Below are 93,460 nucleotides of genomic sequence, written 5' to 3'. Positions count from 1 at the left end.
GGTGACCGACATTACTTACATCAGAACCCATGAAGGCTGGTCGTATCTCGCAGTGGTCATCGATCTATTCTCACGGCGTGTCGTTGGCTGGTCCCCTCTCGGCAGATTGCTTTGCAATCGCCTGCCGAGCAATGGATGCAGTCCCGTATGACAACTGATCTGGCCTTGCAGGCCTTGCTGAGTGCCGTTTGGCGGCGCAAACCAAAGCAAAGGGTCACGATCCATTCCGACCAGGGGGCGCAGTTCACTGGCAAAGAGTGGCAATCGTTTCTCAGCAAACACAATCTGGATGCCAGCATGAGCAGGCGCGGGAATTGTCATGATAACGCAGTCGCCGAGAGCTTCTTTCACTTGCTGAAACGGGAACGCATCAGGCGGCGGACGTACACCACGCGCGACGCAGCAAGGCAGGACGTGTTCGACTACATCGAGATGTTTTACAACCCGACCCGCAAACACACGAACAACGGCATGCTGTCACCGGTTGACTATGAAATGAAACAACAGAAAATGAACGAGGCAGGCGTCTAGGAAACTAGGGGCACCTCACTGTGTTGCAGTTACTGTGGTCAAACACTGTGTTGCAAACAGTGTGTTCAACACATTGATTCCAAACACTGTGTTCAACACAGTTTTTCATCCCACAAATCCACCCTGTAACACAAGAAAAACTGTGCGATGACTGTGCAACGCAGGAAGTAAAAACAGTGCGCTGCCAAAGTGCCTTATTTTTATGGCTTAAGTGGTGCCGGGGGCGGAATCGAATTACCCATTTAGTCACTTGTTTTAAAAAATTTTAAACTCATGCGTTTCAAGATAGTACCCCATATAACACCCTCAATCCTATCTACATTTTCTTTCATGACATTGAGAGGAGAATGCGGTTCCTTGCTGTATGAAATCAAATTGAGCCATGTAAAGCAGAAATCAATTTAGGCCTAAATATCACTAATACCTTTCGTAAAAGCCGGCGGAGGCGGACGTTCGCTGCGGATGCATGATCACTCTGTCCTTGGTTCGGAAACGGACATGCAAAAGGCGCCTTGGCAATGTACTTTCATGGTGATGTATGCACGGACTGCAACAATCCAAAAAAACCAGATCGATGGCGTCACGTCACATTCGCAATTTCTATTGAACAGGCTAAGGTAGGCCTCAACAGGGAGACGAGATTGGTGGCAACCGCAAAGCAACTCATTGGACTCTTGAAGAGTCACGTCGAGGGGAACGAAGAACGCTTCTTCGATCTCGCGCTTCAGCTTGCGTCGGCGGAGGAGCAAAAGGGCCATACTCGTCTAGCCGAACAGCTTCGTCAGTGGGTTGAAGCAGGGCAGGCGCCAAAATCGCAAACTCCATCCCCAACATTGATCGCCAAGCCACGGGGCGAGTTGGCTTCGATCATTGGGACTGCGTATCCAGAGACTAGGCTGAATGATCTCATCCTTCCAGAATCGGTGTCGTCTGAGCTTGAACAACTCGTTGTCGAGTTCCGCAAACGCGACATCCTAGAAAAACATGGGCTGACACCAAGGCAACGTATCCTTCTGGCAGGTCCCCCAGGCACCGGAAAGACGATGAGCGCATCCGCATTGGCTGGTGAGCTAAAGCTTCCTCTTTATTCTGTGCTGTTGCACGGGTTGATATCGAAGTTCATGGGGGAGACGGCCTCAAAACTGAATGCGATATTCGAGGCAGTAAGGACCCAACGCGGGGTCTACCTGTTCGATGAGATCGATGCCCTTGCCGCCACCAGAGACGGTGACAATGACGTTGGCGAAGCGCGGCGAACCCTGAACTCGTTTCTCCAATTCATGGAGGAAGACACGGGGCCTTCGTTGATCATCGCAACAACCAATCTGCCACGGATTTTGGATAAGGCGATCCTTCGCCGCTTCGACCTTGTATTGATGTATACTCTACCCACCGCCGAAGCGATGCAGAAAGCCATGTCTCGTCGTCTAATAGGATTTGATTTGTCTGAGGTAATCTGGGACGATGTGGTTGAGCATGCCCATGGCCTTTCATCCTCTGATGTAATTCAGGCTGCGATGGATGCCGCACGTCGGGCTATATTGGATTCGAAAAAGACAATAACTTCGGCTGATTTGTTGCATTCAATTGGTCGCCGACGAGACTTGCAGGCGTTGGGTATATGGAGTGGCTGAACGGAATCTCCCTCACATAGTTCTTAACGGGGTTTCGAAGTCTGAAGACTTCAAGGGAAGGCGGATCGTTACTGATACGCCGACAGACGTACCAAATAGGCAAGCACATGCTGCCCGTTTGATCGCAGCATTGGACACCATAGAGGTGCTGCCTGAAGCAAGCGCCACCTATATCGAAGTTGTAGGCCGCCCTGGCGAAGCGTTTCTTCCAAGCAAATTCGATGTGAGCGGCTTGGCTCTCCTTAATGTGCGGGACGCTGAGCCCGATAGTGAGGTTCCAGGTCGCGCTATTGTAAAAGCGAGTAAGTCGGCAGGTGGCTTGACCAAGCTACGCGAGAAGCTTGATCAATTCGCAACAGAAGACGGCAAGCCTAACAACCAAGGGCAAACACGCCCAAAGAATGCTGATCTTGCTAACAGTATCGACACAATAGCCCAAGCAGGGCTTAGGGACCTATGGCGACATCCAAACAAACCATTCCCGTTGTCGGCGGGCCCGATCCCCTGGGAGGTTTGGTTGGAACCAAGAGAAGTGGACCAATTCGTTGCCAGAGCCGTGCAGGAAGGGCTAACGGTCTACCCTGATCGCTTGGAGTTCCCTGAGGATACCGTCGTTCTCGTTGAAGGTGACATCGGCCAGATGGCTAGGACTGCGGTTGGAACAGGTTCGGTCCGCTCGGTTTCTCCTCCTGGTATCCCTATCGACTTCGTGGATGGCCTCGAAGCGGAGGAACAGGCCGATTGGTTGCAAGATGCGCTTGGCCGAACTCAGTATGGCCCTCAAGCTCAGCAGGCGACGTCCTATGTCACGCTCTTGGATACGGGCATCACGTTGGCGCACCCGCTAATCCAGCCTGCGTTTGATGCAGCGGATCGCCATGCGGCTGTGCCTGGATGGGACCTCGCAGACCTGCATGGTCATGGATCGAGGATGGCAGGGGCGACGCTCTTTGGCGATCTGCGAACTCACTTGAACAGTATCGCGGCAATCTATGTCCCTCTTAGGCTGGAGTCGGCAAAGGTGATCCCAGATGCAGGCCATAACCCACATCATCTGTTGGGGGACAGGACGCAGAAAGCCATCAACGCGGTAGAAGTTGAGCCTGATAGGTTACGGACCTTCGCTTTGGCCACGACCACAGACCTTGATACTCCTCACAGCGGTGCACCAACGTCCTGGTCCACTGAACTCGACCAGCTTGCCGCTGGTCGGTCCGGCGAAGTGAAGCAGCGGCGACTTATCGTGACTTCGATTGGTAATATTGATGCCCAACATGATGGAAATACAGACTACCTAAGCAAATGCGATGACCTTGACGAGGGAGAGGTTCAGTCTCCTTCCCAAGCATGGAACTCAATCGCAGTGGGTGCGATGACCGAAATGGACGGTGTTGGTGGGCCAACACATGGTGCGACGTTGGCTGAAGTTGGGGACCTCGCTCCGATGTCTCGCACGGCGAGTTGGACCAAGACTTGGCCAATAAAACCTGATGTCGTACTCGAAGGCGGCAATTGGTATGACGACGGGTTGTCAACAACGCCCAATCAACATTCTGATCTGATGTTGGTTACAACGAGCAGGAACTACCCTGCCCGGTCTTTCACTCACATCTCGGATACCAGTGCCGCGACCGCATTAGCATCACGTGAAATTGCATTACTTCGCGCCTCTTACCCCGACCTCTGGCCAGAGACGATCCGCGCCCTCTATGTCGCCTCGGCACAGTGGACCGACCGGATGTGGTCGCATATTGCGCCAGCGGATCGAAATCGGAAGGGCGCCTACGATGTCATGTTCACCCGATACGGTTATGGCCAGCCCAACCTTGAACGTGCCCTTAACAGTGCTAGCAGCGCAATCACGCTGATCATAGAGGATTCCATTCGTCCCTATGAGAAGAAGGGATCAGGTCGGAAATTGAACGAAATGCAGTTGTTTGAACTGCCATGGCCGACGAACGCTCTCCGAAGCTTGGTCGGACAGGACGTTTCCCTGCGTGTTGCCCTGAGCACCTTCATCGAACCGAACCCATCAGAGGTCGCTCGTGGCCGAAAGAGCAGGTACGCATCTCATGGCCTTCGTTTTGCGCTGAAGGGCGCGGATGAAGAGATTGGTGCATTCACGAAACGTGTTGGCCGCACTGCTGTTAAAGACCAACCAGACGATAACGGCCCTGACAGTGGCGAATGGGATTTCGGCTACAATCGCCGGAGTGTCGGGTCCCTGCACATCGATACACTCACTGTCGCTGCCAGCGATCTTGCCCGTCGCGGGGTCCTCGCGGTCTATCCGGTTGGTGGCTGGTGGAAAGAAAACCGCACTGTGGACCCTGAGCGGTGCGTGGCGCGTTTCTCATTGGTCGTCGAAATCGATGCGACTGAGGTAGAAGTGGATCTTTATGCGGAAGTCCAACAGAAAGTGGCGCCTCAAGCGGAAATTCAGGCCTGAACAAATTCCTTGGTCTTTACAACTTCGTCTACCATCGCGGCTGTCCTCCGGCTTTCCGTTTTGACGCACAGTGCAGCGAATGACCGCAAATTGGGCTGCTACCGCAGCATCTTGTGGGTAAGCCGAAGGTCCTGAATGGGCCGTTAACGCCGAGCCTTAGTTGGTTGCGCGTGGAAAGACCAAGCGAGGCAATCAGTATGAGGTTGCCTCGCATCAATTTTCGTCAACCCTGATGCTTTGGGTGACAAATCCGTCGCTGCCGTACACTTGGCTTTCGTTTGAACAATTATTCTATGATAGCCATCTGGGTAGGGCTTGTCAGACCAACGCCAAGTCGCGAACTTACAGTTTCGGCAACTTTGCTTAGGGTACTTGGACAATTTTTATTACTCATCTAAAGGTTCCTAGAAACTGACGCACGCAATGGTTCAGGCATGCTCAATTTCTACTCTATTGTCGCTGACGCGCAGTTTTACTCTACTTACAACATCGGTTTGCGGCCGGTCATGCATTTTGTTGAACCCATCCGAGGACCGCGAATGCAGTTTCAAGACTTCGAATTCGAATTTTCACCTCTTGCTGGTTCGTTAGCTCCGAATTGAGGAAAACTTGTGTCAGCTCTTCGGGGTCCTTACCTAACCCGGTCAGAGCGGGTCTCCTGAAGTACCAAAGCACCCATGGTTTGTGAAGAACCGCAGAGAAATACCAATGTTTGTCAAATTCGAAACGCAACTCTTTCTCAATAAATCCATACCCCGCAGGTCGTATCAGAAAGCTGTTAGATAGTTTGGCCTGAGCCAGTAACAAGTGCACGTGTTGGACGTCAGCATTGACGGAGTCTGCGAGCTGTTCATGTAGCTTCTGTTTTTCTATCAACATCCCCGATCTCCAATCCACCCGCCTAGCATGAAACATCAAAATGCGGATTCATGCAAACTATCTGGCCAACGAAAGATAACCCGCTTTGGCAAAGCCTAAACTTAAAGCTTGTTGATTATGCTTGCGGAACTTAGTGACATTACGTCCAACTTGGTATTGCTTACACCTGAAGAATGTAGTGCAGTGAATTTTGCAATAATCCCGCGAGATCGAATTGACAGATATTTCAGAATTCAACTCCCAACTCTTGGAAGACGTTCGCCAGGAAGCCACACAGAGCGGAATCTCCGAGACTGATGCTTTCTTCGAAAGACTGGCAAGTCGCCTCGAGACCGAGGGCGAGATTCTTGCTACAGATAGAGCTTCATATGTAGGATCAAGCTCAGGAAAAACGGTCCGCATTGACGGCATCGGGGGTCACCCCAAAGAGGCTGAAGGCGTCCTAAGTGTTTTGGCATGTATTTTCAGGCCCGACGACGAACCGGTCAAAATGAATGCACAAGAGGCCAAGAAATACTTCGGCCATTTGATAAATTTCGTTGCTGCCTCGCGCCGCGAGGCATTCCGAGCCGAATTGATGCCCGAAAGCGCAGAATTCGGGGTGGCGGAATTGATCGCGTCATCATGGAAATCAATTACAAAGGTCAAGTTGATCCTCATTACGAATTCGATCTTCAGCGCCAGAACTGATGCGGTTTTAGCGGGAAGGATCGCCGACATTCCCGTCACGTACAACATCTGGGATCTCACGCGCTTTCATAGATATGAAACATCCGGCCAGGCCAGAGAAAAAATTGTCGTTAATTTTCGGGAGGACTTCGGATCGGCGATTCCAGCTCTAGCTGCGTCGGCTAAAGGTGAGGTTCTTGAGAGCTATCTGGCTGTAATCAGCGGTGATCAACTTGCCGAGATTTATGAAAAGTGGGGAGCGCGTCTTCTGGAATCCAATGTCAGGAGCTTTCTCCAGGCACGGGGCGCAGTAAATCGGGGCATCCGGGACACCATCAAGGATGAGCCGGATATGTTTTTCAGCTATAATAATGGTCTTTCGGCAACCGCCGACGAGGTTGATGTTGAAAGAACATCAGATGGATTGAAGATCATTTCTGCCAGCAATCTGCAGGTCGTAAATGGAGGACAAACCACTGCATCATTGCATGCAGCACGTCGCTTGTCACCGGAGGCGCTCCAGCAAGTTCATGTCCAGATGAAGTTGACGGTTGTACCACCGGATACTCCCGAAGACGTCGTGCCCAACATTTCCAAATACGCTAATAGCCAGAACAGGGTAAACGCCGCTGACTTCTTCTCGAACCACCCATTTCATATGCGGATCGAAGGATATTCGCGCCGGATCTTGTCTCCGGCAGCGGAGGGTACGAACCGGGAAACCAAGTGGTTTTATGAGCGTGCTCGTGGACAATACATGGTTGAACGTTCCAAGAAGACTCAAGCGGAGCGTCGTCGCTTTGACTTGGAATATCCAAAAACGCAGTTTTTTGTGAAGACTGATCTTGCGAAGATCGAAATGAGTTTTCGGCAATATCCTGATACCGTAAGCAAGGGAGCCCAGAAGAACTTCAGTGTTTTTGCCCAAGCCGTCGGTAAGGAGTGGGAGCGCAACAGCAAACGTTTCGACGAGACCTGGTATCGCCGACTTATCGCAAAAATCATCATTTTCAGGCATCTCGAAAAGATAGTTCCCAAGCAATCCTGGTATCCGGGAGGCTATCGAGCCAACGTCATAACCTATGCAATCTCCAAACTCGCAGTCGATGTTGACGACATGGACAAAGTCATCGACCTCGACACCGTCTGGCGTCACCAGTTCCTGACACGTGATCTGAGCGACGCGTTGTTGCTGGCTGCCGAGACGGCGTCTGATGTTATTACTCATCCCGAGGCCGGTGTTAACAACATCACGGAATGGGCCAAGAAGCAGGCCTGTTGGGCAGTATTGCAACGGGCTGAAATCGACTATGGACCGGAACTGATGAATTGTCTCGTCGAACCCGCAGATGCGCAATCGGTGCAGAAGGAGGCACGTCGTAATGAAGCTATGGTCTCCGGTATCGAGGCTCAGGCTAGAGTCGTGGAAGCGGGTGGAGAATTCTGGAGCAGGTTGCGATCGTGGGGTTCAGAAAAACGTATGTTTAGCCCAAGGGAAGACGGCGTTTTGAGGACATGCGGACTACTTCCCGCAAAGCTGCCATCGGAAAAGCAAGCCATTATTGCCCTAGAACTTCTGGAGAAGGCTCGCGAAGAAGGCTACGTCGACGAAGATGCGCCAAGGATCAAAATTTCAACTCTATCCCGTCCACACTGAACGATCTCAGCACCAGATCAGTGAACTCTTCGCCATTTGGTCAAACGAATCCGTACAACTTCTTCGTCGGTGTCAGTTACATCACTGGCTTTCGGTTGAATACGGATAGAGTATCGGGCCTCTGACTCGTCCTTGGATATTTCAAATTCGTCACCTTCCCGGGCGCCGACATCCCGAAACCAGCTCGTCATATGGGTAACCCTGTACTCGTTGCGCGTGCCGCCATCGTCGTGAAACTTGTTGTTGTAGTAGACAAAGCGAAACCTGAATTCGTGCCCCTCGTCGTCGATGCAGTCGAGCCACGCATCCGGGTTCTTCGTTCCCGGATCCAAATTGGGTAGGATCCCGAGGAGTTCCTTCTCACCTTTTGGTATGAGAATGCCTGCCTGGTGCCCGCCAGTGCTCCCGACATCATTCGCGCTCAGGGTTTTTCGGAATGTCTGCCTGCTCATTGCTTCCTCGGCATTATCTCAAGCGCTCGTTTAAGATCATTGGCATCCCGGGTCGAGACGGGGACAGTTTCGTTCGCCAGGTTGTTTTTCCAAGCTGACCGGTCGATCATGATTTCCTCTACAGTATCTTTGTAGAACAGACGATAGACCGTCACTGTTGCGGTCTGTCCACGCCGGTGCGCCCGGGCGCTGGCCTGCGCCTCAAGTGCAGGATTCCAGACAGGGGTAAAGTGGATTACGACCGTTGCTGCCGTTATATTGAGGCCAGCACCCGCTGCTTTCGGGTTTAGAACCAAACAGGCAGGCCCTTCATGTTCAGAAAACACGTCAATGATACTTTGTCGATCTTCCTGCGGGGTTGATCCATTTATGGCCCCCCAATGGGTCTCGGGAAAATGAATACAGGCCTCTTTCAAAAGGTCGCCGATCCGGTTGAAAAGTGCAAAAATGATAACTTTGCGGCGGTTCGTGAAAGCCTCGCGCAAAAGGTCGATCGTCCGTTCCATCTTGGGGGTGAGCAGTGGAATGCTCGCGGCTGGAACGAGTTCGGCATCCTCTTCTTCAGCGCTGTCCTTTTGTCGCAGCCATGGATGGGCACAGAGAAGTTGCAACTGGAGTGTTGCCACCAAAGCGCCGGCCACAGGGTATTTCTGCATGGTCGCTTCCCGAACGTCTTTGTAGTGATCGACCAATTGATCATCCAGTTCGAGAGGTACATCGATATCGATACGTTGAGGTAGATCACCAGCAACGTCAGCTACACGCCGTCGCAAGATGATGGGATCAGTCAGGCGACCGAGGTTTTGACCGGCCTCAAGGTTGTCTGGAAACTCAAACTCGAATTCCTCGCGTGTTCCCAGCAATCCGGGTATGGCGAAATCTGCGAGAGACCAGAGATCAATCAGCGAATTTTCTACGGGTGTGCCAGTCATCGGGATGGATTTTCTGCGTGGAACCGTGGCTATTGCCCGACGACGGTTTGAATCCGGGTTCTTGATCGCCTGAGCTTCGTCGCAGATGACCCATGACCATTCCAGAGAAGAAAAGAGTGAGATGTCATTTACCAACGTATCATAAGTCGTGATGATCACCTGTACCCTCTGAAGGCCGCTCACTACACCTGCTCGATGTGAACCGCGGTGAACCAATAGGCTCAGATCGGGCGCGAATCTTTCTATTTCCCTCACCCAATTGGCGATAAGACTCGTCGGGCAGATGATCAGGGCCGGCGAAATGATTAACGGTTTTTCGATCATCAGTAGTGCAATAATCTGGAGCGTTTTTCCTAGCCCCATTTCGTCGGCGAGGATGAGACCTCCGGTGCGGGAAACGGTTTCCCACATCCACTGCACACCACAAGCTTGGTAAGGATAAAGATCTGCATTAAGGCCGTGAATACTGATTTCTTTGGTATTGCGCTCAGCTGCATCCTTCCCGGCCTCCATGATGGCTTCGGTTGGAGCTGCCGCCAGACTGATTTCCGATGCCCGGATCATGCGAAGTGCAGAGCTGAAAGGAATATCTTCGGGATCATCGCCGCCGATAACTTCATCAAAAACGGTAGCGGCATCGCGTGGAAGCGGGCGGATGACCTTTGCGTCTACAACCCACGTATGACGGTTGCTGGGAGCAAACAACTCATGCCTTTCGCCTCGCACTGTCCGGGTGCCACCAAGGCGGGCAACTATTTTGTTATTATCACGGTCCAGAATGACAATAGGTTCCAGCAGGCGTTCGGAAACCGTAAATCCCTCGGGTAGCGAGGACCGAATTTCCTCGAATGTTTCTGGAAGCATCGCTAGGTTAACAACCACTTGCTTCATCCATTATTTGCTTCAGTTCTTCTATGGACCACGGCACGGGTCTTCGAGTGTGAACGGCTCGGTGACAGTTCGGGCAAAGCGGTACAAGCTCGGTAGCAGGGTCATAGGGCTTGGACGATGACAGAGAAGCGAGGGGCTCCAAGTGGTGGACCTCAATAATGCCGCCCGCTGCGTGGTATCGGCCCTGAGGCTCGAGTCCGCAGGCAGTGCACCTCTCACCATGAAGCCTGATACACAGCAACCGGTTACGCGGATTTCGCTCCCGGCGGTTGACGACGGCAGGCTTCAGTCCGCCTTCGAATGCCGGTTCATCCAGCGGAACCTCATCTTGGACAACATCGTAGCCAATCAATTCCGCCATGGCTGCCATCAGCGGAACGATTACCTCCCTGCAGGAGCGCGAAACCGAGTCGTCTTCATCAGCGCTGATTTCATGTCGGATCGTAGCATCAATCAGGAAATTTCCGTCCAATACAAGCCAGTCTTCCAATGAACGAGCACCAAATACCAAGCTGACTGATGGGTCAATTGAAGCCACCAAGGCTCTTGCGAGCTGCACGTCTTCTTCCGAGGCTTGCTGAATTTGGCGAATGGTGTCTCCTGAATAGTTGCCAAAAGACAATTGTACACGATGTCCTTTCAGGCCGTGGGGGCGGATACTAGCCACTGGCCCGTGGCGCTCTTCCAGATCAGCGAACCAAATACGCATTGCCGAGCGAAGACCGTCGTTGTCCAGGGCCACTGCTATCGAGGCCCCGGTACCTTCTTCAAGTTCGGTGACAATGAGTTTCTGTTTTGCGGCAATCATCAGCTGCCTGCGTCATCGGCGAATTCTTCTGGCTCCGGATCCGGCAGGTTTCGTAGTAACTTCCGGAGGTTGTTGGAAATCTCGGTTCGAATGTCTTCAAAAATAGGTGCCAGTTCTTCGTTGGTATTGTTCTGTTCGGCTGCAGAAAAAGCCCAGAGCAGCAAATCCATGCCTTCTACAGCAAATCCGTTTGCCGCTGCCCTACGATAGATTTTCTGATAGAAATCGTGATGCTTGTTTAGGTGTACAGCGGGAACGTGGCCATCGGTCGACGAGCTGTGGAATGCCGGTTGCCAGAGTTCCCCACTGGTTACCGTTTCGACGGCGTGCACGTGAAGTTGATCTGGCCCAACGTTGTTTTCTATCGGGGATTTGATCCGGATTTTTGGCCCCATGTTGTTGGAGATCTGCGCGGACTGCTGTTCCGGATCCACCGATGTGACAACGGCTTTCGCTGCATTGGACGTGCTGGCAATGTTCTTGTTTGCACTCGCGTGATCGACAGAATCGTTGGCATTTGCCTGAGCGCGGCTTTGCCTGCGATACCTGTTTCCAGCCTCGCGATATATTGGTTGAAGGAGGGTTCTCAATCCATCCTCCAGGTCGGGATGGAACAGGATGCGCGACTTCTTCACATCGATCCGGAACGCATCATCGAGTTCATGCCCGAAATCAAACTCGAGCCGCAATAGTGACGTGTGAGGTTCTGGCGCGCCAAAAACTTCCATCCAGCCACCGTCTTGAATCAGCCGCCCTTCACGGTAGACATAAAAACCCTGTGCGCGATTCGAGATCCGCGCATATTCGCGCTCTTCGTCTTTTGTCATGTCCCTGCGATGTGGCAGGATCCATGCTCGGATGGCGGCTTTTTCTTCAGATCCATCAGGCATCTCGACGACCAGCGTTTGCTTCTTTTCCTGAAGAACCTGCTCAGATCGCTTGGGATAAAACGGATTCCAGGGAACAACTGGACTTTGGTTTATGAATATGTCGATGTTGCGTTCGCGCTCATCGAGTTTTTCCGTGAACCGATGGTAGACCAGAGAAAGGTGTTTGCTCAGTGTATCTGCGAGACGCTTGATTGCGGCCTGTTCTTTTGTGCCCCCTGCCTCGTACTCCTTCGAAAGGATGCGGTCACACTTTTCCCAGACAACAAGAGTCCCGGTTTCGCCACAGAGTTCATCAAACATCTCCTCTTCACCTGATGTGACCGGCTCACGCAACATTTCCCAACATCGTTTAGCCGCGACATGGTCGAGATCCCACGCGAGTTTGGCCAGCGACTGATCAGGAGCAGCCTTTGTGACAATTGTGAACTTTTTGCAGACAGAACTGGATGCCGTCTTCAACCCCAGGCCAAACTTTCCGAGGCTTTCCGGGTTCTCCCGGACCGGAGCACCGTAGCGCATGGCTTCGTGCAGGGTAACTGCATCCATACCGTCACCATTGTCACCGAAATAAACGAGTTTACGGCCATCCGCGTGAAGCACGATTTCCACATTTATTTGGTCGGCATGGGCCGCGATCGAATTGTCAATGATGTCAGCTGCAGCAGTTTTGACATTGTAACCCGTATCACGGAGACCGAATATGAGCCGTTCGGCATCTGGTTCGTTTATTAGATCGTTCATCCGTCATTCCTAGAGATAAGGTTTCGTGGGAGTGTGAGTGCTAATTAATCAACTTTGTGTTCGTCATCTGGTATCTGGCCTGAATTGCTATCGCTCCGCAACCAATCGGCGGTCATTTCCGCAAGAGTTTCTGCGGTTAAACTGCGTGTCATACACTCCCATATCGTCAATACGCGCCACCCAGAGTTCAGCAGTTCGGCAATCACTTTCTCGTCACGTTCGATATTTCCCGCCAGTTTTTCTTCCCAGAATTCAGCATTCGTCTTTGGGAGCTGGAAATAACGACACCCTTGATGTGCATGCCAGAAACATCCGTGGACGAAAACAACCGCCCCGAATTTCGGAAAAACAAGATCCGGTTTACCTTTCATCTTCCTGTTGTGAAGGCGGTAACGGTATCCAAGCTTGTGAAGCCCCCGGCGTACCATCATCTCGGGTTTTGTATTGTGCGGACCAATATTCCCCATCATCTCTGAGCGGGTCATCGGGCGACGCTTCTCAGGCACTCAGAATTACCCTGGGCCCCAATGCTACAGTGTTGGTGATCCAAGGTGCCATCGCTTTGGCGATCGAAATCGCAACGGGGGCGGCGACCGCATTACCGAACTGTCGGTATGCCTGAGCGTCTGAGACCGGTATGATCCAGGGTTTATTCGATCCGGGGCGGTCAAAACCCATCAGACGTGCGCACTCTCGAGGTGTGAGGCGTCTGGGGTTACGGCCACGCTGCGCGATCAGGATCTCGGAGCCATCCTTGTAATAGCGTGCGCTCAGCGTTCTGGCGACGCTGTCTTTGGTGCACAGGCCGAAACCAAAACCATTTCCAGCTGCCTTGTGTTTGGCCGCGTAGTTCTGCAGGTAGGTCCAGAGTTTGTCAGAGAGTGTATACTTGCGATTTACACGCGCTCTTGAACCCACAGTGTAGGGGGTTTCGGCAATCTCTGATCCATCTTCCGGATGCAGGATCGCCTCAAGGCGTGGGTTCGGAGCGTCGGGAATAATCACGTCATCCAGAGTGAAACGCATCGGAACATCTCGGCGGAAGCCCGATATGAAAATGCGCTCGCGGTGTTGGGGAAGCCAGCTTCTTGCGTCGATGACCTTATGGTCAACATCGTAACCCAGTTCATCGAGAGCATGCAGGATCACCCGCATCGTATTGCCTTTATCGTGCGAAAGCAGGTTTTTCACATTTTCGAGCAGGAATGCCCGGGGCCTGTGGTGTTTTAGGATCCGGACGACATCGAAGAACAGTGTTCCTTGCGTCTCATCAAGAAAACCATGCGCGCGCCCGAGTGAATTTTTCTTGCTGACACCGGCAATCGAGAATGGCTGGCATGGAAATCCGGCCAGAAGCACATCGTGCGACGGGATGTTCGTTTCGTGTAATTCGGTGATGTCGCCCTCGATGGGATGCGCCTCTCCGAAGTTTTCGCGGTAGGTTTCCTGCGAAAACCGGTTCCATTCACTGGTGAATACACAGGTTCCACCTGCGGCCTCGAAGCCGATACGAAGCCCTCCGATACCGGCAAAGAGGTCAATGAAGTGAAAGCCGTGATTCTGTTGCTGCATGTTCAATCCTATACCAGCTTGAATACACCATATCTAGGGATGGCGATGATGCAATTATCAATATGTTCTTAACGTTCACACAATCTCACTCTCCATGGGCTAAGAGTGACAACAAGAAAAACTGCCTCGAACTGCGGGAAACGGATGGATCCTGTAGACTGCTGTATTCCGGTGCGAGGTGGAGTTTAGGAGATTGTCAGTGCGTGTTATTGATGATCGCCGTTACGACTGTGGCAAGGTAGGTCATGAAGTAACAGACCGCTCGGGTCCTTCCCGTTTGGGCTAATCGTTCGGGGGGTGCGCCGAGCCCCGGTATTCCAGAGTTGTTGGGGTGTCACGAAACCACATACCTAAATCCGATGCTGCAGGGAGGGGCACATGATATAGCGGGAGTGATGCTCTCAAGTTTCCGCCCCCAGCAAAACATAAAAACCTCATGGGGGTTCCCTATCGGCCCGGGACTCCTTGGGACTCCCGCGCCTCAAAGAGTCCCTTGACTAACAAATTGAAAAGAAACTCACTTTATGCCCGGGACTCTCGGGACTCCCAAAATCATTGGATTCAGGAAGTAGTAATAAGTCATGGAAATGGGGTATAAAATCAACGATACGCACAATCTGGTCATGACCTTGCACCCTTTTTTGAACTTCGCACATTAGAGCGGGCGGGGTCCCGAGAGTCCCAAGAGTCCCAAGAGTCCCGAGCATAACGAAAAGAGACTCCTAAAAAGAGGCCTTTTCCCAGACGTTGAGAATATTACGCTGGTGGGGATTTTCTGGTTCTTCTTTTCAGAGATCTTGGATGACCTGAAACTACGGGCAGTTCCCAAAATATGTAGGGTGGGTTAGATCAGGTCGTCGCAGGATTCCGCCGGGACCAGGCCCGTATTCCCGATCAGTCGAAAACCCCTGTCAAGGTCGGCATCTGTGGCCCCAACGTAATGTATCCACTTTTCGCGCTTTCCGCCGACCCTATGGTTCGAAAGCTTACCTGTAGTCGAAACCCGAGGCTGCTCGAAGCGCAGCTCTTCGAGGTATGACCGGACGTTCTGCCACGCCGTCGTCTGGAGCGTGCCGGGGAGCTTGCTTCCGGTCTTCTCAAGTACTTGGATTGCCAGCACCTGGTTTATGGCCACAGGCAGCACCCTGTCTTCGTAGTCGACGCCATCAGGAAGCTGGATGCCCATGTCGTCGCAGAGGATGCCAGCCAGCCGTGGATGTTCGAACCAGTCGATGATGTTGTTCGCCCATTCTTCCCACGTATCGACCATCCGGGAAGCTTCTTGCAGTTGCACAGCCCGGTCCAGCGCCGCGCCTTTGAGCGTTAGTGGCAGGTTACCGGTTGGGATGCGTTTGCGCATCTGGTCCTGATCGTAGACGGCCTGACGCCACAAGTTCTCTCGCTCGGCGTAGACAGCCCTCAGGTCGATAGGCTCGTTGCCGCACTCGACGATCCAATATGACCGGTTGCCGGTCTCGTCCTTCAGAAAGAGGTCTTTGTTGGTGGTACCCCAGACGACGAACTGTCGCGGCAGATCGACAGGATCTTCGCCATAGGCGCGGCGCACCTCGTCGTTCTGCCGTCTCATGAAACTCTTGGCGTGTTCCGACTCTGACTTCCGCATAGATGACAATTCGGACATCTCCATGGCCCATTTGCGGCGGATCGCCTCTTCAACCTTCTGACGGTTGCCGAGATCGACATCGAGCTCCCCGAAATACTCGTCGCCGTAGATGATACGAACGAGGGTCGACTTGCCGATGCCGGTCCGGCCTTTGAAGATTATCGCATAGTCGAATTTCAGCCCGGGAGTCTCGATCCGGTAGACGGAGGCGATCATCTTCATCCGCATGATGTCGGTGGTGTATTGGCTGTCCTCGCATCCGACGTGCCGGTGAAGGAACCCCGGAATTGGGTCGGTTTCGGGCGGACCCATGTCTCGCCATTTTTGGATCAGGTCCTTGACCGGGTGGAACGCATTCAGCTGGCCGGCATTGCGGATTGCGATCTTCACCCTTTCGGTTGAGACGTTCGGCAACCCGTAGCCCCAGCCCGCTTTCATATGCTCGCCTTGGATGACGTTCGTGGGCCCTTCGAGGATCGATTTGACCACATCGCGGTGGAGGACGTCTATCGGTGTGCCCGTGTGCCTGTTGAGGCACTTTAGGTCGGTTATAGCGGGATTTGGTATCTTGATGTCGGCCAAGAGCACATCGGCTTGGTTTAGGCCGTTGAAGGCGATCTTACGATGGAGCCGAGGATCGTTCGCGACGATCATGCTGATGTTCGGCGTGTTGGTCCTGATCGTGCCGTCTTGGTTCAGGTCCAGTCGGGCGATCCAGTTCTCGGGCGGCTTTTCGGCCCGCATACGTTTATAGGTTGTCGTTTGGCTCTCATGGAGGCTGGTTCTGATCGACTCCGGATCGGCCCAATCCATCGGCACGTCGCGGATCAGGTCTTCTCCGTCATTTGCGCCTGGCACTTCCCCGATCAGGTCCTCTTCGTCGCTCTCCCGCTCGACCCAGCTCAGATCGTCGTCGTCGAGGTCGAAAGCCGTCAGCCGCTGCGACATGTTGTACCGGCTTTCCGATCTCTGGTCCCGATAGGCCGGGAAGTCCGCGACAAACTTCATCATCTTTTTCCAGCTCTCACGCTGGCCCATCGGGAGCGCTTCGTCATCTTCGGCCGCATCGAAGAGGTGGTATCGGCAGAGGTCCCACGAATTGAGGGTCATATCCGTTGCCGGATCAGAGCCATGGTGCGAATAGACGAGGTCGCCGTCTCGGTAGATCACGACGCCATTGGTGCTGTGGCCCGGGATGTAGCTGAAACGGCTGGGCAGCCCGTCTTGACCCCAATCACTAACTTCGTAGGCATGTGCCAGCATCGGATCTGTGCCATTCTTGCCGAGCACGAGGTCGACGCAGTTGAAAGCCCGGCACCAGTCACCCACGGGACCCTGTTTCAGAAGCGGGTCTTCGACATTCTCTGCTGATTCCCGAAGTTCTTTCTCACCTTTGAATCGCGGAAGGTTTTTGATGTCGTTGCTGTCGAGATCAGTCGTTTTCTCCCATTGGCGGACAGCTTTCTGCCAGTCCCATTCGTCGCCCGGCTGTTCGTGGTGGATGTATTGTTGCCGCATATTCTTGGAAACCGACGGCCTGTACATTAGCTGTGCGACCCGAGCCGATACCTTGTCGGTCATGCTCAGGTCTTCGTCGTACTGCTGCGCGGTGATCCGACAAACCCGTTGGTAGTGGTCAGCGTCGATCTCCGAGTTACCCAGGATGAAAAGACGGAAGCGCGGATTCTCAGGAGTATGCCCCCGCGTTGTGTGAGCGAACAAAGCAACGCCCGGAAGAACGTTCCCGGCGAGAAGCTGTTCGGAGAATGCCGGGGTGGCGTCGTCGATGTCGATCGTAATGAGTCGACCGGGCTGGACGCTGTCGCGGGTGCGCTTCCCCTTTTCGACAGGGCATCGGATTACCCAGCCCGGCATCCTTTTCAAGCGCCCCTTCTCCACATCGCTCATCGCATTGTATTCGGCGAATTTCTCGTGGGTTGTGAGTGGCTCTTCGAACTGTTTTGACAATGCCCTGAAACTGACTGTCATGTTTTTTGCATTGCCCAGATGAAAGCCGTTTCCTTCGGCGTATCTTACTTTCGTTGAAGGGAGTCTTTTTTCTTTACCGGGCATCAGTCGAATCACTTTGCGCTTGCTGGGATTTGGGGACATGAGACCAATCCGGCCGCAGCAGAAAATTTGCACCGGCTGGAAAAAATCACGAGATCTAATTTTTCGGAGTTTTAGACAATCAGGCGGTCCTAAACAGGGTGGCCCAATGCAATCAAAGCATGATGTTTAACGAAGCAATCAAGCCACGCCTCTGGCATGGCCGCCGCACGCGTTGAGACCTTCAGGAATGGCGGAAAATCTCCTTCAGCGATCATCGCGTAGACTTGTGATCTACTCAATCCGGTCCGATCAAAGACTTCCCGCGGCCGCAAGAGCCGACCGGTCGGCGGGCAATCTACCCAGGGTTTTTCATTGTATTGTGCAGTGTTCATCTGTCGCCTCCAAACCAGAAAAAGCCGTGTTGGTTGGAAGACATCCTGCATCGTCCAACAGGAATTGTTCTAGGCAGATGGCCGACAAAACATGCGCACAATCTACTTACTGTAAATGTCGCCATTGAAGTGCAAAACCAATCAGTCGAAACGCACGGAAGAACGCTGTCCGATCGCTCTCCCCTTCCTCCTGCTCTCCGATCCTCGTAGCGGGGTCATCGGCAGGAAAGCGGGGTAGAAATGTCTCGATCGCACTCCGCAAGGCATCGCCCTCCGGCAGCGACTTAAGGACCGTTCCTTCTTCACCGTTCCCAAATCGGGAAGCGGCCCTAAATCCTGATGGAAGGACAAGCTCTGTATATGCTTTGTCAATTTCCATCGCGGCTTGTCGAATGAACGCGAGTGTTGGCCCGTCCTGTTCTTCTCTTAGGTAATAATAGGCCGTTGGCTTTTTCCCGAACGTCAATTGAAAAAGCGCGAGAAGATACGGGTAAAGAATGGTTCTTAGCTGTACAGTCTCGCTCTGCGGTTTAGGTAGGGTGAGCCACGTGTCGAACTCATCAAGCGCAGATTTTTTCCAATCCGTTGGATCAACCGGCATGGGGAAGCCGAACGACAGCAATTCTTTCTCCTTTGCAGAGTACCTTGCGAGCGCGTTGCGGGCAGTTTCGATAGATCTCCTGACTTGCCGGTTCGTTTGCAGATCAATCGTTGCCGCCACCGATTTTACGATGAAGCACAGCGCATCCCGAACGAGTTCCGGGGAAACGCCGGGAGCAATGGGCAACCCTGACACACCAATCAACCTTTCACCGGCTTCACGGGACATGGTCGCTTCATAGATTGAACCAAATCGAGTTGGTATTGTCTCAGACATCGTCCCGGGCCAGCTCCCTGTAGCTGTCCAGCTCATCGGCCCACCACTGGGATAGTTCAACACGTTCTTCCCAGTGTTCGCCACGCGCATACGCTCTGCGAACATCATTTCCCTCGACGTGTCCGAGTGCCCTTTCAATGGCATCCGATTGCCATTGGCCAGCTTCATTTGCGAGGGTTGAAAACGATGCCCTGAACCCGTGTGCTGTCATTTCGTCGCGATTGTATCCCATGCGCCTGAGAGCCTGGTTTAGCGTGTTTTCTGAAATGGCCTTCCTCCAATTGCGGCCGGACGGAAACAGGAGGTTGCTTTTTCCCCGGTAGAGATCCAGTTCTTTCAGGCAGGCCAACGCCTGACGTGAGAGAGGCGCACGGTGCGGGCGGCGCATCTTGGTGCGCTCTTCTGGCACTCGCCAAACCCTGTCCTCAAGTTCGAACTCCTCCCACTTGGCCAGCCGCAGTTCGCCCGGGCGGGGAGCAAGCAACGCAAGGAGCTGCAGGGCAATGCCTGTTTTCGGCTCACCCGAATAGGTATCTATCGAATTCAGCAACCCGCCCAAACCACGCTTGTTCAGAATAGCAGATCGATGCTGCTTGCGCGGGCGAACTATCGCGCCTTTAAGCGCGAGGGTCGGGTCCTGGGTCGCTCGCCCGGTGGCGATTGCATAACGGATGATTGCACCGATAGTCGACCTCAGCCGCGTTGCCGTTTCAAACTTGCTCTCAGCTTCGACGGAGCGGAGGACCACGAGCACATCTTGCGCCTCAATTTCTTTCACATCAAATGTGCCCAGGTGTGGTTCGGCCAATGTGATAAGCCAATCGAGTTTTCGGAGGGTCTGGGCTGCTCGGCCCTCGCGTCGGAGCTTCTCAACGTATTCCCGCGCAATCTCGGAAAACGAGATGCCTTGCTCGAGGAACTCTTGTCTTCGGCGTTTCTGTTTTTCGGCAGAAGGGTCATATCCGTCGGTCAGAAGAAGGCGGGCTTCGTCACGCTTTTCGCGGGCATGTTTCAGGCCTACTAGCGGGTAGCTTCCGAGGGAGAGAAGTTTCTCGCGGCCGTTGTAACGGTACTTGAAGCGCCAAAGCCGCGATCCTCTCGGATTCACGAGAAGGTAGAGCCCGTGTGAGTCGCTGATTTTAAAGGGTTTTACGCGAGGCTGGGTGTTACGGATTGCCGTGTCTGTCAGGGCCATGGGAGAATCGGAATCGAACTTTTCATACCCCGTATTATACCCCACTTTACTTCGGCTGCCACTGGTTTTCGCTGGACTCCACCGGACTCAGAATACAGTCATTACAATGACTTGGACGCTTCTGGACGGTACTGGATTTTGAAGTGGTGCCCGGGGGCGGAATCGAACCACCGACACGAGGATTTTCAATCCACTGCTCTACCCCTGAGCTACCCGGGCACGGGTGACCACCAAAGGTCGGGTGAGCGGGTTCTAGGGCGAAGACGCTGGGGTGTCCAGCGGTTTTTGGCGTGCTGGAGTGTCACGAATAAACACGGATAGCTAATGCGGCTTTTCTGGCGCGGGGGTCGCTTTTTCAGCGGCCTCAATGGCTGCTTCAATGTCGTCGGGGTCGCGCGATGGTGTGGCGTAGGTGCCGTTCATCCATTTGGCCAGATCCACGTCCGCGCAGCGGCGCGAGCAGAAGGGGCGGTACTTCTGCACCGTTTCGGTGTTGCAGATCGGACAGGTCATTTCAGCACCTCCGACAGCGCCGCGCGGGTTCGTTTACGTTGCAATTCATAGTGGCCCAGGGGCGTCCAGCCGACCAGGGTGGTCTCAACCTCGTCACTGCGCAGCGCCCCACGCAAAGCGCTTTCGAAGGCGCGCCGGTCTTTCTTGGGCATGGGCGCCAGATCAAGAGTGATCTGCCCGCCAAGGCCGCGCACCCTCAGGGCGCGGGGCAGCGCGCGTGCGCAGGCCATGTTCGCCTTGATCCCCGCAGCCAAAGAGGCGTCGCTACCGGTGTTCACATCCACAGCCACCAAGGCGCGGGTGGGCTCGACAAACATTGATGCGCCACTGCCCAGCGGCACGTGGATGCCTTGTGCCTCTTGCAGCGCGTCCAGCACGCCGTGGTTTTCGAAACTGCCCGCCTGGGTGACCACCTCGGCCGGGTCGGTCCAATCGCGCCATGCCAGCACGTGTGGGCCATCGCCTTTGGCAAGTATAGCCATCTGCGTGCCCTCGTCTGTCATCACCGCAGTTGCGAGGTCGCGCATTGCGACGATGTCTTCGGAGATGTCCTCCTCCGCTGAACCCGCGCAGGAAGACCTCAGGATCAGGCCATGAGGCTCCCCCGCCATTTCTTCATGGGCGATTTCGAGCAGGCGATCGCGTGTCTCTTCGTTCTTGATCCGGCGTGAAATGTTGAGACCGGGGGCATCCGGGGTCAAGATGGCATACCGGCTTTTGAACAACAGCTTGGCGGTGACAGGGATCGCCTTGCCCGGTTCAGCATGGCCCGTGACCTGAACGAGGATCGCCTGCCCGGGGGCCAGCCCTTTGATCTGACGCAGAAAAGCACTGCCGTCCGGGGTTTTGAGGAACATGCCGCCCTGCCCTTTCACGGGTCTGTCCGCGATGGCGCGATAAATCGTGCCCGGGCGCGGGGCGTGGCTGTCGACCAGCAGATCATCGAGCTTGCCGTCTACCATCAAGGCGGCGGCTTCGACATCGCTGAGATGATCAAGAATGATGGTGCGGCCCTTCATGTGTGATCCTTGTAAAGAGGATAACCGGCAGCCTGCAAAAGGCCTGCCGTCTCAGACAACGGCAATCCGACGATGGCCGAGAAGGAGCCGCTAATCCAGGGGATGAAGGCACCGGCAGGCCCTTGAATGGCATAGCCACCCGCCTTGCCCTGCCAGTCGTTGGTGGCGATGTAGGCGGCGATCTCGGTCTCTGAAAGCGCCTTCACGCGCACCGTGCTTTGCACATCGCGCTGCCACATCTTGTCACCGCGTTTGACCGCCACGGCCGTGATCACCTTGTGACGACGCCCGGAAAGCAATCTGAGAAACGCCGTTGCTTCGTCGGCATCTACAGGTTTGCCCAGAATACGGCGGCCTAGCGACACCGTAGTATCGGCACACAGGACGATATCATTCGCCTGCGCCTGCACTGCAGCGGCCTTGGTGGTGGTGATGCGGGTACAATAAGGGCGTGGCAGCTCGTTTTTCAGCGGTGTTTCGTCGATATCCGGCGCGCGGATGTCGTCGGCCACAACGCCAATTTGCGCCAGAAGCTCGCGGCGGCGGGGCGAGCCGGAACCGAGGATAAACTTGGGGGTATCAGACACTGCAGGTCATACCTGTAGGGGGCGCAGTTGCTACGCCGGGCAATATAGGTGCGCAGCACATGCGCACCCTACGGCCTACTTGAAGCGGTAGTTGATCCGACCCTTGGTCAGATCATACGGCGTCATTTCCACCTGCACCTTGTCGCCTGCCAGAACACGGATGCGATTCTTGCGCATCTTGCCTGCCGTATGCGCGATGATCTCATGGCCGTTCTCAAGTTCGACCCGAAATGTCGCGTTTGGCAGAAGTTCCTTCACGACACCGGGGAATTCGAGAATATCTTCCTTGGCCATGGTCTCTCCTGATTTGCACGCCCCCTCAGATGGGGACGCCGCTTAAATGAGCGCATTTGTAGCGGTTTTCAAGGGCTAAACAGCCTCTGCGCCTCCTGCTGACCCCAAGGAGTGCGCCAGTGCATCAGCTTTAGGTGTCAAAATGCAGCCTTCGCCAACCATAGGCCAGCAAGACTGCGCAAATCCCTGCCCCAACCAGATAGGGCATATGCAATGCCGTTCCACGCCCCAGAGGCCCTTCGGTATAGCTGACCAATGCGCCTGCGCCCAATGCGCCAAAGGGCATCGCCCCCCAGCCAAAGAACCGATAGGCCGAATTGACCCGCCCCAGCAGCACTTCCGGGATGACCCGCTGGCGATAGCTGACCGTGACGACATTCCACAACATTGCGATAAACGCCTCGACGAACAGCACCGCTGCCGCCACCAGCACGTTGGCAACGAGGCCCAGAACCAGATTGAAAAGAACAAACCCAACCATTGCCAGCAACAGACTTTGCCGCATGCCCAGCTGCTTGGCGACCTTGGGGGCCAGCAGCCCGCCGAACACGCCGCCAGCCGCGCCACAGGTCAGCAGCAAGCCATAGCCCGACGGGGAAAGCGCAAGATTTTCCTGCGCATAGAGCACCAGAATGGTCATTGTGCCGGTAAAAACGAGATTGATCACCCCCAGCATCAACGCCAGCTGCAGGATAATGCCACTACCGCGCATCCATGTAAGACCTTCGATAAAGGCGGGCCAAAAAGTTTGCTTGACCGTCTGCGCGCGCGGCGGCAGGACGATCAGCCAGATCAGCAGCGCAGACATGGCAAAGGCGAATCCGTTCACGCCGAACGGCAACACCACGCCTGCGGCAATCAACACCCCGGCCAGTGGCGGTCCGATGAACTGCCCCATCACCTGTTCTGCGCTCCAGATCTGGCCATTGGCCTGCTCAAGCTGGTCCGTTTTGACAAGAGCGGGCAGAATGGTCTGCGCCGCATTGTCCCGGATCACCTCTGCGCAGCCGACCAAAAACGCAATCAGGGCAAGCGCAATAATGGGCATCGCAGAATGGCCCTCGCCCAGTGGGTGTGCCGAAAAGATCAGCCCGACGATACACAGTGTCAGGCCAATGCGCGCGATATCGGCGCGCAGCATCAACTGACGGCGATCCCCGTTGTCGATCCAAACGCCTGCGGGCAGGGCAAACAACAACCACGGCAGGCTTGCCGCCGTCGCCACCAGCGAAATAAGCAACGGATCACGGGTCAGCAACGTAGCCAGCCATGGCACCGCCACCAGCGCGATACCATCCCCAAGGTTCGACGCGGCACTGGCCGAAAGGATCAGGCGAAAGTTGCGATTGCCGCGAATAAGCACGGTGGCCGACATCTGGCGCTCCTTTCAGAGGTCTGCGATTTTCTGCATCCTCTGCCGCAGACGCCAAACCTGCAAGCCCCCTTGCAGCCCCTATCCGATCCCCGCAAAATGCCCCGAAAAAAGGAACATCCATGACCAAGATCGTTATCCTGACCGGGGCCGGTATATCCGCAGAAAGCGGCATAGAAACCTTTCGCGCAGAAGACGGCCTGTGGGCGCAGCACCGCGTCGAAGATGTGGCCACGCCGGAAGGGTTCCAGCGCGATCCCGAACTTGTTGTGAACTTTTACAACGCCCGACGCGCGCAGTTGCCCGACGTGCACCCAAACCCAGCCCACAAAGCGTTGGCACGGCTTGAGTCCGACCATGACGGCGAGGTCATCGTGATCACGCAGAATGTCGACGATTTGCATGAACGCGGGGGGTCAAAAGCAGTTTTCCACATGCACGGAGAGCTGAAATCAGCTTTGTGCGCCGCCTGCGGGCATCGCTGGGATGCACCCATGGTAATGGCACCCGGTGACGAATGCCCCAAATGCGTGGCGTCTGAGGCGCGGCCCGACATCGTCTGGTTTGGAGAGATGCCTTACGAGATGGACGTGCTATTCGATCACCTGTCGCAGGCGGATGTATTTGCGGCCATTGGCACATCGGGCAATGTCTATCCAGCGGCGGGGTTTGTCGCAGAAGCGCGCCGCGCGGGCGCGCATACGCTCGAATTCAATCTTGAGCGTTCGATGGTTGGCAGTCAGTTTGCAGAACACCGCATCGGCCCGGCAGGGCAAACGGTGCCACAGTGGGTGTCCGAGATCCTGTCAGATAGTTGAAACGAGACGTTATGCGTCCACTGACAGATGGTCGCGGATCAAACGCTGCACCGGCAGAGTTTTCTCGAACTGATCCCGGATTGCCGCAACCAGCCCCCCATTTTCATCGCGCCAGCTATCCTCCATTCTGGTGCTGATGGTCATCCCCTTTTTCTTCAGGAGTTCCGCGCGCGGATGAGCAGTGTCGTAGGGGGCCGGGACTCGTTTCAGGGGCGGCGGGCCCCAATCAGACCAGTCCATTTCCGTTCGCCGCACAGCCTCTTCAAGGTCGCTGCCATGACGATCGATGAATGCGCGAAACCGAGCCAGGGTTTCGCCCTTGAGCCCCATGATCCCGAAACCGGCTGTCATAATCCCCGGTTCTGAACCAAAGAAAAACACCGGCGCAAACGGATTATCGCCCGGCTGTCGCCACATCATATGCAGATGCGCATTCAATGGCGTCTTGTCCTTGGAGAACCGCACATCGCGGTAAATCCTGAACAGCTTTGGCTGAAATGTCGTCCCTGCGATGCGGCTGAAATCCTCAGCCAATAGATCCGCGAGGAATTCTGCCGGTTTCTTGATATTGGCGTTGTAGTGGTCCTTGCGCGGGTTGAACCAGTCTTTGGTGTTGTTTTGCTTGAGCTGGGCAAAGAACGCGTTGCTGTCATCGATCAACTGGGTAAAGCCGTCTTGGGCCATGGCATCTCCTCCGGTTGGGTCTCAACTTGCCAGAGGGCCTAAATTTGTCAACGCAGGCTGGCCATCGGGCGCAGTTGGCACATCTATTTGCTTAGCGCTAAGGAGAATATCGTGCCGGAAGGTCATACCATACATCGTGCGGCACAGGATCACGGGGCGCTTATTGCCGGTCATCGGGTTTCCGCCGTGTCGCCACAGGGTCGGTTCGCCGACGGGGCGGCACTTATCGACGGCGCCCTGTGTCTGGGCACCGAAGCGTTGGGAAAGCATCTGCTTTATCATTTTGATGTGCAGCAGACACTGCATCTGCATCTTGGGCTGGGAGGCTATTTTGTCACCGGCGCGCAGCCTGCGTCCGCGCCACGTGATGTGACCCGTCTGAGGATCGAAACCGGGCGTGCGTTAATTGATATCATCGGTCCGAATACTTGTGAATTGATCCCCAATGATGCGCTGGACGGATTTCGTCACAGGTATGGCCCCGATCTTTTGGCCGCCGACCCCGATCCGGACCGCGCAATCGCGGCGATCCGAAAGAGCCGGGCACCGATCGCACGCTTGCTGATGGACCAAAAGGTCATTTCAGGCATCGGCAATATCTATCGCGCCGAGATACTCTGGCTGCGCGGGCTCGATCCAATGACGCCGGGCAAGAACCTGTCTGAAACGCAACTGCGCGCGCTTTGGGACGACATGCGCGCGCTTTTGCAGATCGGCGTGGCGACCGGCGCGATCATCACCAACAGCGAGACCCCAAGCCCGAAACGTGAGGTGCGCGAACGAACCAATATCTTTGGTAAAGACATCTGTCCGCGCTGCGACGGGCAGATCGTGAAATCGCAACTGAGCGGACGCACACTGTATCATTGCCCGCGTTGTCAGACCTGAAATCCTTTGCCGGGGCAGCCCAAGAATTCATCCGAATAATCTGGTGGCTGCGCAACTCAAATTCAGTGCAGATGGCGGTGGTCTGATCCCAATTCGCAGACCTTTGGTCCATCGACGAATGCAGCACCCAAAAAGCCCTGTCGGGATGCTATCCGAATGCCGCACTCATGCTGCCAGACGTTTGACGGGGGACACGTATCGCGGGTAGGGTTGTCACAGAAGCCAGCCCTGAGGAGGAAACAGCATGCCACCGAAGAAGGACAAACCGGGCGGAGGAGATGGTGGCGGCGGGAACGGTGGCGGCGGCGGCAAGGGCGGTAAGAAAGACACCACCGCGCCCAGCCTGATTGGGTCCTCAACACTTGCCATTGCCGAAAATCAGACGGCTGGAACCGGTTTCGACTTTGAAACTGACGATGATACTGCGATTTGGTCCTTGGTCGGGTCCGACGACGACGCATTATTCTCTATCAATCCAGATACCGGCGTGCTGGCCTTCAATAGTCCACCGGATTTCGAGAGCCCGACAGACGCTGACGGCAACAATGTTTATGTCGTGACGCTTCAGGTCGCCGATGAGGCCGGAAACACAACGACACAACAGGTCTCCGTGACGGTCACCAATGACCTTCGTGATTCCGCGGTGCCAGCCTATTCCGGTCCGTCGGCATTCTCGGTTGATGAAAATACCGATGCTGTGGCGTCACTTGGTGCAACGCAGCCTGTCAGATGGTCTTTGGCTGACACCCAGGACGGTGCATTGTTTGCGATCGATCCCGATACCGGGGCGCTATCGTTCATTGCGCCACCCGATTACGAGATGCCCATCGGCCAGTCTGCGGACAACACCTATAGTGTGACCGTCGAACTTGAATATGACGGCCATCTTGTCCAACAACTGATCACTGTCACGGTGGACGATGTGGACGACACCGTGGCGCCCACGCCGTTTAGCAATCTGGTGATCTTTGGTGACAGTCTGAGCGACAACGGAAACTTTTCAGATTTGGCGGGCGCGTTCCTGCTGGAAGAGTATGGCGTGCCCTTTCAATACGTAGGGGACGGAACAGTCAGACCCTATGATACCGAAGCTTTCACCGATGGCACAGCCTATGCCGATACCATGGCGGTCCTGCTTGATTTAGACGCAAGCTATGACAATTATGCCATCGGTGGTGCTCAGGCGCTTGGCAGCAATCTGGGCGGTGCCTACATCGCTGAATACACCGCCCTGACGTACACGACCTTTGGCGGGGGTACCGGCACTTTCTCAATTGTTGAGAACGAGACACAGGCGTTGGCCGAGTTCGGCGACTTTGACATCAATCTGGCCGCGCAGGTGGATCGCTATATTGATGACAACCCGACAGGCGCGCCCGAAGGGACGCTTGCAGTTTTGAATATTGGTGCAAATGATCTGGGCGAGTTTGATACCGGTTTCTTCAATATTATCCTTGGCGGCGTGAACGATTTTGCAGAGGATGTCGGTAACGAGATCGAATTGCAGGCGCGCAGACTGGCCGATTTCAATGTCGCGGGGATCGCGCTTTACGCCTTGCCGGTGGCGGAGTTCTTTGTTGGCTATGGCGATCTAAACTGGCTCGAACGCCCGGTCGCGCGAGATTTGATTGATTCAGTCAACGAAGAGATCACCAACGCTGCAATCCGTCTTAATGCTGACGGCATAGAGACGGAGGTCGTCAGGCTGGATGTCATGTCGGTGGATATACTGTCTGACATGCAGACCTACGGCTTTCTTTACAGCGGTCCTTATCTGTACGGGTTCTCGGGCGATCCAACGTGGATTGAAACCTCGCCAGGGGTGATTGAACCGGTATTCGACGTGAACCCGGTTGCGACGGCATATCGACCCGAGCAGATCCTGTTCTTTGACGAAATCCACCCGTCAGGCGCGCTGCATGACATGCTGGCCGTGTTCTCAGCCGAAAGCCTTTCGACCGACGAAACATTCGGGACTGCGGGCGCGGACATCTATAATTTGTCTGCGGCCGACGACTTCGTTGTTGCCGCTTCGGGCAATGACCTGGTCACGCTTGGCGGGGGGGATGATGTTGTGCTTGGCGGTGTTGGTAATGACACCTTGCTGGGGCAGGATGGATCCGACCTGCTGATTGGCGGTTCGGGGAGTGACAGTCTTGAAGGCGGGGATGGCAGTGACCTGCTTGCCGGGAGCGGCGGGGCTGATCTGCTGTCCGGGGGGCTGGGGTCGGATATTCTGATCGGCGGTCTTGGCGATGATGTGGCCCTTGGTAATGAAGGCGATGACATCTTCATCTTCTTCGAAGAAGCCCTGTGGGGCGGTGCCGGTGGCACCACGGACACCTATGACGGGGGCAGCGGGCTGGATACGTTGTTGGTCTTTCTTCAATCCCCCATCGACAGCGTCTCGCAACAAATTGTCGGCAACTCGGTCACGCTGTCTTTCGCTGATGGCAGTCTGTTGACGACGCAAAGCATTGAGACGCTTGAGCTTCATATGGGTCTGCCGGAGGATGCCGGCAGTCCGATCGCGTCGCTTGATTTGTCGGGTGATCTTCTTGATCGATACGAAGAAGGCCAACTTTGGGGAATTGTCTAAGGCAAGCCGTGCGTGCCCGGGCGCGGATTTGTCCGGCGCTATCCGCTTTCGTCTGGGCCTACTCAATCCCCGCCAGGCCATATGACGCGCGCAGGTAGCTACGCATGTCATCATCTCTTTCAATCGCGCTTTTCATGATGGCATCCAGTGTGGTCTCGTGTCCTAGGATAGCATATTCTTCGACCGCCCATTCAGCATCTTCAATACGGCCAAGGCGTGCCAGAATGGCAATCTGTGTTCGCAGGCAGTACGGGCTGTTTGGCAACTGCGACAGGCATTGCGAGATGGTGACAAGCGCCTCTTCATTCCGTTGCTGATGAAAGAGCGCGTTCGCCCGTCCGAGAAAGTACCAAAAGGGCGGCTGAGGATGGGTGGCCAACACGCTTTCAAAAATGCGGTTCGCCTCTTCCAGATCACCGGACATTGCCAGAACGATGGCATAGTAGATCCGCGCGTCATCGTTTTGCGGCTGCAATGCCATCGCCGTTTCTAAGTGGTTTAAAGCTGTGGCGATGTCTCCCGTTTCGGACACAGAATGGAGCCGTCCGAGAATGTAGTGACTGAACCAAAGGTCAGGATCGAGTTCGAGCGCCTTTTCTCCGAAGTAAAAGGCCTTGGCTGTATCCGCACTTGATAGGACAATCCAGTCGTTTTCCATGCGAATGACAAATGCAGATGCCAGTTCGGCATGCGCACGTGCATAAGTCGGATCGCGCGCGATCGCACGTCTAAGGTATTTCTCAGCGTCAAGGCTTGCTTCGTATGTGAACAGACTGAGGGCCCGCCGCGCGCGCAGCACATCCTCAAAAGCTTTAGGATCATCTGTATCCGTTCGTGCCAATCGCTGACGATCGCGCGTGCTTAGCTCGACCGCCATGGCGGTCACGAGCGCATCCGGAAGGCCGTCGCGGAATGCGAGAATTTCGCTGCGAGACCCTTCATATCGATCGGCCCAAAGCGTGGCCCCGTCGGCCCCGTCAATCAGGCGAAGAGAAAGGGAGATCTGAGTGTCATTCTGCCGCACACTGCCTTCGACAAGATAGCGCGTCTGCAAGGACTGGGCGCGCTCAACCGGCGTTTCCAGCGCATCGGCGATCATCGCTGTCTGGGCCGAAGAGATCACGCGAATGCCGGATACTTCTGCCAAGTGTATTTCGAGATCTTCAGCCAGCCCGGTGGCAAGAAAACCGTCCTCCTCGGCTTGCGCGAAGAATGGCATGATGGCGATGGAATTGCCGGGGCTGGGGGCTGACACGTAAGGCGTATATTGGGTGACCCGCGCTTGGGTCCGCGTCAGGGCAACCGCAAGGGTTGCAACGACCAGCACGATGAAGATTCCAAGCAGGACAGGCAGACCTCCCAACGGCCCGCGTTGATACTGGTCAGGGTCCGCTGCGTCCGAGATGCCGACGTTCAGTCGATACCCCAATTTTGGAAATGTTTCGACGATGTCATGCCGCTTGTCGCGCAGTGCCTTGCGGATATCCGACACGCAGCGCGCAATGCTTTCGTCCGTCGCCGCCGTATTGGGCCAGACAAGCTCTGACAACTGCTCTTTGCTGAGAACTGCGCCCCGCTGCGCCAGCAGAACCTCAAACATCTTCAACGACTTCGCGCGCAAAGGCACAACGCGTCCACGTGTGTTTTGCAGATGGCCATTGCGCCACAGATATTCGTCACTTCCAAGCCTGATATGCTCGACCTGCAGTGGCGATGCATCCGCCGTCATGTCCGATCCTCTCTGTAGGTCTGATATTCTACCCGATTTGCACCGCTGTTGCGAGGTTCGACACGCGGTGCGCAAACTGCTGTTTTCAAGAGAAATTCAAGGCTCTTTCAAGACTATCTGGCGGTGCTGATGTCTGCTGAACCCACTGAGCGACGAAGATTCCGCCACGGCGGACTTATTGAAAGGAGAGCTTTATGGAACGAACAGGGATACGAACGATATGTGCCGCTGTCTTGTCAGGTGCTGCGATGCTGCCAGGGACCGTCGCGGCGCAGAGTGTGGATTTGCCGACAACCTGCAATCCCGCAGCAGACGCCGCAATAGACGATGGCCTGACGCGTCTGCACAACATGATGTACATTCAGGCGGAAGAGGCATTCAACCGTGCGGCGGTTGCCGATCCGAATTGCGCCACGGCGCAATGGGGGATCGCGATGTCAATTATCCATCCTCTGTGGCCCGGCACTCCGTCAGAAGCTGAAACCGCCCGCGGTCAGGCCGCGGCCCAGCGCGCTATTGAATTACCGGCAGGAAGCGATTTGGAGCAGGCGCTGGTTCAGGCGGCTGTGGCTTTCTACGCGCCGGGATTGGACGGGTATCGGGCACGACTTTCTGCGTGGGCGGACGCGCAGCAGGCCGCAGAAAAAGGCCACGCGGGCAACATTGATGTTGTCGCCTTGGCAGCCCTGTCCCGACTGGCAACAGCACCGCGCGGCCCTGCTCGCGCTGAGATATTTGCGGCCGTCGGCGACACGCTGGATGCCCTTCATCAGAAAGAGCCGGATCATCCGGGCGTGATCCATTATGCGATCCACGCCTACGACAATCCGTCGCTCAAGGCGCGCGGTGTGCCCTATGCCGAAATCTACGACAAGATCGCGCCAGATGCGCCGCATGCACTGCACATGCCCGCGCATATCTTCACGCGAACAGGAAACTGGGAAAAATCTGTCCACCTCAATGACCGGTCTGCAAAGGCCGCTCTTGCCCAGTCAACTGACATTGTTCAGTCTCACTATGCGCATGCAATCGACTACATGGTCTATGGCCACCTGCAATTGGGCGCGGCCCAGCAGGCTGAGCGTCTGGTCACCGAAATGTTGGCCATCGATAATCATCAGGTGAGTTTTGGCGGGGCCTATGCGCTGGCGGCGTCACCTGTACGGCTATTGCTTGAGCAGGACGACTGGTCCGGTGCGGCGGGCCTTTCGCCCAAGATGCATTCAGCAATTCCATGGGAAAAGTTTCCGCAGGCGGTGACGATGCATTGGTTCGCAAAGGGCCTTGGGGCGGCGCGAGCTGGTGAAACCGACACTGCGCGCCTAGCCGTTGCAAAGCTGAAAGAGCTGCACACCGCAATGCAGGACCGGGGTCAGGATTATTGGGCCCGGCTGACTGAAGGGCAAATTCTGAGCGTCGAAGCCTGGATTGAGCTTGACGCTGGCAATACCGATCTTGCCGTGACACACCAGACAGCGGCTGCCGATCTGGAAGACAGCCTTGGCAAAAGCCCGGTCACACCCGGTCATGTCTTGCCGGCGCGCGAACTGCTGGGAGATATGCTGGCGTCTTTGGGTCGCGCCGAAGAGGCCGCGGATGCCTACCGCGCAACCCTTGCGCACTCTCCGAACCGCGCCCGAAGCCTGCGTGCGCTGAAGTAGAATGTGGGCGCCCGGCTGGTTTTGCCGCCGGGCGCACGCCAAAAAAAGAGGTTTAAGGCTGGAGATCAGATCTCTCCGTTCTGACATAGCCCTCCATTCAGTTTGCAAGACTTCTTGCCCTTCTGCCCATAATCACTCATATTCGCATAAAAGAATTTATGGAGGGTACTCTATGTTGCCGCTGTCACGCCGCACCTTCTTGGCCCAAGCTGCCGGACTACCACTGCTAAGCAGCATGCCGCACCTCGTCTACGCAGACCTTAAGATCGGCGATCATACCCTCACCACGGTAAGCGACGGCAATCTTGTGTTGCCGGGCAGTTTCATTTTCGAACCGATGCCCAAAGAGGAACTCGCGCCAATCCTGACCGAGTTTGACCTTTCGGCGGATCGCCTGACACCCGAATGCAATCTGGCGCTTTGCCGCGATGGCACCAATACGGTTCTGTTCGACGTGGGCTCCGGCCCGGATTTCATGCCAACAGCAGGCGTTATTCTTGATGGGCTTGAGGCAATTGATCTGACACCTGACGACATCACGCATGTGGTGTTCACCCATGCGCATCCGGATCACATCTGGGGTCTTCTTGACGACTTTGATGAACCGCTGTTTCTGAACGCGACCTACATGATGGGGCGCGCGGAATGGGATTACTGGTGGAACCCGAACACTGTGGATGACATCGGCGAGGCCCGGATGGCCTTTGCGGTTGGTGCAAAGCGCCGGATGGAGGTTATTGAAGACGAGGTGATCCTGTTTGACGACGGTCAGGAAATTCTGCCGGGAATTGCGGCGATGTCCACCCCCGGCCATACGCCCGGTCACATGGCGTTTGAAGTGCGACACGGCAGCAGTGCGGCACTGATCGTGGGCGATGCCATCGGCAATCATCACGTGGCCTTTCGCAAACCCGGATGGGAAAGCGGGTCGGATCAGGATCCTGCAACTGCGGTGGCGACCCGCAAGGTTCTGTTTGATCGATTGACCGCCGAGGACCTGACAATGGTCGGCTTTCACCTGCCTGGCGGCGGCATTGGCCGGGCTGAAGCGGCCGGTGACGGCTACCAATTCGTGGGGATTTGATGATGCGGATTCTTTTTGCCTTATGTCTGGCCTGCACACCCGCTTTTGCGTCCGAGGACATTCCGGACCAATATCCGGCTTCGGCGCTTTATTCCAAGCCGGTGGAGGTAATCCCGCACGTCTGGTCCGCGATCGGTGCCACCGCCCCGCCCACTTATGAGAACAACGGCCACAACAATAACCTGAGTTTCATTGTAACCGGCGACGGGGTCATCGTGATCAACGGTGGTGCAGCCTATTCACTTGCCGAAGCCCTGCACGCAGAAATTCGAGCGATTACGGACCAACCCGTCAAGCTGATCATCAACGAGAATGGTCAGGGCCACGCCATGCTGGGCAACGCCTACTGGGCCGAGCAAGGCGTGCCGATCTTGGCACACGAGGATGCGGCCCATCATTTCGAAGAGGAAGGTGCGCAGACATTGCAGGCGCATCAGCGCGTGCTGCGTGAAAAAGCTGACGGCACGACGCTTGTCGGGCCAACCGAGACATTCGAAGACACGCGCGTCATCGAAATGGGTGATTTTACCATCGAAGTGCTGCATCTGGGGCCCGCCCATGGCCCCGGCGACACCCAAGTCTGGCTGCCAGACCAGAGTCTGGTAATTGCGGGTGACATGGCGTTTCACGAACGCATGCCGCCGATCTTCGTGGATACCATCGCATTGGACTGGATCGAAACCTGGGAGAATGAGTTTGAGGCGCTGAACGCCACGTATGTGATCCCCGGCCACGGCCATCCAACCAACATGGCGCAGGTGCGACGCTATACCCGTGACTACCTTGTTTACCTGCGCGCAAAGGTAGGGGAGCATTTGGACAATGATGGTGATCTGGCTGATGCCTACTACGTAGACCAGTCGCCCTACGCGCATCTCGATACCTTTGAAGAACTGGCCACAAGGAACGCGGGCCGGGTCTATGAACAGATGGAATTCGAGTAGACCGGCCGGATTTGCGATAGATCAAGGCGGGCATGCCGCTGACTTGGCACAAGCTGTCCGAGAATGGGCACTTGAAAAGGCAAGCGTGTGGAAGACCTTATCGATCGCTTTGGTGAGCCGGCCCTGATGTGCACGGCGGGTGCGTTGATCGGTCTGCTCTTTGGTGCCGCCGCCCTGCACGCGCGGTTTTGTCTGCGCGCCGCATCCGTCGAAGTGGCCGAGGCCCGCCCCGGCCCGCGCCTGGCTATCTGGCTGGTCGCTTTCTTTGCCGCGCTCTTTACCGTGCAAACCGCTGTCGCCATTGGCTTGCTGGACGTAAGCGACGCGCGACAATTGTCCGCGACCGGCAGTCTATCAGGCGCCATTATTGGTGGGCTGATGTTCGGAGCAGGCATGATCTTGGCACGGGGATGCGTCAGCCGTTTGCTTGTGCTGTCCGCCACCGGCAACCTCCGGGCGATTATCACGGGTCTGATCGTCACCATCGTGGCCCAGGCCGCGCTATCCGGCGTGCTCGCCCCGGCGCGACAATGGCTGGCCGCGCTCTGGACTGTGCCCGGAGGCACAGAGCGCAGCATGCTCTCGTTTTTGGGTTTGGACATCGAAGTGATTGCCGTCGCTTCGGGCCTCGCATTGGCCTTCTCGATTGGCTTTGGGGTGCGGCAGAGATTGCACAGCTCTGAATTGGTGGCCGCAGCACTTGTGGGCATTGCGATCCTTGCTGGTTGGCTTGCGACCTTTTCCGTCGCCCGGGCTTCGTTTGAATTGGTCGCAGTTCAGTCAGTCACCTTTACGGGCCCGTCGACCGATACCCTGATGGCGCTTGTGGCAGCATCTGATATCCATCCGCAATTCGGGCTGGGGCTGGTGCCGGGCGTTTTTCTTGGCGCGCAGGTCGTCGCGACCTTCAAGGGAGAGGCCCATCTACAGCGCTTTGATGCTGACACGCCGATGGAACGGTATCTGGTCGGAGGCACGTTGATGGGTTTTGGCAGCATGCTGGCCGGAGGATGTGCCGTAGGCGCTGGCATGGCTGGCGGATCGATCCTTGCGTTGACTGGCTGGCTTGCGGTGTTTTGCATGTGGGTCGGTGCGATGGGCACCCACTGGGCGTTATCGCGGACAACCAGCACGCAATCTGCCTGACCCTATTGCGCCGCCATGGGCCTACGCGCCAGCTGGCACTGGGTCCAGAGATCTTCGAGCGCATCAATCAGGCGATCCACATCCGCGTCACAATGCACCGGCGACGGCGTGATGCGCAGCCGCTCTGTTCCTTTGGGCACCGTGGGATAGTTGATCGGCTGGATGTAAATGCCATGTTCCCTGAGCAGCGTGTCAGAGATGAATTTGCACTTGACCGGATCACCGACCATCACCGGGATGATGTGGCCGGGGTTGTCGATATGCGGCAGGCCGATTTCATCCAGTCGCGCGCGCACCTGGGCTACGCGTTCGCGATGTATTTGGCGTTCCGATGCGCTGACTTTCAGGTGCCGGATAGACGCCGCTGCGCCCGCTGCCACACTGGGCGGCAACGCGGTTGTAAAGATAAAACCGCTGGCGAACGACCGCACGAAATCGCACAGCTTTTCCGACGCAGCGATGTAGCCACCGACGACACCAAATGCTTTTCCCAGCGTCCCTTCGATCACTGTCACGCGATCCATCAAACCTTCGCGTTCGGCAATGCCACCGCCACGTGGACCGTAAAGCCCAACGGCATGGACCTCATCAAGATAGGTCATGGCGCCATAGCGATCCGCCAGATCACAGATCTCGCGGATGGGCGCGATATCGCCATCCATCGAATAGACGCTTTCAAAGGCGATCAACTTGGGCTGCCCCGCAGGCAGTGCGGCCAGCTTTGCCTCAAGATCCGCCAGATCATTGTGCTTCCAAATGACCTTTTGCGCGCGAGAGTGGCGAATACCTTCGATCATGGACGCGTGGTTCAGCGCGTCCGATAGCACCACGCAATCGGGAATGCGTGACGCCAGCGTGCCCAGCGCCGCCCAATTCGAGACGTATCCGCTGGTGAACAACAAGGCCGCTTCCTTGCCATGCAGATCGGCAAGCTCGCGCTCAAGCAACACGTGGTCATGCGTAGTGCCGGAAATGTTGCGCGTGCCACCCGCACCTGCGCCCGTCCGGTCGATGGCCGCGTGCATTGCGTTCAATACATCAGGATGCTGTCCCATGCCCAGATAGTCGTTGGAGCACCAGATCGTCACCTCGCCCGGGCCGTTGTGGCAGGTTGCGGCAGGAAATGCTCCACGATGACGCTCAAGCTCTGCAAAGTCGCGGTAGTTGCCTTCTTCCTGAAGCCGGGTCAGTTCTTGCGCAAAGAATCCGTCAAAGTTGATCATTCGGCGGTCGCCTCGGCGACAATGTCGGAAAGCAGCGTCTGAACCTTTTGCATCGCTCCGTCGGGATAGCTGCGATATCCGATCATCACGCCGTCGTCGCGTTCAGCAACAAAAATCCCGTATGGGCAATGCGCAATGTTCATCGGGTCCGCTTCCATGACCTCCCGACTGATGACGGCAGAGCAGAAGATAAAGATGTCCGCTTCTTTGAACAGCATCGTGTCGCTGCCGACGTCGGCGCCTGTGCGGTTCAGCATTTCGCCGACGTGGCTGACGTAGTCAATCACCAAACCCTTATCCAAGATCGCGCTTTCAACGGCAAATGCCGCATCATCGAAAGAGCCGTCATAAGGGACCGAAATGGCTTGCTGTGCTTGGGCCGTCGACGCCAGACCAATCAGTGCGGCAAAAAAGGCAGTTCTCATTTGGTATCCTCCAGGTGATATGCCAAGCAGTCTAGCAAGCGCGAAACACCCCGGCCTTGATCGGGATCAAGGCCGGGGTGCTGTATTGATATCAGGTCTTTGCACCGAACATGTCCGACGTGATGCCTGCGTACCACCCTTCTGATTCCTCGTAGGTTGCCTTGCGCACTTCAGCTGTCTCTCCCGTCTGAGAGATAAACCCGTCAACCTTGGCGATCTTTTCATCCGTGGCCTCGTAGGTCGCGCCAACTTTGACGCCATCATTGGTGTCAATGAGCGACCAGCAGGTGTTGGAGAATTTGGCCGGGAAAACTTTGGATCCGGTGAGCGCGCCGCGTACCGCGTTAGCACAGACCTTGGCCTGACTGTTGGCAGAAAAGCCTGATTTCGGCATGTCACCTTGCTGGCTGGCATCCCCCAGTACGTAAATGTCGGCATCCGCTTTGGAGGACATATCCACCGCATTCACGGGGGCCCAGTTGCCATCGGTGACACCTGCAATCTCGGCGATGTGCCCTGCCTTCATAGCAGGGATGACATTGCAGACATCAACGGCTGTTTCCTCGCCGTCGATGGTCAGGGTCATGGCCCCGGGATCAACACTCACTGAACCGCCGCCAAATTCCTCGCCGATCCAGTCGATCATACCATCGTAGTGGTCGCCCCATCCTTCCTGAAAAAGCGCCATCTTGGAGAATTTCGGTTTCGGATCGGCCACGATGATCTTGGCCGTCGGGTTATTGTTCTTAAGATAATGCGCCACCATCGACACCCGCTCGTATGGGCCGGGCGGGCAGCGATAGGGGTTCGGGGGAGCGACCATGGCAAAGGTGCCCCCTTCGGGCATCGCCTTGAGCTGCGCTTTCAAGAGCTCGGTCTGTGACCCGGCTTTGTAGGCATGTGGCATGGCATTTTGCGATGTGATGTCCCAACCAGCCACCGACCCGTCGACGAAATCAATCCCCGGGCTGAGGATCAGCTTGTCGTAGCCAAGTGATCCGCCACCAGCCAGCGAAACTGTCTTGGCATCGCGGTCCACGCCGACGGCCCAGTCGTGCACCACATTCACGCCGCTTGCGGCCAAACCGCCGTAGCTGTGGCCAAGATCATTCATGTCCTTGAACCCGCCCAGATAAAGGTTCGAGAAAAAGCAGGTGTAGTAGGTGCGCGTGGGCTCGATCAGCGTGACATCAATCTCGCCTTTGCTGTCCTTGGCGATATAGCGGGCCGCTGTCGCCCCGCCGGCGCCGCCACCGATGACCACGACCCGCGGTTTGCCATGACCGTCGGCCATCACCATCGGGGCTGCCATCGCGGCGGATGCAGCGGCTGTGGTCCCTAAGAATACTCTTCTGTTCAAACTCATTTTGGTTTCCTCCCTAAAACAGCCTCAGTCACCGAGGCCTTTGAAATAGGCCGCCAACGCGGCAATCTCATCATTGGCCAATCGGCCCGTGATCATTTGCATGACAGGGTGATCCCTGTGCTTTTCCTTGTAGGCGTGCATCGCGGTCACGAAATCTTCCGTTTCCCAACCGACAATCGCCGGGATGCCATCGTCGTTGCCATCTGCCTGATGGCAGGTTGTGCATTCTGAGGACAGGTATTCACCATACTCCAAATCACCCTCAATCGCGAGGATATCTGCGGAAACGGCAAATCCGTCGTCGATCTGGGCCGCCATCGCGCCACCGGAAAACAAGCCGATGTAGGCAATGACATCCGCACGATCCCCCGCGCTTTTCAGGCCCCGAAAGCTCATCTTGGTGCGCGGCACCATAGATTTGGGCGCTTGCAGGAAGCCGTCCAGTGTGTCTTCCGTCCAGTGCAGGCCGTCCTGCCCTGCCGCCGTCATGGCCTTGGAGTACCTATAGTCCGTCTTGCCGCCAGCGCGGGCTGACATGATGTTGTTAAGCACGGGCCCGACCCGGTGGCGCGCATCTGGTCCCATCATGTGACAGATTGCACATTTCTTCCAGACCTGCTGCCCATGCTCAGGGTCACCTGTTACTTGCCCAAATGTGGCTGTCGCGAGTGCCGCCAAGATCAAGGACAAAGAGAAACGCAAGGCACGCATTGCGATCTATTCCCCGAAGGTTTTGATGTATGCGGCCACCGCCTTGATGTCGGCCTCTTTTTTCAGGCCGGGAAAGGCCATCTTGGTGCCTTTCATGAACCCTTTAGGACGTGCCAGGAACTCAGCCATAGCTGGATCATCCCAAACTCTGCCCTCCTCCTGTGCTGCCTTGAACGCGTCGGAGTATTTGAAGCCATCCACTGACCCCATGACGCGACCGAATACAGCATTGAGTTGTGGGCCAGAGCGGTTCTTGGCCCCCTCGCCAATCTGATGGCAGGCCTTGCATTTGCGGAAAACCTTTTCGCCAGCGACGACAAGCTGAGATGTATCATCACCGTCATCGGCTTGCTGAACGGCAGGCGTGGCTTCAGTTTGGTCCGTGCTACTTTCTTCCTGCTCAACTTTTGGTATCGCCGCGGGAATGAACGACGGTCCTTCCGCGGTGAACGACGGCAATCCATCAGCCGTGGCATTGTTCATGGTGGATTCCGTCCCGCCTTCCGCAGGTGTCTCTACCAGAAAGACAGAGCGCATCGTTACTTCGACAGTATCCTTGCAGTTTTCCATGCAAGGATCGGCGCGCCATTCGGTGTACTCGGCATCGGACCGGTCATCGATGACAAACCCATCCCGGTTATACATCTCGAACGTGCCAAGATTTTCATGAGTGAGCTCAAACTCGTCGTCGATCAGGTCATTGGAATAAAGGATGTAGGCGACGATCGCATAGGTCTCGTCCGGGGTGAGTGTACCCGCCTCGCCAAAAGGCATGGAGCGGTGAACGTAGTCCCACACCGTCGAAAGATGAGGCCAGTAAGAGCCCACCGTCTTGACCGGGTCCTTGTCACCCAAGGTGTCAAAGCCGCCCGCGAGCACCGGCCAGTTGTCCACGCCTTCCGCAAAATCGCCGTGGCACGATGCGCATTTTTGGGCAAAAACTTCTTCGCCATCAAAGGCATTTCCCGTCCCTTCCGGCAAACCCCGGCCATCTGGCAGGACATCTACATCCCAGGCAGCGATTTCCTCTGGCAAGGCGGCACGACCGAGGCCAAAGCCGCCATCGGGCTCGGGGGCGGTGGTCGTCAGGGATGCCGGCATGGCTGCACGTTTCGTCGCAGCGGCCTGCACATCGGCAATTTGCAGTTCCAGTTCTGCTGCGCGCGCGGCCTGCGTTTCGGCCTTTTGCCGGGCGGTCGATGCCTGTGCTTCGACCTGTGCGACCCGCCCTTCTAAGATTTCAATCTGGTCCGCGCCGTGGCCGCGCTGGGACAGACCATATGCAGCACCAAGCACAATCGCGGTGCCGCCAAGCGCTGGGATGAGGAGATTAGGAGACTTCGACATTCTCTGCGATCCCTTCTGCATTAACGTACCAGGTCTGAATGCAATTGTTGTGGTAAACCGAATTTTCGCCACGCTTTTCGCGCAGCTGTTCCTTGGTGGGTTGGCTATATCCGGTTTCGTCCATCGCACGGCTTTGCAGGAGCATCGGCGCGCCATCCCACATCATATCGACATAGAACCGCGTCAGCGCTTTGATGTCCCCCTGCTTGCCCAACCGCGCCGTTTCCCAAGTGATGCCCCCATCCTTGGACACATCCACCCGGGTGATCTGCCCGTGGCCGGACCATGCAAGTCCAGAGATCACCAAAGGCCCCTTACCATGCGTGATCGGTTGCTGTGGGCTGGGCGAGGTGATGACCGATTTTGCATCCATCACCCATGTCCATTTGCGCGCGGTCCCGTCCTCAAGCACATCCGTGTATTTCGAGGTCTCCTCGCGGCTTTCCACGGCGCGATCCACGACTTCGATCCGGCGCAGCCATTTGACCCACATGTTGCCTTCCCACCCCGGCACGACCAGCCGGACGGGATAACCATGCTCCATCCGCAGTGCCTCGCCATTGGCCTTGAAGGCGACAAGCACGTCGTCCAGCGCTTTTTCCATCGGGATCGAACGGCCGTTGGAAGATGCATCAGCGCCTTCCACATAGACCCACTTGTCCGAAGATATATCCGCACCCGCTTCTTTGAGCAAAGCGCGCAGGGGCACACCTGTATATTCCATATTGTGAATCATGCCATGCGTGAACTGAACGCCATTAAGCTGCGCACCCGCCCATTCCATGCCGGTATTCGCCGCGCACTCGCAGAAGTAGACGTGGTTCTCGCGCGGGAAACGCTCGATGTCGGCGTAAGAAAAGACCAGAGGTTTGTCGACCAGGCCGTTGATCATCAGCCGGTAATCTTCCTTGCGCAGCTCAATCGCCCCTGAATGGTGCCTCTCGAAAGCGCAGCCCTGCGGCGTAATCGTGCCATCAAGCGCATGAATGGGCGTGAAGTTGATCGATGAGATGGGCGAGGCCGTCAGCCACTCCACATTGCGGCGCACGACGTGGCTCTCATATTCGATGGGCATCCCATAGGGAGTCTCGTCCACCCCAACCCCGGTGTAGGACGCCCAATCCTGCAGCTCGGTGATCAGCGGATCAGCGTTCTGGGCCGCAGCCGCACCAGCGACCGATCCCGCGGCAACTGCGGCACTGCCTTTCAAAAAGGCCCGGCGGGAGGGTTTGAACATCTCGTCCATGTGTCATGCTCTCCGGTTAGGTTAGACGCCGACAACTTCGACGCTGTTGTTTTCAGACACCGTTACGGTGCCCAGCTTGGCGATGTGGTTTTCCACCACATCCCATATCTGGGGGCCTTCAGTATCTTCATTCACGCTGGCCCAGCCTGCGACGATGTAGCTGCGGGCCGGGTCGATTGCCTCGCCGGTGCTGAGCGAGGTCATGTTAGATATCCGCTCCCCTTGCGGCTTTGAAACGTCGATGCGGTAGCCAAGCCCGCCGGTTCGCACCATGTCGCCGCCCTGCTGATAGTAGGGATCAGGGTTGAAAATGTTGTCGGCCACATCTTCTAGCACGACTTTGAGGAATTCTCCTGTGAATTCAGTGCGGTATGCCTTTCCGTAGGTCATGGACGTCACACCGAAAATGTCTTCGCGCGTGATGTCCTGACCGGGGATCAGAGAGGGACCCCAGCGCACACCGGGGCTGAGCGCAATTTCTGCGTCCCGCTCACTGAGCAGGGCATCGCAGATCACATCGTCCCAGGTTCCGTTAAAGTTGCCGCGCCTGTACAGCAGGCTGTCTGTCTGTCCGATCACCTCGGACATCTCAGCTTCATAAGGGGCGCGTTGTGCGTCGATCAATGCCGCAACCTCGGCGTCCGGTTCGATCACGTCAGAAAAGAGCGGGATCAATTTCGTGCGGTAGCCCATCATGCGACCATCGCGGATATCCAGATCACAGCGGGTGACAAACTTTCCATTTGAGCCCGAGGGCAAGATGATCGTTTCGCCCACCAATACAGGTTCTGGCAGCGCGTCATGGGTGTGGCCTGACAAGATCACGTCGATGCCCGGCACAACGTTTGCCATCTTCTTGTCGACGTCAAAGCCGTTATGGCTCAGCACGACGACGCATTCCGCGCCAGCGGCTCGGACCTCTTCGACCATCGCCGCCATGTTCTCATCGCGGATGCCGAAGGAATACTCAGGGAACATCCAGCCGGGATTGGCGATGGGCATGTAAGGGAATGCCTGGCCAATCACGGCGATTTTGGTGCCGCCGCGTTCGAACATCTTGTAAGGTTTGAAAAGCTCGGCGGGTTCGTCCCATTCGGCATCAAAGATATTCTGACCAAGTGCGGCAAACGGCAGGCCTTCGACAATCTCGGCAACGCGGTCGGAACCCAGCGTGAATTCCCAGTGAAAGGTCATCGCGTCAGGCTGCATCGCGTTCATCACGTTGACCATGTCCTGACCGTCGGTCTTCAGACAGGTATAGGACCCATGCCAGGTATCGCCGCCATCCAGCAGGATTGCATCAGGCCGGTCGGCGCGGATCGCATTGATCACGGTTGCCATACGGTCCAGCCCGCCGATACGGCCATAGGCCTGCGCCAGGGCGGAAAAGTCACCGGAGCTGAGCGCGTAGTGGTTTGGGCTGCCGTCCTCGATGCCATAGAGCCTTCGGAAATCGGCGCCGGTCACATGGGGGACAGCCCCCTTGTTCTCGCCGACACCGATATTGACAGACGGTTCGCGGAAATAGAGCGGTTTGAGCTGCGCGTGGATGTCCGTGACGTGGATGAGGGAAACATTGCCAAAGGTTTCAAATTCCAGCAGCTGGTCCTGCGTGAGTCGCTGCTGCGCCGCCAGTCGTGCCCAGTTGCCAAAACCGGATGCCCCGACAAGCGCCGATGCCGCCATCCCCACCTGAAGAAAATCACGCCGCGATATCATGAGCAGTCAGCCCCCACTACATATGCGCATGTTTGAATGTTGCGCGAAAGAGAAGGCCCCGCGCAGATCCCGCGAGGCCCTTTGTCAGATTAGTTTCGGACGGACGGCGTTTCGACCGAGAGGCCCTGGCCACGCGACGCAAGATAAAGTTCAAGCGCCTTGAATTCATCACCGCCCTCGGCAAAGGGCGTGGCACGGATGTTCTTCATGCACCCCTTGAAACGACCGTGGATGGAATTCAGCTTGGCGTTTTTCAGACGATACGTCGGAAAGCCATTGATCTGACCCTGGCTGAGGTGATCGGCTCGGATCATGACACCATAGTTGTCCTCGTGACAGTTGGAGCAGGCCATATCGAGCTGTCCGACACGGGTATAATAGAGCTCTTTGCCCTTCTCCCAGAATGGGGCGGCTTCGCCTTCAGTGGCCACATCCATTGCCATACCACGGGATTGCAGACCAATCAGGGCGGTCATCGCCGTCATCTTGCCCTTGGACCACTTCCACGCTTCCGCGCCCATCCGGTCGGTGCGGCATTCATTGATCAGATTCTCCATCGTGACCAATTCGCCGTTATCAACACGCGGCAGCTTTGTCCGCAGACCCGCGAAATCGGCGACGTCTTCATGACAAGAGGAACAGGCCTTGCCTTCGGACCCATCGACTTTGTCCCACTGTTCTATCGCGGTATCGACAAAGATCATACCAGGGTTGTCAAAGTCATCGGTTTGCAGCGCCTGAGTCTCGCTCGAGCGGAAACGCCAGCCCGAATAGATCGTGTCGACACTGTCCATATGCGCAGGTGCTGCTGTTTCTGTCAGCAGCGTCTCACCCTCCACATTCAGCGTGTTGTCGTCCTGAGCCACTGCGGCCCCGGCAAAACCAAACGCTGCGATTGCGATCCATGGTGCTATTTTCATCTTGTTCCTCCCCGGCGATGCGTGCGTCTTCTTACGAGACGGTGATCGACTTGCTTTCTGTGTAGACGTCCCCGTCATCGTCGTACCATGTGAAGGTAAACTCACCCGTCTCTGGCACGATGGCCTCGAACTGGAAGTAGGGATTGGTAGAAATCGCAGGTTCCAGCGTCACATCGATGACGTTCTCGCCGTTAAAGTCTGCGGTGAAACGGTTGATGATCGACCGTGGAATAACGTTGCCATCGTCATCCTTGCGCTGGCCGCTTTCCATCTTGTGGCTGATCAGCGTCTTGATGGTGATCGTCTCACCGGCCGCTGCCTTTTTGGGAACTTTGACCCGGGGTTTTACGCCTGATGCCATGGTTTCTCTCCTTTTATCTTCGGGATCAGCCGCCGCAGCCGCCGATTGTCACTTTCACGTTCGCCTTGGTCATCTGGAAAGAACCATCTTCCATCTTGGCAACCGCAATCACATCCTGTGTTGTCGCCAGACGGATCCGCGTAGACGCGCTGCGTGACGCGCTGAGTGGGCCAAACTTGAACGTCGCCACGTTGGGAACGGGGTTGCCAGCCGCGAAAAGCGTGATCTCTGTCGCGCCGGGCGCGCTGACTTCGATCGGGACAGTGTTGCCGTTCTCGGCAATCTCGGGCGCTGTAAGCGTGATCGCGCCCTCACCTGTCTCTGCACCGCCGGTGAAGGCCGCGATTGCGTCATCTGTCAGGCTCGCGAATGCGGGCAGGCCAGACAGCGTGGCAAATGCCACTGTGCCAGAGCCGATTGCGAGGATCTTTCGCCGTGTCAGTTCCATTTAAACCTCCGAAATCAGAAGATTACTCTTCTTTGAGTGTCATCAGATAGGCCACCACATCCTCAACCTGCTGCGCGGTCAGAATGGATTGGCCTGCAAAGTCATCCAGCGGACGGGTGTAGCCGCTGTCGATGTAAAAAGCGGGCATGATTGTGCCTTCGAACATCATTTTGGAGTTGCTCACGATACCACGCAGCTCTGCCTCGCTCCACCGGTCAGCGACACCGTCCATGGGGGGGCCAACCTCTCCGTGAAAACTTTCTTCAGACAGATCGCTGTTGGTATGGCATGCCAGACAATTGCCCTGCTTGCGATTGGCAAAGACCGCACGGCCATTCACCGGGTCTCCGGCAACGCCGGTCAGCGACGCGGCGACCGTACCATCAGCGAAGGAGACAGCCATCGGCTTGACCTCTTCTGCCAAAGCCATGGACGCGCCCAATGTGGCAACCACGGCAAATCCCAATGTGTGTTTCATGCACCCTCCCCTGGACGATTCTTGTCTGCTTTTTTCGTACACTAGTGCACACCGTCGCAGTTAAGCAATAACAAATTCAACAAACCGAATTTTTCGATTTGTTCGCTCGCGCAGAAAATCTGAGTCGATTGTTTCGCAGTCGCAGAAAGTCACCCGCCCCGCTCAGTGATTTTCCGCGCATGATATTTCTGAAACGGCTCTTCTGTCTCGTATCCCTTTTCAACCACCCAGGACAGCATGTCGAATGTGGTTCCGCGTGCAAAGGCACCGGGCATCATCGCAACAGCCGCCTGGTCCAGCGTCTGATCATCGTTCACCTGCTGTGGCAGGAAATAGATGCTGGGCGTGAACAATGCGCCCCAACGTTTTGCCATCTCTTTTTCAGGTAAACTCGTGCCATCAAAATCCGTTACTTCCACATCGCCGAACATGTTGATCTGCACCACAAAGAAGTTGTCCTGGATAAATTCTTCGATCTGCGGAACCACAAAGACTTCTTCGTGCATCTTCTTGCAGTAGGCACAGCCACGCTGTTCGATCAGGATCATCAGGCGTTTGCCTTCGGCGTTCGCTTCCTCAAGATCTTCGCCAAGATCCTTGAACGTATCGCGCATCCACGTGGCCTTGTGCAGGCCATCGTCGCCCAGCTCTGCAGCGTGGACTGTCGTGCTTAGGAAAAGCGCGGCCAGCACCATGATAAATCGTTTCATTTCATTTCCTCCTATCCGATGGATGAAAACCAGGGAATGACGTCAAGCATCCACTGCGCGATGACGTTAATTGAATTGGTAGCAATCAACACCCCGAACAAAATAAGGAGCGCACCCATCAGTTTCTCGACCAATCCCAGATGCCGCCGGAACCGCGCCATGAAGCGCATGAACGGGCCGATAAAAAAGGCGGCGACGATAAAGGGCAGTGTCATGCCCGCCCCATAGACAAACAAGAGCCAAGCCCCCTGCCCGGCGGTTTCCTGCCCGGCTGCCGTAAATAGGATCGCCGCCAGTACAGGGCCGACGCAGGGTGTCCAACCAAAGGCGAAGGCAAGTCCGATCACGAAGGCGCCGGCGTACGTGACGTTCGATGTCTCGCCAGCGTCGGCACGAAACTGACGGTAGAGTATTTCGATGCGGATCACGCCAAGGAAATGCAAACCCATTGCGATGATGATCGCCGCCGCGATCCACCGCAGGATGTCGAAATATTCCCGGACGATTTGGCCAAAAACCGTTGCCGTGGCGCCCAGCCCCATGAATACGGTTATAACACCCAGCGCAAAGAACACCGCAGACATCAACGCCCGCCGGCGCACAGCGCCAGTCACAGTGGCCTCTGCACTGATCTGGTTCATGCCGACACCGGCAAGATAGCTTAGATAGAACGGGACGATCGGCAGAATACAGGGCGAGAGGAAAGACAGAAGTCCCGCGATCAGGGCACCCATGAAGGTGATGTCAAACATGCGGTATCCATCGCCTCTCTTGAGATATTCACAAATTAGATTATGATAAGATAGCGCGTTTCGTCAATCACCGGTGAGCACTGCGATGATCAAACTCTTGGCTTTCCTGTTTGCCGTGGCCGTACCGACCACGGCGTCGGCAGATCTTTATCTGCTGATGGCCGAGGAAGATGGCTGCATATGGTGTGAACGTTGGAATGATGAGATCGCCCATATCTATCCCAAAACTGCCGAGGGTCGCGTCGCGCCACTACAGAGATATGATCTTCATGGGGAAACCCCTGATGTGGTGTTTGAAAGGCGCGTCCATTTCACGCCCACTTTCATCCTTGTGGATGACGGCCGGGAACTGGGCCGCATTGAAGGCTATCCGGGCGAAGATTTTTTCTGGGGATTACTAAGCTTGATGTTTGATCGCGCGAATGTGTCCTTGGATCAGAAAGGTTGATTGTCTATGACCCTTGACGTGACCACGGACTCAAATACCACCGATCTTTCGCAATCGCGACTGCCTGTGTTCGACAAGAACATGTGTGCGGACGATATGGAAAAGATGATGAAGAAGGCGCAGATCGCGTCGAACTTTCTCAAGGCGATCAGCCACGAGGGCCGCATGATGATCCTGTGCCATCTGGTGACAGGTGAAAAAACGGTCACCGAACTGGAAGAGCTGCTTTCGGCGCGTCAGGCGGCGGTTTCGCAGCAGTTATCCCGTCTTCGTCTGGAAGGGATCGTCACCCCGCGGCGCGATGGCAAGGCAATATACTACAGTTTGACGGACGACCGTTCGACACAAATCATGGAAGTGGTCTACGACCTCTTTTGCAGGGAAGACTGACAGGGCGCCTGGGCCAACTGCTGGCCGTGGAGGGGACATGCTCGAAACACTCGGAGAAGCCAACACTGCTGCCGTCATCGGATTGATTGGCGGGCTGGCCCTTGGGCTGGCCGCACGGATCGGACGGTTTTGTACGTTGGGCGCGATTGAAGACATGCTTTATGGTGGTGACGACCGCCGGATGCGGATGTGGCTCATCGCGATCGGTGTCGCGGTGATCGGAACCCATCTGGCCATTTCGAGTGGTCATTTTGATGCAGGGCAGACGGCTTACCTTGACCGCGTCTGGAACCCCCTCGCGACGATCGTCGGCGGCTTGCTGTTTGGCTATGGCATGGCGTTGAGCGGGAACTGTGGTTATGGCGCGCTGGCTCGGTTGGGCGGTGGTGACCTGCGGTCTTTCATGATCGTGATCGTGATGGGCCTGTCAGCCTATGTGGTGATGTCCGGACCCCTCGCCCATACCCGCGTCTGGCTTTTCCCGGTCGAAATGGACGCTTCAGACCCACAGGGTTTGACGCAAAGCCTCAGTGGCTTTGGCGTGTCTCCGGCTGTGACCGGTCTTTTGGTAGGGGCGATCCTCATTGCGATTGCGCTTGCCCGGCGCGAGATGCGCCGGTCCTACCCACATATCATATGGAGCGTTGTTGTCGGCCTTGCAGTGCTCTCAGGGTGGCTTGGAACTTATTGGATCGCTACGACGGGTTTCGCTGCGGAACCTGTTGAAACACATGCCTTTGTCGCCCCGATTGGCGATACGATTTATTACGGCATGACCGCGTCAGGAACCGCCTTGTCCTTTAGTGTCGGTTCGGTTTTGGGCGTTGTCCTGGGGGCGGTGATGGGATCCTATTCGAGGGGCCACTTTCGGTGGGAGGCCTGCGAAGACCCACGTGAACTGCGCCGACAGATCCTTGGTGCGGCAATCATGGGGCTTGGGGCAATTCTGGCGGTCGGATGCAGCGTCGGCCAAGGGATATCCGCCTTTTCGGTTCTGGCCTACAGCGCACCAGTGGCGTTCGTTGCAATATTTCTCGGCGCGGCGATTGGGCTGAAGCAATTGATCACAGGGTTTGCCCCGGCGGCATGAATTGATCGCGCAGCCGGGCGCAAAAGGTATCTAAATCGCGCTGGCCACCTTCAGCCCTTCAAGCACCGCTTCTTCCACCGTTCTCGGGCTCGCACAGTCGCCGATCGCATGGGTTTCAAATCCCGCATCCACCAGTTCAACTGCCAGCGAGGTGACAGACGCGTGGCCCAATGAAGTCACGAGGGTATCAATGCCCTCCATCACGACCGGTTCGTTGCTCAAAGTGTGTTGGAAATAGGCACTGTCGGCGTCTATACCGAACGGACGCAGATAGGGGATAACTTCCACCCCTAGGCGATGAAGCTTGCCCAGCCACGCATCTCGGGCATATTGCGGGATCGCTTCGCCCGCGGTAATACCATTTACAGCCAACCGAACGCTGCACCCATCCAGCGCTAGTTTTTCCGCCAGACCCAGCCCGACCCAATCGCAACGCCAATCAGCGATGGCGACGGAGCTGCCGACATTTGCCGTGCCCTGCAACACCTCCCAGGCATCCACAACATGCCCTTCATCGGCCCCCGCCAGCGCGATGTCCCGCGGCACTGCACCGGTCGCTACGATGACGACCTGAGGCGCAAGGTCAGCAATACTGGCCAGCGTCGCTGGCGTGGCGAGGTGTACATCCACGCCAGCCGCGCGGGCCTCGCGTTCAAGATTTGTCGTGACGCCGCCAAACTCCGCGCGACCGGGAAGCAATTGCGCCAGGCGCACTTGTCCGCCCAAGTACTGCTCTGCCTCAAAAAGCGTGACGGAGTGACCTCGCTCTGCTGCAATCGCACCCGCCTTGAGGCCAGCGGGGCCACCACCGACCACAAGCACACGCTTCTTCGTCCGCGTGTTTTTCAGCGTCCCGAATTCCAGTTCGCGCCCGGTTTCAGGATGCTGGATGCAGGAAATCGGATATCCCCCCAGCATGTGTCCGATACAAGCCTGATTGCACGCCACACAGGCGCGGATGTCGTCAAGGCGCCCCGCTGTGGTTTTGTTCGGCATTTCGGGATCGGCTATCAGCGCACGCGTCATGCCGCACATGTCCGCCTGACCTGAGGCCAACACCTCATCCGCGATCTGCGGTTGGTTGATGCGGCCCGCGACAAAGACCGGAACCTTTACGCGCGCTTTGATCTCAGCCGCCAATGGCGCGGTGTAGGCGGTCTCAAAGCTCATCGGGGGCACGATATGCGTCGACCCAGCAAGGCTTGCCGACGTGCCAGCGGTCACGTTGAGGTAATCGACAAGGTCTTCTGTCGCAAGCGAGGTTGAAACCTCAATCATCTCGTCAGGCTCAAGTCCCTCGTGATCTTTCTCGTCAATCGAAAGCCGGACCCCCACGACCAGATCTGGCCCCGCACCGCGTCGCACCGCACGCAGCACATCCGACAGAAATCGCATGCGGTTTGCTCTGTTGCCGCCGTAGACGTCAGTGCGCAAATTGACCTTTTCATTCAGAAACTGAGCTGCCAAAACCCCGTGTGAGGCAACGACTTCAACGCCATCAAGGCCAGCCTTGCGCAGCCGCGCGGCGGCGGTTTCAAAGCCAGCCACGATGTCGGTGATCTGAGCCATCGTCAGCGGGCGCGGCATCACGTGAAATCGCTCGTTGGGGACGGCCGATGGGGCAAGAGCGACAAGCTGCGTACCGTCGGCCGCGGTGGTCATCTCGCGTCCCGGATGGGTCAACTGCGCAAAGACCTTTGCGCCATGTTGCTGACACGCGTGTGCGATCTGCGCGTAACCTTGGATGCAGGCATCATCATAGGCGCGAATGGCCGGCCTACCAGACATGCCGGACGGATGCGCCCGCGCCGCCTCTATGATGATCAGCCCCGCACCACCACGCGCGCGGGCTTCGTGGTAGGCGACCATCCTCTTTGTCGGCAGATTGTCTTTGAGCATGACCGCCATGTGGCCCGTGGAGAATATCCGGTTTCGCAGCGTGTGACCATTCACGGTCAGAGGGCTGAGAAGGTGTTTCATCCGCCCGCGCCCCGGAGGAATTGATGCAAGGGTCTACAACTCTCCGGGTCGCCATTCGCTTCGGCCTCAAGAAATGCGAGGGCTGCGACTTCATGCTCCGTCATCACCTTGAGCGGTGGCAGATCGTCGGGCGGTGCCATGGCCTCCAGTTGTCTGAAGTCCTCGATGTATCCAGGAAAGGTCGATCGCATCTGTGCAATGAGCTCATCCCAGTCACCGGGTGCGGTATCGGCCTGTTTCTGACCCGATCTGGTCAACTCAGCAGCATCCCGAGGCCTTAAATCATACTTTTCAATCAAAGGTCTGACAGCGACAGCTGTGTGTTCTTCAACCTGCTTTAACAGCATCATCTTCCGCTTGAGGTCATCGTCCTGAAACCGCTCCGCCAGTCTTTCGAAATAGGCTGCGCCCTCGATTTCCTCTTCTAAGTATTGCCGGAGCGTTGCGAGGTATTTGTCGCTCGCCGCCGCCACAGATGGCGCGTCCGATAGATATGCGCCCTCGTCCGTCAGGCCGACGTCCACCCGGTCATGGCGCAATGGGATGTCGGGATCCACCGGCGCATCAAGGGTGCGCGCATATCGATGACCCGCGTAAACAGCAGCCGCGATGATCGCAGGCGCATCGCAATCGCCGATCCTGGTCAGGGAAAACGGAAGCTGTGATCCTGCCTTGTTCGCGTCTTCCTGCAGCGTGTGAAAAAGCGTGTCATTTGGCCTGCGCTGCGTGACCATCACGATATTCTCAACCTCGCGAAGATGCGTGGCACCAGCGTATTCACAAACCAGCGTAGCTGTTCTTCCACAAAAGTGGCGCAACGATTTGGAAACCTCGATCTTAATGTCCAGCGCCATCAGGTGCATGCGCACCCGCCACCGTTCAGAGGTGTTTTCAGCCCATTGGGAAACCGCGTCATGGGGCGTGGTGTAGATGACCTGGTGGCCAGCTGCACGTATCTTTTCCGCAATCACACCGCCAAGGTAATACCCGTCCTCGTCATAGACTAAGGTGGGGCCCTCCGGCAATTTGCCATCCATGATATCGTCAGGAGTGAATACCTTTGAATGGTTTTCCTCAGCAGTGACAGGCACATAGCGATCCCCGTCGAACCGTTCCATGCGCCAGTGAGCCCCGGTGGCGATGACGACATGATCCGCCTCTACCGCATGGACATCGTGGGGCGACAAACGGCTTTCGCGGAAAATCTCGACGTTTGGCATCTCTTCCAGTTGCTGCACGCGGTAATCGCGCACGCGGATATATTCGCTCATTCCCGGCAGAGCGGCTTCGCGCGGGACACGACCGCCAAGGGTGCGGGTGGCTTCGGCAAGCATAACGTCATACCCCCGCAGACCGAGCGCCCGCGCCGCTTCAAGACCCGCAGGCCCAGCGCCGACGATCAAGACCCGGGCATCGCTGCCTTTGGGGCTGATCTTTTCGGGATGCCAACCCTTGCGCCACTCTTCGCCCATTGTGGGGTTCTGCGTGCAGCGGATCGGTACACCGATGCTGTCCCCCGAATAGCAGACGTTACAGCCGATGCATTCGCGGATGCTGCCCAAATCGCCGGCTTCGATCTTTGCGGGCAAGAAAGGATCCGCAATTGATGGGCGCGCGGCGCCAATCAGATCCGTCACCCCACGCTTGATTTGACTGACCATGGTATCAGGCGACGTGAATCTGCCCACCGTGACCACCGGGACATCAGTTACCGATTTCACGAAATCCATGTAGGGTTCCAACGCACCTTCCTTGGTAAAGCGCGACACGCCCATTTCGACCCCGTAGTCGGCAATATTGATGTCCCAAAGGTCAGGCAGGTCCGCCAACATTTCGAACATCTCGCGGCGCTCGCCGGTGATGGGCACGCCATCCTGGCCGATCTTTTCATCCGCAGCAAAACGAACGGCCACAGCACAGCGGTCACCCACAGCATCCTTTGTCTCTTCAATTAGCTCACGCACCAACCGGGTGCGGTTTTCCAGACTGCCCCCATATTCATCGCTGCGGGTGTTGCGCGTAGGGCTCAAGAAGTTCGACAGCAAATAGCCGTGCGTTGCATAAACATAGACGATGTCAAATCCGGCATCTCGCGCCCGCAGCGCCGCCCGACGGTGCCAATGGCGCAACATCCGGATGTCGGAGGCATCCATCGCCCGGGTCTGAAACGGATGACCCACAGCATTGGGCAAGCTATCGAGATCAAGCGATACTTCGCGGGTCATCATGTTGGCACTGCGCGCGCCACCATACCACAGCTCTGCCCCGGCTAGCGCCCCGTGCATGTGAATCTTGTCGGTCATCAGGCGATGAGCCCGGATATCGCTTTCGTCCCAGAGCGACGCAGAGACATGTTTGAAGTCGTCCGAAGACGGATGAATGGAATTATACTCGGTGCAGACCACGCCCCAGCCGCCCTCGGCCTTCACGCCGCGCATCTCGGCAAGCATGCGCGGGCGGACATGCCCCATCCCTGTACAATGCGGCACCTGAAAGAACCGGTTTTTGGTTTTGACCGGACCTATCTGCAGGGGCGTGAACAGAATATCGTAGCGCGGATCACGAGCCATTTTGGGTCCAGTCCATGTCAAAAGAGGCGAGCGCGGGCAATTCCCGGCGGAACGGCACATTGGGCAAGTCTGTTTCTCCCAGCTCGCGCGCACATCGGTGGCCTGAATACACGGCGGCCGCGATGGTGCCCGGTGCCAGACAATCCCCGATCCGGGTCGCCCGGACCCCATCGGACAGAATCAGATCGTGAAACAGATCCTCGTGCGGCGTGCGCATCGTCACAAGCAGCACGCTGCGCGCATTCAGCGTCGTTGTCTTGCCGGAATAGCCGCACCTCACCGTGGCGATATTCGGATCGATGCTGGTCAAGTTGTGCGACAAGATCAATCGCACACCCAACTGCATCAGGCGGGCCTGAATGCGATGTTGTTCCAGCGTGTTTTCGGTCCATTCCGACACGCGTGCTGCCGGGGTGACCAGCGTGACGTCGATGCCGTCCCCTGCCAACAGTTCTGCCAGCAGTCCGCCCATGTAGAAATGATCATCATCAAATATGACCACTGGACCCTTGGGGCGATTGCCTGTCAGAACGTCATCTGGCGTCAACACTTGGGCCTTTGCGTCAACCGGAATGCCGCGCGGGTTTTCGCGACCTACCCCGTCGCGTGTCCAGCTGGCACCTGTTGCCAGAACAACATGCTGAGCGCCAAATTCCTGAACCGTTGCGGCGGACATTTCGCTATCAAGGAAGACCTCGACGTTTGGCATCTGACTGACCTGCCAGATCCGGTAGTCCACCACCCGGCCCCATTCAGCAAGTCCGGGCAATTTGCGCTCAGTTATCAATCGCCCGCCTAAATCCTTGCTGCGTTCTGCCAATGTTACACGGTAGCCGCGCTGGCCCAATGCCCGGGCGGCCTCAAGCCCGGACGGACCCGCGCCGATAATCAGCACGCTCTCTTGCTCATGGGCGGGCGCGATGTGTTCGGGGTGCCAGCCTTTGCGCCATTCCTCACCCATCGTGGGATTTTGTGTGCACCGGATGGGGACAAAGGAATTGTCCCCTGACACACAGATGTTGCAGCCGATGCATTCGCGAATGTCCTCGATCCTGCCCTCTTGAACCTTCTTGGGCAAAAAGGGGTCGGCGATCGACGGGCGAGCTGCGCCAATGAAATCGAGCACACCGTCTTTGACAAGCGCTGCCATCGCATCAGGTGAGGTGTAGCGCCCGACGCCCACCACAGGTTTGGTCGTGACGCCCTTGACCCAGCGGATGTAGTCTTCTTGATACCCCGACGCCTTGAACCGCGACGTGGCGCTGTCGTTTTCCCAGCCGCTGATGTTGACGTCCCACAGGTCGGGCACTTCGGCCAGCATCTCAACCAGATCGCGCCCCTCCCCGTCGCTTGTCATCCCGTCCGCGCCCATCAGCTCATCCACCGAAAAGCGCAGTGCGATGGCACAGGTGTCACCTACCGCGTCGCGCGTATCTTCCAGCACTTCCCGCAGGAGGCGCGCACGATTTTCAAGGCTGCCACCGTAGTGATCCGTGCGGCGGTTCCGATAGGGCGACAGAAAGTGCGAGATGGTCGACAACTGGTGACCGGCATAGACATAAATGATATCAAAACCCGCCTCGCGTGCGCGCACGGCTGCTTGCCTGTGCCAACGCCGCAGATCCTGGATGTCGGACAGGTCCATTGCGCGGGCCTGTACCGGATCCGGCATCGCCACGGGACTGTGGCTGGGCGCCAAAGGCACGTCGCGCGAATAGCGGTTCGCAGCCATCACGCCCGCGTGGTTCAATTCACACCCGGCCAAAGCGCCATGCTGGTGTACCGCGTCGCACATCCGGGCCAGAACCGGTATGTCGCAATCTTCCCAAAGCCGCCCCCCCATCCAGGGGGAATGATCCCCCGACGGATGAATCTCCACCTCTTCGGTTGTCACAACAGCCCAGCCGCCCTCTGCCTTGATCCGTCGCATTTCGGCCATCGACGACGGATAGCTGCGCCCCATGCCATTGCAATGCGGCACCTGATAAAAACGGTTTTTCGCGGTGACCGGCCCGATCTGAACGGGTTCAAAAAGAATGTCGTAACGGGGATCGCGAGACATGAATCAATCCACCGCCAGTGCTGGCAATTCACGCTTGAACGGCACGCCAGACACCTCGGGTTCGCCCAGTTCGCGCGCAAATCGGTGGCCGGCATAGACCGCTGCCGCAATGGTGCCTGGCGCATCACAATCCCCGATGCGCGTCAGCGAACTTGCCCGGTCCCGTAATGCCCAGAACAAATCCTGCTTTGGGTTGCGCATCGTGACCGGAATTACCGAGGCGCAGTCAACCTTTTTGACCACATCAGTATAGACACACGACAATTCAACGTGACCGGATCGTATGCCCGTCAGATTGTGGAGCGGTACGATCTCCACTCCCATTTCCATCAGCCTGGTCTGGATACGCGCCTGTTCCATCGTGTTGTGGGTCCAGTGCGATACATCGGCGGTGGGCGTGACATAGGTGACGTCGTGGCCGTCTGCGCGTAATTTTTCCGCCAGCACACCTGCCATATAGTAGTAGTCATCATCAAAGATCAGCACAGGCCCGGTCGGGCTCTGCCCGGCGCAAATCGCATCGACACTCAGCACCGAACCCGCATCATGGCCATCAATCGCGCGTCTGTTGCTGCGCCCAATACCGGTCGTGTCCCAGTCTGACCCTGTGGCCAAAACGATGTGGTCGGCGCCAAATTCAAGCGCCTGATCCGCGCTCAGAGGGCTGTTGAGATAGACGGCGACATTTGCCATCTGACTGATTTGATATTCGCGATAGTCCGCAACCCTGCGCCATTGCGTCAACCCGGGCAGCTGACTTTCGATGTGCACCCGACCGCCAAGCACGCCCCTTCCTTCGGCAAGGGTGACATCATAGCCGCGTTGACCCAACGCGCGCGCGGCCTCCAACCCCGCAGGCCCCCCGCCCACGATCAACACAGTCTCATCAGCGGTCTTCGGCGCAATTCTTTCGGGGTGCCATCCCTTGCGCCATTCCTCCCCCATTGTGGGGTTCTGCGTGCAGCGCATCGGCGCGCCCAGAAAGTCACCTGAAACGCAGATATTGCAGCCTATACATTCGCGAATGTCCTCGACCCGACCTTCGTCAATCTTCTTGGGCAGAAACGGGTCAGCGATGGAGGGGCGCGCGGCGCCGATCAGATCCAGCACACCATTCTTGACCAGTGACACCATCGTATCAGGCGACGTAAACCGGCCGACGCCCACGACGGGCTTAGTCGTGACCTGTTTTACAAAGCTGACATAGTCGGTCTGATACCCTTCATCTGTAAATCGCGAAGTTGCGCTGTCGTTTTCCCAGCCGCTGACGTTGACGTCCCAAAGGTCTGGTAGCTCTGCCAACATCTCGACGATGTCGCGCCCCTCTGCATCGCATGAAATGCCCCGTGCGCCCAACATCTCGTCGACCGCCAACCGAACGGCAACGGCGCAGGTATCGCCAATCGCGTCCTTGGTGTCCTCAATCACTTCGCGCAACAAACGCACGCGGTTTTCCAGGCTGCCGCCGTATTCGTCCGACCGATCGTTTCGATCCGCCTGCAAAAAATGCATCAGCGTCGTCATATCATGCCCGGCATAGACATAGACGATATCAAACCCTGCCTTTTTTGACCGGATCGCAGCATCGACATGCATCTGGCGAAATGCCTTGATGTCGGCCTTGTCCATCGCGCGGGCATGGACAGGTTCGTGCAAGTCAATCGGGCGGGCGGCCGGCCCCATGGGGATTTCGCGGCTATAGGTATTCGCCGCCCCTGCACCCAAATGTGCTGGCTCAATGCCGGCCAGACTTCCGTGGGCGTGGACCCGTTCGACCATCTTGGCAAGAACCGGAATGTCGCTGTCGTCCCACAGGCGGCATTCGATCGCGCTGGTCAATTCGGAGGTGTGCGTGATCTCGCATTCTTCGGTGTTCACGACGCCCCAGCCGCCTTCGGCCTTGACCCCGCGCATTTCTGCCATGGAAGACGGATACTGATGCCCCATACCGTTGCAATGAGGCACCTGATAGAACCTGTTTGGCGCGGTGACGGGGCCGATCCGGACCGGCTCGAAAAGGATATCAAATCGGGGATCACGGCGCATCAGGTGACTCCTGTCTTGCAACAAAACTGACTTTTCAGGATCCAAAGAAGTCCCTTAAAGTGGATTTATATCAGTATTTTACGCCGTCATCTCTATCTGAACAGCCATTCAATCATTTGTTGCATTCAAGCACGAGTCAAGTCCATAATCGCCGCGCATCATCACCCTTGTTTGCCGCTATACTGAAAGGACTCTCATGTCTGATCGCCCACGCCTCATTCACCTCAAAGCGGACGGCCCTGATGGCGCCGGCCTGACACCGCTTGAGCTTGATCAAGCCGATTTTCAGTCCCCCTTGCCGACACAGCATTGGCACGTTTATTTTGAGGATCCCGCAATCGGCCTCACAGTCGGTGTGTGGGACACAACCACCATGCAGGAAGCTTTTGGACCCTACCCGGGCGACGAATTCGTTTGGGTACTTGACGGCAGCTTTGCCATGATCGACGGCGATGGCAACGCCACACCAGCCGGTGCCGGAGACTGCGTCGCGTTCCGCAACGGCGCTCCGATGAGCTGGAAACAAGACGGCTATCTCAAAAAATTCTTTATTACGCTTTTTGATCCCAATGCAGCAACGCCAAGGATCGAAACGTCAGACGATGCGGTGATTATCGTGGATCCGGATGCTGATCTGACTGTTTGCTCTGCCCCCGGTGACCCGACAGAACGCGAGTATGTCGCTTTCACCAATGATGCCGGCACCATGACAGTCGGGCTTTGGGCATCCGACGCTGCGGATTATGGCATGTCAGCGTTCACTGTGCATGAGTTCGTTCGAGTCCTGGAGGGCGACGCCACAATCACCGAAGCGGACGGCACTGTGCACACTGTTGCTGCGGGGGACTGTTTTTTCATTCCGAAGGGGTGCGAATGCCACTGGGAGGTGCCGCACTACATCAAAAAATATTACGCTCAGGTCGATGTGAATCGCGAGAACGGATAGTGCGCATCACGCGCTGCCAGCAATGGGAAAATGCCTTGGAAAGTACCGGGACAGGACATCCAGGCAGTCATCGCGGGACGTTTCGCGGTCCGCTAGACCGGGGTACAACATCAAGCACAGCCATGACCCGTCAGCCATGGCTTCCACAACCCGCGCCGCGTGCTCGACATCAAGATCCTGGTATTCCCCTTCTTCGATCAAGACCGCGCACTTCTCGCGGATGAGTTCGAACCTTTCATTGTCGAACTTGTTATGGATCTTGAGGTAATTCGGCCGATACTTGGCCTGACCCCAAAAGGCGAACCAGACGGCAAGCCGTTTGCGGGTACATATCTTCTTGTCAAAGTCCGCGCGGACGATCGCGTCAAGCTGTTCCGCCGCCGTCGGGCCGGCTTCGGCCAAATACTGTGTCCACACTTCGTGGTGTTCTTTTGCCAAGTGGCCAAGCGTCGCATCATAGAGCGCTTCTTTGCTGTCGAAGTGATAGTTCACCACACCGTGCGACAGTTTCGCTTTTTCTGTGACGTGCTTGAGCGTGGTTTCCGAAAAGCCGCGCTTCGAGATGGAATCGATCGCCGCCATGATCAGTTGTTTTCGGCGTATCTCACGCGGGGCGGTGCGCTTTTTGGCAGGGGCGGTTTTGGCGTCCATACTACTCATCCGCGCCTTCGGCCATTTTCTGGTCACGCATTTCAGCCCGCTGCTGCCGGAACATCAGGATCGCCGCAATTGCCACGCAGATAGAGATGACCAGAATGACGATCGTCGCAAGTGCGTTGATATCCGGTCTAAGCCCTGTTCGGATGCGCGAAAAGATCAGGATCGGCAAGGTGTTGGACCCCGGCCCGGTTACGAAACTCGCGATCACCAGATCATCCAGCGACAGTGTAAAGGCCAGCAGCCATCCAGAGATCAGCGCGGGCGTCAATCGGGGAATGGTGATGGCTGTCAGCACCTTGAGCGGTCTCGCACCAAGATCGGCAGCGGCTTCTTCCAGATCCTCGCCCATACCTGTCAGTCGGGCCTGAATCGTCACAGCCACATAGGCCATGGAAAAGGTGATGTGCGCGATGGTGATTGTCGTGAACCCACGCTCTGCGGGCCAACCCGTCAACTGATTGAGCGAGATGAAGAAGACCAGCAAGGAAAGGCCGGTTATCACCTCAGGCATCACCAAAGGCGCCACGATCATGCCACCAAATAATGTACGCCCCCGAAACCGACCAAAGCGCACCATTGCCAACCCGGCTAACAGACCCAGCATGGTTGCAAAGGTCGCATTTACAAAAGCGATTTGCAGGCTCAGGGTAACCGCGCTCCAAACCTCGGCAGATTCAAAGAGTTCGCGGTACCACCGCAGGGACCAGCCGCCCCAAACCGGAACGATTTTGGAGTAGTTGAACGAATAGATGACCAAAAGGATCATCGGCACGTAAAAGAACGCCAGCCCCAGCGTCAGCATGATGGTCAGAAATCGGGATCTGTTTGCCTGCATACTCAGCCCTGCCCCGAAGATCTGCCCTGGAAGTACTGGAACACCATGATCGGCAGGACCAGCAGAAACAGCAGGACAATCGCAACCGCCGCGGCGACGGGCCAGTCGCTGTTGCGCGAAAACTCATTGAACAGAACGCGGCCAATCATTTGGACGTTGCCTCCCCCCAGAAGGTCAGGGATCACGTATTCGCCGGTGGCCGGAATAAAGACCAGCAAGCAGCCCGCCACAATCCCCGGTATGGTTAGCGGCAAGGTCACCTTGAAGAAGGTGTTGGTGGGTCGCGATCCAAGATCCGCCGCGGCCTCGTTCAGGCTTCCATCCAGCTTTTCCATGTTGGCATAAAGCGGCAGGATCATGAACGGCATATATGTATAGACGATACCGATGTAGACTGCGAATTCTGTATAAAGCATACGGATCGGTTCATCGATCACACCGATGGCTATCAGAATATTGTTGATGGTGCCCTGATCCGCCAAAAGCCCCATCCACGCGTAAACCCGCAGCAGAAACGATGTCCAGAACGGCAGGATGATGCAGAACAGCAAGATTGGTTTCGCCACTGGGCCAGAACGCACGATGGCATAGGCAATCGGATAGCCGAAAAGCAGACAGATAAGCGTCGAGGTAACTGAAATCTTGAGCGAATTCAGATAAGTATTCCGGTATAGATCATCCTCGAAAATATAGATGAAATTGTCGAAAACGATGCGAATGGTCATGATGCCGCTATCGGCCCATTCGATCATCTGGGTAAACGGTGGGCTGGCGATGGCCAGTTCGGCAAGGCTGATCTTGGCGACGATAAAGAACGGGGCCAGGAAAAAGATCAGCAACCACGCAAACGGGATGGCAACGGTAATGAGCCGCCAGTTGTCGTTCAGCTTACGCATGATGCGTCTCGGTAGTCCGGACCCTGCATCGGGTGGCGGAGCAGCAGCGTCGCTCATGACGTGAGCAACATCGCGCTGGAGGGTTCCCAGCTGATGTTGACCTTGTCTTCCCACGTAATCAGATGCTGCCGGTTCATTGGGCGGGTCTGGTTGGGCGCGGTGACATCAATGATCTGATCATTCGGCAGCAGAATCTTGTATATCGACGTCTCACCAAGATAGCCGATGTCATCAACCACACCGCTGACCTGATTTTCGCCTGTCACGGGCGTGTCGGACTTGGTGATGTGAATTTTCTCAGGCCGCAGCGCGACCCAGATCTTGCCGCCTTCCTTGACGGATTGACCATGATCTATGAACACATCGCACACGTCAGTCTGTACACGTACGTGATCCGCCCCATCTTCGGTCACGCGGCCTTCAAATATGTTGGCGGACCCGATGAAGTCAGCCACAAAACGCGACTCCGGGAATTCGTACACCTCCGTCGGCGTGCCAATCTGTTGCAGACGACCTGCATCCATCACAGCCATGCGGGATGACAGGGTCATGGCCTCTTCCTGATCATGGGTTACGACGACAAAAGTCACACCGACCTTTTCCTGAATGTTGGCCAGTTCGAACTGCGTGTGCTTGCGCAGCTTCTTGTCCAGCGCCGCAAGGGGCTCATCCAGTAGCAGCAGCTTGGGCTGTTTCACCAGCGCACGGGCAAGGGCCACTCGCTGGCGCTGTCCGCCTGACAATTGCGAGGGTTTGCGTTTGCCGTAATCCTGTAACTCTACCAGCTTGAGAATGTCCTGAACCCGGTCCGCAATGTCGTTCTTTGGGACGCGATCCTGCTGCAGGCCAAACGCGATGTTCTTGGCCACCGACATATGCGGAAAAAGCGCATAGCTTTGAAACATCATGTTTGTGGGTCGGTCATAGGCCGGGACATCCGACATATCGACGCCGTCGATCTTGATAGAGCCGGAATTGAGCGATTCAAACCCTGCTAGCATCCGCAGAAGCGTGGACTTGCCACACCCTGATCCGCCAAGCAGGCAGAAAAGCTCGCCTGCATAGATATCCAGATCAATATTGTCGACGGCGGTTACGTCGCCGAATTTCTTGGTAACACCTCTGAGTTCGACCAGTGGTTTTTGCCCATCAGTGTCTGACCACGGGGTCGCACTGACGCTGTTTGAAGCGGTCAATTGGGGCCTCGCCTTCTATCGGGTGTTAGACTGAAAATGCAGTGGCATCCACACGGGACGCCACTGCGATGTTTTATGCAAGCCAGATCAGTTACCAGCTTTGAAGTCGGTCCACGTGCGTGTCTGCAAACGCTCCACCTTTGGCGGCAGTACCGCCACGGTGTACATCTTTTCCACCTGTTCAGAGGTCGGGAAAGCTGCTGGGCTCGATTTGACTTCCTCATCCACCATCGGCTTGGCGGTGATGTTGGCCGTCGCATACCAGGTGAAGTTTGTGTCATCTGCTGCGACTTCGGGACGCATCATGTAGTTCAGAAAGAGATGGGCGTCTTCCTTGTTTGAGGCGTCTTTGGGAATGAGCCAGCCATCGATCCAAAGCTGGGCCGCGTTCTGCCCCTCAGGCAGGAAGAAATCCAGCACGACACCTGTATTGGCTTCTTCAGCGCCGGACATCGCCAGCAGGCCATCGGGCCCCCAGGTAATGGATACGCAGAATTCCTTCTGCGGCATGCGCTGGTAGGCGTAATTATCGAAGGTTTTGACGTACGGACGCACCTGGGCGAGCATTTCACCCACCTTCTCGTAGTCCTCCCGATTGGTCGAATTTGGATCAAGGCCCAGATAGGCCAGCGCCATCGGGATCACGTCGCCGGGCGAGTCCAGAAACGAAACGCCACATTTGGCAAGTTGTTCCATGTGCTTGGGATCAAAGACCATGTCCATCGATCCGATCGGCGCGTCCGGATAGGTCTCTTTTACCAGCTCCTCGTTGTAGGTCACGCCGTGCGTACCCCACATATACGGCAGAAAATGCTGGTTGCCCGGATCCCAATCGCTGGCGAGCTGCTCCATGATGGCGGGATCCATGTGCTTGACATTGTCAAGCTTGGACATGTCCAGCGGATCAACGATACCGGCCTTAATCAGCCGCGCGGTGGAACTGCCCGAATGGGCAACCACGTCATAGCCGCTGTTGCCAGCCAACAACTTGGCATCAATCGATTCAACTGAATCGTAGGGATCATAAATGACCTTGATGCCAAATTCTTTTTCGAAATTTGCGATGGTGTCTTCACCGATGTATTCGCCCCAGTTTGTTACCTTGAGCACGCGATCTTCGGCGATTGCAGCGCCGGCGATGAGCATTCCGGCCATTGCCGCGAATGACACCCCTGCGAGGCCTTTCACTTTCGTCATGATGTATTTCCTCTTCCTGATGGTGATACTTTTATTTGGGAGTATTTCGGGCCAATAGCCCGCAATGGACGCGACGCATTTCGATTTGTACCAGCGGCACCCACCAAAAGCTTTCTTCCCCGATCCTGCGGATGACCATGCCCGCACCCCATTATTGACATTCTGAACGGTCAGTCAGAACGGTAAGGCGACACCATCGCATGAGTCAAGAACTACCGACGATCTATGCGCCGCTTAACAAAGAGCGCGTAAATCTCGGGCGCTCCAATCTGTTGAATCGACTAAAGCGCTGTTTTTGTGTGGTTTCACAGATGCATTTCAAGAGCCTTCTGACTGGTCGTTCAATCAGAACCTCTTGACGGTACAGGGCATCTTCTGATCATATCTTTGTCAGGTATATATGCTGCGAACACGGCAAGTCGTTCCTGCATGTTTCTCACATCGGCACGCAGATCGCTTATGGGGCTTGCGCGCATTCTGACAGTTGACCATTCATTTCGGATCTGACCATGGACATTAAAACAAGAGACGTCTCTATCCCGGCCGACTGGGATCGCAGGGGATTGCCGGGCTGGTGCTATCACAGCGATGCTCTTCTGGACCTTGAGAAAGAAGAACTGTTCAAAACACATTGGCAGATCGCCTGCCATGTTTCTGACCTCCCCAATGCGGGATCGTTTGTGTCCTTTGACCTTTGCGAAGAACGCGCGCTGGTCCTGCGGGATGCCAGTGGTGAATTGCGCGCGTTTCACAATATCTGCCGCCATCGCGGATCTCGCCTGGTCACAAAAGAAAGCGGGACCTGCCCCAACGCGCTGATCTGCCCCTTTCACGGATGGGTCTACAATCTGGATGGAAGCCTGCGAGGGCCCGCACGGCCGGAGTCTTTTCCATCCCTCGACAAGGATGTTTTCGGCCTGCGCCCCGTTGAGATGGAGGTATGGAATGGCTTCATCTTCCTGCGGTTCAGACCGGGGCCGCAACCCAGCGTGGCTGAGATGCTCGCCCCGTTCGAGGCCGAGGCGACCGCCTATCGCATGGCGAGCCACGTCCCCACTGACGGCATCTGGACCGAGGAAACACCGGTCAATTGGAAGTCGGTCCGTGATGTAGACAACGAAGGATATCACGTCGCCATGGCGCACCCTGCACTGCAGGACCTTTATGGATCATCCTATCAAGACGAACCATACGTAGACGGCGTGTCGCGTACTGTGGGGCAATTCAGCCCGTCAAAAGGGCGTCGTTGGGCCGTCCGCAACTACAAAAAGTTGAGCCGCCCTCAGGAACATCTTCCGGAAGATCTGCATCAAAAATGGCTCTATTTTGGGATCTTCCCCAACTCCGTGATTGCCATGACACCGGAGACCGTTTTGTTCTATCAGGAATTTCCGGTGACAGTGGGGCGCTCGACAATCCGAAGCGCGACGTACCGCAACCGCGACGAGGATCGCCAGCAACGCGCGGCACGCTACCTGACGGCCCGCATCGACCGCGAAACTGTGGACGAGGATATTCAACTGACCATTTGGTCAAACGAATCCATGGCGTCAAAGTCTTTCGAGGGTTTCTATCTGTCCGATCTTGAGTACGGCGTGCGCACACATCACAACCATCTGCGAAAGGTGCTGCCTGTCTACACTCTTGAGGATGCCCCGGAACAGGCAGACCTTGCCGCCTTGAACGCGTCCATGCAGCGCACATGATGGCTGCGCCACCACCCATTGATCACGATGATCCGACGGCCTTTTTGCACATGCCTGTCGGCAAAAATGGGTCCGGTGCGGCGCGATATGCGGCTGCGATGCAGTGTTACAACAACGGCCTGATCTGCGCCGAAATGCTTGAGATTTACCGCCGCTGCAGCAAATTCGATCTTGAAGACCCGATAGATCTGGCCCGGTACGAAGAAATCACAGTGCCGGCGGTTTGCTTGCCCAATCAGCAAGAGCCCACATCATGACGCCCCTCCGTGCGAACCCCGATGTGATCGTCGTCGGAGCCGGCGTTGCCGGTTTGGCGGCGGGTGCGGTCTTGCGTGAGGCCGGGCTTCAGGTGGTTGTGCTTGAAGCGGCCAAACACATCGGCGGGCGCTGCGTCACGGACAGCGCGCCCTTTTCGGTGCCGTTCGACAAGGGCGCATCCTGGCTGCATGCCGCGCCAGCGAACCCTTTGGCGCGGGTGGCAGAGCGCACCGACGCCCGGCTTCACAAAAAACACTGGCGCTGGTCCCGGGTGCGGATCAAGGATAAGAACCTGACCCCCGAAGAGATAGAAGACTTTGGTGCCTATCAAGACCGCATGTGGCAAGCCATCAACGATGCGGGCGCGGTCGAGCCAGACACCACAACGCGCGCCTGCCTGCCAGACGGGCGATGGTCAGAAACGGCGGTCCACTATATCCCCCAGATGCTGGCCGGGAACGCAGATACCACATCGGCGCGAGACGTCAGGAATTATGATCACCACGACGGCGACTGGCTTGTCGGTGGTGGATTGGGCGCGTTCATCAAGGACCTGCACGGGGATGTTCCTGTCAGAACGAATTGCCCGGTGCACAAAATCGACACCACAGGCTCAGGGGTCAGGGTGACAACGCCGGACGGCGTTCTTGAAGCTGCGCACCTGATCCTGACCGTGTCGACCGGGGTCCTTGCATCAGGCTCGATCCAATTTATTCCCGCACTGCCCGCCCGGAAACGGGATGCCATTGGCATGCTCCCCATGGGCGGGATGAATAAGATCGCCATCGAATTTGATCGCGACTGGACCGAAATGACAGAAGGACAAATGGCTGATTATCACAAGGGTGGCGACGCCTATTGCTCTGTATTGTTCGGTCTGTACGGATCGTCCCTATCTGTCGGGTTCGTCGCCGGACGGTGTGCCGATGCCCTGGAAGCAAACGGACCCGGTGCGACCACGGACTTGTGCCTGGAGGCTCTGCAAGCCCACTTTGGCAGCACCATAACGCAAAACATTCGCGCCACCCAAGAGACCGCCTGGCGCCTCGACCCTTTCATTCAAGGGGCTTACAGCTATGCCAAACCCGGCGGTTCTGATGCGCGTCGCGTATTGGCAGAACCGATTGCGGATCGTCTCTTTTTTGCGGGAGAGGCGACAATGACCCACACCTATGCAACTGTGCATGGTGCCTGGCTAAGCGGCCGACGGTCTGCCGAACAGGTCCTCGCCTTGCACGCACCCGCGCCTTCTCGTCAAGCCGGCTAACGGAGTATCAAATGGACAATACCGCAGCAAAGAACTGGGACAACGATCATTTCATGCATCCCTGGGAAGGCATGGATAGCCTTGGAAATAATGACCGGACCTTTGTAGAGGCAAGCGATGGGGTCTATGTCACGAACGACAAGGGTGACCGGCTGATCGATGGACCGGCAGGTATGTGGTGCGTTCAGGTCGGATATGGCCGGGATGAGATTGCTGATGCGATGGCCGAACAGGCGCGCAAGCTTGCGTATTTCTCTCCGTTCAACAACACCAACTCGGTTGCATCGGAATTCGCCCGGGAAATCGCAAAGCGCACCCCAGGTGATCTGAACCACGTGTTTTTCACGACCGGAGGGTCAACGGCGGTGGATACTGCAATCCGGTTTGTTCATTTCCGCAACAATATGCTGGGGCAGCGCAACAAGAAAAAGATCATCTCAAGAGAGAAAGCCTACCACGGCAGCACCTACCTGTCGGCAGCTGTCAGTGCCAAGGAAAGGGACCCTCTTTGGTTGGACAAGCTGACAAACATCGCCCACTTCCTGCCGAATGTTAACCCTCTGATGCGCCGAGCTGACCAAAGCATCGATGCATTTCTAGAAGAAAAAGTTGCCGATCTTGAAAGCGCGATCCTTGAACTGGGCCCGGAAAATGTCGCGGCCTACATCGCTGAGCCGGTGCTTGCCTCTGGCGGTGTGATCGTACCTCCCGCAGGATATCAAAAGCGCTGCATCGATATCTGCCACAAGCACGACGTGCTCTACATCTCGGATGAGGTCGTGACCGCCTTTGGCCGGATGGGTCACTGGTTCGCATCAAAGGAGGTCTTTGATATCCAGCCAGATATCATCACCTGCGCCAAGGGCCTCACCTCGGGATATGCGCCCATGGGCGCGGCGATCTTTTCCGAACGTCTGATTGCGGATGTGTCCGGACAGCATGGCAACGGTGCTGTGTTTTCAAACGGGTTCACCTATTCAGGCCATCCTGTCAGCGCAGCGGCTGGGCTTGCCAGCATGCGGATCATCGAAAAGGAAGGCATCCTTGAGCATGTGCGCACCATCATTCCTCACTTTCAGGATCGCCTGCAGGGTTTGGCGGACCTGCCACTTGTCGTTGATGCGCGCGGGATGGGGCTGATGGGGTGCATCCAATGCGCCTATGACAAGAAACGCGATAGTGATCTTGAACGAGACTACGAATTAGGGGCAAGGATCGATGCCGCATGCCAGGAACGCGGTCTGATCCTGCGCCCCATGATCAATATGTGCGTGATGTCCCCCCCTCTGGTCATCACGTCAAACCAGATCGATCGGATGTTCGACATTCTTGAGGACGCGATACGCGCCGTCGACAGCACGCGCGGATCCGCCTGACCGCCGGCGCAAAAGCGCCACCACTGCGAACCGGATCTTACATCCCGAAAACCTGCAGCTTCTCCGAAAAACCTTTGAACTGCACCGGTGGGATCGGTGTGCACCCATCCGGATCCAACAGCCCTTCCATCGTCTCTTGATCAAAGAGTATGGGATGCCCGGCAACCTTTGTATGCGCCTCAAGCCGGGCCGCCAGATTTACTGTCTTTCCGACGCAGGTGTAGGTCGCCCGGTCATCAGTGCCGGCATATCCAGCCACAACTTTCCCCGTGGCAATCCCGAAACCCACCTTCAGTTCGGGTTCTTCCATCACAGCACGTTCTTCGTTCAACATGGCCGTCATGTTGAGCATCTCATGCGCGGCCAGAATGGCACTTTGCGCTGAGTTTTCAATCGGCTGGGGCGCCCCGAAAAGCGCCATCAACCCATCGCCAACCATCAGGCTGACGATGCCACCATGGCTGGTCACTGCCTCGAACATCAACGTGTAGTAAGTGTTCAGCAGCTCAATCGTAGCTTCCGGGGTCATGTTCTCGGAAATCGAGGTAAAGTCGCGAATATCACAAAAGAGCACTGACGCCGTGATACGGCGCCCACCTATGGCGAAACCAGAATCCTGCAGATCTCGCGCCACCTCGACAGTTGTAAAGCGCCTCAGCAGCCGCTTCTGTTCGTCGTGCAAACGCTTCTTTTCAAGGCAGGAATGCACCCGCGCCTTCAAAAGCACTTTGTTCACGGGCTTTGGAATATAGTCGTCCGCACCAAGTTCGATACACCGCACAATGTTGTCGAGCCCCTCAACCGACGACGTGACGATCACGGGGATATCGCGCAGATCAGCGTCGTTCTTGAGCGCCTCGAGAACCTCAAATCCGTCCATTTCGGGCATCTCGATATCGAGCAGCAGCAAATCATAAGCCCCGGCCCGAAGCATCTCCATTGCGATCTTGCCGTTTTCCGCAACCGCGGCCCGATGGCCCAGCAATTCCACACCCCGGGACAGCAGCAATCGGTTGACCTTGTTGTCATCCACAATCAGCAGATTTCCATTGGAGTCACTCATCCATCAAGCCCTTCAGCGCCTCAGCACTTGCGGCATACGTTGCCTCAAGTGCCGGTATCGGAGCGTCTGCATCTGGCAAGCCACCCAACTCCATGCTGCGCGCCATGGCCGCAAGCTGAACAGCCCCGAAGGTGTCAGCATTCGACTTGATCGAATGGGCCGCGCGGCGGTATCCGTCCGCGTCACCTTCTGCAGCTGCCTTTTTGAGGTCCGCAATCATGTTCGGCGCATCGTTCAGGAACGTCTCGATCAATTCCGCTGCAAAATCGCTTCCCATGGCATCCGAAAGCTCTGCACAGACCGATGGGTCAATGATCGGTTCAGTCACGATTGTTCCTTTCGGTTGGGTGGCACCTGAAGAAGCGCCTCAATCAGGCGCTCTACTCGGATTGGTTTGGCGATGTAGTCATCCATGCCCGCCTCAAGACACATTTCGCGGTCGCCCTGCATGGCGTTCGCTGTCATCGCGACGATCCGGGGGCGCACGCCGTCGGGATACGCCTTGTTGATCTGGCGCGAGGCCTCAAGCCCATCCATTTCCGGCATCTGCACATCCATGAGCACAACATCGTAAGTCTGACGCGCCACGCTTTCCAGCGCTTCGACGCCATTGCTGGCAAGATCTGTGCGATAGCCCATCTGCTCCAGCAACCGTGTGGCAAGCTTCTGGTTCACGAGGTTGTCCTCCGCCAACAAGATGCGCAGCGGGTGCCGTTGCGCCATCTCCGGATCCGTCTGAGGTTTTTTGGATCGCTCAGCAGTCGCCTTGATCGGTGTGACATTGTTCAACAGCGTCACGAGCGTATCGAACAGCTGTGACTGGCGCAGTGGTTTCGCAAGATATGCAGCAAAGAGCTCCTGCTCCGTTTCCAGATCGCGCAGGCCAAGCGAACTGAAAAGCACCAGCGGCAGCTTTGGGTGATGTTTCAGGATCCCTTTGGCAAGCGCAATGCCATCCATTTCCGGCATGTGCATGTCGAGAATTGCAAGATCATATCCGCCATCTTTCTCAACGACTTTGAGGGCCTCAACCGGGTTATCGAACGTCTCTGTACGAGTGCCCCATTTCTGGGTCTGCAAAGACAGGATCTTTAGGTTGGTGACATTGTCATCCACCACCAGCAGCCGCTTACCCTGAAGCTCAGCTTGCGCGCCAACCAGACTGCGCGACTTGGCCTCGGGAAGTTTTGCGGATTTGGCAAGGATGGTGAAATGGAAAGTCGACCCTTTGCCCGCACCGTCGCTTGTCGCCCACATCGTACCCCCCATCAGCTCTGCCAGACGCTTGGAAATGGCAAGGCCCAGGCCCGTCCCCCCATATTTGCGAGTGGTCGAACTGTCAGCCTGGCTGAAGGATTGGAAGAGACGACTCATGCCCTCTTCGGTAAGGCCAATACCGGTATCGCGAACCGAAAAGTTCAGACTGACCTGCCCTCGTTTTGCCGGTTCCGCAGTAACGGTCAAAACGACCTCACCGGTATCGGTAAATTTCACGGCATTCGACAGCAGGTTCAACAGGATTTGCCGCATACGGGTCAAATCAGCACTGATCCCCACAGGCACGCTGTCGTCATAGAAATAGGCCAGATCCAGCTGCTTTTCCGCAGCGCGCCCACCGATCAGGTCAAGCGCGCTTTCGATGCATTCGCGCAGATCAAACGGATGCGCTTCGATATCCATCTGCCCGGCTTCGATTTTTGAGAAGTCGAGGATTTCATTGATGATCCCCAGCAAGGCATCGCCGCTATCGCGGATGGTGCGTGCATAATCGTGTTGCTCTTCGTCCAGATCGGTATCCATCATCAACCCGCTCATGCCGATGACGGCATTCATGGGTGTGCGGATCTCGTGGCTCATCGTGGCAAGGAACGCGCTTTTCGCCTCATTGGCTTTTTCGGCCTCTTCGCGGGCCTCTTGTGCCTGCAAGAACAGCCTTACGTTCTCAATCGCTATAATTGCCTGATCCGCAAATGTCTTGACCATCTCTATTTCAGCGTCGCTAAAGGCTTTCTGGACCTTACGAATGAATATGATCGCACCAAACCGTTCCTCACCGCGAAAGAGGGGAAGCACCAACCCCGATTGAACACCGATGCGGTCTCGAATGGCGCGTTCGTTTTCGGGGAGATCGATCGCCGACCAGTCGGGGATATGCATCAGCTCTTTCGAGGCCAATGCCTGACTGGGGAAATTTTTCGCCGGATCAAACGGGACGAATATATCCTTCACTTCCCGCTCAAGCCCGTTCGGGGTGGCGACGGCGATCTGGTACAACCGATCATCGCGCAGCAAGGCTGTCGTTGCCAGATCACAAGACACCAGCCGTGTTGCCGCCTGTACAATGGCCTCGAACACCGGTGTGGTGTCCGTCGGGGACTGGCTGATCACCTTCAGAATATCAGCCGTGGCCGTCTGGCGCACCAACGCTGTCTGTGTTTCGTTGAAAAGCCGCACGTTTTCGATGGCGATGATTGCCTGATCACCAAAGGATTCCGCAATCGCGATCTCATCGTCGCTAAACGCCCTCTGCGCGGTCCTGATCAGTGACAACATACCAAGGCAGTCGGTCCCGCGCATCAGCGGCACGATCAAGGATGACTGGTAGCCAGACTCCTTTTGAATCTCCTTGTCCTTCTCTGGCAAGTCCGCCTTCGACCAATCCGGGATATGCTGGGTCTGCTTTGCCGCCAGAACCCGTGCAGGCAGATTATCCATCGCATCAAGCGGATGCCGGGTGGTTGAAAAATCTTTTTTGAGCCCGCCGGCATCTGCCACCGCAGCCTGCCAAAGCGAAGTGTCATCCACCCGCAACATGACGGCCCGATCACAAGACACCAGCCCGATCGCGGACGTCACGATCTCTTCAAAGACAGGTGTGACATCGGTGGGTGACTTGCTAATCACGCGCAGAATATTTGCACTTGCCGTCTGGCGCGACAACGAGGCCTGCGTTTCATTGAATAGCCGCGCGTTTTCGATGGCAATGACCGCCTGATCGCAAAAGGAATGCGCCAGTTCGATGTCTTCAGGGCTAAAGGCCCGCGCCACTTTGTTGCGCGTAAACACCAACACTCCAACACAATATCCGTCTCGCAGCATCGGCAAAAAGATCGCCGACTTCATTCCAAATTTGGGCACCGTGTCGATCTCGTGTTTTGGCAGATCTGCAGTGGAAAAGTCGGGGATGTGAACCATCTCTCCACTTGAAAAAACACGCGAGGGGTAGTTCATCGCAGGATCGATCGGGACAGGTGTGGGATCAAGGCTCAGAAGCGGGCCTTTCTCGCGCATCCTCCCAGCCTGTGGAACAAAGTGATCGCCGTCCCGCATCATGACGGTCGCAATGTCGCAATCAAGCAGTCCCAAACCAGCCTCGGCAATTGCCATGAAGACCGGTTGGGCGTCTTCCTGTGCGCCGCTAATCACCCGCAGAATATCCGCACTTGCCGTCTGACGCACCAAAGCCGTTTCTGTCTCGTGGAACAAACGCACGTTTTCGATGGCAATCACCGCTTGATCGGCAAAGGATTCAGCCAGCGCGATTTCGTCGGCTGTGAAGGCCCGCTGTGCTTTTCGGATCAAGGCCAGCCCGCCGATGGGCTGCTTGCCCTTGATCAACGGCAGCACCAACGACGAACTGAACCCGCTAACCCGTCGGTCTTCTTCTTCCCGCGTCGGGAGTTCCGCAGTTGACCAATCCGGCAGATGCACCGCCTCGCCTGTTGTGATTGCGACTGACGGCAAATTGTCACTGGGATCAACCGCGATATGTTTTGCTTCACCCTTTGACAGGACCCCATCGGCGGTTGCCAGGGCCGTTTGCCAAAGCTCGGTTCCATCCGACTGGTAAGACATAGCCAGATCACACGAAATCAGATTCACCGCCAGCCGTACAATTTCGTCAAAGACCGGCTTTGTGTCCGTGGGCGATTGGCTGATCACCCTGAGAACATCGGCACTGGCCGTCTGACGCGCAAGCGCGGTCTGTGTGTTATTGAAAAGCCGCGCGTTCTGAATAGCGATCACGGCTTGATCGGCAAAGCTTTCAAGCAGGGCGATGTCTTCGGCGGTGAACGGTTTTACCTCGCGCTTGTAAAGCGCAATGTTGCCGATGCCCGCGCCCTTGTGAATAAGTGGTATTGCAAGAAAGGTACGTATGCCCTCGTTGTCCACGGCATTGCGCCGTACTTCGTTTCCGGCGCGGTAGTTGTCAGTATCCTTGAGGTCGTGAATATGCACCGCTGCCTTGTCCAGAATACTGTCCGCGATGGACAGGCCCGGTGTCATGTCCCATTTCGTTTTGCCGACGACCAACACATCTAATTCATCACCGTAATGCGCCACCAGATCCGCCTGTGTTCGGTCCTCGTTGACGATGTTGAGGCTTGCCATTGGTGCCTCGCACAGATCTGCCGCGCGACTGAGAATGGCATCGAAAACCGGGCCCAGATCGGATTGCGTTTCGCTCACCACCCGAAGAATGTCGGCAGTGGCCGTCTGACGCACGAGCGCTGTCTGAGTTTCATTGAACAAGCGCGCGTTCTGAATTGCGATTACCGCCTGATCAGCAAAATTTTCCAGAAGCCCAATGTCTTCGGGGCTGAAGGGCTGCACTTCGCGCTTGAAAAGGACCAGATCCCCGATCCCGACGCCTTTGTGGATCAGCGGAATGGCAAGAAACGTGCGAACTCCCTCCTCGTCAACAGCCGCACGTCGCACCGGGCCACCCTTTCGGTAGGTGTCGGTATCTTTGAGATCGTGAATATGGACCGGCACACGGTCCAGGATCGCATCAGCCACGGCGACCCCCTTTTTCATCTCCCAACGGGTCTTGCCGGTCGCCCATGACGCAAGCGCGTCTCCGCGGTATGCTTCCATCACGGCATGCGTGCGCTCTTCATTGACAATGTAAAGGCTCGCCATTGGCGCATCGCACAGGTTAGCGGCTCGGCTGAGGATCGCATCAAAGACCGGGTCGAGATCCGCCTGGGATTCACTGACAACGCGCAGGATGTCGGCGCTGGCGGTCTGCCGGACCAGCGCCGTCTGAGTTTCGTCGAACAGCCTCGCGTTCTGAATAGCGATTACGGCCTGATCGGCAAAGGTTTCCAGCAGACCGATCTCCTGCTGCGAAAAGGACGCCAGTTTGCCCTTCGAATGGGGCCGCCCAAGAGTGATGATCCCCGCGACCTCACCCTTCCAGATCATCGGCGCGATCACGGTGGCCATATTGCCGTTCTTTTCGGTCATGCGCCGGATCACGGGGTCCACTTGCGCGTCGTTCAGGCCGTCGCGGTAGTAGACGGTTTTCTTGGTGCGCAGCGTCGGGCTGATCATCGTTCGTTCGGCTGGCATGGGCTTGAATTCACGGCCTTGCTGGGTGCCAAAAACGCCCCGCACCTCGCCCAGATGCGCCAGTCCGTCCGCTTCGATGGTAACAATCCCCAGATCGCTGCAAGGAATCAGCCGCTCGCAACTGTCCAAAATCTTTGTGAAGACGGGTTTGGTGTCCTCAACCGAGTTGGAGATGACTTCGAGAACTTCTGCCGTCGCGGTCTGACGCTGAAGGGTTTCGTTTGTTTCGCGAAACAGCCGCGCATTCTGGATCGCAATAACGGCTTGATCGGCAAAGCCCTGCAAGATGCCCAATTCCTTGTCGCGAAACGGCCGATCCGCGCGGGCGACGCTGATCACACCAATGGCTTCGGCTTCCCAGATCATTGGGACAAAGGCGACAGAAAAATTGGTTGCGGCCTCGGCGATCCGTTTAAGGCTGGCCGGTGCATCAGCATTGTTCAAGACATCGGCAAAGTGAACCACCTTGCACGCACGGACCGCCATGCCTGCGGGGGCATGGTCCACGTGCGCTGGAAACCCTCCGGTGACGACGTCTCCACCCTCACCAAGATAGGCCTCGACATGCAGCATCTCGTCCTCTTCGACCAGAAAAGCCATGAGTTCTTCGCCCTGAAAGAGCGTCCTGCAACTTTTCAATATCGCCTCAAAAACCGGCTGGGCATCTTCCACCGACTGGCTGATAGCGCTGAGAATATCAGCACTGGCCTTCTGCTGCTCAAGCGCCTCTTCCACCTCAGCCGTACGCGCTTCGGTCTCGCTCATCAGACGCGCATTTTCGATGGCGATGCTGGCCTGGTTGGCAAAGTTCTGCACCAGTTCGATATGAGCAGGTTCGGGCGGCTTGGTATCGGGCCAGGCCATGGAGATACCTCCCCAGACGCGGCCACCAACCTTGATCGGCACACCAAGCAAGCGCCGGAACCCGACGCGCTTTGCCAGCTCGGGTGAAAAGTATTGCTCACCATCCTGCGCATCCGCGATCTGCACGGTCGTGCCGCTTTCGATGATCTTGGTAGACACGTGGCCTGCCGGTTCGGTCACCGGATAGCTCTCCAGCAACTGATCCAGCAAATTTGGTTCACAGCCATACTGTGCGCAGAAGTGGTATCCTGCGTCGTCAAACCGGTCCATCACGCAGAAATGCGCGCCACACAGCTCCACTGACTTGTGGACAATCAAATCAAAGACGGGTTGCAGATCCGAGACGGCCTCGTTGATGACCTGTAGGATTTCCGCGCTGGCCTGTTCCCGAACAAGGGCTTCCTCAACCTCGGCGGTGCGCTGCTGCACTTCATCAAAGAGGCGCGCGTTGCTGATGGCAATCACCGCTTGGGCAGCAAATGTTTCGACCAGTTTGATCTGCCTGGCTGAAAAGGCATCCGTCTGCCCATGCGCCAATGAGATCACGCCAACCGTGATGCCATCCTTGACCAACGGCACACCAACAACCGACTGGAATTCGCCCAAGCGCGCAATGTCTCGCATTTGCTTGTTTTTGTCGCTGCTGGCGTCAGCAATATAGACCGTTTGGCCCTGCAGCGCCGTGCGCGCGGTACAGGTTGCCTGGCCCGGCTTCATCGGGTTTGCCTGTAGATGGGCCAGAAATTCATCATCCACGTTGATTGTCGTGGCGACATGGAAACAGCCATCATCCGGTTTCAGCATTGCAACATACGCGTATTGCGGATCGCAGATGCGCGCGGCAACCGTGAGTATGGCATCGAGTACCGGCATCAGTTCATTGGGTGAACGCGAGATGACATCCAATACCTCGGACGTCGCCGTCTGGTATTCCAAAGCCTCCTCGACTTCCGCCGTCCGCGCCTGCACCTCGTCGAAAAGCTGCGCATTGCCAAGCGCGATCACTGCCTGAGACGCAAAGGTTTCCAATAGCGCAATCTGTTTGGGCTCGAAGGCCCCGGGTTGGGCATGGCCCAGAGTGATAACACCGACTGCCTTGCCATCCTTGAGCAATGGCACCCCAAGGGCCGAGCGAAACTTTCCCTGCCGCGCGGTATCGGTCATTTCAAAGTCAGGATCAGCCTCGGTGTCCTCAATATATACCGTCCGTCTGAGCAGTGCTGTCCGACCGGTGCAGGTGCCGGTTTCCTCGGTGAACTTGATCTTGTTCAGCCGGTTGCGGAATTGCTTCGACATGCGATGTGTCGCCGCAACCCGGTACGTGCCGTCGTGCGGATCAAGAAGCGTGGCATAGGCTGTCTGCGGGTCGCAAATGCGCGACGCCACTTCCAGAATGACATCAAGAACCGGTTGCACTTCATTTGGAGAACGCGAAATCACGTCCAGCACATCCGTTGTCGCCGTCTGATAGGTCAGCGACTCTTCTACCTCTTCCGTACGCGCCTGCACCTCGCGGAACTGGCGAACGTTTTCGATGGCGATGACCGCCTGTGCGGCAAAGGTTTCAACAAGCGTGATCTCATCGTGCGAAAACGCCTTGGCCTCCGTACGCCACACTGCGATCACACCATAGACGTTGTCACCCTGCACAAGCGGCACTGACAAAAGGGTTTTGTACCCCACTTCATCAACCAGCTTGCGCTGGAACGGGTCACCAGACAGATACAGTGCGTCCTGCGCCAGATCGGGGATATGGATCCGGGCCGCCTCGCGAATGGATCGCGCCGTATGGGACGGATCATTTACGTCATAGCTGAATTGACCTGGCTTGATTTCATCCGAAACCTCGCCCCACATCGCGACAAAGCTGACACGCCCCTCATCCTTGTCAAAGATATGCAGTCCGCATCGCGTCGCGTTGCACAATCGCGCTGCGTTTTTGACAATCGTCTGGAACACCGGGTTCTCGTCGTCCCGACTTTGGCTGATGGCCATCAGAACATCACGACTTGCGGTCTCGCGTTCGAGCCGTTCCTGCACTTCGCGAAACTGGCTGACGTTTTCAATGGCAATCACAGCCTGCGCGGCGAAGGTTTCAACCAGCGTAACCTGATCTTCAGTATAGGGGCTTACTTCACTGCGGCCCAGCATCAGGCACCCAATGCCCTTGCCCTCCACCAACAGCGGGACAAACAGATTGCTGCGTACACTGTTGTCATCGACGATAAGGCGATACCGCTCATCGCCCTCAGCGTAATACCTAACGGCCGCCATATCTTCGACCCTGTTGATCTCACCACTGAGGATCGCGTCGCCAGCCAGCGAATTCCCCGGCTCCATCGTGTATTTGCCTTCGTCCCACAACTGGACAATTTCGGCCGGCAGATCTTGGCTTGCGACCAGCTTTTGGTAGGTGTCGCCTGCGCGCCCCAAAGCCAGCCCTGCAAAATTGGCACCGCACAGATCCTTGGCCAGCTTCACGATCAAGTCAAATACCGGCTGTTCGTCTTCGCGGCTTTGGCTGATAGAGTGCAGCACCTGCCGGGTCGCGGCCTCGCGTTGCAGGCGGTTCTGAAGCGCACGGAACTGCCGGGCACTTTCAATCGCGATGACGGCCTGTGCGGCAAAGGATTCCACAAGGCTGATGTCATTGTCGCTGAAGGCCCGCGCGACCTCAATTCGGTGCAGGACGATCACGCCGATTGGCTTGCCGTTTGACATCATCGGCACAGCAAGCGCCGTGCGCAGACCAGCCTCATCGACAAGCATTCTGCGCGTCGGATCGCCGTGCCGATACAGGTCAGATTCACGTAGGTCCTGTTCGTGAACAACCTTGCCGGTCCGTGCCGCCTCGGAATGGGCATGCCCGGAATCCAAGGACCAACTGTCTGTCTTTATCGGTGTCTCAAAAACAGTGCCGGAACGGGCCTTGAGTTCGTTGTGCGTCCCCGCCTCGTTCACCAGCATCAACGATGCACTATCTGAATCGCAAAGCTTAGTCGCACTGCTGAGGATGCGATCAAAGATTGGCTGCTCATCGTCGCGCGACTGTGAAATAGCCGACAGGATGTGCCCGGTCGCAGTTTCCCGTGCAAGCCGGGACTGCACCTCCTGAAATTGCCGCACGTTCTCGATGGCGATCACCGCCTGCGCTGAAAAGGTGCGGATAAGGTCAACGTCATCATCTGAAAACGGCGAAACCTCGCGCCGGTAAAGCACGATGACCCCGATGCCAATGTCGTTCTTGATCAATGGCACGGCCAGAACCGAACGCGCGCCTTCGATCTCGACCATCTGCACACGGCGCTGATCACGGTCTTCGGTGTAGACAGGATCGTCCGCGATGTCGTCTTGCCGGATAATCTTGCCGTCTAGGATCGGGCGCACCGCGACAAGCTCAGAGCGCGTCATCGGTTCCTTGAAGCCGTTCAGCACATCACCAAATTCAGACCGCGCGCCCCTGTTGGCGGGAATTGTCACATGGCTGCGCGCCTCATTTGCAAGGCTGAGAAACGCCAGCGGCGCGTTACAAAGTTGGCTGGCGTTCTCAAGGATGCTGTCAAAAACCGGCTGGTAATTATCCCGCGCCTGACTGATGACCGACAGGATCTCGCGGGTGGCGGTCTCCCGGTCCAGTCGTGACTGCAGTTCCCGAAACTGCCGCACATTCTCAATGGCAATGGCCGCCTGATCGGCAAAGGTTTGGATCACGGCGATATCTGCAGGTGGCAGGATATAGCCCTGCGGCCAGCTCATCGAGATGACACCCCAAACGCGCTTCCCAACGCGGATCGGCACACCCATCGCCCGACCAATGCCAAGCCGGGTCGTCATCTCGTGATCGTGGTACCAGGGGTCCGTTGCATCTTCGAGATGAAAAACTTCGCCCGAGAGGGCGACCTGGCCCGCGATGGTGTTTTCCTGCAAGGCAATCGGCGCGCGCGCATCGGCCATGTCCAGCTCGGTATCCGCGATGCCGTAGCCAGCGCGGTAAAGCGACTGATCCCCATCGATCTGCAACAGCATGCAATAACTGGCCTTGCCGATCTCTGCGGCGTTCCTGACAACGGCTTCGAATACCGGTTCCAGACGATCGGGCGTGCTGCTGATGACGCGCAGGATATCCGCCGTGGCGGTTTGGCGACCAAGGGCGTCTTGGGTTTCGGTGAACTGTCGGGTGTTCTCAATCGCTATGACCGCGTGTTTCGCAAACCCCTCAACAAGACCAATGTCGGTGTCCGTAAAAGGGCGCGGCGCCCGTCTGCTCAGCAGAATGGCCCCAACCGGCTGGCCGTTCAGTGTCATCGGTACGGAAAGGCGCGCGCGAATACCCTCCTCATCGACCATCTTGACGACAGTGGGGTCACCGTTGCGGTAAAGTTCCGTGTCCGCGTAGTCATCAATCACCACGGCGGAATTGGTCGTGATCGCAACGCAGGCAGACAGGGGCGCATCCAATGGCCACTCTGATCCTGCCTCAAAAGAGGTCTGGTGGTGACCCCGGTTCGCCATCAGACGCCCATGGGTGCCCGACGGGGTGACCAGAACAAGCGCCGCCTGATCTGCGCCGCACACGGCCGACGCCTGTTCGAGCACCACATCGAAAACCCGCATATCATCATCGCGGTTCTGGCTGATGACAGACAGGATTTCCGAGGTGGCTGCTTCGCGTTCCAGCCTCGTCTGCACTTCACGGAATTGCTGGGTATTCTCCACCGCAACAACCGCTTGCGCGGCAAACGCTTCAACAAGGGCAATCTCTCTGTCCAAGAACGGATCGACCTGCTTGCGAAAGAGCGTGATCAGACCGATCGCCGCGCCATCCTTGATCAAGGGCACGAAAAGGATGCTTCGGATGCCCGTCTCATTGACCATCGACCGCACGATGGGGCTTTCCGCCTTGTAGAGGTCGCTCTGGGCCATGTCGTCCAGTGCGATCAGCCTGCCTTCGACAATGCAGCGGGCCGCATAGGACAGCTGCGGGTCCACCTTCATCTGGCCTGTTTCGTAAAGTTTCACGGCCTTGGCCGACAGGCCCTTATGCGCCGCCAGAGTCTGGGCGGTGTCTTGCGGCGTCGCAAGGATCAACCCAGACATCGGCGCATTGCACAGCTTTTGCGCGTTCTTGAGGATCGTGTCGAAAACCGGCCCCTGATCATGCCGGGATGTGCTGATGATCTGCATGACCTCAGACACTGCCGCCAGTTGCGCCTGAAGGTCGGCATCACTCAACTTGGGTTTGGCAGTCTTCACCCGCTTTGATCCCTTGGATGTCAGCTTTGGCTCTTTCAAAACAGGAAAAACGCTTTTCTAGAAATATCAGCCTTATTAAACGGCGAACCCGGTAATTAAGCAAACCCAATCATGGTGGTTTCTACCGTGGCAAGAGCGAACGCCGAAATTGGCGACGCCCGGCACCCTCACCCCCCGGCAAGTCGCCGCATCAACATCACTTCTGCCCCCTCGGGCAGTTCCTGCGACCAGTCATTGCGGTAGATGACCCCATTCACGGCCACCGCCACCTGACCGCGAAAAGGTTCGTGCAAGCCCGGATAGCGTTCTTCCAGTTTGCGCAGCATTTCCCGGATGGTGCGCGCATCGACGCGCACCACTTCCTGATTATCCGCAAAAGGCCGCAACCCGGCCCAGAGCGTCACATCGACCATCAGCCGTCCGCAGCGTCGGTCAGTGCCGCCAGAATGCGCGGCGGGGAGATCGGGATATGCGCCATCCGCACACCCACCGCGTTTGATACGGCATTGGCGATGGCCGCCAACGGCGGCACGATGGATGTCTCGCCGACACCGCGCACGCCATATGGGTGGTTGGGGTTCGGAATTTCGAGGATCTGTGTGTCGATCATCGGCAGGTCCGAGCACACCGGGATACGATAATCGAGGAACCCGGGGTTCTGCAGACGCCCGTCCTCTCCATAGATGTATTCCTCGTTCAACGCCCAGCCGATACCCTGTGCGGCACCGCCCTGATACTGACCTTCCACATAGGACGGATGCACCGCCTTGCCCGCATCCTGAATCACCGTGTAGCGCACCACGCGGCTTGATCCGGTCTCAGGGTCCACTTCGATATCACAAATATGCGTCGCAAAGGACACGCCAGCGCCGTCCGCCACCAGTTCGCTATGCCCCGCGATCGGCCCACCGGTATTTCCTGCCTCTGCCGCCAGTTCTTTGACTGAGAGCGGCGCGCGGTTGTCGTGCTTGGCCCCTGCAGCATGGGCATGACCGTCTTCCCAATAGACATCCTCAACAGGAATATCCCACGTCAACGCCGCCCTTTCGCGCATGACCGTTATGGCATTGCGCGCCGCAGATATTGTCGCCATCGAGGTTGAGAACGTGCCCCGACTTCCGTCGGTCATATCGTTGTAGCCCAGCGTCGCGGTGTCCGCGATGACCGCCTTGATGTCCTGATACTCAATACCAAGCTCTTCGGCAGCAATCAGCGACAGTGATGCGCGCGAGCCTCCGACGTCGACTGTACCGACTGCCAGCGTCACCGTGCCGTCCGCATTGACATTGAGATCCGTGCAAGTCTGCCCGCCGAAATTGAACCAAAAGCCACAGGCCATGCCGCGCCCCTGATTTTTCCCCAAAGGCGCGCTCATGTGCGGATGCTCTTTTGCCGCGCGCAAAGTGGGACCGATACCGATGGGTCCATAGACCGGACCATAGGACGATTTTGTGCCTTCTGAGGCGGCGTTCTTGATCCGAAAATCGACGGCATCCATGTCGATCTTATGCGCCAGTTCGTCAATCGCGCTTTCGACAGCAAAAGCCGCCATCGGCGCGGAAGGCGCGCGATATGCGGTGGTCTTGGGCCGGTTCACCAGAATTTCCAGACCCACTGTCTTGACGTTCTCAAGATCGTAGCAGGCAAAAGACGTCATCGCGCCCAGTTCCGCCCACATGTCGGCATAGGGTCCGCTGGCATAACGCAGTGTGGCCTCAGCCGCGGTGATCTTGCCATCTTTGGTTGCGCCAATCCGCACGTCGATAGACGTCGCACTGGTAGGGCCAGAGGCACGAAAAACTTCCTCGCGCGACATCACCAGTTTCACCGGACGCCCCGCCTTGCGGGACAATGCCAATGCAACGGGCTCCGCCCAGACATGGGTCTTGCCGCCAAAACCGCCGCCAATCTCCGACGACGTCACCCGCAACTTTGAAACCTCGAGCCCCAGCAGATCAGCACAGTTCTGCCGGTAGACAAAATGCCCCTGTGTGCAGACCCAAAGTTCAGCAGAGCCGTCAGAGTTACAGTTCGCGACGCAGGCGTGCGGCTCAATGTAGCCCTGATGGGTCTGTTCCGTTTTGTAGCTGCGCTCGACAATAACGTCAGCGGCACCAAATCCCTTTTCGACATCGCCATGACCGAACTCCGCACGGTTGGCGATGTTCGAGGGCTTTGTCGGCGCGGGCTCAACGCCAGTGGTAAACACATCGTCCTTCACCAGCGGCGCGTCGTCCTCCATCGCGGCATCGACATCTGTCACATGTGGCAGAACCTCGTATTCGACCTCAATGAATTTCAATGCTTTCCGGGCGGCGTGCTCATCAATTGCAGCCACGGCTGCAACAGCGTGCCCGTCATACATCGCCTTCTCGCGCGCCATGCAATTGTCGAGGATCGCATAGGTCCCCGCATCGCCATTGGTCAGGTCCGGCAGATCAGCGGCAGTGATGATGGCCTTAACGCCTTTGACGGCCTCGGCGCGGTTGGTATCGATGCTTTTGATCCGGGCATGCGCATGCGGACTGCGCAGAATGCGCGCAACCAGCTGTCCCGGCATGTTGAAATCAGCGCCATAGCGCGCACGGCCCGTGACCTTGTCCACGCCATCGGGGCGCAAAGGCCGGGTGCCGACAGATTTCAGTTTCTGGTCCTGATAGGCTGCATCAAAGCTCATGCGTTTTCTCCCCTCATCTCGGCGGCGGCGTCCTGAACGGCGCGTACGATCTTGTCATATCCGGTACAACGGCACAGGTTGCCCGCCAGCCAGAAACGGATCTCGGTTTCGGTTGGATCCGGATTGACCTCCAGTAGCGCCTTGGCCGCCATCAGGAAGCCCGGCGTACAGATGCCGCACTGCAAGGCGGCGTGTTCGATGAATTTCCGCTGCAGCGGGTGCAACTCGCTGCCATTGGCCATGCCCTCGATGGTCTCGATCGTGCGCCCCTGCGCCTCGGCACCCAGCACCAGACACGAACACACCACGCGGCCGTCGACAATGGCGCTGCAGGCCCCGCAATCGCCTGTACCACACCCTTCCTTGGCCCCCATCAGGCCAAGACGGTTGCGCAACACATCCAGCAGGGTTTCATCCGGCTGGCACAGGAATTCGACATCATCATCATTGATCGTGGTTGAGACAGCTATAGAAGACATCATTTCCCTCCTGCGCGGGTATAGGCGGTTTGGGCAGCGCGGCGCGCCAGAACACCCGCCACCTGTTTTCTGAACGCGACCGTGCCGCGTTTGTCGTCAATCGGGTTGCTTGCGTCTGAGCATGCGGTGGCAAGTGCCTCCAGCGCCGCATCTTCCAGCTTGGTGCCGACAAGGGTGTCCGCCGCCTCCTGGGACAGAACAACCTTTGGTCCGACCGCCCCCAGCGCCACGCGTGCCGACGAAATCGCACCGGCATCATCCAGTGCCAAATGTACGCCCACACCCACCACAGCAATGTCCATTTCAGTGCGTGGAATAAAGCGCAGATACGCATCCCCCAGATGGGCCGCGCCTTTCGGCAGCACAACCGCTTCGATGAATTCGCCCTTTTTCAACGATGTCTTGCCCGGGCTCACCGGAACATCGAGAATATCAACCTCGCGCTGGCCTGACGGCCCCGCAATCCGCACCCGCGCGTTGGAGGCAACCAGCGCGGGCACACTGTCCGCCGCAGGTGACGCGTTACAAAGATTGCCCACAACCGTACAACGCCCCTGTATCTGGGTAGAGCCGATGAGATTGGCCGCCTCAACCACGCCCGGCCAGGCCGCAACCAGTGCAGCATTCTCAGCCAACGCGGCACAGGGAACGCCTGCCCCGATGACAAATCCATCCTCAACTTCAGTGATCTGGTCCATGCCGGCGATGGCCTTGATATCGACAATCAGGTCTGCTTCGAAATCATCGCTTTGCATGCGCACCAAGAGGTCCGTCCCGCCAGCAAGCACATAGGATTTTGCCTCGGCTCCGGCGAGCAGCGCGGTCGCGTCTTGAATGGTTTGGGGTCTTTCGTAGCGCACTTGCGTCTCCCTTTTGCAAGGTCTCTGTCGAAAATGACTTTTCGAGTCTTCGACAGCATCCGCTGAAACCGGGTCCCTTCGCAAGCCCAAACGGTTAACAGGATCGCGCTCGAGACAGGAACCCAATGCTCTGCGGTCAAAGTGGCGTTCAGCGCCAATGGCACATGATTTTTGCGCCTGTACGGCCAAGTGTATTCTGAGAAAACGGGCATCATGCCGCATAGGCGGTCAGTTCTGGTGAGGTTGAAAAGAAACCTATATCAACGCCGCCTTCACAGGATCGTCGCAACCTCAGTTCACTTCGCCCATATCCCAAAAAACCCCGGCCATGATGCCAAGGGCATCCTCGCAAACAGGTTTCAGTACATGTTCGTCCGGGGCGTGCTGGTTACACCCATTGTATGAATGCGGCAGCCAGATCGTCTGCAACCCCAAGAGATCGGTGAAGACATGGTTGGGCAAGGACCCCGCCAGATTCGGCAGCAAATCCGGTGGCTGACCGGTCGTCGCTTCAACCGACGCCAACACCCGTTTCAGCCAGCCTCCGCTCAAATCACCCCGGGTCGCAGGAAAGAATACATCATCTTCGGCGGTGATTTCGACGCGGTCAAATCCGGCCTGATCCAGGTGCGCCCGCAAATCCGCCAGAATGTTCGCAGGCTCTGTCCCCACGACAAATCGCAGCTGGCAGGTGGCGCGCGCATGTCCTGCGATGGCATTCTGTGGGGCATCAGGATCGCCAGCCCGCATGGCGAGCACTGCGAAACTATTGCCGCCATATAATCGTTCCGCCGCTGTCAGTGACGGGTCCCCCCATCCATCGTCACTGTCGGGGGGTGGCAGGTGCGCAAGCACTTCGCGCACGTCCTGGGTCAGGCTCTGAGGCTGCCAGCCAGGCACCTGCAGTGTTCCGCGTCGGTCCGCAATGCTGGCCAACGCGTGGGCGAGAATCATCGCGGGATCTGCCAGAACACCACCGAAGTTTCCCGAATGCCGGCCCCGCTCTCTCAGACGCACCACAAGATCGAAATTCAGCGCACCCCGTGCGCCCAGAAACACCGTCGGACGATCCTTGCGCAGACGCGGTCCATCCGACGCCACCAAAACATCCGCGCGCAATAAATCGCGATATCGCTCACAAAAAGCTTCCAGTCCCGGTGAGCCCCGCTCCTCTCCCATTTCAATGAGAAAAGTACTGTTAAAACCAAGTTGCCCGCGTGTCGCCAGCACCGCCTCAAGTGCCAACAAGTTGATCAGGTGCTGCCCCTTGTTGTCCGCCGTTCCGCGGCCATAAAGATGATCCCCTTCGGCTTTCAGAACAAATGGATCACGCCCGCCGCCCCAGTCCGCCGCCTGCCCATGAACAACATCCCCGTGGCCGTAGCTGAGAATGGTCGGCATGTCGTCGGCTTCAATTCTCCGCGCTACCAGCACCGGCGCGCCAGCTTCCGTCGAGAGCACACTGCAGTCAAATCCAATCCTGCCCAAACGAGGGATCAACCCCGCTTCCAGATAGTCTCGCATCTCGGAACCCCGATCATCGCGCTGGCTTTCTGTTGGGTAGCTGACGAGGTCCGCCAGGTCCTTTTGGAAGCGGCCCGAAATCAGAAAATCCCGCGCCGTGGAAACAGCCTGCGCGCGCGTGCCAGAGCTCTGAGGCATCGGCGTCATCCTTCTTTTCTTCCGGCTTAGCGGCAATGCGGGTCACAAATCAACCAAGGCCACTGTCAGGCAACAGGGCCAATCACCGCCGCAGAACGACGCGGGTCAATGCCCCAATGACCGGTACTTGCAAGCGCGACGCCACCTATTCAGGAAAAGATCCGCTGCATCTGTTCGGCGTAGAATTTTCTTGAAATGGTCGCCCTGTTTCCCGCGATCCCGCGATACGCGGACTGCCCGTTTCGCAGCGGCAGTCCCGCCCATACCCAGGCAAGCTTGTCCATGAACTTGGACATGGTCATGCGTCCTGCCAGGAATTCGGAATATCCCGCATCCTTAAGCAGCATCACAGCCAGTTGGTCCTGCATACGCGGCCCGAAAGAGGCCTGCGGCGGTGCATCCACCCGGTTGACCAGCATCGCAAGCGTTGATGGAATGAACTGATAGCGGCCGATTGCGTGCTGCTGTCCCGGCGTCGCCTTGATCCAGTGAAACACTTCGCCCAATGACATCTCAGTCGGGCGCTTGCGAGGCCGACGGCTGGCCGACATATGAACGGCGTTATACTGTAGCTTGCCCGCTTCGGCAAAGCCGATGAGCGAAAGCACCTGAGCCGTCCGCCCTCCACTGGAAGACAGAGACCACGAAGAATATGGTTGCCGAACAGCGCCAGGGGACTGACGCTCGAAAGGATCGCGGAAAATCCAGTCATCCACACCAAAGCTGCGCCAACGCGCGCGGTTGGAAAGTGAATATTCCCCGGTATTGGCGGTTGCTGCCGTCCCGTAAAATGCGAGCGTCGACAACATGGCAGTGCGGCGTGAAAAACGCATGATGACCCCCCAAGGGCTTCGAATCGTTACATTCCGCTAAGATACCACAATCTAACGATAATCTCTGAAAAAGTGGTTTGGGGAGCCCACAAGATATTGGGCACCCGCGTAACGGATGCCCAACATAATGACTGTTTCCAAATTAGGAAAAATTGTTGACGGGGCCCCGGAAGGCCCCGTGCTTAGAACTTCGCGATGACGTTGATGAAGAAACCTTCTTTGCGGCCTTCAATCCGACGAAGATCATCGTCCACATCACCGAACTGATAGCCTACGCCAACCTTCGCGTTGTTCCCGATGTGGCGCCATGCGCCCAACAGGGCTCCGGTCTCAGTCACATCGGTTTCCTTGAACTTCATCACGCGCGCTTCGGCGATGATGTCCCAGTTGTGAACCACGTGATAGTCCAACCGCAGGATGCCCAGATGGGCCGTGTTGCTGTTGAAGTTGCCCGAGCCACGGACCGTCTCAACCTCGGCTTTACGGTAACCGTACTTTGCACCCAGCGTGAACTGGCGGTTCAGATCGTAGCTGACGTCAGCGTTCAGGATGTGGCTCTTTTGACGCGGACCATTCAGATCGCCTTCAAGGTTAACCTGATCCGTACCGGGCAGGTCTTCCAAGTAGGTGTAGCTGAACAGCGCGTTGAAGCGATCATTGTCGACCGGGCGATAGGCGAAACCAACCTTACCTTCGATATAGCGCCCGTCGCGGAACGATGTCTGATCTGAGTCAGAGATGATTGCATCGATGTTCGCCAGCAGGCGGAATTCGTCGGTCGCCTGATATCGCAGATAACCACTGGCACCCCAGGTCTTGCGGTTCTGCGCGGGGAAGAGATCGTTCTTCTCGCGCTGGTACTGAACCGTCAGACCACCACGCAACCGATCACCATTGGTGTAATGGGCACCAAAGCTCAGGCCGGTCCGCTCCAGATTGCCGCCAACAGGATCGTCGCGCTCACCATAGATGATGCCACCATCCAGAACCCAAAGGTTGTTGGGGGTGTAGGTCACACCGTAGGTCGAGGCCAGCGAAGGCCGATCACCCTGCAGGTCATAGGTGTTTTCTGCCCGGACCCGCACCTGATCATTGATCTGAGAGCTTGCCCCGACAACCCATGTGCCGCCGTCACTGCCTGTAAAGGCCGTGTTCGACAACCGACGCTCTGGATCAAGGCGATACCCAAGGTAGTACTGGGTTGAGGCGTCCTTAGCGTAGGTCACGGCCGCATAGCCGCCGGTGCCCAGATTACCGTCAGAGATTTCGCCTTCAAGCGTCAGCTTGTCCGACACACGTTTGCGTGCACCAACACCAATACGGTCGCGATCTTCCAGCGTCCCATCAGAGTCGAGCGTGGCTTCACCGAAGACCCAGACTTTGAAGTCCTCGTTCGGCTCATAAGTCACGCGAACCGCTGCATCCGTCCGGCTGCCGTTCAGGCCCGGAAGAGCAAGAGGATCGGTCCGGTCCGTGTGCAACAGCACCAGTTCCGTGGTCCATTCAGGATTGATCCGATACGCCAGGCTCACCCGGGTATCATCACGTTCCTTACCAGTGTCATCATCAAAGTGATCATGCTCGAACGTCACGCTGGCGCGCTCGTTGATCTCGACATTTGCCGCGACACCGTAGGCGGTCTGCGTATTTGCAATCTCGTAATCAGCAGAGACAAAACCGGCCTCCTTATAGTCGTAGTACGCCGAGAGGCTGCCAATCATGCGGCCATCTGTCAGCTCTGCCAGATCTGCCCGCGCATCCAGGGAATACGCCAATGCCTTGGTACCGACCGCGCCCACACTGGTGACCGTGTCAAAGTCAAATCCGCCATTGAAGGAAGAGTTGAACCCAAAGCCGGGGCCTTCGCTTTCGGCCACTTCAAGATTGAGATACGTCAGATCGCTTTTACGCAGCAGCAGGTCAGCGCCGTAAAGCTTGTTGTCAGCGATCCCGGTGCTTTCATTCTGGGCAGAGAAACCAACGCGGACGTTGTCATTCAGCCAGGCTTCGGCACGCAAACCGTAAGATTCGCCATCCACGTTCTCGAGTGTAGGTACATATTCATACTGCACCACAAGACGGGTCTCGTACCGGCCAAGCGTGTTGTCATTCAGCAGTGAATCACCCGCGAATGGGCTCAGCGGACGGGCCAACGTAACCACACCCTGGAAGTGATTAAGCCGGTAATCACGTCCCTCAACAAGCGCTTCCTGACGCACGATGCGGTTCGTGATCGGATCGACATACTGGATATAGACCGTCGATGTTCCGCTCAGCAGACCCTGACGCCGCAGGAAATAGTTGGTGCCGCCGGTCGCCTCGAAGACGTCGCGCTCGACCAGACGGTCAGGCGATGCAACATATCCTGAGAAGCGGAAACGCGGCCGTCCTTCAGCGGTCAGATTCTGATCCGTTTGATAGACAACCTGCGCACCAAACAACGTACGATCGCTGCGCACCAGCGTCAGACGTTCTTCGGCCAGCTTGAAATCACCGATAAGCAGATGCGATCCGTTGCGCTCTGCTTTCAGGAAGATCTTGCCAGAGGTTGGCGCCTCTTCGACAAACGTGGAATCGTCGCCGAAAGTCAGGAACACATCTTCGTCGCGAATGGAGCGCACAAGGTTGAGCGGCTCGCGGGCACCCAGATCACGGAAGATGAGGTCAAGATCATCCTCGCCGGTGTCCACGGCAGCGGTCAGTTTCCAGCCACTGGCGGTACGGCCCTTGGCAAAGCCCGCGACACGACCGATTTCATATGTTTCGCCATCCTCACGACCAATGGTCACATCCACTGTCGCCAGATAGAACCAGTCGTCGTTGGGAACTTCGACAGAGCGTTCGATGACCTTTTGGCCAATGCCAACGCGAACGGTCTGCTCGCCAACAGGCAAGATGCGCTGCACAACAAAGGCACCGTTCTGGTCAACCACCACCCGCTCACCCATCACGGTGACATCGCCACCCGGGGTCAGACCATCAGAAAAGACTGTAATCGATCCGCCGCTGACCGGAATGGACCGGCGACGCGTCATGTCTTCTGTTTCGCCTGCGGCAATAACAGGGCCGTCCAGCTCCGGTCCGGGCAGGATCCGGGTGCTGCGGGCAAGCGACAGGCTTTGCGTTTCGTCATAACGACCGCGCGCATCATAGACGCGGGCCGAATAGACCATGTCCGTCACACCGTCGCCTGGCATCGTCCAGTTCACAGAGCCGTTTGGCGCAACCGGAACAACGGCGATGATCCGGGCAGGATTTCTTGCCTCTGCAATCCGGATTTCGGCGCGATTGATATAGGCGGGATAGTTTGTCGCAACACGGAAATTGACCGAATCGCCAGCGCGATACGTTGTCCTCAAATCAGACGTGGAAACCGCGAGCGTCTGATCCAGCGTCAGGCCGTCCATCCGGACCTGCACGTTGGCGTCTGTCAGCAACCGGTCGACGCGGCGCCGTTCGTTGATCCGCGTTGCATTGCCTTCAAGCAACACCGGAGCAGCGCCAGGTTCGACCGCATCGATGGAGATCGAGAAACCCTCATCCCCCAGGCCGCCGGAAAACTCTTCCAGTTCAGTGTTTTCGCCGGCAGGCATCGCAACGACGGTGCCTGCGTTCGGCTGTTTACATTGCTCAGGCAGCACACCGTCTATTAGCGTACAGTCTGTGTTGATCGACTGGCCCGTGGTCATGTTTGGCATCGCCAAAGCCAGTGCCAGGGTTAGTTTGAGAACTCGCATTACATCCCGCCCACTCTAATTTCTACCTATTGGGGAAAGACACATTTTGTTGTTCTAGCGCTGCCCCAGTCTAAATATGGGCTATGATAATTAACCCCTCGGCCTTTGTAACGTTTTTTCTACCATGAGCTTGTATTTCCCTTGCGTGCGCCAAATTTGCCGCAGTGCTGCTTCGATCTTGCGCATCCGCACCCGTGCCGTCCGGTGTTCCTCACCCTTCAACAGATAGCTGATGCGTACTGTGGCAGGCTTATTGTGGAACTGGGTCACAGCGCGCCCAAGGGCTGCCACGAAGGCCGCTTTGGGTTCATTGCTACCAGGTACAAAGGCGTTGTCCGCGACATCAATCCGAACCAGACGCGAGATCGTCGCACCGAAGTTCATCTTGGTGACCTTACCAGCCGTCAGACGCACAACCCGTGGGTTTTCAGTCGTCATACGGTAACCGGCAGGCAGCGAACGGGTGTCGATCTTCATGGTGAAGTTTGACCCGATGTCACGCGGCAGATCGGCACAGGCAACGTGGAAGCGCCCGAATTGATCCGTCGTATAGACTTCGCCCTTCACGGTGTAGATACGAACGCCAGGGATGCCAGGCTCACCTTTCGGTGCGACGCGTGCGGGCGGTGCCAATTTGCCACCTTTTCCGCCTTTGCCACCCAGATAGATGTTGTCGTTGGCAACAAGCCCGACAGGCACACCATCACCGACAGCTTCGTCCTGATAGCCGTTCTGGTTCACATCATCAAAGACCTTGCCGATGACCGTACCACAATCAAAGACCGGCTCGGCTCTCAGAATGACAGAGGCAGATGCCGTCTCCACGTCCCCCTCAGAGTCGACAACGTCGGCAAAGTTGGTGTGGATACCGGGCTGAACGCCGCCTGTGATAAAGCTGGACAGTTGCAGCACAGCGGTGTCACCGGGTTGAATGGTGATCACAGGGAACCTAACAACGTTGTTCTCCACGGTCACAACAGCAGCTGCACCATTAATTGTGGCACTGTCTTCCTGATACAGGAACCCTGCCGGCAAACGGTCACTGATGTTCGCGGCCTGCGCTTCCACAGCACCATTGTTGGTGACTTCGATTGTCCATGGCACCACATCACCCTGCAACACGTTTTCACGCGGTGTCGTCTTGGTGATTGTCAGGTCGATCGATTCTTCCGGGCTCTCAACCTGCGTCTCGACCTGTGTGACCGCGTCGTCAGACGCTGCATCCACCTGCGTTGCATCGAAGGTCGCGATGTTGGTGATCTCACCGGGACGGAAGTCGTCCGTGATCTGCAACATCTCGTCGGTGACAGCGATGGACGCTTCATATGTCCATGTCTCTCCCACATCGAGGTTGCCATCGTCGTTGTCGTCCCCTGCGGTCAGCGTCGGTCCCGATGCCAGCGGCACGGGGAAGGTCTGCGTCCCTTCAAGGTTCGACTGCGTGGTCACGTCTTCCAAAGACGTCCCGGTCAGGGTCACGTTCCCGGTGTTAACAACCGTGATCGTGTAGTTGACTGAATCCGCTTCCGGACCAACGCTATCCTTGTCCGCCACCTTTGTGATGGAGAATTCAGGATTGCTCAGCACTTCTGTCTCGGTCGAGTCGGTTACCGGCTCAGGTGTCTCATCAGTCGTTGCTGTGACAGTGTTCTCGATGATACCACCGGCATCAATCGCCGCCTGATCAACGTCCAGTGTCGCTGCATAGATCCAGATTTCCCCCACGTCCAACTCGCCGTCGTCATCCGTATCACCAGACACAAAGGCTTCGTTGTCTGTCAGCGGGTCATCAATGACCGGATTGGTCACTGTACCACTACCAGTGTTGGTCAGCGTGATCTCGTAAGTGATCGTACCGGGTGCAGAGATTTCGGCCGAATCCGAGGTCTTTGCGACCGCAATCGAGTAAAGCGGCGGTGTCACTGTGACGGTCGGATCATCATCACCCTCATCCTCTAGGGCATTCGGATCGTCAGACAGATCCTCAACCGGTTCACCGGTCGGATCTGTGCCACTGGCAAGCGCCTGGTTCACCACTTGACCTTCGTCGATATCCGCCTGAGTGACCGAATAAGTTGCCGTAAACGTCGTCGCGTCAGAGGCGCCAGGCACCAGCGTGATAGGTCCACCAGAGACCGTCACCAGCGGGTCTGTGATCGTGATATCGCTCACGGTCACGTTGCCAGTATTGGTCACAACGAAGCCATAGCTGATGGTCTCATCCACCTGGGCAAAGCCGTCGCCGTTCTCGTCGTTGAACGCGCCGGTTTTCTCAAGAACGATTGACGGTGCGGTTGAGATCGTCGTGATCGCCTCGGCTTCCTGCACGGTCGCCTCGTCAAAGGCGATGCTTGCGGTGTTCACCACGTTGTTGCCGTTGTCGACCACAGGCTGCGTCACATTGAACGTCGCCGTGTAGGTCCAGACCTCGTCCACATCCAGCACACCTGCCGTGCCGCCGTCCC

68 protein-coding genes, 1 tRNA gene and 1 pseudogene are annotated in these 93,460 nt (G+C 56.7%); 19 read left to right on the top strand and 51 right to left on the bottom strand.

Annotated features, from left to right (window positions below; all coding sequences use genetic code 11):
- From H9Q16_RS19815 to H9Q16_RS19800, 4 genes and pseudogenes are all read left to right on the top strand, one after another.
- Window positions 1-531 (top strand): annotated as a pseudogene (locus H9Q16_RS19815) (IS3 family transposase); the annotation flags it as partial.
- A gap of 518 nt (window positions 532-1,049) precedes the next feature.
- Window positions 1,050-2,165: an AAA family ATPase gene (locus H9Q16_RS19810; RefSeq protein ID WP_246455889.1), complete on the top strand. Its 1,116-nt coding sequence runs from the start codon at window positions 1,050-1,052 to the stop codon at window positions 2,163-2,165.
- Window positions 2,166-2,295: 130 nt separating this feature from the next.
- Complete coding sequence (locus tag H9Q16_RS19805) at window positions 2,296-4,614, top strand: S8 family peptidase (RefSeq protein WP_246455887.1); 2,319 nt, start codon at window positions 2,296-2,298, stop codon at window positions 4,612-4,614.
- A 1,093-nt stretch (window positions 4,615-5,707) separates the two neighbouring features.
- Window positions 5,708-7,819, top strand: a complete 2,112-nt coding sequence (locus tag H9Q16_RS19800) for an AIPR family protein (RefSeq protein WP_191077219.1) — start codon at window positions 5,708-5,710, stop codon at window positions 7,817-7,819.
- Between the two features lie 17 nt (window positions 7,820-7,836).
- On the opposite strand, the gene H9Q16_RS19795 is transcribed toward H9Q16_RS19800, so the two are convergent.
- The 16 genes from H9Q16_RS19795 to H9Q16_RS19720 form a co-directional block, all read right to left on the bottom strand.
- A complete protein-coding gene (locus H9Q16_RS19795; protein ID WP_191077218.1) occupies window positions 7,837-8,271 on the bottom strand; it encodes an EcoRII N-terminal effector-binding domain-containing protein in 435 nt (144 codons plus the stop codon).
- The gene (locus tag H9Q16_RS19790) at window positions 8,268-10,094 is read right to left on the bottom strand and encodes a DEAD/DEAH box helicase (RefSeq protein ID WP_191077217.1); all 1,827 of its coding nucleotides are present in this window, start codon (window positions 10,092-10,094) and stop codon (window positions 8,268-8,270) included. Before H9Q16_RS19790 ends, H9Q16_RS19795 begins: the two co-directional genes overlap by 4 nt.
- On the bottom strand, window positions 10,075-10,902 hold the full coding sequence (locus H9Q16_RS19785) for an HNH endonuclease (RefSeq protein ID WP_191077216.1): 828 nt from the start codon (window positions 10,900-10,902) through the stop codon (window positions 10,075-10,077). The genes H9Q16_RS19790 and H9Q16_RS19785 overlap by 20 nt, the downstream gene beginning before the upstream one ends.
- Window positions 10,902-12,533, bottom strand: coding sequence for an ATP-binding protein (locus tag H9Q16_RS19780; protein ID WP_191077215.1), 1,632 nt, complete (start codon window positions 12,531-12,533; stop codon window positions 10,902-10,904). The genes H9Q16_RS19785 and H9Q16_RS19780 overlap by 1 nt, the downstream gene beginning before the upstream one ends.
- 44 nt (window positions 12,534-12,577) lie before the next feature.
- Window positions 12,578-13,018, bottom strand: coding sequence for a very short patch repair endonuclease (locus H9Q16_RS19775; protein ID WP_191077214.1), 441 nt, complete (start codon window positions 13,016-13,018; stop codon window positions 12,578-12,580).
- 13 nt (window positions 13,019-13,031) lie between these two features.
- A complete protein-coding gene (dcm, locus tag H9Q16_RS19770; RefSeq protein ID WP_191077213.1) occupies window positions 13,032-14,105 on the bottom strand; it encodes a DNA (cytosine-5-)-methyltransferase in 1,074 nt (357 codons plus the stop codon).
- An 844-nt stretch (window positions 14,106-14,949) separates the two neighbouring features.
- A complete protein-coding gene (locus tag H9Q16_RS19765; RefSeq protein ID WP_216859522.1) occupies window positions 14,950-17,802 on the bottom strand; it encodes a virulence-associated E family protein in 2,853 nt (950 codons plus the stop codon).
- A 128-nt stretch (window positions 17,803-17,930) separates the two neighbouring features.
- Window positions 17,931-18,173, bottom strand: coding sequence for a helix-turn-helix transcriptional regulator (locus H9Q16_RS19760; protein ID WP_191077211.1), 243 nt, complete (start codon window positions 18,171-18,173; stop codon window positions 17,931-17,933).
- Between the two features lie 106 nt (window positions 18,174-18,279).
- Window positions 18,280-19,002 carry a hypothetical protein gene (locus H9Q16_RS19755; RefSeq protein WP_191077210.1) on the bottom strand — a complete coding sequence of 241 codons (723 nt, stop codon included), beginning with the start codon at window positions 19,000-19,002 and terminating at the stop codon, window positions 18,280-18,282.
- 40 nt (window positions 19,003-19,042) lie between these two features.
- Window positions 19,043-20,245 carry a tyrosine-type recombinase/integrase gene (locus H9Q16_RS19750; protein WP_191077209.1) on the bottom strand — a complete coding sequence of 401 codons (1,203 nt, stop codon included), beginning with the start codon at window positions 20,243-20,245 and terminating at the stop codon, window positions 19,043-19,045.
- Between the two features lie 144 nt (window positions 20,246-20,389).
- Window positions 20,390-20,464, bottom strand: a tRNA-Phe gene (locus tag H9Q16_RS19745).
- 102 nt (window positions 20,465-20,566) lie between these two features.
- Window positions 20,567-20,758 carry a DNA gyrase inhibitor YacG gene (locus tag H9Q16_RS19740; RefSeq protein ID WP_191077208.1) on the bottom strand — a complete coding sequence of 64 codons (192 nt, stop codon included), beginning with the start codon at window positions 20,756-20,758 and terminating at the stop codon, window positions 20,567-20,569.
- Complete coding sequence (locus H9Q16_RS19735; protein WP_191077207.1) at window positions 20,755-21,777, bottom strand: ribonuclease E/G; 1,023 nt, start codon at window positions 21,775-21,777, stop codon at window positions 20,755-20,757. The genes H9Q16_RS19740 and H9Q16_RS19735 overlap by 4 nt, the downstream gene beginning before the upstream one ends.
- The gene (locus H9Q16_RS19730; protein ID WP_191077206.1) at window positions 21,774-22,364 is read right to left on the bottom strand and encodes a Maf family nucleotide pyrophosphatase; all 591 of its coding nucleotides are present in this window, start codon (window positions 22,362-22,364) and stop codon (window positions 21,774-21,776) included. Before H9Q16_RS19730 ends, H9Q16_RS19735 begins: the two co-directional genes overlap by 4 nt.
- A gap of 75 nt (window positions 22,365-22,439) precedes the next feature.
- Window positions 22,440-22,658, bottom strand: a complete 219-nt coding sequence (infA, locus tag H9Q16_RS19725) for a translation initiation factor IF-1 (protein WP_010137880.1) — start codon at window positions 22,656-22,658, stop codon at window positions 22,440-22,442.
- A 130-nt stretch (window positions 22,659-22,788) separates the two neighbouring features.
- A complete protein-coding gene (locus H9Q16_RS19720) occupies window positions 22,789-24,033 on the bottom strand; it encodes an MFS transporter (RefSeq protein ID WP_191077205.1) in 1,245 nt (414 codons plus the stop codon).
- Between the two features lie 119 nt (window positions 24,034-24,152).
- Here H9Q16_RS19720 and H9Q16_RS19715 point away from each other — a divergent pair, with 119 nt between their 5' ends.
- Window positions 24,153-24,848: an NAD-dependent deacylase gene (locus H9Q16_RS19715; RefSeq protein ID WP_191077204.1), complete on the top strand. Its 696-nt coding sequence runs from the start codon at window positions 24,153-24,155 to the stop codon at window positions 24,846-24,848.
- A 9-nt stretch (window positions 24,849-24,857) separates the two neighbouring features.
- Here H9Q16_RS19715 and H9Q16_RS19710 read toward each other — a convergent pair whose 3' ends face one another.
- The gene (locus H9Q16_RS19710) at window positions 24,858-25,532 is read right to left on the bottom strand and encodes a DUF2461 domain-containing protein (protein WP_191077203.1); all 675 of its coding nucleotides are present in this window, start codon (window positions 25,530-25,532) and stop codon (window positions 24,858-24,860) included.
- Between the two features lie 111 nt (window positions 25,533-25,643).
- On the opposite strand from H9Q16_RS19710, the gene H9Q16_RS20885 reads away from it, so the two are divergent.
- Complete coding sequence (locus tag H9Q16_RS20885) at window positions 25,644-26,420, top strand: Fpg/Nei family DNA glycosylase (protein ID WP_191077202.1); 777 nt, start codon at window positions 25,644-25,646, stop codon at window positions 26,418-26,420.
- Window positions 26,421-26,664: 244 nt separating this feature from the next.
- A complete protein-coding gene (locus H9Q16_RS19700) occupies window positions 26,665-29,019 on the top strand; it encodes an SGNH/GDSL hydrolase family protein (RefSeq protein WP_191077201.1) in 2,355 nt (784 codons plus the stop codon).
- Window positions 29,020-29,077: 58 nt separating this feature from the next.
- Here the strand turns inward: H9Q16_RS19700 and H9Q16_RS19695 are convergent, their stop codons facing one another.
- The gene (locus tag H9Q16_RS19695) at window positions 29,078-30,748 is read right to left on the bottom strand and encodes a winged helix-turn-helix domain-containing tetratricopeptide repeat protein (RefSeq protein WP_191077200.1); all 1,671 of its coding nucleotides are present in this window, start codon (window positions 30,746-30,748) and stop codon (window positions 29,078-29,080) included.
- A 194-nt stretch (window positions 30,749-30,942) separates the two neighbouring features.
- Here H9Q16_RS19695 and H9Q16_RS19690 point away from each other — a divergent pair, with 194 nt between their 5' ends.
- From H9Q16_RS19690 to H9Q16_RS19675, 4 genes are all read left to right on the top strand, one after another.
- Window positions 30,943-32,409 carry a tetratricopeptide repeat protein gene (locus H9Q16_RS19690; protein WP_191077199.1) on the top strand — a complete coding sequence of 489 codons (1,467 nt, stop codon included), beginning with the start codon at window positions 30,943-30,945 and terminating at the stop codon, window positions 32,407-32,409.
- A gap of 235 nt (window positions 32,410-32,644) precedes the next feature.
- Window positions 32,645-33,493 carry an MBL fold metallo-hydrolase gene (locus H9Q16_RS19685; protein WP_246455886.1) on the top strand — a complete coding sequence of 283 codons (849 nt, stop codon included), beginning with the start codon at window positions 32,645-32,647 and terminating at the stop codon, window positions 33,491-33,493.
- Window positions 33,493-34,437 carry an MBL fold metallo-hydrolase gene (locus H9Q16_RS19680; RefSeq protein ID WP_191077197.1) on the top strand — a complete coding sequence of 315 codons (945 nt, stop codon included), beginning with the start codon at window positions 33,493-33,495 and terminating at the stop codon, window positions 34,435-34,437. Before H9Q16_RS19685 ends, H9Q16_RS19680 begins: the two co-directional genes overlap by 1 nt.
- 87 nt (window positions 34,438-34,524) lie before the next feature.
- On the top strand, window positions 34,525-35,583 hold the full coding sequence (locus tag H9Q16_RS19675) for a YeeE/YedE family protein (RefSeq protein WP_343067898.1): 1,059 nt from the start codon (window positions 34,525-34,527) through the stop codon (window positions 35,581-35,583).
- 2 nt (window positions 35,584-35,585) lie between these two features.
- Here H9Q16_RS19675 and hemA read toward each other — a convergent pair whose 3' ends face one another.
- The 13 genes from hemA to H9Q16_RS19610 all read right to left on the bottom strand — a co-directional run bounded on the left by hemA (window position 35,586) and on the right by H9Q16_RS19610 (window position 47,289).
- The gene (hemA, locus tag H9Q16_RS19670) at window positions 35,586-36,806 is read right to left on the bottom strand and encodes a 5-aminolevulinate synthase (RefSeq protein WP_216859521.1); all 1,221 of its coding nucleotides are present in this window, start codon (window positions 36,804-36,806) and stop codon (window positions 35,586-35,588) included.
- Complete coding sequence (locus H9Q16_RS19665; RefSeq protein ID WP_191077196.1) at window positions 36,803-37,231, bottom strand: DUF302 domain-containing protein; 429 nt, start codon at window positions 37,229-37,231, stop codon at window positions 36,803-36,805. Before H9Q16_RS19665 ends, hemA begins: the two co-directional genes overlap by 4 nt.
- 91 nt (window positions 37,232-37,322) lie before the next feature.
- Entirely contained in the window at window positions 37,323-38,597 is a 1,275-nt protein-coding gene (locus H9Q16_RS19660; RefSeq protein ID WP_191077195.1) for an NAD(P)/FAD-dependent oxidoreductase, read from the bottom strand.
- Between the two features lie 24 nt (window positions 38,598-38,621).
- A complete protein-coding gene (locus H9Q16_RS19655; RefSeq protein ID WP_191077194.1) occupies window positions 38,622-39,308 on the bottom strand; it encodes a c-type cytochrome in 687 nt (228 codons plus the stop codon).
- Between the two features lie 6 nt (window positions 39,309-39,314).
- On the bottom strand, window positions 39,315-40,655 hold the full coding sequence (locus H9Q16_RS19650) for a c-type cytochrome (protein WP_191077193.1): 1,341 nt from the start codon (window positions 40,653-40,655) through the stop codon (window positions 39,315-39,317).
- Entirely contained in the window at window positions 40,639-41,901 is a 1,263-nt protein-coding gene (gene soxC / locus H9Q16_RS19645; protein ID WP_191077192.1) for a sulfite dehydrogenase, read from the bottom strand. The genes H9Q16_RS19650 and soxC overlap by 17 nt, the downstream gene beginning before the upstream one ends.
- A gap of 21 nt (window positions 41,902-41,922) precedes the next feature.
- Window positions 41,923-43,620 carry a thiosulfohydrolase SoxB gene (gene soxB, locus H9Q16_RS19640; protein ID WP_191077191.1) on the bottom strand — a complete coding sequence of 566 codons (1,698 nt, stop codon included), beginning with the start codon at window positions 43,618-43,620 and terminating at the stop codon, window positions 41,923-41,925.
- An 89-nt stretch (window positions 43,621-43,709) separates the two neighbouring features.
- Entirely contained in the window at window positions 43,710-44,540 is an 831-nt protein-coding gene (soxA, locus tag H9Q16_RS19635; protein ID WP_191077190.1) for a sulfur oxidation c-type cytochrome SoxA, read from the bottom strand.
- 31 nt (window positions 44,541-44,571) lie between these two features.
- Complete coding sequence (gene soxZ, locus H9Q16_RS19630) at window positions 44,572-44,901, bottom strand: thiosulfate oxidation carrier complex protein SoxZ (protein ID WP_191077189.1); 330 nt, start codon at window positions 44,899-44,901, stop codon at window positions 44,572-44,574.
- A 25-nt stretch (window positions 44,902-44,926) separates the two neighbouring features.
- Complete coding sequence (soxY, locus tag H9Q16_RS19625) at window positions 44,927-45,349, bottom strand: thiosulfate oxidation carrier protein SoxY (RefSeq protein ID WP_191077188.1); 423 nt, start codon at window positions 45,347-45,349, stop codon at window positions 44,927-44,929.
- A 22-nt stretch (window positions 45,350-45,371) separates the two neighbouring features.
- Entirely contained in the window at window positions 45,372-45,827 is a 456-nt protein-coding gene (gene soxX, locus H9Q16_RS19620; protein WP_191077187.1) for a sulfur oxidation c-type cytochrome SoxX, read from the bottom strand.
- A 149-nt stretch (window positions 45,828-45,976) separates the two neighbouring features.
- Window positions 45,977-46,537, bottom strand: a complete 561-nt coding sequence (locus H9Q16_RS19615) for a thioredoxin family protein (RefSeq protein WP_191077186.1) — start codon at window positions 46,535-46,537, stop codon at window positions 45,977-45,979.
- Between the two features lie 11 nt (window positions 46,538-46,548).
- A complete protein-coding gene (locus H9Q16_RS19610) occupies window positions 46,549-47,289 on the bottom strand; it encodes a cytochrome c biogenesis CcdA family protein (protein WP_191077185.1) in 741 nt (246 codons plus the stop codon).
- Between the two features lie 85 nt (window positions 47,290-47,374).
- On the opposite strand from H9Q16_RS19610, the gene H9Q16_RS19605 reads away from it, so the two are divergent.
- Genes H9Q16_RS19605 through H9Q16_RS19595 form a run of 3 tightly spaced genes read left to right on the top strand, consistent with a single transcriptional unit; the run spans window position 47,375 to window position 49,217 of the window.
- Window positions 47,375-47,737 (top strand): thioredoxin domain-containing protein, encoded by a 363-nt coding sequence (locus H9Q16_RS19605; RefSeq protein ID WP_191077184.1) that lies wholly within the window; start codon window positions 47,375-47,377, stop codon window positions 47,735-47,737.
- A 6-nt stretch (window positions 47,738-47,743) separates the two neighbouring features.
- Window positions 47,744-48,127: an ArsR/SmtB family transcription factor gene (locus H9Q16_RS19600; RefSeq protein ID WP_191077183.1), complete on the top strand. Its 384-nt coding sequence runs from the start codon at window positions 47,744-47,746 to the stop codon at window positions 48,125-48,127.
- A 37-nt stretch (window positions 48,128-48,164) separates the two neighbouring features.
- Window positions 48,165-49,217: a YeeE/YedE family protein gene (locus tag H9Q16_RS19595; RefSeq protein WP_191077182.1), complete on the top strand. Its 1,053-nt coding sequence runs from the start codon at window positions 48,165-48,167 to the stop codon at window positions 49,215-49,217.
- Window positions 49,218-49,247: 30 nt separating this feature from the next.
- On the opposite strand, the gene H9Q16_RS19590 is transcribed toward H9Q16_RS19595, so the two are convergent.
- From H9Q16_RS19590 to H9Q16_RS19575, 4 genes are read right to left on the bottom strand one after another with little or no spacing between them, the layout of a single operon-like run.
- Window positions 49,248-51,197: an oxidoreductase gene (locus H9Q16_RS19590; protein WP_191077181.1), complete on the bottom strand. Its 1,950-nt coding sequence runs from the start codon at window positions 51,195-51,197 to the stop codon at window positions 49,248-49,250.
- The gene (locus tag H9Q16_RS19585) at window positions 51,194-53,767 is read right to left on the bottom strand and encodes an oxidoreductase (RefSeq protein ID WP_246455884.1); all 2,574 of its coding nucleotides are present in this window, start codon (window positions 53,765-53,767) and stop codon (window positions 51,194-51,196) included. The genes H9Q16_RS19590 and H9Q16_RS19585 overlap by 4 nt, the downstream gene beginning before the upstream one ends.
- Window positions 53,757-55,829, bottom strand: a complete 2,073-nt coding sequence (locus H9Q16_RS19580) for an oxidoreductase (protein ID WP_191077180.1) — start codon at window positions 55,827-55,829, stop codon at window positions 53,757-53,759. The genes H9Q16_RS19585 and H9Q16_RS19580 overlap by 11 nt, the downstream gene beginning before the upstream one ends.
- 3 nt (window positions 55,830-55,832) lie before the next feature.
- The gene (locus tag H9Q16_RS19575) at window positions 55,833-57,875 is read right to left on the bottom strand and encodes an oxidoreductase (RefSeq protein ID WP_191077179.1); all 2,043 of its coding nucleotides are present in this window, start codon (window positions 57,873-57,875) and stop codon (window positions 55,833-55,835) included.
- Between the two features lie 196 nt (window positions 57,876-58,071).
- Between H9Q16_RS19575 and H9Q16_RS19570 the strand changes: the two genes are divergently transcribed.
- Window positions 58,072-58,821 carry a cupin domain-containing protein gene (locus tag H9Q16_RS19570; protein WP_191077178.1) on the top strand — a complete coding sequence of 250 codons (750 nt, stop codon included), beginning with the start codon at window positions 58,072-58,074 and terminating at the stop codon, window positions 58,819-58,821.
- A 6-nt stretch (window positions 58,822-58,827) separates the two neighbouring features.
- On the opposite strand, the gene H9Q16_RS19565 is transcribed toward H9Q16_RS19570, so the two are convergent.
- The 5 genes from H9Q16_RS19565 to H9Q16_RS19545 all read right to left on the bottom strand — a co-directional run bounded on the left by H9Q16_RS19565 (window position 58,828) and on the right by H9Q16_RS19545 (window position 63,605).
- The gene (locus H9Q16_RS19565) at window positions 58,828-59,472 is read right to left on the bottom strand and encodes a TetR family transcriptional regulator C-terminal domain-containing protein (RefSeq protein WP_216859520.1); all 645 of its coding nucleotides are present in this window, start codon (window positions 59,470-59,472) and stop codon (window positions 58,828-58,830) included.
- Between the two features lies 1 nt (window position 59,473).
- Window positions 59,474-60,316 carry an ABC transporter permease subunit gene (locus H9Q16_RS19560; protein ID WP_191077176.1) on the bottom strand — a complete coding sequence of 281 codons (843 nt, stop codon included), beginning with the start codon at window positions 60,314-60,316 and terminating at the stop codon, window positions 59,474-59,476.
- A gap of 2 nt (window positions 60,317-60,318) precedes the next feature.
- Window positions 60,319-61,212 carry an ABC transporter permease subunit gene (locus tag H9Q16_RS19555; protein WP_425507719.1) on the bottom strand — a complete coding sequence of 298 codons (894 nt, stop codon included), beginning with the start codon at window positions 61,210-61,212 and terminating at the stop codon, window positions 60,319-60,321.
- Window positions 61,213-61,265: 53 nt separating this feature from the next.
- The gene (locus H9Q16_RS19550; protein WP_191077174.1) at window positions 61,266-62,408 is read right to left on the bottom strand and encodes an ABC transporter ATP-binding protein; all 1,143 of its coding nucleotides are present in this window, start codon (window positions 62,406-62,408) and stop codon (window positions 61,266-61,268) included.
- 87 nt (window positions 62,409-62,495) lie between these two features.
- Window positions 62,496-63,605 carry an extracellular solute-binding protein gene (locus H9Q16_RS19545; RefSeq protein WP_191077173.1) on the bottom strand — a complete coding sequence of 370 codons (1,110 nt, stop codon included), beginning with the start codon at window positions 63,603-63,605 and terminating at the stop codon, window positions 62,496-62,498.
- 509 nt (window positions 63,606-64,114) lie between these two features.
- On the opposite strand from H9Q16_RS19545, the gene H9Q16_RS19540 reads away from it, so the two are divergent.
- From H9Q16_RS19540 to H9Q16_RS19525, 4 genes are read left to right on the top strand one after another with little or no spacing between them, the layout of a single operon-like run.
- Window positions 64,115-65,311, top strand: a complete 1,197-nt coding sequence (locus H9Q16_RS19540) for an aromatic ring-hydroxylating oxygenase subunit alpha (RefSeq protein WP_191077172.1) — start codon at window positions 64,115-64,117, stop codon at window positions 65,309-65,311.
- Window positions 65,308-65,568 (top strand): hypothetical protein, encoded by a 261-nt coding sequence (locus tag H9Q16_RS19535; protein ID WP_246455883.1) that lies wholly within the window; start codon window positions 65,308-65,310, stop codon window positions 65,566-65,568. The genes H9Q16_RS19540 and H9Q16_RS19535 overlap by 4 nt, the downstream gene beginning before the upstream one ends.
- Window positions 65,565-66,836 (top strand): flavin monoamine oxidase family protein, encoded by a 1,272-nt coding sequence (locus H9Q16_RS19530; RefSeq protein WP_191077170.1) that lies wholly within the window; start codon window positions 65,565-65,567, stop codon window positions 66,834-66,836. The genes H9Q16_RS19535 and H9Q16_RS19530 overlap by 4 nt, the downstream gene beginning before the upstream one ends.
- 11 nt (window positions 66,837-66,847) lie before the next feature.
- A complete protein-coding gene (locus H9Q16_RS19525; protein ID WP_191077169.1) occupies window positions 66,848-68,212 on the top strand; it encodes an aminotransferase in 1,365 nt (454 codons plus the stop codon).
- A gap of 37 nt (window positions 68,213-68,249) precedes the next feature.
- On the opposite strand, the gene H9Q16_RS19520 is transcribed toward H9Q16_RS19525, so the two are convergent.
- The 11 genes from H9Q16_RS19520 to H9Q16_RS19470 form a co-directional block, all read right to left on the bottom strand.
- Window positions 68,250-69,275 (bottom strand): adenylate/guanylate cyclase domain-containing protein, encoded by a 1,026-nt coding sequence (locus H9Q16_RS19520; RefSeq protein ID WP_191077168.1) that lies wholly within the window; start codon window positions 69,273-69,275, stop codon window positions 68,250-68,252.
- Complete coding sequence (locus H9Q16_RS19515; protein WP_191077167.1) at window positions 69,268-69,603, bottom strand: Hpt domain-containing protein; 336 nt, start codon at window positions 69,601-69,603, stop codon at window positions 69,268-69,270. The genes H9Q16_RS19520 and H9Q16_RS19515 overlap by 8 nt, the downstream gene beginning before the upstream one ends.
- Window positions 69,600-80,747 (bottom strand): GAF domain-containing protein, encoded by an 11,148-nt coding sequence (locus tag H9Q16_RS19510; RefSeq protein ID WP_191077166.1) that lies wholly within the window; start codon window positions 80,745-80,747, stop codon window positions 69,600-69,602. Before H9Q16_RS19510 ends, H9Q16_RS19515 begins: the two co-directional genes overlap by 4 nt.
- 167 nt (window positions 80,748-80,914) lie before the next feature.
- Complete coding sequence (locus H9Q16_RS19505; RefSeq protein ID WP_191077165.1) at window positions 80,915-81,160, bottom strand: MoaD/ThiS family protein; 246 nt, start codon at window positions 81,158-81,160, stop codon at window positions 80,915-80,917.
- Window positions 81,160-83,424 (bottom strand): xanthine dehydrogenase family protein molybdopterin-binding subunit, encoded by a 2,265-nt coding sequence (locus H9Q16_RS19500; protein ID WP_191077164.1) that lies wholly within the window; start codon window positions 83,422-83,424, stop codon window positions 81,160-81,162. Before H9Q16_RS19500 ends, H9Q16_RS19505 begins: the two co-directional genes overlap by 1 nt.
- The gene (locus H9Q16_RS19495; RefSeq protein WP_191077163.1) at window positions 83,421-83,903 is read right to left on the bottom strand and encodes a (2Fe-2S)-binding protein; all 483 of its coding nucleotides are present in this window, start codon (window positions 83,901-83,903) and stop codon (window positions 83,421-83,423) included. Before H9Q16_RS19495 ends, H9Q16_RS19500 begins: the two co-directional genes overlap by 4 nt.
- The gene (locus tag H9Q16_RS19490) at window positions 83,903-84,763 is read right to left on the bottom strand and encodes an FAD binding domain-containing protein (RefSeq protein ID WP_191077162.1); all 861 of its coding nucleotides are present in this window, start codon (window positions 84,761-84,763) and stop codon (window positions 83,903-83,905) included. Before H9Q16_RS19490 ends, H9Q16_RS19495 begins: the two co-directional genes overlap by 1 nt.
- 291 nt (window positions 84,764-85,054) lie before the next feature.
- Entirely contained in the window at window positions 85,055-86,425 is a 1,371-nt protein-coding gene (locus H9Q16_RS19485) for a M20 family metallopeptidase (RefSeq protein ID WP_191077161.1), read from the bottom strand.
- Window positions 86,426-86,574: 149 nt separating this feature from the next.
- The gene (locus H9Q16_RS19480; protein ID WP_191077160.1) at window positions 86,575-87,258 is read right to left on the bottom strand and encodes a lysozyme family protein; all 684 of its coding nucleotides are present in this window, start codon (window positions 87,256-87,258) and stop codon (window positions 86,575-86,577) included.
- A 182-nt stretch (window positions 87,259-87,440) separates the two neighbouring features.
- Window positions 87,441-90,995, bottom strand: a complete 3,555-nt coding sequence (locus tag H9Q16_RS19475) for a TonB-dependent receptor (RefSeq protein ID WP_191077159.1) — start codon at window positions 90,993-90,995, stop codon at window positions 87,441-87,443.
- Window positions 90,996-91,085: 90 nt separating this feature from the next.
- The coding region (locus tag H9Q16_RS19470; RefSeq protein ID WP_191077158.1) for a DUF7507 domain-containing protein at window positions 91,086-93,460 on the bottom strand (2,375 nt) is incomplete at its 5' end.

It is taken from the genome of Sulfitobacter aestuariivivens, assembly GCF_014763045.1.
GTDB lineage: Bacteria > Pseudomonadota > Alphaproteobacteria > Rhodobacterales > Rhodobacteraceae > Sulfitobacter > Sulfitobacter aestuariivivens.
The sequence above is the reverse complement of the archived record's forward strand: the minus strand, read 5'-3'. Positions and strand labels throughout refer to the sequence as shown.

Coding starts and splice junctions, on each gene's coding strand:
- H9Q16_RS19810 (WP_246455889.1), top strand. CDS start 1,050: ATGTACTTTCATGGTGATGTATGCACGGACTGCAACAATCCAAAAAAA.
- H9Q16_RS19795 (WP_191077218.1), bottom strand. CDS start 8,271: ATGAGCAGGCAGACATTCCGAAAAACCCTGAGCGCGAATGATGTCGGG.
- H9Q16_RS19790 (WP_191077217.1), bottom strand. CDS start 10,094: ATGAAGCAAGTGGTTGTTAACCTAGCGATGCTTCCAGAAACATTCGAG.
- H9Q16_RS19785 (WP_191077216.1), bottom strand. CDS start 10,902: ATGATTGCCGCAAAACAGAAACTCATTGTCACCGAACTTGAAGAAGGT.
- H9Q16_RS19780 (WP_191077215.1), bottom strand. CDS start 12,533: ATGAACGATCTAATAAACGAACCAGATGCCGAACGGCTCATATTCGGT.
- H9Q16_RS19775 (WP_191077214.1), bottom strand. CDS start 13,018: ATGACCCGCTCAGAGATGATGGGGAATATTGGTCCGCACAATACAAAA.
- dcm (WP_191077213.1), bottom strand. CDS start 14,105: ATGCAGCAACAGAATCACGGCTTTCACTTCATTGACCTCTTTGCCGGT.
- H9Q16_RS19765 (WP_216859522.1), bottom strand. CDS start 17,802: ATGCCCGGTAAAGAAAAAAGACTCCCTTCAACGAAAGTAAGATACGCC.
- H9Q16_RS19760 (WP_191077211.1), bottom strand. CDS start 18,173: ATGAACACTGCACAATACAATGAAAAACCCTGGGTAGATTGCCCGCCG.
- H9Q16_RS19755 (WP_191077210.1), bottom strand. CDS start 19,002: ATGTCCCGTGAAGCCGGTGAAAGGTTGATTGGTGTGTCAGGGTTGCCC.
- H9Q16_RS19750 (WP_191077209.1), bottom strand. CDS start 20,245: ATGGCCCTGACAGACACGGCAATCCGTAACACCCAGCCTCGCGTAAAA.
- H9Q16_RS19740 (WP_191077208.1), bottom strand. CDS start 20,758: ATGACCTGTCCGATCTGCAACACCGAAACGGTGCAGAAGTACCGCCCC.
- H9Q16_RS19735 (WP_191077207.1), bottom strand. CDS start 21,777: ATGAAGGGCCGCACCATCATTCTTGATCATCTCAGCGATGTCGAAGCC.
- infA (WP_010137880.1), bottom strand. CDS start 22,658: ATGGCCAAGGAAGATATTCTCGAATTCCCCGGTGTCGTGAAGGAACTT.
- H9Q16_RS19720 (WP_191077205.1), bottom strand. CDS start 24,033: ATGTCGGCCACCGTGCTTATTCGCGGCAATCGCAACTTTCGCCTGATC.
- H9Q16_RS19715 (WP_191077204.1), top strand. CDS start 24,153: ATGACCAAGATCGTTATCCTGACCGGGGCCGGTATATCCGCAGAAAGC.
- H9Q16_RS19710 (WP_191077203.1), bottom strand. CDS start 25,532: ATGGCCCAAGACGGCTTTACCCAGTTGATCGATGACAGCAACGCGTTC.
- H9Q16_RS19700 (WP_191077201.1), top strand. CDS start 26,665: ATGCCACCGAAGAAGGACAAACCGGGCGGAGGAGATGGTGGCGGCGGG.
- H9Q16_RS19695 (WP_191077200.1), bottom strand. CDS start 30,748: ATGACGGCGGATGCATCGCCACTGCAGGTCGAGCATATCAGGCTTGGA.
- H9Q16_RS19690 (WP_191077199.1), top strand. CDS start 30,943: ATGGAACGAACAGGGATACGAACGATATGTGCCGCTGTCTTGTCAGGT.
- H9Q16_RS19685 (WP_246455886.1), top strand. CDS start 32,645: ATGCCGCACCTCGTCTACGCAGACCTTAAGATCGGCGATCATACCCTC.
- H9Q16_RS19680 (WP_191077197.1), top strand. CDS start 33,493: ATGATGCGGATTCTTTTTGCCTTATGTCTGGCCTGCACACCCGCTTTT.
- hemA (WP_216859521.1), bottom strand. CDS start 36,806: ATGATCAACTTTGACGGATTCTTTGCGCAAGAACTGACCCGGCTTCAG.
- H9Q16_RS19665 (WP_191077196.1), bottom strand. CDS start 37,231: ATGAGAACTGCCTTTTTTGCCGCACTGATTGGTCTGGCGTCGACGGCC.
- H9Q16_RS19660 (WP_191077195.1), bottom strand. CDS start 38,597: ATGAGTTTGAACAGAAGAGTATTCTTAGGGACCACAGCCGCTGCATCC.
- H9Q16_RS19655 (WP_191077194.1), bottom strand. CDS start 39,308: ATGCGTGCCTTGCGTTTCTCTTTGTCCTTGATCTTGGCGGCACTCGCG.
- H9Q16_RS19650 (WP_191077193.1), bottom strand. CDS start 40,655: ATGTCGAAGTCTCCTAATCTCCTCATCCCAGCGCTTGGCGGCACCGCG.
- soxC (WP_191077192.1), bottom strand. CDS start 41,901: ATGGACGAGATGTTCAAACCCTCCCGCCGGGCCTTTTTGAAAGGCAGT.
- soxB (WP_191077191.1), bottom strand. CDS start 43,620: ATGATATCGCGGCGTGATTTTCTTCAGGTGGGGATGGCGGCATCGGCG.
- soxA (WP_191077190.1), bottom strand. CDS start 44,540: ATGAAAATAGCACCATGGATCGCAATCGCAGCGTTTGGTTTTGCCGGG.
- soxZ (WP_191077189.1), bottom strand. CDS start 44,901: ATGGCATCAGGCGTAAAACCCCGGGTCAAAGTTCCCAAAAAGGCAGCG.
- soxY (WP_191077188.1), bottom strand. CDS start 45,349: ATGGAACTGACACGGCGAAAGATCCTCGCAATCGGCTCTGGCACAGTG.
- soxX (WP_191077187.1), bottom strand. CDS start 45,827: ATGAAACACACATTGGGATTTGCCGTGGTTGCCACATTGGGCGCGTCC.
- H9Q16_RS19615 (WP_191077186.1), bottom strand. CDS start 46,537: ATGAAACGATTTATCATGGTGCTGGCCGCGCTTTTCCTAAGCACGACA.
- H9Q16_RS19610 (WP_191077185.1), bottom strand. CDS start 47,289: ATGTTTGACATCACCTTCATGGGTGCCCTGATCGCGGGACTTCTGTCT.
- H9Q16_RS19605 (WP_191077184.1), top strand. CDS start 47,375: ATGATCAAACTCTTGGCTTTCCTGTTTGCCGTGGCCGTACCGACCACG.
- H9Q16_RS19600 (WP_191077183.1), top strand. CDS start 47,744: ATGACCCTTGACGTGACCACGGACTCAAATACCACCGATCTTTCGCAA.
- H9Q16_RS19595 (WP_191077182.1), top strand. CDS start 48,165: ATGCTCGAAACACTCGGAGAAGCCAACACTGCTGCCGTCATCGGATTG.
- H9Q16_RS19590 (WP_191077181.1), bottom strand. CDS start 51,197: ATGAAACACCTTCTCAGCCCTCTGACCGTGAATGGTCACACGCTGCGA.
- H9Q16_RS19585 (WP_246455884.1), bottom strand. CDS start 53,767: ATGGCTCGTGATCCGCGCTACGATATTCTGTTCACGCCCCTGCAGATA.
- H9Q16_RS19580 (WP_191077180.1), bottom strand. CDS start 55,829: ATGTCTCGCGATCCCCGTTACGACATTCTTTTTGAACCCGTTCAGATC.
- H9Q16_RS19575 (WP_191077179.1), bottom strand. CDS start 57,875: ATGCGCCGTGATCCCCGATTTGATATCCTTTTCGAGCCGGTCCGGATC.
- H9Q16_RS19570 (WP_191077178.1), top strand. CDS start 58,072: ATGTCTGATCGCCCACGCCTCATTCACCTCAAAGCGGACGGCCCTGAT.
- H9Q16_RS19565 (WP_216859520.1), bottom strand. CDS start 59,472: ATGGACGCCAAAACCGCCCCTGCCAAAAAGCGCACCGCCCCGCGTGAG.
- H9Q16_RS19560 (WP_191077176.1), bottom strand. CDS start 60,316: ATGCAGGCAAACAGATCCCGATTTCTGACCATCATGCTGACGCTGGGG.
- H9Q16_RS19555 (WP_425507719.1), bottom strand. CDS start 61,212: ATGCGTAAGCTGAACGACAACTGGCGGCTCATTACCGTTGCCATCCCG.
- H9Q16_RS19545 (WP_191077173.1), bottom strand. CDS start 63,605: ATGACGAAAGTGAAAGGCCTCGCAGGGGTGTCATTCGCGGCAATGGCC.
- H9Q16_RS19540 (WP_191077172.1), top strand. CDS start 64,115: ATGGACATTAAAACAAGAGACGTCTCTATCCCGGCCGACTGGGATCGC.
- H9Q16_RS19535 (WP_246455883.1), top strand. CDS start 65,308: ATGATGGCTGCGCCACCACCCATTGATCACGATGATCCGACGGCCTTT.
- H9Q16_RS19530 (WP_191077170.1), top strand. CDS start 65,565: ATGACGCCCCTCCGTGCGAACCCCGATGTGATCGTCGTCGGAGCCGGC.
- H9Q16_RS19525 (WP_191077169.1), top strand. CDS start 66,848: ATGGACAATACCGCAGCAAAGAACTGGGACAACGATCATTTCATGCAT.
- H9Q16_RS19520 (WP_191077168.1), bottom strand. CDS start 69,275: ATGAGTGACTCCAATGGAAATCTGCTGATTGTGGATGACAACAAGGTC.
- H9Q16_RS19505 (WP_191077165.1), bottom strand. CDS start 81,160: ATGGTCGATGTGACGCTCTGGGCCGGGTTGCGGCCTTTTGCGGATAAT.
- H9Q16_RS19500 (WP_191077164.1), bottom strand. CDS start 83,424: ATGAGCTTTGATGCAGCCTATCAGGACCAGAAACTGAAATCTGTCGGC.
- H9Q16_RS19495 (WP_191077163.1), bottom strand. CDS start 83,903: ATGTCTTCTATAGCTGTCTCAACCACGATCAATGATGATGATGTCGAA.
- H9Q16_RS19485 (WP_191077161.1), bottom strand. CDS start 86,425: ATGCCTCAGAGCTCTGGCACGCGCGCGCAGGCTGTTTCCACGGCGCGG.
- H9Q16_RS19480 (WP_191077160.1), bottom strand. CDS start 87,258: ATGCGTTTTTCACGCCGCACTGCCATGTTGTCGACGCTCGCATTTTAC.
- H9Q16_RS19475 (WP_191077159.1), bottom strand. CDS start 90,995: ATGCGAGTTCTCAAACTAACCCTGGCACTGGCTTTGGCGATGCCAAAC.